93 protein-coding genes, 2 pseudogenes and 1 riboswitch (1 of these 96 running past the window's edge) are annotated in these 115,343 nt (G+C 72.9%); of the genes and pseudogenes, 60 read left to right on the forward strand and 35 right to left on the reverse strand.

Annotation, left to right across the window (positions count from 1 at the left end):
* Window positions 1-94 precede the first annotated feature (94 nt).
* Complete coding sequence (locus IG64_RS18415) at window positions 95-2,959, reverse strand: helix-turn-helix transcriptional regulator (RefSeq protein ID WP_078884076.1); 2,865 nt, start codon at window positions 2,957-2,959, stop codon at window positions 95-97.
* A 196-nt stretch (window positions 2,960-3,155) separates the two neighbouring features.
* Between IG64_RS18415 and IG64_RS18420 the strand changes: the two genes are divergently transcribed.
* Together IG64_RS18420 and IG64_RS18425 are read left to right on the forward strand one after the other, a co-directional pair.
* Window positions 3,156-4,070: an MBL fold metallo-hydrolase gene (locus tag IG64_RS18420; RefSeq protein ID WP_107474297.1), complete on the forward strand. Its 915-nt coding sequence runs from the start codon at window positions 3,156-3,158 to the stop codon at window positions 4,068-4,070.
* A 21-nt stretch (window positions 4,071-4,091) separates the two neighbouring features.
* Window positions 4,092-5,588, forward strand: coding sequence for a carboxylesterase/lipase family protein (locus tag IG64_RS18425; RefSeq protein WP_037857537.1), 1,497 nt, complete (start codon window positions 4,092-4,094; stop codon window positions 5,586-5,588).
* Between the two features lie 138 nt (window positions 5,589-5,726).
* On the opposite strand, the gene IG64_RS18430 is transcribed toward IG64_RS18425, so the two are convergent.
* Together IG64_RS18430 and IG64_RS18435 are read right to left on the reverse strand one after the other, a co-directional pair.
* On the reverse strand, window positions 5,727-5,948 hold the full coding sequence (locus tag IG64_RS18430; protein ID WP_037857540.1) for a hypothetical protein: 222 nt from the start codon (window positions 5,946-5,948) through the stop codon (window positions 5,727-5,729).
* 396 nt (window positions 5,949-6,344) lie between these two features.
* Window positions 6,345-7,298 carry an alpha/beta hydrolase family protein gene (locus IG64_RS18435; RefSeq protein ID WP_037857542.1) on the reverse strand — a complete coding sequence of 318 codons (954 nt, stop codon included), beginning with the start codon at window positions 7,296-7,298 and terminating at the stop codon, window positions 6,345-6,347.
* 511 nt (window positions 7,299-7,809) lie between these two features.
* Here IG64_RS18435 and IG64_RS41195 point away from each other — a divergent pair.
* From IG64_RS41195 to IG64_RS18480, 10 genes are all read left to right on the forward strand, one after another.
* Window positions 7,810-7,977 carry a hypothetical protein gene (locus IG64_RS41195; protein WP_158771598.1) on the forward strand — a complete coding sequence of 56 codons (168 nt, stop codon included), beginning with the start codon at window positions 7,810-7,812 and terminating at the stop codon, window positions 7,975-7,977.
* Window positions 7,978-8,221: 244 nt separating this feature from the next.
* Window positions 8,222-9,808, forward strand: coding sequence for a radical SAM/SPASM domain-containing protein (locus IG64_RS18440; protein ID WP_037857543.1), 1,587 nt, complete (start codon window positions 8,222-8,224; stop codon window positions 9,806-9,808).
* 94 nt (window positions 9,809-9,902) lie between these two features.
* Window positions 9,903-11,789 (forward strand): carbamoyltransferase C-terminal domain-containing protein, encoded by a 1,887-nt coding sequence (locus IG64_RS18445; protein WP_234438548.1) that lies wholly within the window; start codon window positions 9,903-9,905, stop codon window positions 11,787-11,789.
* 115 nt (window positions 11,790-11,904) lie between these two features.
* Window positions 11,905-12,807: a phytanoyl-CoA dioxygenase family protein gene (locus IG64_RS18450; protein ID WP_037857547.1), complete on the forward strand. Its 903-nt coding sequence runs from the start codon at window positions 11,905-11,907 to the stop codon at window positions 12,805-12,807.
* A complete protein-coding gene (locus tag IG64_RS38935; protein WP_037857548.1) occupies window positions 12,800-14,338 on the forward strand; it encodes an MFS transporter in 1,539 nt (512 codons plus the stop codon). Before IG64_RS18450 ends, IG64_RS38935 begins: the two co-directional genes overlap by 8 nt.
* Window positions 14,339-14,341: 3 nt before the next feature.
* Window positions 14,342-15,277: an NAD(P)/FAD-dependent oxidoreductase gene (locus IG64_RS18460; RefSeq protein ID WP_037857549.1), complete on the forward strand. Its 936-nt coding sequence runs from the start codon at window positions 14,342-14,344 to the stop codon at window positions 15,275-15,277.
* A gap of 54 nt (window positions 15,278-15,331) precedes the next feature.
* Window positions 15,332-16,249 (forward strand): Inducer of phenazine A, encoded by a 918-nt coding sequence (locus IG64_RS18465; RefSeq protein WP_037857550.1) that lies wholly within the window; start codon window positions 15,332-15,334, stop codon window positions 16,247-16,249.
* The gene (locus tag IG64_RS18470; protein WP_051813040.1) at window positions 16,246-16,509 is read left to right on the forward strand and encodes a hypothetical protein; all 264 of its coding nucleotides are present in this window, start codon (window positions 16,246-16,248) and stop codon (window positions 16,507-16,509) included. Before IG64_RS18465 ends, IG64_RS18470 begins: the two co-directional genes overlap by 4 nt.
* 1 nt (window position 16,510) lies before the next feature.
* Window positions 16,511-18,502, forward strand: coding sequence for a carbamoyltransferase (locus tag IG64_RS18475; RefSeq protein ID WP_078884077.1), 1,992 nt, complete (start codon window positions 16,511-16,513; stop codon window positions 18,500-18,502).
* On the forward strand, window positions 18,480-18,719 hold the full coding sequence (locus IG64_RS18480) for a hypothetical protein (protein ID WP_037857551.1): 240 nt from the start codon (window positions 18,480-18,482) through the stop codon (window positions 18,717-18,719). The genes IG64_RS18475 and IG64_RS18480 overlap by 23 nt, the downstream gene beginning before the upstream one ends.
* On the opposite strand, the gene IG64_RS18485 is transcribed toward IG64_RS18480, so the two are convergent.
* Window positions 18,700-19,329, reverse strand: a complete 630-nt coding sequence (locus tag IG64_RS18485) for a class I SAM-dependent methyltransferase (protein ID WP_037857552.1) — start codon at window positions 19,327-19,329, stop codon at window positions 18,700-18,702. The two genes, IG64_RS18480 and IG64_RS18485, sit on opposite strands and share 20 nt — an antisense overlap.
* Before the next feature lie 993 nt (window positions 19,330-20,322).
* Here IG64_RS18485 and IG64_RS18490 point away from each other — a divergent pair.
* Window positions 20,323-22,752 (forward strand): SdrD B-like domain-containing protein, encoded by a 2,430-nt coding sequence (locus IG64_RS18490; RefSeq protein ID WP_037857554.1) that lies wholly within the window; start codon window positions 20,323-20,325, stop codon window positions 22,750-22,752.
* 494 nt (window positions 22,753-23,246) lie between these two features.
* On the forward strand, window positions 23,247-23,936 hold the full coding sequence (locus IG64_RS18495) for a hypothetical protein (protein WP_420709940.1): 690 nt from the start codon (window positions 23,247-23,249) through the stop codon (window positions 23,934-23,936).
* A gap of 7 nt (window positions 23,937-23,943) precedes the next feature.
* Here IG64_RS18495 and IG64_RS18500 read toward each other — a convergent pair whose 3' ends face one another.
* On the reverse strand, window positions 23,944-25,284 hold the full coding sequence (locus tag IG64_RS18500; protein ID WP_420709941.1) for a right-handed parallel beta-helix repeat-containing protein: 1,341 nt from the start codon (window positions 25,282-25,284) through the stop codon (window positions 23,944-23,946).
* Between the two features lie 87 nt (window positions 25,285-25,371).
* Between IG64_RS18500 and IG64_RS18505 the strand changes: the two genes are divergently transcribed.
* Window positions 25,372-26,529: a Dyp-type peroxidase gene (locus IG64_RS18505; protein ID WP_037857555.1), complete on the forward strand. Its 1,158-nt coding sequence runs from the start codon at window positions 25,372-25,374 to the stop codon at window positions 26,527-26,529.
* Between the two features lie 79 nt (window positions 26,530-26,608).
* Here the strand turns inward: IG64_RS18505 and IG64_RS41615 are convergent, their stop codons facing one another.
* Window positions 26,609-27,124 carry a hypothetical protein gene (locus IG64_RS41615; protein WP_063758812.1) on the reverse strand — a complete coding sequence of 172 codons (516 nt, stop codon included), beginning with the start codon at window positions 27,122-27,124 and terminating at the stop codon, window positions 26,609-26,611.
* Between the two features lie 15 nt (window positions 27,125-27,139).
* Window positions 27,140-28,540, reverse strand: a complete 1,401-nt coding sequence (locus IG64_RS42250; RefSeq protein ID WP_051813042.1) for a hypothetical protein — start codon at window positions 28,538-28,540, stop codon at window positions 27,140-27,142.
* A gap of 262 nt (window positions 28,541-28,802) precedes the next feature.
* Here IG64_RS42250 and IG64_RS18520 point away from each other — a divergent pair, with 262 nt between their 5' ends.
* The 8 genes from IG64_RS18520 (at window position 28,803) to IG64_RS18555 (ending at window position 42,089) form a co-directional block, all read left to right on the forward strand.
* Window positions 28,803-29,843: a LacI family DNA-binding transcriptional regulator gene (locus IG64_RS18520; protein ID WP_037857558.1), complete on the forward strand. Its 1,041-nt coding sequence runs from the start codon at window positions 28,803-28,805 to the stop codon at window positions 29,841-29,843.
* 163 nt (window positions 29,844-30,006) lie between these two features.
* A complete protein-coding gene (locus tag IG64_RS37640; RefSeq protein WP_051813043.1) occupies window positions 30,007-32,748 on the forward strand; it encodes a protein kinase domain-containing protein in 2,742 nt (913 codons plus the stop codon).
* Window positions 32,749-33,176: 428 nt separating this feature from the next.
* Entirely contained in the window at window positions 33,177-33,893 is a 717-nt protein-coding gene (locus IG64_RS18530; RefSeq protein ID WP_037857559.1) for an SDR family oxidoreductase, read from the forward strand.
* 183 nt (window positions 33,894-34,076) lie between these two features.
* Complete coding sequence (locus IG64_RS18535) at window positions 34,077-34,475, forward strand: hypothetical protein (RefSeq protein WP_037857563.1); 399 nt, start codon at window positions 34,077-34,079, stop codon at window positions 34,473-34,475.
* 156 nt (window positions 34,476-34,631) lie between these two features.
* The gene (locus tag IG64_RS37645; protein ID WP_051813045.1) at window positions 34,632-36,740 is read left to right on the forward strand and encodes a hypothetical protein; all 2,109 of its coding nucleotides are present in this window, start codon (window positions 34,632-34,634) and stop codon (window positions 36,738-36,740) included.
* A gap of 158 nt (window positions 36,741-36,898) precedes the next feature.
* Window positions 36,899-37,639, forward strand: coding sequence for a DUF4232 domain-containing protein (locus IG64_RS18545; RefSeq protein ID WP_037857565.1), 741 nt, complete (start codon window positions 36,899-36,901; stop codon window positions 37,637-37,639).
* A gap of 673 nt (window positions 37,640-38,312) precedes the next feature.
* The gene (rph, locus tag IG64_RS18550) at window positions 38,313-40,910 is read left to right on the forward strand and encodes a rifamycin-inactivating phosphotransferase (RefSeq protein WP_037857694.1); all 2,598 of its coding nucleotides are present in this window, start codon (window positions 38,313-38,315) and stop codon (window positions 40,908-40,910) included.
* A gap of 501 nt (window positions 40,911-41,411) precedes the next feature.
* On the forward strand, window positions 41,412-42,089 hold the full coding sequence (locus IG64_RS18555) for a hypothetical protein (protein ID WP_051813047.1): 678 nt from the start codon (window positions 41,412-41,414) through the stop codon (window positions 42,087-42,089).
* A 174-nt stretch (window positions 42,090-42,263) separates the two neighbouring features.
* Here the strand turns inward: IG64_RS18555 and IG64_RS18560 are convergent, their stop codons facing one another.
* Both IG64_RS18560 and IG64_RS18565 read right to left on the reverse strand, forming a co-directional pair.
* Window positions 42,264-43,100: an MBL fold metallo-hydrolase gene (locus IG64_RS18560; protein WP_037857566.1), complete on the reverse strand. Its 837-nt coding sequence runs from the start codon at window positions 43,098-43,100 to the stop codon at window positions 42,264-42,266.
* Window positions 43,101-43,324: 224 nt separating this feature from the next.
* Window positions 43,325-44,347 carry an Lrp/AsnC family transcriptional regulator gene (locus IG64_RS18565; RefSeq protein WP_037857567.1) on the reverse strand — a complete coding sequence of 341 codons (1,023 nt, stop codon included), beginning with the start codon at window positions 44,345-44,347 and terminating at the stop codon, window positions 43,325-43,327.
* A 107-nt stretch (window positions 44,348-44,454) separates the two neighbouring features.
* Here IG64_RS18565 and IG64_RS18570 point away from each other — a divergent pair, with 107 nt between their 5' ends.
* Together IG64_RS18570 and IG64_RS18575 are read left to right on the forward strand one after the other, a co-directional pair.
* Complete coding sequence (locus IG64_RS18570; protein WP_037857569.1) at window positions 44,455-45,870, forward strand: MFS transporter; 1,416 nt, start codon at window positions 44,455-44,457, stop codon at window positions 45,868-45,870.
* A complete protein-coding gene (locus IG64_RS18575; protein ID WP_051813050.1) occupies window positions 45,867-47,123 on the forward strand; it encodes an amidohydrolase in 1,257 nt (418 codons plus the stop codon). Before IG64_RS18570 ends, IG64_RS18575 begins: the two co-directional genes overlap by 4 nt.
* A gap of 158 nt (window positions 47,124-47,281) precedes the next feature.
* On the opposite strand, the gene IG64_RS18580 is transcribed toward IG64_RS18575, so the two are convergent.
* Both IG64_RS18580 and IG64_RS18585 read right to left on the reverse strand, forming a co-directional pair.
* Window positions 47,282-48,091 (reverse strand): SDR family NAD(P)-dependent oxidoreductase, encoded by an 810-nt coding sequence (locus IG64_RS18580; protein ID WP_078884078.1) that lies wholly within the window; start codon window positions 48,089-48,091, stop codon window positions 47,282-47,284.
* Window positions 48,088-48,987, reverse strand: a complete 900-nt coding sequence (locus tag IG64_RS18585; RefSeq protein ID WP_078884079.1) for an oxidoreductase — start codon at window positions 48,985-48,987, stop codon at window positions 48,088-48,090. The genes IG64_RS18580 and IG64_RS18585 overlap by 4 nt, the downstream gene beginning before the upstream one ends.
* Window positions 48,988-49,132: 145 nt before the next feature.
* Between IG64_RS18585 and IG64_RS18590 the strand changes: the two genes are divergently transcribed.
* Window positions 49,133-49,975 (forward strand): helix-turn-helix domain-containing protein, encoded by an 843-nt coding sequence (locus IG64_RS18590; RefSeq protein ID WP_037857570.1) that lies wholly within the window; start codon window positions 49,133-49,135, stop codon window positions 49,973-49,975.
* Window positions 49,976-50,599: 624 nt separating this feature from the next.
* Here the strand turns inward: IG64_RS18590 and IG64_RS18595 are convergent.
* A complete protein-coding gene (locus IG64_RS18595; RefSeq protein WP_234438549.1) occupies window positions 50,600-51,085 on the reverse strand; it encodes a MarR family winged helix-turn-helix transcriptional regulator in 486 nt (161 codons plus the stop codon).
* 159 nt (window positions 51,086-51,244) lie between these two features.
* Here IG64_RS18595 and IG64_RS18600 point away from each other — a divergent pair, with 159 nt between their 5' ends.
* The 6 genes from IG64_RS18600 to IG64_RS18625 all read left to right on the forward strand — a co-directional run bounded on the left by IG64_RS18600 (window position 51,245) and on the right by IG64_RS18625 (window position 57,188).
* Window positions 51,245-52,405 carry a PP2C family protein-serine/threonine phosphatase gene (locus tag IG64_RS18600; protein ID WP_037857704.1) on the forward strand — a complete coding sequence of 387 codons (1,161 nt, stop codon included), beginning with the start codon at window positions 51,245-51,247 and terminating at the stop codon, window positions 52,403-52,405.
* 152 nt (window positions 52,406-52,557) lie between these two features.
* On the forward strand, window positions 52,558-53,436 hold the full coding sequence (locus IG64_RS18605) for an STAS domain-containing protein (protein ID WP_037857574.1): 879 nt from the start codon (window positions 52,558-52,560) through the stop codon (window positions 53,434-53,436).
* Complete coding sequence (locus IG64_RS18610) at window positions 53,433-53,858, forward strand: STAS domain-containing protein (RefSeq protein ID WP_037857577.1); 426 nt, start codon at window positions 53,433-53,435, stop codon at window positions 53,856-53,858. The genes IG64_RS18605 and IG64_RS18610 overlap by 4 nt, the downstream gene beginning before the upstream one ends.
* A complete protein-coding gene (locus IG64_RS18615; RefSeq protein WP_037857579.1) occupies window positions 53,858-54,304 on the forward strand; it encodes an ATP-binding protein in 447 nt (148 codons plus the stop codon). Before IG64_RS18610 ends, IG64_RS18615 begins: the two co-directional genes overlap by 1 nt.
* A complete protein-coding gene (locus IG64_RS18620) occupies window positions 54,301-55,350 on the forward strand; it encodes a SpoIIE family protein phosphatase (protein ID WP_037857581.1) in 1,050 nt (349 codons plus the stop codon). The genes IG64_RS18615 and IG64_RS18620 overlap by 4 nt, the downstream gene beginning before the upstream one ends.
* A complete protein-coding gene (locus IG64_RS18625; RefSeq protein ID WP_063758813.1) occupies window positions 55,347-57,188 on the forward strand; it encodes a PP2C family protein-serine/threonine phosphatase in 1,842 nt (613 codons plus the stop codon). Before IG64_RS18620 ends, IG64_RS18625 begins: the two co-directional genes overlap by 4 nt.
* 135 nt (window positions 57,189-57,323) lie before the next feature.
* Here IG64_RS18625 and IG64_RS18630 read toward each other — a convergent pair whose 3' ends face one another.
* Together IG64_RS18630 and IG64_RS18635 are read right to left on the reverse strand one after the other, a co-directional pair.
* Window positions 57,324-57,836 (reverse strand): MarR family winged helix-turn-helix transcriptional regulator, encoded by a 513-nt coding sequence (locus IG64_RS18630; RefSeq protein ID WP_037857708.1) that lies wholly within the window; start codon window positions 57,834-57,836, stop codon window positions 57,324-57,326.
* Between the two features lie 360 nt (window positions 57,837-58,196).
* The gene (locus tag IG64_RS18635) at window positions 58,197-58,874 is read right to left on the reverse strand and encodes a GntR family transcriptional regulator (protein WP_037857583.1); all 678 of its coding nucleotides are present in this window, start codon (window positions 58,872-58,874) and stop codon (window positions 58,197-58,199) included.
* A 174-nt stretch (window positions 58,875-59,048) separates the two neighbouring features.
* Here IG64_RS18635 and IG64_RS18640 point away from each other — a divergent pair, with 174 nt between their 5' ends.
* Both IG64_RS18640 and IG64_RS18645 read left to right on the forward strand, forming a co-directional pair.
* Entirely contained in the window at window positions 59,049-60,443 is a 1,395-nt protein-coding gene (locus tag IG64_RS18640; protein ID WP_051813052.1) for a malonyl-CoA decarboxylase domain-containing protein, read from the forward strand.
* Between the two features lie 16 nt (window positions 60,444-60,459).
* Window positions 60,460-61,986: an AMP-binding protein gene (locus IG64_RS18645; RefSeq protein WP_037857586.1), complete on the forward strand. Its 1,527-nt coding sequence runs from the start codon at window positions 60,460-60,462 to the stop codon at window positions 61,984-61,986.
* Window positions 61,987-62,287: 301 nt separating this feature from the next.
* Here the strand turns inward: IG64_RS18645 and IG64_RS18650 are convergent, their stop codons facing one another.
* From IG64_RS18650 to IG64_RS18670, 5 genes are all read right to left on the reverse strand, one after another.
* The gene (locus IG64_RS18650; RefSeq protein WP_199811619.1) at window positions 62,288-63,715 is read right to left on the reverse strand and encodes a sodium:solute symporter family protein; all 1,428 of its coding nucleotides are present in this window, start codon (window positions 63,713-63,715) and stop codon (window positions 62,288-62,290) included.
* Window positions 63,712-63,957 carry a hypothetical protein gene (locus tag IG64_RS18655; protein ID WP_037857589.1) on the reverse strand — a complete coding sequence of 82 codons (246 nt, stop codon included), beginning with the start codon at window positions 63,955-63,957 and terminating at the stop codon, window positions 63,712-63,714. Before IG64_RS18655 ends, IG64_RS18650 begins: the two co-directional genes overlap by 4 nt.
* Before the next feature lie 15 nt (window positions 63,958-63,972).
* Entirely contained in the window at window positions 63,973-65,454 is a 1,482-nt protein-coding gene (locus IG64_RS18660) for an amidase (RefSeq protein WP_078884081.1), read from the reverse strand.
* Between the two features lie 177 nt (window positions 65,455-65,631).
* Window positions 65,632-66,711, reverse strand: coding sequence for an Lrp/AsnC family transcriptional regulator (locus IG64_RS18665; protein WP_078884082.1), 1,080 nt, complete (start codon window positions 66,709-66,711; stop codon window positions 65,632-65,634).
* A gap of 289 nt (window positions 66,712-67,000) precedes the next feature.
* Window positions 67,001-68,392, reverse strand: coding sequence for a DHA2 family efflux MFS transporter permease subunit (locus IG64_RS18670; RefSeq protein WP_234438551.1), 1,392 nt, complete (start codon window positions 68,390-68,392; stop codon window positions 67,001-67,003).
* A 199-nt stretch (window positions 68,393-68,591) separates the two neighbouring features.
* On the opposite strand from IG64_RS18670, the gene IG64_RS18675 reads away from it, so the two are divergent.
* Together IG64_RS18675 and IG64_RS18680 are read left to right on the forward strand one after the other, a co-directional pair.
* On the forward strand, window positions 68,592-69,023 hold the full coding sequence (locus IG64_RS18675) for a MarR family winged helix-turn-helix transcriptional regulator (RefSeq protein ID WP_037857592.1): 432 nt from the start codon (window positions 68,592-68,594) through the stop codon (window positions 69,021-69,023).
* 653 nt (window positions 69,024-69,676) lie between these two features.
* Complete coding sequence (locus IG64_RS18680) at window positions 69,677-70,156, forward strand: ATP-binding protein (RefSeq protein ID WP_037857594.1); 480 nt, start codon at window positions 69,677-69,679, stop codon at window positions 70,154-70,156.
* Window positions 70,157-70,357: 201 nt separating this feature from the next.
* Here the strand turns inward: IG64_RS18680 and IG64_RS18685 are convergent, their stop codons facing one another.
* Window positions 70,358-72,802, reverse strand: coding sequence for a SpoIIE family protein phosphatase (locus IG64_RS18685; protein ID WP_107474294.1), 2,445 nt, complete (start codon window positions 72,800-72,802; stop codon window positions 70,358-70,360).
* Window positions 72,803-72,839: 37 nt separating this feature from the next.
* Window positions 72,840-77,114, reverse strand: a complete 4,275-nt coding sequence (locus IG64_RS18690) for a HAMP domain-containing protein (RefSeq protein WP_037857597.1) — start codon at window positions 77,112-77,114, stop codon at window positions 72,840-72,842.
* A gap of 610 nt (window positions 77,115-77,724) precedes the next feature.
* On the opposite strand from IG64_RS18690, the gene IG64_RS18695 reads away from it, so the two are divergent.
* Entirely contained in the window at window positions 77,725-78,822 is a 1,098-nt protein-coding gene (locus IG64_RS18695; RefSeq protein WP_037857600.1) for a hypothetical protein, read from the forward strand.
* 359 nt (window positions 78,823-79,181) lie between these two features.
* On the opposite strand, the gene IG64_RS18700 is transcribed toward IG64_RS18695, so the two are convergent.
* Window positions 79,182-79,811 (reverse strand): hypothetical protein, encoded by a 630-nt coding sequence (locus tag IG64_RS18700; RefSeq protein ID WP_037857604.1) that lies wholly within the window; start codon window positions 79,809-79,811, stop codon window positions 79,182-79,184.
* Window positions 79,798-80,076, reverse strand: a pseudogene (locus tag IG64_RS18705) (bi-functional transferase/deacetylase); the annotation flags it as partial. The gene IG64_RS18700 and the pseudogene IG64_RS18705, both read right to left, overlap by 14 nt.
* A 29-nt stretch (window positions 80,077-80,105) precedes the next feature.
* Between IG64_RS18705 and IG64_RS18710 the strand changes: the two are divergent.
* From IG64_RS18710 to IG64_RS18740, 7 genes and pseudogenes are all read left to right on the forward strand, one after another.
* Window positions 80,106-80,845, forward strand: a pseudogene (locus IG64_RS18710) (acyltransferase family protein); the annotation flags it as partial.
* A gap of 188 nt (window positions 80,846-81,033) precedes the next feature.
* Window positions 81,034-82,662, forward strand: a complete 1,629-nt coding sequence (locus IG64_RS18715) for an Hsp70 family protein (RefSeq protein ID WP_037857610.1) — start codon at window positions 81,034-81,036, stop codon at window positions 82,660-82,662.
* A 102-nt stretch (window positions 82,663-82,764) separates the two neighbouring features.
* Window positions 82,765-83,901 carry a tetratricopeptide repeat protein gene (locus IG64_RS18720; protein ID WP_037857612.1) on the forward strand — a complete coding sequence of 379 codons (1,137 nt, stop codon included), beginning with the start codon at window positions 82,765-82,767 and terminating at the stop codon, window positions 83,899-83,901.
* A 113-nt stretch (window positions 83,902-84,014) separates the two neighbouring features.
* On the forward strand, window positions 84,015-84,461 hold the full coding sequence (gene grpE / locus IG64_RS18725) for a nucleotide exchange factor GrpE (protein WP_037857613.1): 447 nt from the start codon (window positions 84,015-84,017) through the stop codon (window positions 84,459-84,461).
* Window positions 84,462-85,190: 729 nt separating this feature from the next.
* Window positions 85,191-85,394 carry a hypothetical protein gene (locus tag IG64_RS18730; protein ID WP_037857614.1) on the forward strand — a complete coding sequence of 68 codons (204 nt, stop codon included), beginning with the start codon at window positions 85,191-85,193 and terminating at the stop codon, window positions 85,392-85,394.
* 2 nt (window positions 85,395-85,396) lie between these two features.
* Window positions 85,397-86,287 (forward strand): helix-turn-helix domain-containing protein, encoded by an 891-nt coding sequence (locus tag IG64_RS18735; RefSeq protein ID WP_037857728.1) that lies wholly within the window; start codon window positions 85,397-85,399, stop codon window positions 86,285-86,287.
* Between the two features lie 9 nt (window positions 86,288-86,296).
* On the forward strand, window positions 86,297-87,319 hold the full coding sequence (locus IG64_RS18740) for a hypothetical protein (protein WP_037857616.1): 1,023 nt from the start codon (window positions 86,297-86,299) through the stop codon (window positions 87,317-87,319).
* A 345-nt stretch (window positions 87,320-87,664) separates the two neighbouring features.
* Here IG64_RS18740 and IG64_RS40490 read toward each other — a convergent pair whose 3' ends face one another.
* Window positions 87,665-88,651 (reverse strand): hypothetical protein, encoded by a 987-nt coding sequence (locus IG64_RS40490; RefSeq protein WP_051813055.1) that lies wholly within the window; start codon window positions 88,649-88,651, stop codon window positions 87,665-87,667.
* 77 nt (window positions 88,652-88,728) lie between these two features.
* Window positions 88,729-89,211: a peptidase inhibitor family I36 protein gene (locus tag IG64_RS18750; protein ID WP_037857618.1), complete on the reverse strand. Its 483-nt coding sequence runs from the start codon at window positions 89,209-89,211 to the stop codon at window positions 88,729-88,731.
* Window positions 89,212-89,590: 379 nt separating this feature from the next.
* Here IG64_RS18750 and IG64_RS18755 point away from each other — a divergent pair, with 379 nt between their 5' ends.
* The 9 genes from IG64_RS18755 to IG64_RS18795 all read left to right on the forward strand — a co-directional run bounded on the left by IG64_RS18755 (window position 89,591) and on the right by IG64_RS18795 (window position 100,127).
* Window positions 89,591-90,634 (forward strand): ArsR/SmtB family transcription factor, encoded by a 1,044-nt coding sequence (locus tag IG64_RS18755; protein WP_063758814.1) that lies wholly within the window; start codon window positions 89,591-89,593, stop codon window positions 90,632-90,634.
* Window positions 90,635-90,859: 225 nt separating this feature from the next.
* A riboswitch (SAM riboswitch) is annotated at window positions 90,860-90,968 on the forward strand.
* Window positions 90,969-91,355: 387 nt separating this feature from the next.
* Complete coding sequence (locus IG64_RS18760) at window positions 91,356-92,336, forward strand: amino acid ABC transporter permease (protein ID WP_037857619.1); 981 nt, start codon at window positions 91,356-91,358, stop codon at window positions 92,334-92,336.
* A complete protein-coding gene (locus IG64_RS18765; RefSeq protein ID WP_037857620.1) occupies window positions 92,333-93,130 on the forward strand; it encodes an amino acid ABC transporter ATP-binding protein in 798 nt (265 codons plus the stop codon). Before IG64_RS18760 ends, IG64_RS18765 begins: the two co-directional genes overlap by 4 nt.
* Before the next feature lie 61 nt (window positions 93,131-93,191).
* Complete coding sequence (locus tag IG64_RS18770) at window positions 93,192-94,214, forward strand: transporter substrate-binding domain-containing protein (RefSeq protein ID WP_037857621.1); 1,023 nt, start codon at window positions 93,192-93,194, stop codon at window positions 94,212-94,214.
* An 87-nt stretch (window positions 94,215-94,301) separates the two neighbouring features.
* Window positions 94,302-95,027: a GNAT family N-acetyltransferase gene (locus tag IG64_RS18775; protein WP_037857622.1), complete on the forward strand. Its 726-nt coding sequence runs from the start codon at window positions 94,302-94,304 to the stop codon at window positions 95,025-95,027.
* Between the two features lie 270 nt (window positions 95,028-95,297).
* On the forward strand, window positions 95,298-96,500 hold the full coding sequence (locus IG64_RS18780; protein ID WP_037857625.1) for an LLM class flavin-dependent oxidoreductase: 1,203 nt from the start codon (window positions 95,298-95,300) through the stop codon (window positions 96,498-96,500).
* A gap of 21 nt (window positions 96,501-96,521) precedes the next feature.
* Complete coding sequence (locus IG64_RS18785) at window positions 96,522-97,898, forward strand: NtaA/DmoA family FMN-dependent monooxygenase (RefSeq protein ID WP_037857627.1); 1,377 nt, start codon at window positions 96,522-96,524, stop codon at window positions 97,896-97,898.
* A complete protein-coding gene (locus IG64_RS18790; protein WP_037857629.1) occupies window positions 97,895-98,986 on the forward strand; it encodes an LLM class flavin-dependent oxidoreductase in 1,092 nt (363 codons plus the stop codon). Before IG64_RS18785 ends, IG64_RS18790 begins: the two co-directional genes overlap by 4 nt.
* Window positions 98,979-100,127, forward strand: a complete 1,149-nt coding sequence (locus IG64_RS18795) for an LLM class flavin-dependent oxidoreductase (protein WP_037857630.1) — start codon at window positions 98,979-98,981, stop codon at window positions 100,125-100,127. The genes IG64_RS18790 and IG64_RS18795 overlap by 8 nt, the downstream gene beginning before the upstream one ends.
* A gap of 241 nt (window positions 100,128-100,368) precedes the next feature.
* Here the strand turns inward: IG64_RS18795 and IG64_RS18800 are convergent, their stop codons facing one another.
* Window positions 100,369-101,475: a serine hydrolase domain-containing protein gene (locus IG64_RS18800; RefSeq protein ID WP_037857736.1), complete on the reverse strand. Its 1,107-nt coding sequence runs from the start codon at window positions 101,473-101,475 to the stop codon at window positions 100,369-100,371.
* Between the two features lie 333 nt (window positions 101,476-101,808).
* On the opposite strand from IG64_RS18800, the gene IG64_RS18805 reads away from it, so the two are divergent.
* Entirely contained in the window at window positions 101,809-102,693 is an 885-nt protein-coding gene (locus tag IG64_RS18805; protein ID WP_234438550.1) for a fructosamine kinase family protein, read from the forward strand.
* Window positions 102,694-102,735: 42 nt separating this feature from the next.
* On the opposite strand, the gene IG64_RS18810 is transcribed toward IG64_RS18805, so the two are convergent.
* Together IG64_RS18810 and IG64_RS18815 are read right to left on the reverse strand one after the other, a co-directional pair.
* A complete protein-coding gene (locus IG64_RS18810) occupies window positions 102,736-103,155 on the reverse strand; it encodes a VOC family protein (RefSeq protein WP_037857633.1) in 420 nt (139 codons plus the stop codon).
* 117 nt (window positions 103,156-103,272) lie between these two features.
* Window positions 103,273-104,121, reverse strand: coding sequence for a helix-turn-helix transcriptional regulator (locus IG64_RS18815; RefSeq protein WP_037857635.1), 849 nt, complete (start codon window positions 104,119-104,121; stop codon window positions 103,273-103,275).
* A gap of 138 nt (window positions 104,122-104,259) precedes the next feature.
* Between IG64_RS18815 and IG64_RS18820 the strand changes: the two genes are divergently transcribed.
* Entirely contained in the window at window positions 104,260-105,039 is a 780-nt protein-coding gene (locus tag IG64_RS18820; protein WP_037857638.1) for an NAD(P)H-dependent oxidoreductase, read from the forward strand.
* Window positions 105,040-105,411: 372 nt separating this feature from the next.
* Here the strand turns inward: IG64_RS18820 and IG64_RS18825 are convergent, their stop codons facing one another.
* Together IG64_RS18825 and IG64_RS18830 are read right to left on the reverse strand one after the other, a co-directional pair.
* Window positions 105,412-106,017: a hypothetical protein gene (locus tag IG64_RS18825; RefSeq protein WP_037857641.1), complete on the reverse strand. Its 606-nt coding sequence runs from the start codon at window positions 106,015-106,017 to the stop codon at window positions 105,412-105,414.
* Window positions 106,018-106,239: 222 nt separating this feature from the next.
* Complete coding sequence (locus tag IG64_RS18830; protein WP_037857643.1) at window positions 106,240-107,112, reverse strand: aldo/keto reductase family oxidoreductase; 873 nt, start codon at window positions 107,110-107,112, stop codon at window positions 106,240-106,242.
* 130 nt (window positions 107,113-107,242) lie between these two features.
* Here IG64_RS18830 and IG64_RS18835 point away from each other — a divergent pair, with 130 nt between their 5' ends.
* Window positions 107,243-107,677, forward strand: coding sequence for a winged helix-turn-helix transcriptional regulator (locus IG64_RS18835; protein ID WP_037857646.1), 435 nt, complete (start codon window positions 107,243-107,245; stop codon window positions 107,675-107,677).
* 205 nt (window positions 107,678-107,882) lie between these two features.
* On the opposite strand, the gene IG64_RS18840 is transcribed toward IG64_RS18835, so the two are convergent.
* Together IG64_RS18840 and IG64_RS18845 are read right to left on the reverse strand one after the other, a co-directional pair.
* Window positions 107,883-109,124 (reverse strand): amidohydrolase family protein, encoded by a 1,242-nt coding sequence (locus IG64_RS18840; RefSeq protein WP_199811620.1) that lies wholly within the window; start codon window positions 109,122-109,124, stop codon window positions 107,883-107,885.
* A gap of 190 nt (window positions 109,125-109,314) precedes the next feature.
* Complete coding sequence (locus IG64_RS18845) at window positions 109,315-109,758, reverse strand: Rrf2 family transcriptional regulator (protein WP_037857648.1); 444 nt, start codon at window positions 109,756-109,758, stop codon at window positions 109,315-109,317.
* A gap of 374 nt (window positions 109,759-110,132) precedes the next feature.
* On the opposite strand from IG64_RS18845, the gene IG64_RS18850 reads away from it, so the two are divergent.
* Window positions 110,133-111,077, forward strand: coding sequence for a ketopantoate reductase family protein (locus IG64_RS18850; protein WP_037857650.1), 945 nt, complete (start codon window positions 110,133-110,135; stop codon window positions 111,075-111,077).
* Window positions 111,078-111,217: 140 nt separating this feature from the next.
* Window positions 111,218-111,454 (forward strand): hypothetical protein, encoded by a 237-nt coding sequence (locus IG64_RS18855; protein WP_037857651.1) that lies wholly within the window; start codon window positions 111,218-111,220, stop codon window positions 111,452-111,454.
* Between the two features lie 391 nt (window positions 111,455-111,845).
* On the opposite strand, the gene IG64_RS18860 is transcribed toward IG64_RS18855, so the two are convergent.
* Together IG64_RS18860 and IG64_RS18865 are read right to left on the reverse strand one after the other, a co-directional pair.
* Window positions 111,846-112,517, reverse strand: coding sequence for a YczE/YyaS/YitT family protein (locus IG64_RS18860; RefSeq protein WP_063758815.1), 672 nt, complete (start codon window positions 112,515-112,517; stop codon window positions 111,846-111,848).
* Window positions 112,514-113,086 (reverse strand): TetR/AcrR family transcriptional regulator, encoded by a 573-nt coding sequence (locus tag IG64_RS18865; protein ID WP_037857654.1) that lies wholly within the window; start codon window positions 113,084-113,086, stop codon window positions 112,514-112,516. Before IG64_RS18865 ends, IG64_RS18860 begins: the two co-directional genes overlap by 4 nt.
* 201 nt (window positions 113,087-113,287) lie before the next feature.
* On the opposite strand from IG64_RS18865, the gene IG64_RS18870 reads away from it, so the two are divergent.
* Both IG64_RS18870 and IG64_RS18875 read left to right on the forward strand, forming a co-directional pair.
* On the forward strand, window positions 113,288-114,226 hold the full coding sequence (locus IG64_RS18870) for an NADP-dependent oxidoreductase (RefSeq protein WP_037857657.1): 939 nt from the start codon (window positions 113,288-113,290) through the stop codon (window positions 114,224-114,226).
* A 13-nt stretch (window positions 114,227-114,239) separates the two neighbouring features.
* Window positions 114,240-114,719, forward strand: a complete 480-nt coding sequence (locus IG64_RS18875; protein ID WP_037857659.1) for a MarR family winged helix-turn-helix transcriptional regulator — start codon at window positions 114,240-114,242, stop codon at window positions 114,717-114,719.
* A gap of 606 nt (window positions 114,720-115,325) precedes the next feature.
* Here the strand turns inward: IG64_RS18875 and IG64_RS18880 are convergent.
* Window positions 115,326-115,343, reverse strand: partial view of a nitroreductase gene (locus tag IG64_RS18880; protein WP_037857660.1) — the 3' portion only. The gene runs 672 nt beyond the window's last position; 18 of the gene's 690 nt are visible here — the last part of the coding sequence; its start codon lies beyond the right edge, outside the window; its stop codon occupies window positions 115,326-115,328.

A 115,343-nucleotide genomic window follows, 5' to 3' on the forward strand; every position in this document is an offset into this window, starting at 1 on the left:
CTCGCCGCATGCATCTGGCACAACTGGACCACCGGCACCGCAGTCAAACGATCACTGATCGCCTACGACCACTGAAGACATCGGACTCATTCATCTAGGGACGCTCGTCCGGATCCGGCCGGACCCCGCGAGCCGGGCCTGATCCGGACGAAAGACCCTGGTCCTGCTGAGCGGCGGCCGTCAGGGTGCCCTCGATGAGGTCGCGCAGCTGGGAGCGGGCGGTGATGCCGAGCTTGGGGAAGCTGCGGTAGAGGTGGGAGCCGACCGTGCGCGGGGAGAGGAAGAGCTTCTCGCCGATCTCGCGGTTGGTCAGCCCGCGGGCGGCGAGCCTGACGATCTGCTGCTGTTGCGGCGAGAGCTGGGCGAGCGCGTCGGGAGCCGTGTCCGCGACGTCCAGGCCGGCGGCGCGTGACTCGGCCCGCGCGCGCTCGATCCACGGCCGGGCGCCCAGACGCCGGAAGGTCTCCAGGGCTTCGGTGAGCGGCGCCCGCGCCTGCGCGACGCGCCGTCGGCGGCGCAGCCACTCAGCGAGGTCGAGCAGGGTCTGGGCACGTTCGAAGGGCCAGTGTCCGAGCACCGGGTCGGCCAGGGCCGTGCGGAAGTGCGGCTCGGCGTCCCCGGGGCCGGCCAGCAGGCCGCGGGCCCGGCTGATCAACGCACGCAGCCGCGGCGAGGCGTCCTCCCCGAGCGATCGGGCGCACCGCTCGACGATCGCCGCGGCTTCCCCCCGGCGTCCGCAGCGCACGGCCGCCGCGGCCAGATCCGCGACGGCAGGGTAGGAGGCGTGGTAGTGCGCGGGCGCTCCGTCCGCCGTGAAGACCGTACGGAGCTGCTCGTAGGCGGTCTCGTACGCGCCTTCCGCGGCGGCCGCGGCACCGAGCGCGCGACGGGCGTAGACGAAGACCGAGCGGCTTTCCAGCGGATCGACGAGGGCCAGCGCCTCCTCGGCCCGGGCGCGGGCCGCCGCCACGTCACCCTGGCAGGCCAGCACGGTGGCCTCCACGGTGGCCGCGCAGGCCACGGCGTGATCGAGGCCGGCCGCTCGGCCGACCGCGGTGGTGCGGGCGCAGACCTCACGGGCCTGGTCCCACCGTCCTCGTTCCACATAGGCCCAGGCGGCCGCGCCGCCGAGCCCGTCCGGCAGCACTCCCTGTTCCTGCCAGCGGTCGAAGGCCTCGTCGAAGGCGCGGACGGCCCGGGGCGTCTCGTCCAGCAGCCACGCCATGATGCCGACGGTGGTGAGCCGCTCCGGGCGGGTCTCCGCCTCGGCGGCCAACCGGGGGAGCAGGGAGAGGAGCCCGGCCCGGTCGGTGAAGGGGTCCGTCACGGCCCGCGCCCAGATGCGTGCCCCTGCGGGTGCGGCGTCCTCGGGGATACGCCCGAGGACGTCCAGGACGCGGTGGCGCTGGGTGTCCTCCCCGGAGTAGAAGCGGACCACGGCGGCGCCGGCCAGGAGGTCGAGCGCGGCGGCTGGCTGGTGCGCCGCCAACTGCTCGGCGGTGTCGGCCAGTCGGGAGAAGACCGTGCTGTGGCGGACGGTCAGGACCGCCAGCCGTCCGGTCTGCACGGCGGCGGACGCCAGCAGCGAGGGGTCGTCGGTGCGCTCGCGTGCCGCGGCGGCCAGCTCCTCCACCCAGGCGAGGTCTCCTGTGAACACGGCCGCTGCCGCGGCTTCGACCAGCAGCCGGGCGCTCTCGGCCCGCCGGGGCGCGAGGTCGGCCGCGCGCTGCAGTGCCTCGGCCGCCGCCGCGTGGCCGCCGCGGCGACGAGCCCGGCCGGCGGTCCGCTCCAGCTCCGCCGAGACGGCCGCGTCCGGGCCCGGGCATGCGGCGGCCAGATGCCAGGCACGCCGGTCCGGCTCGTACCGCAGCAGCTCGGCGAGCGCGCGGTGGGCCTCGCGGCGGGCGTCCAGGGTCGCGGCGTGGTAGACGGCGGACCGCACCAGCGGGTGGCGGAAGCGGACGTCCTGGCCGGTCCGCCGGACCAGCCCGGCCCGGGAGGCGGGCAGCCAGACCTCGTCCGCGGCGTGCGGCAGCCCGGCCGAGACGGCGACCGCGGAGTCGGCGCTGTCCGTCGCGGCCAGGAGCAGCAGGGCGTGTGCCGTGGCGGCGGGGAGGCCGTGCAGACGGGCGGCGAAGATCCGCTCGAGACGCTCAGTGACCGGGAGCGGCCCCGCGGGCGGCGCGACCGCCGCCGTGCCCGGGGCGGTGGCGGCCCTCGTCAGTTCCACCAGGGCCAGCGGGTTGCCGCCCGCCTGGTCGAGGATCCGCGCCCTGATGCGGCCGGTGGGGCTCGCCGGCTGCAGGTCCAGCAGCCGGCCGGCCGCGGCGCCGTCGAGCGGCCCCAGGGTGAGCGTCGGCACGTGGCCACCGAACCCGGGCAGGAGTTCGCCGCGGCGGGCCGCGACCAGCATCGTGACCGGTTCGCCGTCCAGTCTTCTGGCGGCGAAGGCCAGCGCGTCCAGGGAAGCACGGTCGAACCACTGCGCGTCGTCGAGGACCACGAGCAGGGGCTGCCGGCCGCCCAGGGCCGACAACAGGCTCAGCACGCCGACCCCGATCAGCATGAGATCGGGTGCGGCCGACGGGCGCAGTACGTCCGGTCCCGTGCCGAAGGCGTGCTGTATCGCCGCGCGCTGCCGCTGCGGCAGCCGGTCCACCTCGGCCGGCACCGGCCGCAGCAACTGGTGCAGGGCGGAGAAGGCGAGGCCCGACTCCGACTCGCTGCCCGCGGCGCGCAGCACGCGCGCGCCGGCGGCTTCGGCCCGGCGCGCCGCACGCTCCAGCAGCACGCTCTTGCCCGCGCCCATGCCACCGGCCAGCATCAGCACCGGGCCGGCCGACGCCGAGTCCACCGTACGAAAGAGGCGTCCCAGCTCCGCCTCCCGGCCGACGAGCGGTTCCCCCGGATCCGGTTCCGGCCTCGTGACCGCACCGAGGCCGCCTGTGTGCTCGTCCACGGGGTCCGTCTCCAGGGATCGTGGCTCTTCGGACGGGAGCCGCCTTGCCGTGCCCACCCAGGCTACAAGCGGCCGTGTCCCCTGCCGCTCCCGGCCCGTGCGGGCGGTGCAGTCACGTGACGGATACCCCGCCGGCCGGGCCCGCTCGTACGGTTCAGGAAATCCTCCGAATTCCCCAGGACACCCCATGCACCCCCTGCACCACATCACACTCGGTAATATCGGCATCACCCGGGTATGGGAATACTTCGGCTCTGTCGAGATGACGCCCGACACCTTTTTCCCGGAAAGCCCGAAGGAGGTGTGGGACGACGGAGCCTCCTGGCTGGCCCCGCATTTCCTGGATCCCGGCACCAACATCGTGAATTCCGCGATCCAGACCTGGGTGCTGCGCAGCGAGGGCACGACCATCCTCGTCGACACCGGCGTGGGCAACCACAAGGAGCGTCCCTACGCGCCGGTCTGGAGCCACCTCGAGACGGATTTCCTGGGAAATCTGGCCCGGGCCGGAGTGGCGCCCGAGGACGTGGACATCGTCATCAACACACATCTCCACGTCGATCACGTCGGCTGGAACACGTATCTGGACGGCCGGCGATGGGTGCCCACATTCCCCAACGCCACCTATCTGATGCCGAAGGACGACTTCGACTTCTGGAACCCGGAGAACGGCCACGAGCCGCTGCTCGGCCGGGGCAACCAGAACGTGTTCGAGGACAGTGTCGCCCCGGTGCACCGGGCCGGGCAGACGCTGCTGTGGGAGAACAGTCACCAGATCGACGCCGGGCTGCGCCTGGACGCGGCGCCGGGACACACCCCCGGCTCCTCGGTCCTCACCCTCACCTCGGGGACGGACCGCGCGGTGTTCGTCGGTGACCTGCTGCACAACCCGGTGCAGATCCTCGAACCGGACGCCAACAGCTGCTTCTGCGAGGATCCCGCGGGCGCCCGCGCCACCCGCCGCAAGGTGCTCGGCTGGGCGGCCGACAACAACGCGCTCGTGATCCCCGCCCACCTGGGCGGCCACGGCGCCGCCGAAGTGGCGCGCGACGGCGGCAAGTTCGCCGTCAAGGGCTGGGCGCCCTTCACCCCGTACACCGAGCAGGCCTGAGACCCCACGGAAGGCACCACCGTGCACCACCACCCCGACCCCATCGTGACCACGGCGCAGGGAGCGGTCCGCGGCCTGCGCCGGGGCGGTACCACCGCCTTTCTCGGCATTCCCTACGCCGCCCCGCCCCGCGGCGCCGCCCGGTTCGCGCGGCCGCAGCCGCACGAGCCGTGGGCCGGCGTGCGGGACGCCACCGTGCCGGGGCCCAACGCGCCGCAGGCCGAGCGCAGGCTCGGCAGCGTCGACATGTCCCCCTACTTCGGGCCGGGCTGGAGCCGGGGCGAGGACTACCTCACCGTCAACGTCTTCGCCCCCGGCGCCGCGGGCGCGGACCTGCCGGTCATGGTGTTCGTCCACGGCGGCGGATTCGTCGCGGGATCGACGCGGTCCGCGCTGTACGACGGCTCCTCCTTCGCCCGCGACGGCGTCGTCCTCGTCACCCTCAACTACCGGCTCGGCATCGCCGGCTTCCTCGACCTGCCCGGCGCGCCCGCCAACCGCGGCTTGCTCGACGTCGTCGCCGCGCTGCGCTGGGTGCGGGAGAACATCGCCGCCTTCGGCGGTGACCCGCACCACGTCACCCTCTTCGGCCAGTCCGCCGGAGCGACCGTCGTCGGCGGCGTCCTCGCCGACCCCGAGGCCGCGGGCCTCTTCCACCGGGCGATCGTCCAGAGCGGCAGCGGCCTGGGGGCGTTCAGCACCGAGCAGGCCGCCCGCGTCACCCGGGCGGCGGCCGAGACCCTGGGCGTCGCCCCGCACGCCGACGCCTTCGCCCAGGTCTGCGACGAGCGCCTGGTCGAGGCCGCCTCCCGGCTCGCCGGCCTCGACCTGCGGACCGGGACCCGGCGTGACCCGCTGATCGGGCTGAGCCCCTTCAGTCTCGTCCTCGACACGCAGCCCGCCGAATCGGTCGCCGCCGGCCTCGGCTCCGACGTCGACCTGCTCATCGGGACCAACACCGAGGAGGGCAACCTCTACCTGGTCCCGGTGGACAAGTACGCCGCCTCGACCGCCGCCGATGCCGAGGACGCGGCGGCCCGTTCCCACGCCGACCCCGCACGACTCCTCGACACCTACCGCAGGACACGCCCCGGGGCGTCCTCCGGCGAGCTGCGCTCCGCCGTCATGGGCGACGCGCTGTTCGGCGCGGGAAGCTGGGCACTGGCCGGCGCGCATGCCGCCCACCCCCGGTCCGGCACCTACGCCTACGAGTTCGCCTGGCGTTCCCAGGCCCTGGACGGGCAGCTCGGCGCCACCCACGCGGTCGAGCTGCCCTTCGTCTTCGACCTCGCCCACCTGCCCCTGCTGCACGGCCCCGCCGCGCTGCTCGGCCCCGGCGAGCCCCCCGCCGATCTCGCCGCCCGCATGCACGCGGCCTGGATCCGGTTCGCCAGGACTGGCGACCCGGGCTGGGACCCCTACGACACCCGGCGCAGGGCCACGATGCGCATCGGCGCCGAGTGGACCCAGGTCGACGACCCCCGCGGCCAGGAACGCCGGGCCTGGCTGCTCCCGTAGGCGAGCGGCCGGAGTCCTCCCGGTGATTCCGGCCAGTTCACCGGGCTTCTGGAGGGCCGCACCCCAGCTCCGCGCCGTTGTTTCCGACAAGCGGTGTCAGGCCCCCGGATCAGCCGGGCTGATCCAGAAGCCGTTCGCTCAGTTCCCACAGGCGCTCGGCGGAACGCGGGTCGAGGGCGTGCGAGGCGGCGTCCGAGGGTAGCCGCGGCTGTCGGCCTCCCGCTCGGCGGGCGCCGGTACGCCCGCGCAGTTGACCAGGACGTGCAGGGGGCGGCCCGTGGCGTTCCAGCGCTCGGTGAACGCGTCGACCGAGGCCGGGTCGGCCCGGTCCAGCCGGCTGGGCCCGGACGCCGTCGGCACCCGCCACCGCCGCCAGGTCCAGCCGGCTGGCCCGGACGCCGTCGGCACCCGCCACCGCCGCCCGGGCCCGGTCAGGGGTGCGGGCGCCGACGGTGGCGGGGGCGCCCCGTGCGGCCAGAGCGAGGGTGGCTTCGCGTCCGATACCGGCATGGCCGCCGGTGACGATGACGTTCCTGCCGGTCAGATCGATGCCGTCGAGGGCCTCTTCAGCGGTGGTGGCCGGGTGAACCCCGAGCCGAGGGGGGCTGCCGAGTCGTGCGACCGGCCTTTCGTGTGTGAGTGGTGTCAGCGTGAGACGGTGAAGGCGAACCGTCCGGTCCGCGTGACGTGTGCGGTGGGGGGCGGGCGGGAGCACCGTGCGGGACGTTCCCGCTCCGGGGCACCCGCGGCGGGGGCCTACTTCGACTCGACGCGGCCCACCGGGTCAGAACCGGCCAGCAGGTCTTGGCAGGCCCGCTGCCAGGCGTGGTCGTCGAGCCGGAAGTGGGTGGAGAGGTAGGCGGCGCTGAGGCGCCCGAGGCAGGAGACGCGTTCGGGGTTCTCGTCGGTGGTCTCGGCCGCGTCGTATCCCGCGATGCCGCCCAGCCCGTGCTCCGCGCCGAAGAGGGTGAGCAGGGTCTTGGGAGCGGGCGCGAGGGCGTAGGGGTCGGTGTGCCAGCCGGGGCCGGCGTCCGTGAAGTGCCGGGAGTCGTCCTTGTCCCCGGCGACGATCAGCGCGGGGGCGGCCATGGTGGAGAAGTCGATGGACTTGAAGACGGGTATCCGTTCGGCCATGGCCGGGTGGACGACGTCACCGCGGCCCGGTGCGGCGAGCACCACGCCCGCCGTGATCCGGGGCTCCAGGACGCTCACCCGCTCTCCGGTTCCGGGGTCGGTCACCTGGGCGCCCAGCAGGAGGTTGGCGGTGAAGCCGCCGAGCGAGTGCCCGGCGACGGCGACCTTGCCGTGGTCGATGCGCCCGGCGAGGTGGGGCACGGTCTCCTCGATGACGTCGAGCCGGTCGAGGACGTGTGTCATGTCCTCGGCGCGCGAGCGCCAGAACCAGGGCGCGCCGGGGGCGCCGGCGAGGCGGTGTGCCAGGGTCCTGGAGGAGAGGTGGGTGGGCTGGACGACGACGAACCCGGCCTGCGCCCACAACTGCGCGATCGGCGCGTAGCCGTTGAGCGAGGAGAGGTTGTTCGAGCCGCCGTGGCCGTGGGAGAGCAGGATCAGGGGCAGGCCCGTCCCGGTGGCGGGCGCGGTGACACGGACGGGGAGGTCCACGGGTCGCCCGGCCACGGGAAGCACGAGGGGGCTGTAGGACAGTACCGGGGTGGGCGGCTCACCGGCGGCTGAGGCGAGTTCGTTCATGGGAGGAAGGTCCTTTCCAGGAAGTCCGGAAAGCTCCGCCGTCCGGAGCCGGACAGGACGGACGAGCGCGGCCGTGAGCGCCGGACTGAAACGGAACACGGCTCCGATTAGTATGTGGAGCGTGGTTCCGCTTTGTCAACGGCGCACGGCGCCGGCAGGCCCGCCCCGCCGGGAGGGCACTCCCGGCGCCCTGCGGCCCGGCTCCCGGCGGGATCGTCCGGGCGCGCCGGCCGCCCCCGCTCCCCCTTCTGGCCGGAATTCGTCTCGGCGGAGATCCGTCCGGGAGTCGCCCGGAGGCCGGCCGGCCGGCTCGCCGGAAATGCGATCAAGAATAGAGACCGGGAAAAACGCCAGACCGCTCGGGCCGCCTGCGGCAGACACAAGATCGATTCGGTGCCGTAATCCCTGCGGTTGCCCGTGGATTCGAGTGTGTCTGGATGAAGTCTTATCGCCCCTGTTCTCCTCTGCTTCAGTGGAACGCGTTGTGTCCCGCACCTATCGAGGAGGCCACATGGCCGAAGTCAGGAAGGTCGCCCGACCTGCGGTCACCGCGTCGTCGCGGCCCTGCGCGTTCGTCTCGCCGGACAAGGGCAACGCGCCGACCATCACGCCCGTCCGCAAGCAGGTGGAGGCCGACACCGCCCCCGCCGAGCAGCGGAAAGAGTCCGCCTCCGCCTGAGCGCCGAGGCTGACCGGGGTTCCGTCCGGCAGGCCGGACCCCAGGGCCGTAGCGCGGACCGAACCCCTGTGCGGGGTCGGTCCGCGTTCCAGGGGCCGCGTGTCCGCAGAGCCCTTCCGCCGACGCCCTACCGCGCGCCCGCCGCCCCCGCGCCCGCCCCGCGAAATCGTGCGGCCGGGCCGTGGAAGAGGGCCGCGCCCCGCACCGTGCCGAAAGCCGTGAGACGCAGGGAGAAGTCTTCAGCATGCAGAATTCGGTGTACCAGTCCTCGCGTTATGTCCGCACCCTGCGTGCCGCGGGTGACCAGGATTTCACGTCTTTCGGGGGACGCCTCAATTCCTTTGAGGGCGACGAGCGGACGATGGCCTTTCATTCGCTGTACGGGAATGCGCGGCTCGTCGACAAGGACGTCGTCGACCTCCTGAAGGACGCCTCCCAGGGCCTCAGCGTGGAGCGGCTGAGGGAGCGGCTCGACGACGACTCGCTGCGCGACCTCGTGGAGGCGCGCTTCCTGGTCGAGGCCGGCCACGACGAGGCCCGGGAGATCGACCGCCTGCTCGAGAGCCGTCAGGAGGCGCTGGGCACCGGGGTCTTCCACTCCTCCATCCAGCTCGTGCTCACCAACGCCTGCAACTTCTCCTGTCAGGGCTGCTTCGCGTACAACTTCGACGGCGGTGTGCAGGAGCGCAACACCTCCGGCGAGTCGGTGAAGCCCGGCCCCGTCCTCGTGGAGCTGCGCCGTTCCCGCGAGGACGGGACCGGCCCGGTCCGCCAGGACTCCGGGCCCACCCTGGCGAGCGGCGACTGGAACCACGGCTCGGACAGCGCCCGCAACCCCTCGATGCACATGTCCCGCGAGGTGGCCGAGAAGACGATCAAGGAAGCCATCGCCCTGCGCAAGGCCAACGGCGGCGGCCACCTCACCGTCTCCTTCTTCGGCGGCGAGCCCACCCTGGCCCGGGGGACGATCCTGCACGTGCTGCGCACCTTCGGCGACAGCCACGACGGGGTCACCCTCTCCTACGACCTGACGAGCAACGGCTCCCGCATCGACGACGAACTGCTGGCGGCCCTGGCCGAGCACCGGGTCGACACCACGGTCTCCATCGACTACCTGGTGCCGGAGACCGGCGAGTTCCGCGGCGGGCAGCAGCAGCGCACCCCGTGGCCGGTGGTCCGCAAGGCGATCCTCGACATGAAGGCCGCGGGCGTCCCGGTCAGCATCACCACGGTCCTGTCCCAGTACACCTGGGACAAGTGGGGCACCCCGCTGATCGACTTCGTCGCCGAGGCGGGCCTGGACACCCTGGACGTCATCGTCTCCTTCCAGGCCAAGGAATTCTTCCAGCAGCACAGCCCGCACGACGTGGCGCAGCGGCTGCTGGCCGCCGTCGACTACGGGCGCGAGCGCGGCGTCCAGCTCAGCGGCTACTGGTACCAGACCTTCCAGATGATCATCGACGAGGCCAAATGGGCCGAGCAGGCCGACTACAAGACGTGTCCGGCGGTCGGCCGGCAGCTCTCCATCGAACCCAACGGCAGCGTCTTCGCCTGCAAGGCCACCGCCCGGGTGCTGGGCACCATCGACGACTGGCGGGGCATCTTCGCCTCCCCGGCCTACCAGGACTACGGGATGCGCGCCTACACCAACGGGCCGGGCTGCCAGGGCTGCGAGCTGCAGGGCACCTGCTCGGGCGGTTCGGCGGGCGCGCTGGAGGAGGAGAACGGCTCGATCCAGGTGATGTCGCCCGGCTACTGCGCCTACATGCGCGAGGTGGTGCAGGGCCTCCTGGAGCGGCACCACGCGCAGAGCCTCGCCGCGCTGTCGTGAGCGCGCCCCCGCGCACGTCCCCGGCGTCCCGCGCACCGCGGGCCGCCGCTCCACGGGTGAGCCCGCGGCCGGCAGAGGAAGGGTGACTGGTTCCATGGCAACGATCGGGATGCACTTCGGCCACGACGCGGGCGCCGCCCTGACCGACGCGGACGGCTACCGGATCATCGAGGCGGAGCGCCGCCTGCGGCTGCGCCACGTGTGCGGCGGCAACGACGGATTCCGGCAGGCGGCGGCCGGCTGGCTGGCGGAACTGCGCGAGCGGGCGGCGAGCCCGGTGACCCGGGTCGCGGTGGCCGACTGGTACACCCCCGTGTGCCGGGTCCTGCCCCCGGCGCTGGTCGAGCTGGTCAACGAGGACGCACGCTGGACGGCCACGGGCGGCACCGGGCTCGCCGACGCGGTGACCCGCGTGCTCAAACCCGTCGACTGGCCGCTCGCCGAAGGGCTGGGCGACATCACGCTCGTCGCCGTCCGCCACCACTACGCGCACGCCGCCCTCGCCTACTACACCTCCGGTGCCCGCAAGGCCCTCGTACTGGCACTCGACGGGACCGGCAACTACGCCGAGTGCGGCATGGTCTGCCTCGGCGACGGCGACCAGCTCACCCCCGTCATGTCGTTCACCAACCGCGGCGGCCCGCGCTTCGGCCTGGTCTACGAGGCGCTGGCCCGGCGGGTGCACGGCAGCCAGTTCGACACCGGCAAACTGCTCGGCCTGGCGGCCACCGGCGACAGCGACCCCTCCCTGCTGCCGGTGCTGCGCGCCATGCTGGTCCCGCAGTCCACCCGGCGCGCCTCACCCGACCTGTACGAACAACTGGACGAGGACCGCCTGACCGGCTCGGCGCTGCGCTACGCCGACACCTGGTGGGAGTACGACCCGGTCAGCGGCGGCTACCTGGACGTGGGCCTGGCCGACTCCTCGGACGACGACGTGGTGCACTCCTTCGGGTCCGTGTTCCCCGACGAGATCCGCACCCCGGACGGCCGGACGACCCCGGTGGGGACCTCACCCGACGAGCGGGTCTGCCGGGATCTCGCCGCCACCCTGCAGTCCGCCGTGGAGCGGGACCTCACCCGGCTGGCGACCGGAATCAGCCGCCGCTTCCCCAGCTACTCCACGCTCTGCTACGCGGGCGGCTGCGCGCTCAACATCACCGCGAACAGCTGCCTCGCCGAGTCCGGCCAGTTCACCCGCGTGTCCGTCCCGACCTGCTGCGACGACTCGGGCATCGCGCTCGGCGCGGCCCTGGCCGCCGCGGAACCCTCCGACCGTCCGGCTCTGGCCGGCCGCTCCGGATGGGCGCGACTGGCCTACGCAGGACCGCAGTTGGAGGGAGTCGACGATCCGCCGCAGGGGGAAGCGGACCGGCCGGGCGGCGGGCTCGCCACGCGGCTGAGCGCTCTCGGCCGGACCGCGCGCGAAGCCGCCGACGACGACGAACTGGTGCGGACGGTCGCGGACCTGCTGGCGGGGCGGCGCTGCGTGGCCTGGCTGGACGGCGGCATGGAGACGGGGCCCAGGGCGCTCGGGCACCGCTCGCTGCTGGTGTCGGCGCACTGGAACGGCGCCCGACGGCACGTGTCCCAGACCATCAAGGGACGCGAATGGTTCCGGCCGGTCGCCCCGATCTGCCCGCAGGAGGTCGCGGACCGCTACTTCACCGGCCCCCTGGACCACACCGAGAGCATGCTGTTCGCGGTGAGGGTACGGCCGCAGGAGGCCCACCGGCTCGCCGAGGCACGGCACATCGACGGCACGGCCCGCCTGCAGACCGTACGGCGCGACACGCACCCCCTGCTGCACCGGCTGTGCCACGCGGTCGGCGACCTGACCGGGCTGCCCGTCCTCATCAACACCAGCGCCAACGCGGGCGGCAGGCCCATCCTCAACCACCTCGACCAGGCCCTGGAACTGCTCGCGGAGACGGAGCTGGACGCCGTGGTGCTGCCCGGGCGCCGGCTGATCGTCGAGTGATCCCCGGCCCCGCCGCCCGCCCCCGCCGGCGGGCGGCGATCGGCCGAAAACGGCGGTGTCCGTTCCGGCCCGCCCACCCGATCCTGTACAGGCGTCCTTCCCCTGGAGAGTGCACGTGCCCGCCACCCAACTGCGCGACATCCGCAAGACACAGCCGCTGCGTGTCCTGTCCCCCGCCGACTGGGCCCAGTGGACCGAACAAGGCTATGTGATCGTCCGTCAGGCGGTGGCGCCCGAGACGGTCGCCGCGCTCACCGACGGGCTGCGCTCCTTCCTCGACATGAGCCCGGACGACCCCTCGACCTGGACCTCCCCGCACACCGGCAACGACCGGCTGCCCGGCCACAGCGGACTGGTCGAGATGTACAACCACCAGGCCCAGTGGGACGCGCGCCAGACACCGCGGGTGTACGAGGCGTTCACCGACATCTGGGACCAGGACGAGCTGTGGGTGACCATCGACTTCGCCAACGTCAACCCGCCCAACCGGGGTGAGCGGGCCTTCGGCGGCTTCGTCCACTGGGACGTGGACACCTCCGCCGACCCGCTGCCGGTGAGCTGCCAGGCGGTCCTCTCCCTCACGGCGGGCGACGAGGAGATCGGCGGCTTCCAGTGCGTGCCGGAGATCTTCGCCGAGTGGGAGAAGTGGGTGAGCCGGCAGCCCGCCGACCGGGACCCGTTCACCCCGGACATCACCGGCTACTCGATCACCACGCCCGAGGTCGCGCCCGGCGACCTGATCATCTTCAACAGCCTGCTCCCGCACGGCGTGCACCCGAACGTCTCCGAGCGGCGGGTGCGCATGGCGCAGTACCTGACCATGGCGCCCGCCTGGGAGGAGAACGCCGAGCTGTGCGAGGCCCGGGTGCGGTTCTGGCGCGACCGCGTCCCGCCGCACCCCCCGGAGGGCGGCGTGCGCAAGGAGGAGGCGGAGCTGTACGGCCCGGCGCGGCTGACGGAGCTGGGGGAGCGGCTGCTCGGGCTGCGCGCGTGGCACGGAGGGAGCGTAGTTGGCTAGCACCACGTCGCCGGGGACCCGCACGGCGGGACGGACGGACCTGGGCCGTCCGTTCCGCTGGCTGTGGGCCTCGGCAGCGGCCTCCAACGCGGGCGACGGCATCACCCGGACGCTGCTGCCCCTGCTGGTGGTCGCGCACCACCCCGACCCGGCGGCGGTCGCCGGCCTGACCGCCGTGAACATGCTTCCCTGGCTGCTCTTCGCGCTGCCGGCGGGCGTCCTGGTGGACCGGACGGACCGGCGGCGCATCGTGCTCGCCAGCAACGTGGTCCGGGCGGCGGCGCTCGCCGCGGCGGCCCTGCTGCTCGCACGGGACCGGCCGCTGGGCCTGCTGTACGCGCTGGCGTTCGTCCTCGGCATCGCCGAGACGCTGGCGGACACCGCCGCCCCCGCGATGCTGCCGCGCCTGGTCGAGGAACGGCACCTGGAACGGGCCAACGGGCGGCTGTCGGCGGCCCAGATCGTGCTCAACGAGACGGCCGGACCGCCCGTGGCGGGTCTCCTCGCCGGACTGACGGCCGCGGCGGCACTGGCCGCCGGGGGAGCGCTGTACGCGCTCGCCGCGCTGCTCCTGCTGGGCCTCGCCCCGCTCGCCCGGCCGGGCCGCGGGCCGGCGCCGGAGCGGACGAGCGGGCCGGCGACGCCCTCCGCCGGGCCGCCCTCGGCGCAGCCGCCTTCCACGGGACCGGCACCTGAAGGGCGGGCCGCGGCAGGACCGGCCGCAGAGGGGCGGCCCCTCCACGGGCCGGCCGGCGAGGGGCGGCCCGCCGAGAGGCCGGCCGGCGAGGGACCGGTCACCGAACGGCCGGCCGGCGCGGGGCCGGCCACCGAGGGTCCGGCCGCCCGCGCGGCGGACCCCGGCGCGCGCCGCGGTGTGCTCGCGGACATCCGCGAGGGCGTCGCCTTCGTGCTGCGCCACCGCACCCTGCGGCTCACGCTGGCCGCGAGCGCCCTGTACGGCCTGGTCTTCTCCGCCACCTTCTCGATGCTCGTCCTGCTCAGCGACCGCACCCTGGGGCTGAGCGGCACCGGGTACGGGCTGCTGCTGACCGCCGGGTCGCTGGGCGCCGTCGGGGGCAGCTGGCTGGCGCCCCGGGCCGCCGACCGGCTGCCCACCGTCCGGCTCGCCCGCTGGTCCCTGGTGGCCTCCGGAGCCGCGTACGCCCTGCTGGGAGCGGCGCCGAACCCCGCGCTCGCCGCCGTGGCGCTGGCCGCGAACGGCGTCTTCATGATGGGCTGGAACATCCCCGTGATGTCCCTGCGCCAGCGGCTGACCCCGGAGCACCTCCAGGGCCGCGTGATGAGCGTGTCGCGGCTGTGCGCCTGGGGGACGATGCCCGTCGGCGCCCTCCTCGGCGGGCTGCTCGCCGAGATCCTGTCCGTGCCGGCGGTGTTCGTCGTCTGCGGCGCGGTCCTGGCCGCGGGCGCCCTGCTGCTGCTCGCCCCGCTGCGCGAGACCCCGGCCGGCCCCGGGAACGCGCCCCCGCGTCCACCTTCCGAACCGCACACCGATCTTCCCGACAAGGGGTGACCATTGGACACACAGCTCTACGACACGGTGATCGTCGGAGGCGGCCCGGCCGGCCTGAACGGAGCCCTGTACCTGGGCCGTTCACGCCGCCGCGTGCTGCTGATCGACTCCGGCGACGCGCGCAACATGGCGGCGGGCGTCATGCACAACGTGCTGACCAACGACGGCGCGAGCATCGCCGACTTCCGTGCCCGCTCCCGCGCGCAGCTCACCGGGTACGACGTGTCGTTCCGTGACGACGAGGTGGTGTCCGCGTCCGGTGAGGGCGACCACGTGGTGGTCACCACGAAGGAGTCCGGCACCTTCCGCGCCCGCACCCTGCTGTACGCGGCGGGCGTGCGCTCCCTCCTGCCCCCCGTCCCGGGCATCGCGGAACTGTGGGGCACGTCCGTGTTCGAGTGCCCGTACTGCCACGCGTGGGAGGTCCGCGACCGCACCCTCGCCGTGTACGGCGGCAAAGTGCCCAGCGAGTGCCTGGCCTCGACCCTCACGGTGTGGTCCGACGACATCACCTACCTCTCCGACCGGCGCGAACTGCCCGAGGACGAACGGGACCGGCTCACCGCCGCCGGGGTGCCGGTCCGCACGGAGAAGGTGGCGGGACTCGAACCGCACCCCGAGGGCGTACGCGTCCTGTTCGAGGACGGCGCCGGCGCGAGCTACGGCGCCCTCTTCCTCCACCTCGACATCGAGCCCCGGGTGGAGCCCCTGCGCCCCTGGATCGACGCCCCGGACCTGGAGTCGCTGCAGACCGACGACCGGGGCCGCACCAGCGTCCCGCGCCTGTACGTGGCGGGCGACCTGGGACGCACCATGCACCAGGCGGCGATGGCCGCGGCCAGTGGCGGGCTGGCGGGCATGGCCGTCAACGCCGACCTGATCCGCGAGGACCGGCCCGGCTCCCTGCCCGCGCCGCCGCCCCCCGCCCCGGCGCCCTGAACGGTTGCCCGCAGTCCGTCCTCCACCGCGCCCACCGACGGGAGCACCGCAGCGATGACGTCACCCCGCGCCCAGTACACCCCGCACATGGAGCACTACACCTTCGTCCTGGAGGACCAGCCCTATCTGGGGTACTTCCAGTACGGCGGCGAGAAGACCCCCGTCTACACCACCGACCGGCACGGCTTCCGGGTCACGCCCGGCCCCGGCGGGCAGCGGGCCACGGTCGGCGACGACCGGCCCGAGGGCCCCGTGCGGGTGCTGGCGGGCAGTTCCGCCGTGTTCGGCGTGGGCGCCACCGGGGACGCCGCCACCGTCTCAGCGCGCCTGTGGAACGCGTACGCGCCCCGCCTGCCGTGGCTCAACTTCGCCGGCCAGAGCCACAACTCGGTCCAGGAGCTGCTGCTGTTCACCCTGTTCCAGCACGAACTGCCGCCCGTCGCGGACATCGTGCTGCTGTCCGGGGTGAACAACCTGGTGCTCAGCAGGCTCCCCGAGGAGAAACAGGGCCGCCACGGCGCCTTCTTCGACTGCGGTCCCGCCCCGGAGGTCGTACCCCCGCCGGACCGGCGCGTCGCGCACGCCACAGAGCTGACGCTACGTCACCTCAGTGCCTGGAAACTGCTCGCCGACGGGCTCGGGGCACGGCTGACGTTCGCCCTTCAGCCGCTCGCGCCCTGGGTGCGCGAGGAACCGCTGCCGCGCGAGAGACTCCTCTTCGAGGAACTGGACGAGGTGTCCAACTTCCGCCGGTTCCACAACGACATCTCCACCATGGCGGTCGGCCGTTCCTACGCGGACCGGCTCGCCGCCGGCTGCGCCGCCCTGGACGTGCCGTTCCTGGACATGAACGTGGCGCTGGGCGAGGCCGCCGCTGCGGAGGACTGGCTGTTCATCGACCGGGTGCACTGCACGGACCTGGGCTACGACCTGGTGGCCCGGCAGCTGGCCGACCGCCTGGACCTCGCATGAGGAGCCCCCGGCCCGGCGACGGAGAGGAGCACGGGGCGGCCCCGGCCCCGGCGGCCCGCCGCCTCGCAACCTGGCTGCGCGCCCGCGGCCGTGCCGAGCGGCCCGCCGACGCCCCGGACACCGGCGGCCCGGCGGCCCCCGAAGAGCCCCCGGCCGCCCCCGCGGCGGACCCCGCGGCCGGGCCGCCCCCGCCCCCGCCGCCGCGGTCCCGGCTGCGCCCGCAGCCCGAAGACGACGCGTCCGTCTACCCGCTGTTCTGACATGCGGACGCGGACCGGCACAGGGCAGGCGGACGGCGGACGGCCCGGAGGCGGCGGCCGGACCGGAGGCCGGCGGCCCGGCGGTGGGTGGATCGGCGGCGGGCGAGCCGGAGACGGACGCACCGGAGGCGGGCGGCCCGGCGGCCCCGGCCGGGACGGGCCCGTCCTCGGCATCTCCGCCTACTACCACGACAGCGCCGCCGCCCTCGTGCAGGACGGCGTTCCGGTCGCCGCCGCCCAGCAGGAGCGGTTCAGCAGGCGCCGCCACGACCCGGGCTTCCCGGCCGATGCCGTCGCCTACTGCCTGCGCGAGGCGGGGCTGCGCCTGGACGAGCTGGCGGCCGTGGCGTTCTACGAGGACCCGGCACTGAAGTTCCGCCGGGTGATGGCCACCTGGCTGGCGACGGCACCGCACGGCTTCCCGGTCTTCCGCCGGGCCTTCCCGCAGTGGGCGGGCTGGAAGCGGCACGCCCTGGACGACGTGCGCGCGCGGCTGCGTCCGCTGTCCGGCGGACGGCCGCTGCCGCCGGTGGTGGCCCACCTGCACCACGCCTCGCACGCCGCCTCCGCGTTCCTGCCCAGCCCGTACCCGTCGGCGGCGGTGCTGTGCGTCGACGGCGTCGGCGAGTGGGCGACGACGACGCTGTGGCACGGCCGGGGCACCGAACTGGTCCCGCTCGCCGAGCTGCGCTTCCCGCACTCCCTGGGCATGCTCTACTCCGCGTTCACCCACTTCTGCGGCTTCAAGGTCGACTCGGGCGAGTACAAGCTGATGGGCCTCGCCCCCTACGGCACGCCGCGCTGGGCGCCCCTCATCCGTCAGCGGCTGATCGACGTCAAGCCGGACGGCTCCTTCCGCCTGGACCTGCGCCACTTCACCTTCCAGTACGGCAGGACCATGACCGGCCGCGCCTTCGAGGAACTGTTCGGCGGCCCCCGGCGCATCCCCGAAGGACCGCTCACCGAGCGCGAGTTCGACCTCGCCGCCTCGGTCCAGGCGGTGACCGAGGAGGTGGTGCTGCGGCTGGCCCGCACGGCGCTGGAACGCACGGGGGAGCGGCGGCTGTGCCTGGCCGGCGGGGTCGCGCTGAACTGCGTGGCCAACGGACGGCTCCTGGACGAGGGCGTCTGCGACGAACTGTGGGTGCAGCCGGCCGCCGGGGACGCCGGCGGCGCGCTGGGCGCGGCGCTGGCCGAGTCGCACCACCGGGGCGCGCCCCGCGCCCATGTGCGCGCCGGCACCGACGCGATGGCGGGCGCCCTGCTCGGGCCCGGGTACGACGCCGCGGAGATCGCACGCTTCCTGGACCGGGAGCACCGTCCCGCCGTACGCCTGCCGGAGGGGGAACTGGTCGAGCGGGTGGCCGCCGAACTCGCGGCGGGCAAGGTGGTCGGCTGGTTCCAGGGCCGCATGGAGTTCGGCCCGCGAGCCCTGGGCAACCGCTCGATCCTGGCCGATCCGCGCGACCCCCGTACGCAGTCCACGCTCAACCTCAAGACCAAGTTCCGTGAGTCCTTCCGGCCGTTCGCTCCCGCGGTGCTCGCCGAGGACGCCAAGGACTGGTTCGACCTCACCGGCGAGAGCCCGTACATGCTGCTGACCGCGCGGGTCGCGGCGGCCCGGCTCCGGGAGCGCGACCCGCGGCAGGAGCGACTGACCGGCCTGGACCTGCTGCGGGTGCCCCGCTCGACGATTCCGGCCGTGACACACGTGGACGGCTCGGCCCGGGTGCAGACCGTCACCGCCGACCGCAACCCCCGTTTCCACGCGCTGCTGACCGCCTTCCGCGACCGCACGGGCTGCCCGGTGCTGGTGAACACCTCCTTCAACGTGCGCGGCGAACCGATCGTCCGCGACCCCGCCGAGGCGTACGCCTGCTTCATGCGCACCCGGATCGACCTGCTGGTGCTGGGCGACTTCCTGCTGGACAAGCGGGACCAGCCGCCCTGGCGGGAGGAGGGGGACTGGCGTGCCGCGATCCCGATGGACTGAGCGCCTGGGCCGACTGGGCCTGGCCGCGCTGTACTTCGGTGTGCTGACCCCGATCGGCCGGTGCGTCCGAGCGGTGCGCGACCCGCTGCGCCGGTCCTGGGACGCGGACCGGGCCGGCTACCTGGAGCCGCCGGCCGCAGCCGGGCAGCGCCGCGGGGCGGGCCCCGGCGACCCGCGTCCGGGACGGGCCCGCGGGCTCAGCGGCCGCCGGGCGTGACGGCCGAGACGACCACCACCCGGCGGTCGCCGAGGACGTGGACGCGTGCGACGGCGTCGGTGAAACCGCTCGCCGCGGCCCACGCACAGGCTTCCCCGGCGCCACCGGGCAGCGGGACGTCCGCCGCCAGCAGCGCGCGGAAGCGTTCGGACGGCCGGAAGTGCGTGGCCAGCGGCAGCGTGAACCCCACCCGGCCGCCCGGCCGCAGCGCGCGCCGCCAGTCGGCCACCGCACGCCCGCCCAGGAAGTGCAGTGAGGAGGCGCACAGCACGGCGTCGAGACAGCCGTCGGCGACCGGCAGCGGCACGGCGTCCGCCAGACGCCAGTCCACCGCCGTGGCGGGCAGCCCCTCCGCGGCGGCACGCGCCCGCCCGGCCTCGATCATGCGCGGCGACACGTCCACGGCGAGGACGGGCGGCGCCGCGGCGGAGCGGCCGCGGGCGAGTTGCAGGGCCACGGCGCCCGCGCCGCAGGCCACGTCGGCGACGGCGTCCACCGGTTGGGGGGCGGCCAGGGCCAGCAGGGCCCGCGCCACCTCCTCGTGGTGCTCGTGGTCGTAACGGGGGGCGAGATCGTCGAAGACCCCGGCCAGGGTCGCGCTCTGCGTCACCCGGCGATCCTACGCACCCGCGCCCGCTCGCCACGAGTTCCGGTCCGAGTGCCGCCGTGCCCGCGGCCGTGACGGCAGGCGAACGCGACCCCGCCGACCCGGCACGCGCCCTGCGCGGTGCCTCACCCCTGACGGGCCGGCACACCTGACGGCCCCTCGGCGCGGCACCGTCCGTTCACCGGGACCCCGGCCCTGACGGCCCCGCCGCGCGGCCAGGCCCGGGGGACCCGGTCAGGGGGCGCGTCACCGGGAGCGCGCGCCGCGGAACGGAGGCGCGCTCCCCCTGCCACCGCACGGCACCGACCCGCCATGACCGGCCATCCGGCCCGCAGGGGACGCCCGCGGCACAGGGCCGTCTCCGGCGACCGGATCCGCCCTCCGGGCAACGCCCCTGCGTGACGGGTATTTCGGCGGCAGGTCATCCGGGCGGGGAACAATCGACGGGATCGAATCCGGCCATCCTGTCGCTGTCGCACATTCTTCCGGGTGCCATTCCCGGCGCTCAGGAACTCCCGCGGTTCCCCAGGGATTCCAGGGATTCCGCTGGTGGTGGCGAGACCGCGGTGCATAGAATATCGCGCGCCGCTCGCGGAGGTGGCCGGCAAGGCGGGTGGGGGGTGAGGGCGTCGTGACTGAGCTGCGGAGAATGCCGAATCAAGGCGGTCCTGACCGAGGTTCAGAACGTGCGTTCGCTTTTCCCTGCCCGTGCCTCTTACGACGTGCCCGCAATATTCCGAACGATCACCACAAAGCGGTCCACTCCACAGAAGTGGGCCCTTTTTCTTTTCCCCGGTGTTCCCCGGTCCGGCGTCCGGACCCCGGGCCGGGTGCCCGGCGGGCGGCGAGAAGCGGATGCTTCGTTCTCAGGACAACAGAAGTGTGGAGTGTGATGCCATGAAACGAGTCGGCAGAGACTCGCGACGGCCGGCCTGGAGACTTGTGGATCCGCTGGCGCGAACGGGCTTGTCCGTTCTCTTATTGGCAGGCGGCGCAGTGGGGGCGACGGCCGGACCGGCCGCGGCTTCGGCCGCCGACGGCACGCTGACGGTCGAGGTGCTGCGCGACTTCTTCGGCACCGGCGTGCTCAACGCGACGATGGACGTGCCCCAGCGGGGCATGAAGGTGCAGATCTCCGACCCCTCCGGGCACGAGGTCACCGGCGTCACGGATGCCACCGGAAAGGTCGTGGTGGCGGCCTCGGCCGTGCTGAGCGGCGGACGGTACCGCGTCGACGTCAGCGTCCCGGCACCGTACAGCGGCCATCTGCGGGCGGCGCCCGCGTCGACGGCGGAGAACCACTTCGACAGCTTCACCTCGTTCGTGGACGTGTCGGACGGGAAGAACGCCTCGGTGGTGACGGGCGTGTGGGACCCGGCCGACTACGCGCTGCCGGACTCGCGGTACTTCGTCCCCGTCCAGAACGGCGCCAACGGCACCGACGACCGGGCGTTGGTGGCGTTCGGCGCGAAGGTCCGGGGCACCTGTCCCACCGACGTGGCCTGCCCGGCCACGCTGGCCACGCAGGCGCAGGTGGGCACGACGTTCGCCTTGGCGTACGACCAGTACCGGACCCGGCTGTTCCAGGGCGCGTTCGCCCGCCGCTACGCCCCGTACGGGCCGCAGGGCGGTGGCGCGATCTACACGGTGCCGGTCGACGGCTCGGGTACGCCGAAGCCGTTCGCGCGGGTACCCGACGCCGCGGTGACGGAGCACGACACCGCGAACATGATCAAGGATCCCGGATTCACCGACGCACCGGGCAAGGAGAGCATCGGCGGCCTGGCCCTGTCCGAGGACGGCTCCACGCTGTACGCGGTGAACCTGCGGACCCGCAGCCTGGTGAGCTTCGACGCGACCGGGGACACCGCCGGGGCGCCCGAGGCGACGGTCCCGATCCCGGACCCGGGGTGCGCGAGCCCCGAGGACTGGCGGCCGTTCGGTCTCCAGGTCCACGACAACACGCTGTACGTCGGCGGCGTGTGCAGCGCGGAGAGCACACAGCAGCGCTCGGACCTGAAGGCCTTCGTCTCCACCTACGACGGCAAGCGGTTCACCACGGTGCTGAGCCACCCGCTCACGGAAGAGCGCGGCACCGTCTTCGGCTCCGGCGACAAGGCCACCCACTGGAACCCGTGGAACACGGGCCTGGACACGTGGGACGACCGGAAGTCGGGCAACGTCTTCATCGATCCGCAGCCGGAGCTGGCCTCCCTCGCCTTCACCCGCGACGGCTCGATGGTCCTCGGCTTCCGCGACCGGTTCATGGACGTGCTCAGCTGGGGAGGGCTGGACCCCCGCCCGGGGAACGACACGGTGGAGAACGGCATGTCCGGTGGTGACATCACCATGGTCTGTGCCACTCCCACCGGTGAATACCAGTGGGAAGGCACCGGGAGCTGTCCCAACCACGCCACTCCCGCCAACAGCGGCGGCCAGGCCGCCGGTGTCGTCGAGTACTTCCCGGGCGACTTCTTCGCCGGCGCCCACCAGGAGACCGCGCTGGGGTCGGTGGCCTATGTCCCGCAGCAGCAGTGGGTCGTCAGCACGGAGTTCGACCCGGTCGTCCACGTCGCCACGTCAGGGACCGGATACCACGACGTCACGACCGGTCAGGGTCCCGGCAACGACCCGGCCGCCAACGGGTTCCAGTTCGTCAGCCAGGAGCAGGGGGGCGCGTTCGGCAAGGCCGGCGGGCTCGGTGACATCGCGTACGCGGCGGCGAACGCGCCGATCCAGATCGGCAACGTCGTGTGGTTCGACGGCGACCACAACGGGATCCAGGACCCGGGGCACGTCCTGCTGCCGGGGGCCACGATCAACCTGCTGGACGCGGACGGCAAGCAGGTCGCCACGACGAAGACCGATGCCGCCGGCGAGTACTACTTCGGTGGCGTCGGCGCCGAGTACCAGCTCACACCGGGAGCGAAGTACACGGTCCAGTTCGACGTGTGCACCGCGGACACCGGCAAGGTGCCCGGCCGGCCCCCGGCGTCCGCACTGCGGTTCACGCTCCCGCGAGCCGGTGCCGACCGTGCGCACGACTCCAATGTGACTCCGCCGTCCACCGGGCCGTTGTGCAGTGGGCAGGCGCCTGTCACGGCACCGCGCAAGCCGGGCGGCGTCGATCACACGATCGACGCCGGGGTGTACATCCCGAAGGCGACTCCGAGCCCGTCCCCGACGCCGACTCCGACGCCGACCCCCACCCCGTCGCCCGGTCCGGCCTCGCCGTCGGCCTCGGTGCCGCCGGCGCCCGCGCCGCCCGTCAACCCGGCCCCGCCGGGCGGGGGTTCGGGTTCGATGGCGCACACCGGCATGTCCGCGCTGCCGCAGATGCTCGCCGCCGCCGGGCTGCTGGCGGGAGCGGGCCTGGCCATCGCGTTCATGAGCCGGCGCCGCCTCCGGAGGAACCGGGCGAGCTGAACACCAGTGAGCTGGGCAACGGCCTGCTGTAAGAGGCGAGTTGAGCAACGGCTCGCTGATGACAACGGGTTGGGCAACAGCTCGCTCGGAAAGGTGATTTGAGCAACGGCTCGCTGGAACAGTGCGTCGAAGAGAGCGAGTCGGAACAGTGGGCTGCCCGCCCGCGGCCCGGAGGGTGCGGGCGGGCAGCCCGCGTTCCGGCCGGTCCACGCGGACCGGCCGGAACCTGACCTGTCACCGGGGACCGACCGGGAACCCGGTGCCGTGACCAGCCCACCCGGTGACATGACCTGCCACCGGAGCGCCGAGTGACGCCGCCGGCGCGCGGCGGCGAAGCCAGGGTGGCGACCGAGAGGATGAGGCGAAGAGTGTCAGCGTCGAGCCGCACGCGGAGCGTGAGAAGCCGGCAAGCCCCACCGGAGCGTGCGGCCGCCCGGCGCCGGTGGCCGCGGTCACGCCGGGCGGCAGCCGTCCTCGTCCTGGCGGTCGCGGCGGTGGCCGCGGTGGCCGGCTTCCTGGTCCTGAACGACGGCTCCGGCACCGGCGGGCCGCGCGCACTGACGTCCGACGAGGCGAACCGGCTGGCGATCACGCGGTTCCGCAACTACGAGGCGCACGGCCGCGCGGTGACGATCACCGTGCCGGGCACCGCAGGCGGCCTGACCGTCACGGGGTCCGTCGACTACCGGGGCAAGCTCGGTTACGGCGTGGTGCGCGGCACCGGGCGCGACACCTCCAGCGACGGGCTGATCGAGTGGACGGCCACCTCGGTGTCGGTCCACCCGATGGCGAACGCACCGGCGTACGCACCCGCGGCGCCGCCCCGCTCGGGCTGGTACGGCCGTCCGCTGCTGTCGTCCGGCAGCGCGCTGGACAGTTCGCTGGCCATCGCGCTCGGCCTCGGCAGCGACCGGCCGGACAACGCCGAACTGCTGCCGCAGAACGGCGCCGCCTGGCGGGGCAGGGACCAGGTGGCCGGGCACCGGGTGGACGTCATGACCGGGCCGTCCGCCCGCGACCGCTCCGGCACGGCGGGCAACGTACGCTACTGGGTCGGCTCGGACGGCACCATGTACCGGGTCCGGGTCAGCGTGGGTTCCCAGCCGCAGCCGGTGGTCATCGATTTCGACACCCACCGGTACGTCCCGGTCAAGCCGGTCCCCGCGGCCACGCCGAACCGGTAGCCGTCGCTCAGGACGTCCGCACGCGCGCGTTCGCGGCGAGCAGGGAAGCCGGCGGCAGCTGGATGGCCGCCGTCCTCGGCAGGGCCGGAACGGCCGGGACGGCGGTGGCGCCCGCGGTTTCGGCGTGCGGGAACTGCGGCTGCGGACCGGGCGCCGCGACCTCGGTGAACGGGATGCCACCGGGTGCCGCCGGCCTCGTCCACCTGCCGGCGGGAGAGAGCGACCCGGCGGGAACCGGGCAGGACGCGGTGGCCGCGAGCCGGGCGGGCACGGTGCTCCGCAGGTCGTTGCCCCGCAGGCAGTTGCCCCGTCCCCGCGCGGCGGTGGGGAACGTCCAGCCGACGTCGACACCGTTTCCGGTGAACGTGTTGTCCACGATCCGGTTGCCGGCCGGAGGCAGGTCGGCGGTCGCCGTGATCACCAGCCCGGCCTGGCGGTTGCCGGTGATGCGGTTGCGGAGGAACTGGTTGTCGTTGCCGCCGTCGATGCCGACGCCGATGCCCCACCCGCCGTCGGCCTGCTGCGGCGTGGCCCTCTGCTGATTGGCCGCGATCAGATTGCCCGCGATGACGGCGCCCTGCTGCGGGAGCAGTTTCTCCTGGTGGTCCGAATCGGTGGTGAGACCGACCCGGTTGCCGACCAGGCGGTTGCCGACCACGTACATGTCCCCGCCGGCGTTGGTGCCTTCGTAACCGACCGCGTTGAGTTCGGCGACGTTGTCCCGCACCACGATGCGACAGGGTTTGCACTGCCCGACGTAGATCCCCGAGTCGGCCCCGCCCGACGCGTACGAGTGCTCGATGACGCCGTTCTGCGCGGAGAACGCGTAGATGCCGTACAGGCCGTTGCGGGTCGCGGTCACGTACGAGACCAGGAACGACTTCAGGAAGGTGACGGGCTCCTCGCCCGTGTCGTAACCACCGCTTCGTCCCGGCAGTCCGGCGGCCGCCTTCGCCGAACCGGTGACCAGGACCCCGTTCTGCGTGTTGTTCTCCACGGTCAGGTTCTCCACGGCCACCCCGGGCGCGGCGACCACGACACCGTTCGGCTGCCGCAACCGGCCGTCGATGACCACCTTGTCCCGGGACACCCCGCGAAGAGTGACGCGCGCCGTGTCGATCCGCACCGATTCGTGGTACACCCCCGCGGAGACCAGCACGAGGTCACCGGGCCGGGCCAGGGACACCGCGGCCGAGATCGTCGGGGCGTCGGAGGGCACCCGGATCGTCACCCGCGCACCGTCCGGCCGCCGGCCCTTGTCCGGACCGTCACCACCACCGCCGCAGGCGGCCACCAGGGTCAGCGTGCCCACCACCGCAGCCAGCACGCGAAGAGCTAATCGAGGCATGATCCCAGTCTGGCACGGGGCCCAATCGCCCGCCGGGAAATGGAAGTTGTCCGGCATCCCCGACGCGGGTGTGGCACTCTGCACACCATGCACCGAGCCGACCCCCACCCGTCGCGCCGCAGGTTCCTCGATGTCACCGGTGCCATGGTGGCCGCCGGGCTGACCGCCGGGTGCACACCGGACGCCGCCCCGCCGGGACGGCACGCTCCTTCCGCGCCGGCCGCGCCCGCGACGGTCCCGGCGACGGGCCGGCACCAGGCGGGCGTCACGCTTCCGCAGCCGGCCCAGCGCAACCTGCTGGCCGTGGTGGCCGACCTCGGTGCCGCCGCGGCTCCCGGTCCGCTGCTGGCCGAACTCGGCCGGACCATCCGCACCCTCGTCGCGGGCACCGACCGGCGGCTGCTGGGCCTGCCACCGGGCGACCTCACCGTGACCGTCGGCGTGGGCCCCCGGCTGGTACGCGCGGCCGGTGCCTCCCTGCCCGGAGCGGCCGACCTCCCGGAATTCTCCCGCGAACGGATCCACCCGAAAGCCCGCGGCGGCGACCTGCTGATGCAGATCTGCGCCGACGACGCGCTGCTCCTCCCGGTCGCCGCCGCCGCGCTCCTGGAGCAGGCCGGGGACCGCCTGCGCGAACGCTGGCGGCAGTCCGCACGCCGCGGCGCGACCGTGCCGCTGGGCAACGGCCTCACCGCACCCCGCAACCCCCTCGGCTTCATCGACGGCATCGTGGGCCCGCACACGGCCGCCGAACAACGACGCGACCTGTGGCTGGCCGGACCGCCCGCGGTCGCCGGCGGCACCCTTGCCGTACTGCGGCGCATGGAACTCGATCTGCCGCGGTTCGCCGCGCTGTCCGTGGCCGAGCAGGAGGCGGTCCTCGGGCGGCACCGGGCCGACGGCGCCCCGCTCTCCGGCGGCACCGTCGCCTCCGTCCCGGAACTCGGCGCCAAGACGGCGGACGGACGCTATCTCGTCCCCGCCGACGCCCACGTGCGCAGGGCGAACCCCGCCGTGGTCGGCACCGGCCTCATGCTCCGCCGCTCCTACAGCACCGACGAGCCCGCCCCCGGCCTGCTCTTCATCAGCTTCCAGAACGACCTGCGGACCTTCACCGCCACCCTCACCCACATGGACACCTCCGACGCACTGCTGCGGTTCACCACCACGACCGCCAGTGCGACGTTCCTCATCCTCCCCGGCTTCGACCGGCAACACCCGCTCGGTTCCTCCCTGTTCGGCTGAGTACGCGGCGCCTGCCGCCGCTGCCGCGCCGGACCGAACGGACGGCGGCCGGCAGGACCGCGGGGCCGGCCGCGCCCGGTCAGAGGTGATCGGGACGCGCCGAACCCGGACGCGCATGCGTACGGCCCTCGCCGTCACGGCCGTCCGGGCGGGCGTGTGCGCGATCCCCGTCCCGGCCGCCCGTACGCGTGTCCGTGCGCTCCTCGCTCCGGCCGCCCGTACTCGTGTCCGCGAGATTCTTGTCCCGGCTGCCTGTACGCGTGTCCGAGCGACCCCCGCCCCGGCCGCTCGTGCGCGTGTCCGTGTTCTCCTCGGCATCCCGGTGCTCCTCCGGCCGTCCGGTGAGCCGGGTCGCGAGGCGGTAGGTGACCGAGGCGTCGCGGTACTCCTCGCCGGCGACGACCTCGTCGGGCAGGTTCGTACGCTCGCACCAGGACAGCGACGCCCGGGGCCCGATGCCGGGGAAGCGGACGGCGGTCAGCGGAGCCTCCTCGAAGCGGAGACGGCCGGAACGGACCGTGGCCCGGAAGGCGATGTCCGGCGGCGGCCCGGAGTCCGGGTCCGGATCCGACGCCTGCCCCGGGGCGTCCGGCACCGACCCGCGGGCCGTTCAGGGCGGCTCGTCCGCCTCCCCGGCCGCGCGGCGGCGCCGGGAGCCGGGCGGCAGCTTCCCGTCCTCGCCGCGCACTCGACGGCCGCGGGTGCCGCCGCGGCCCGGGACGGCCGGGTCCGCGTCCTCCTCGCCGGACCCCCGCACACCGCTCCGCCGGGGCCGCGCGCCCCGGCGCACGGCACGGCCCACCCGGTCCGGAACCTCCGCGGCACCCGCGGCACCCGCGGCATCCTCGGCGCCTGCCGCATCCGCGACATCCGCGACATCCGTGTCGTGCGGCACGTCCGCGACCTCCGGTACGTCCTCGACGACTCCCGCGCCCCGGCCCGCCGTACGCTTCACGACGCGCTCGCCGGCCCGTGCCGCCCGCCCGGTCGTGTCCGCGGTGACATCACCGGCCGCCTCACCGGCACCGGCCACGACCCCGCTCACCCCGCCCGCGGTGTCCTCCACGGTGCGTCCCGCGCCCCGGCCCACCTCACCGACGGCTCTCCCGGTGCCCCGCCCGACATCGCCCACCGCCGCGCCCGCACCGCGGCCCACCCCTTCGAGCCCGCGCCCGGCTCCGCGTCCCACGTCCGCCACCCCGGCGCCCGCACCGCGTCCCAGGTCCGCCACCCCGGCGCCCGCTCCGCGTCCGACGTCCCGCACGGCCGAGCCCGCTCCCTGTCCGATGTCGCCGACCGCTCTCCCCGTGCCCGCGCCCAGCTCACCGAGGGCCTGCCGCGCTCCGCCCCCGATGTCCTGCACCGCCGAGCCGACACCCCGGGTCAGCTCCTCCAGGATCTGCGGATTGCGGTCCAGGGTGGTGAGCACCCGGTTGATGATCATCGCCACGTTGTCGAGACGCACCTTGAGCTGGGCCTGGGCCTCCACGCCCGAGATGCCCAGGTGCACCCGGCCCAGCGCGACGTCGGCGCCGACGTTCAGCTTCAGCAGGTCCAGCACCTCCGCCTGGAGCGAGACGTGCGCCCGCAGGTTCTCGACGTCGAGGTCGATCTCGTCGACCTTGAGCAACGGGACGTCGAGGTACACGTCGGGCTCGGCGTCGGCCGCCCTCCCTCTGACCACGCTCCCGTCCTCCAAGAGGGTGGCGTCCTCGTCGCCGTAGGCGCCGGCGGCGCGGCCCTCGGGGGAGAGCGCGGGCCGTTGGGGGCCGCCGGCCGGCCGTACCTCGTCGTGTTCCGGCTCCTCGTCACCCTCGTAGTACGCCGGCTCCTCGTCGTCGTAGTGCTCCGGTTCCTCGTCGTCGTACGCCCCGGACCCGTCGTACTCCTCGGATCCGCCGTCCGTTCCGGACCCGGCGTGCTCGCCGGTGCCCTCGGTGTCGCCGGGTGCGCCGTCGGGCACGGCGTGCTCCTCGAGGGCCCCCTGCTCGTCCTCGGCGCTGTCGCGCATCACCGGGCCTCCGCTGGTTCGCCGGACATTTCGTCCATTCTGGGGCTGTCCACGCATCGGTGCACGGGCGGCGCGTCCGCACCCCGTACCCCGTCCCCCCCGGCCCCCGGCCCCGGGCCCCGCCCGCGCCGGCGGCTGATCCGGCCGGCCTCGGCGCCTGCGCTGCTCCGCGCATCCGCGGCTCCGCGCGCTCGGCTCGACGGGAACGGCATTGGGCACAATGGTCGGCGGCGGTTCGCGGACGGTGGGGCGGGAGACAGGTATGGCGGGCGACGGCGGTCCGGTGACATTGCGCGGGATCGCGGAGCATCTGGGGCTGCACGTGTCGACGGTCTCCCGGGTCCTCAACGGACCGTCCGGGGAACGGGGCCGCGCCGCATCGGGCGAGACGGCACGACGGATCCGGGAACTGGCCGAGGAGCTGGGCTATCGGCCCAACCCGCACGCCACGAGCCTGCGGACACGGCGCAGCAATCTGATCGGGGTGCTCTTCCCCCGCCTGTCGGAGATCGTGGTGGCCACCATCTACGAGGGCGTCGAGGAGGAGGCGACCAGGCGGGGCCTGTCCACCTTCGTCACCAACACGCACGACGACCCCGCCACCCAGCGCGGGCGCATCGGGATGGTGCTGGGGCGCCGGGTGGACGGCCTCATCATCGGCGACGCGCACCTGGACGGGGCCGCGCTGACCGGGCCCGCCCTGGAGGGCACGCCCTTCGTGCTCGTCAACCGCCGCACCGACGCCGGCCACCCGGCGGTCACCTGCGACGACCGGCTGGGCGGGCGGCTCGTGGCCGAGCACTTCCTGTCCCTGGGCCATCGCCAGGTGGCCGTCGTCGCCGGTGAACCCTTCGCCAGCACGGGCACCGACCGCACCGCCGGTTTCACCGACCGCTACCGCGAAGCCGGGCTGCCCCTGCCCGTCCACCGGGTGCGGCACTGCCGCTTCGACACCTCCGGCGGCCACGAGGCCGCCGCCGAGCTGCTGAGCGGGCCCGACCGGCCGACCGCGGTCTTCGCCGTCAACGACCTCGCGGCGATCGGCACCATGGGTGCGGCGCGCGACCTGGGCCTGCGGCTGGGCGAAGACCTCGCGCTGGCCGGCTTCAACGACACCCCCCTCGCCGCCGAACTCCCCGTCCCCCTCACCAGTGTCCGTTCCCCCATGGCCGAGCAGGGCAGACGGGCGGTGGAACTGCTGCTCCGCGGTATCGCGGGCGAGCCCGTCGTCTCGCAGACGCTCACCCCCCGTCTCATGGTGAGAGCCTCCTCGGGCACGCCGGTGGGTGCGCGTCTGCGGTGACCGGTGACCGGTGACCGGTGCGCGTGAGGCGCGGAACCGCTGGGCTCAGCGGCCCCGGCCGATTCCGGTCGGCGTTGTTGCCCAAACGATTGGCGCAAACGATTGGGTAGAGCATACTGACCGCCCGGCACACGTCCGGTCAGGGCAAAAAAAGGGGGGCTCTGTGAGGTGGTGGGGGCGGCCGCGCGAGACGGCCTCGGATTCCGGCGCGTCGGACCGGGAGGCGTTCGTCGCGGCGTTACGGCAGGGCAGCCGGGAGGCCGAGACGACCGGCCGTCTGGGGGGCGCCGCCGCGGCGGCCGACCGCTACGAGACGCTGGTCGCGCAGGCGGAACGGGTCCTGGGCGACCGGGACACCGACACACTGGCGCTGCGGCACCAACTGGCCCACTGGACAGGCGAGTCGGGCCGGCCGGAAGCCGCCGTGCGGCTGTTCGCCCGGCTTTCGGCCGACCGGGAGCGGGTGCAGGGACCGCGCCATCGCGACACCGAACTGGCCAGGCACCAACTGGCCCACTGGCACGGCCGTGCGGGCCGGCCCGAGGAGGCCGTTCGCCGCTACGAGAGCATGCGGCGCTCGGCCGAGCGGGAGAACCGCACCGAGACCGCGCTCACCCTGCTCTGCGAGGTGGGGTACTGGCACCAGAAGAGCGGGGACAACGCGGCCGCGCTGCGCGCGTTCTCCCAGATGCTGCGGACGGCGCAGCAGGAACTCGGGCCCCGCCACCAGCTCGTCGGCATCGCCCGTCAGCGCTACGCCGAGGTGGCCGGTGAACTGCCGTTCGGCAACGAGGGCGGCCACGAGGGGCTGCGCGACCTGCTCGCGACCGCTGCCGCGGTCGAAGCCGCGGGAGACCTCGCGCGCGCGGGCCGGATGTACGGCGAGACAGCCGCGCGGTACGAGCGGCTCGACGGACCGGACAGCCCCCACACCCTTTCCGCCCGCGTCGCGCAGGCGAAGGCGATGGTGGGTGCCGGGGACTACGAGGCGGCCGTCCACTGCTTCGGCAAGGTGCTCGCCTGCATGGAGCTTCGGGGCCAGGGCCCGGGGACCCCGGAGTACGACGTCCTGAGCGGACAGCGCGAGGAACTCGCCCGGATGGCCCGGCGCACGGTGCTCCGCATCGCGCGAGGGACCGCGTCGCTGCTGGGCGAGGCGGTGCGGGCCGGGACCGGAGCGGCATGCGTGGTGCTGGCACGCCGGTCCGGGTCGTCCCACGCGACCCGTCTGGTGGCCGTGGACGACGACGCCGGTGACCCGGCCCGGCACGCGTGGCCCGCGGAGCGGTGGGCGGCCGTGCTGCAGGACCTGACGCGGCAGGGGTACGACGCGACGGCCCTGTGCTTCCCCCGCGGTGACGCGCGGCCGGGGCCTGACCGGAGCGCCCTGTGCGAGCGGCTGGGGCTGCCGGGCGTCTTCGTCTCCTCCCGCGGCGACGGGACCGTGCAGGCCGAGGCGTACGTCTTCCACGCGGGCGAACCGGTGGCGGCGCACGTCGTCGTGGTGGAGGACGAGCAGCCGGCTGCCGGGGTGGAGGACGAGCAGCCGACTGCCGAGGTGAAGGACGAACGGCCGCCGGAACGGGACACGCGCACGCGGACGGCCACGGGCCCCGCGGACGACCGGGTCGCGGTGCACCCGGGAGCCGTGGCCCTCGGAGGCTGGCGGAAGACGGAACGGGCACGGCCCGCCGCAGGCGCGGACCGTCCGCCGGCGTTCGGTGTCTACGAGGTGCTGGAAGCCGTCGGCGAGGGCGGATTCGGGCGTGTCTACCTGTGCCAGGATCCCGACGGGCTGATGGTCGCGGTCAAGACTCTGCACGCGCACCTGGCGGCGGCTCCCCCGATCAGACGGGGATTCGCCCGCGAGGTGCAGGCCGCCCGGCGGGTCGACGGGCGGTTCACCGTGCCGGTGATCGCTGCGGACACCGACGGTCCGACCCCGTGGATGGCCGTGCCGTACGTGGCGGCCCCCTCGTTGCAGACACTCGCCGAGCACTGCGGGCCGCTGGAGACCGAGCTGGTGCGCACGCTGGGGGCGGGCATCGCCGTCGCCCTGAGCGCCATCCATGCCGAGGGCATCGTGCACCTCGACCTCAAACCGGCCAACGTGCTGCTCACCGAGGACGGCCCGCGCGTCATCGACTTCGGCATCGCCCAGATCGAGCGACTCACCGAACCGCGAAGGGGCTTCACCGGCACCTACGCGTACGCCTCCCCCGAGCAGCTGCGCGGGGAACCCGCCTTCACACCCGCCAGCGACGTGTTCTCCCTGGGCACCGTTCTGGCCCGGCTGGTCCTGGGACGCAGCCCCTGGGGCCAGGACACGCCGTCCGTGGTCGCCGGCATCCGCGCCGGCCTGCCCGATCTCACCGCTCTGCCCGCGGACTTCGCGGCGGTCGTCCGGTCCTGTCTTCGTCCCGACCCCCGTCAGCGGCCGACGGCCGCAGACGTGGCCGAGGCGCTGGTTCCGGGCGCCGGTGCGGGCGCCATCGGCCGGCCGCCCCTGACGGAGCGGGCGCGCTCGCTCGTCGCGGAACACACCACCCTGCCGGCGACGCGCCACTTCCGGACGCTCGCCTGCACCCGGACCCCTGGACCCGGAGAAACCGCACGGGCGACGGCCCGGCCGCACCGCCCGGCCGAGGCCACCGCCACGACGGACGAGGTCGCGGCCACGACGGCTGAGACCACGACGGCCGCCACCACGGCTGCCACGGCGGCTGAGGCCACGACGGCTGCCATCACGGCTGAGGTTACGGCGGCCGCCACAACGGCTGTGACCGCAACGGCTGAGTCGGCGACGGCTGTGACCACGACGGCCGCGGCCATCCCGGCCTCGGACACACCGGACGCCGGCAGGGACGCCGCCCCGCACAAAGACACCCGGCGCGGCGGACCATGACGGCCGGGCGGACGCGGGCGCGGACGACCAGGAATCCGTCCGCGGCGGCGGCCGGCCCGGTCCGCCCCTCGGCCGCCACCGGCCGGTGCCTGACCGGCCACTGCCTGACCCGACCGGCCCGGCAGGTGCCCGACCGGCGGTGCCTCACCAGCCGACCGCCCGTCAGTCGCCGCACCTGCGGACTCGCGACCGCTCCGCCGGGCCCGCGACCGCCCCGTCAGTCGCCCCTCCGACGCACCCGCGACCGCCCCGCCGGCCGGAGGGGCACCCCCCTCACGGCCGGATCCCGGCCCAGGAAACCCAACACCTCGGACGCCTGCCACATGCCACCCCCTCGCGGCCGGATCCCGGCCGGGCCTACGGGCGGGCCGGGGCGCGAGTGGCATGATCGGGTGGGCGGGAGGACCGAACGGAAGGATCGCGAGCCCATGCCCGGGAGGACCGTACTGATCACCGGAGCGTCGCGCGGCATCGGGTGGGCCACCAGCCGTCGTCTCGCCGGACAGGGACACACGGTGGCCGGCATCGCCCGTACCGACCCGGAGGAGGGCTTCCCCGGCCGGCTGTACCGCTGCGACCTCGCGGACACCGAGGCGACCGGGCGGGTGCTGGAGACCATCGCCCGCGAGCACCGGGTGGACGTGGTCGTCAACAACGTCGGTGTGGCCGTGCCCGAGCCGCTGGGCGAGGTGGCGCTCAGCAGTCTGCAGACCGTCCTCGACCTCAACGTCCGTACCGCCGTGCAGGTCACCCAGGCCTTCGTCCAGGGCATGCGGGAACGCGGCTGGGGCAGGATCGTCAACGTCACCAGCCGCTCGGTGTTCGGGGCGCGGCGGCGCAGCAGCTACGCGGCGGCCAAGAGCGCCCTGGCGGGCCTGACACGGACCTGGGCACTGGAACTGGCCATGGACGGGATCACGGTGAACGCCGTCGCGCCGGGCCCGGTCGAGACGGACCTGTTCCGCGCCTCGCACCCGGCCGGCGGCGAGGCGGAGGCGCGGGTGCTGCGGTCCCTGCCGATGGGGCGGATCGGCCGGCCGGACGAGGTCGCCGCCACCATCGCCTTCCTGATCGGCGAGGACGCCGGGTTCATCACCGGCCAGATGCTGTGCGTGGACGGCGGAGGCAGCATCCCGGGGCGGTGACCCGGCCGCGCGCCCCGGCGCACACCGCGCCGGACGCGGTGAGGTCCCCGGCGGCCGCTCGTGCCCTTCGAGGAGACGAACGGCCGCGGACCGGGCACGGAGGAGCCCCGGAACGCCGGGAGGATCGCGCCAGTGGTGGCTTTCGGCCATCGAGAGGGGCACGGCGCACCGCAGACTGGGGACATGAGCAGATTCGCAGAGGTCATCGTGGTGGCGCGGGACGCCGAGGAGGTCATGGAGCCGTTGACCCGCCCGGACGCCGACCGGGAGTGGCATCAGTGCTTCACCCGGGTGGACGACTCCGTCTTCGCCGGCACCGGTACGGGATCGGCCGAGTGCTACCTGTGGGTCATCCAGTTCACCCGGCACAACTGGCGGGGCCTGCTGGCCCATCTGGAGGCGCTGCCCTGGCCCGATCCCCGTTCCGTGCAGGTCCTGGTCCACGACGAGGAGGACGACTGCTTCGGGCTGTGGATGATCTACGACGGCCGGCTCACCGAGGTGCCCCTCCCGCACACCGTCCGCCGTCTGCACCCCGATGTCAGCGTCACCGGCACGCTCAGCCGGACCGACCGGGGCTGACGGGTACCGGGCGCGCGCGTCCGGTGGCTGTCGCGCGCCTGTACCGGCGGCGGCCGCGGGACTACCGTCGAGCGGGACGACGTAGGCGGAACGGGGGTGCGTTCGCCCATGCGGAGAGACGACGCAGGCCTGCACGGCACGCGGTTACGGTTTCGGATGCGCCGGCTGGCGGCGCTGATCACGGTTCTGGTCGCCCTGGCCGGGGCGCCCTGCGCCGCAGCGGCCGGCCCCGCCCCGGCGGGCCCGGTGGCCCCGGCGGCCGTCGCCGCCGGACCCGGCAGCCCGAGCACGCCCCCGTACACCAAGTGGGGGCCGCCGCTGACGGTGCGCACCATCAACGGCCGCAGGACGTACATCGACGCCAACGGCGTTCCCCACGTCGTCGGTTCGAGCGGTGACACGCCGGACGCGGACGCGGCCCTGGCCTTCATGAACCGCCGGCTCGCCGAGCAGGGACTGGCCTACGACGCCAGGACGAAGACCGGCTCCGAGTACCTCTTCCAGGACGAGACGAACCGTCTGGAGGAGAAGGGGAGCGTCGGCAAGGGCGTCACCGGGACCACCTCCGACATGATCAAGGTCACCTGGAGCGAAGGGCGGCTCGTCAGCGTCGACTCGGTCGACGCGACCACCACCACCCGCACCGGCACCACCACCGAGGACCTCTCCTCGATCGGCACGACCATCACCGGCAAACTGCCGGGCGGACGCAAGAGCCAGACCGGCAACGTGGTGTTCACGGCGGCCACCGACGAACAGGCCAGGGCGGTGGCGGAGCGCTTCAAGGACAATCCGAACGTCCGCGTGATCCGGCCCGGTTCGGGTTTCGACAGCGGGGAGCTGAACACGGGCGCCGAGGGGCTGGAGGCGGCCGCCGGTTCCGTCTTCACCGCACCGGGCGACTGCCCCGGGGGCGGCACGCAGAGCGGTTTCGCACCCGCGGGCACCCGGCCGCAGGCCCGGTACGCCGCTTTCGCGCGCGCCCGTGCCGCCGACTGCGGCGGCACCTCCGGGGTGCCGCGCGCGGGCGGTCTGGCGAAGGGGCTGTCCGCGCCGCGGCGGACGCCGGGCGGAATCGACTTCTCGCGGCTGGAGTTGCGGTACCTCGCGGATCCCGGGCCCGGCGCCGGCGGTCTGCGGTACGCCTTCCGGGCGCCGGCGGCCACCTCGCGCGGCGGCTCCGCGCTGACCGGTCTCGGACACGCCACGCAGGCGTCCGACTCCTTCTTCACCTGGCTGGAGCTGGATCCCTCGACGTTCTGGGTCAACCTGAACCCGAACGAGCCCGACCGCATCGTCGACGCCCGGCTCGGCCGGACCGACGCGGGACGGGTGCTGCTCCAGGCGGATCTGACGCTGAAGAAGACGACGGGCAGGCTGATCCATCCGGACACGCCTCTCGGGACGGAGTTCTGGCGGTCGCTGTCCGGGGACTGCATGTCGTTCCGCACCTGGATCGTGCCGGCCCCGGCGACCGTGTACACCAAGGGGGAGGAGCTGTACATCCTCAAGTCGCCCCTGAACGTGCAGATGGAGACGCAGTACCTCAAGCAGCACGGCGGCTCGGACGCGGTCTCGTGCCCGCGGCAGTCCCGGACCGTGCAGGACCACAACGAGGCCCTGTTCCGGCGGCTGATCCTGCCCAGGGTGGTGGAGGCGGTGAACACCGCTCCCGAGTACGCCGATCTGCGGCGCGTGTACCTCAGCCGGGTGGCCGCCGAGTGGTACCGAGGTCTCAGCCTGCGCACCCGTACCACGTACTCCGACCTGATCGGCAAGGGTGACGTCGACGCGTACGCGACCCACCAGGACTGGAAGCCGGTCGACACCTTCAACGCCTACGTCCGCTCGTACACCGACGGCGAGTTCAAGGTGACGCACCGCACCCGCGAGGGCGACACCCTCTACACGAGGACGTACGTCTACGGCGGCGTCGACTTCTCCCGTGTGCCCGTCACCTCCGTGTCCGACGCCCAGCTGGAGGCGTCGTCGCCCTCCCTGACACGGGATGTGAGCCGGTCGATGGAGGCGCCGGTCACGGACACCGGGGAGGGCCAGGTCTGGCTCGGTGGCGGTGTGCGGACGGCGCGCCCCGGCCGGGCCCCGGGCGCTCAGGGGGCCCAGGGCGCCCCGGGCAGTGTCGCGACGTCCGCCCCGGGCTCCGGGACGGGCGTCACGCCATGGCTCGTGGCGGCGGCAGGCGCACTCGCCGCCCTGGTGGTGCTGCGCTCGGCGCTGCGACTGCGACGGGCGCGGCGGCGATAGGAGTCCCGGCCTCGCTCGGCCGGCCGTGGCCGGGCAGGCGAACCGCAGGGTCCGTACGCCTGTGACAGAACGAAGACGTCGCGGAGGACCGCCCGTGACTCGGTGCGAGATACAAATATTCCCGACCGCACGCACCGCGCCCATCCTGGGGGAACCCCGTGAAGTACACCCGCATCACCGCTCTCGCCGCCATCGGTGTCGCCGCCACCCTCTCGCTCACCGCCTGCGGCAGCGACGGCTCCGGGACGGACTCGGCCTCCAAGAACTCCTCGTCCTCCTCGTCCTCTTCGTCCTCGGACGGCGCCTCGAACCCGGAGGCTGCCTCGAACCCGCAGGGCGGTTCCGGCTCCGGCCCGGCGCAGGCGGACAACGCCAAGGCGCAGGGCGGTTCGGGCACCGGCGGCGCGGGCGCCGGCAGCGCGAGGACCGGCTCGGGCAAGGGTGCCCAGGGCGGCGGCGACTCGGCGAACGGAGCGGCGGGGACCGGCGGCAAGGTGACGTTCTGCAAGACGGCGAACCTGGCCATCCACGCCGTCGACGCCGCACCGGACGCGCGTTCCGGCAGGATCGACATCACCATGACCAACAGGGGTTCGACCACCTGCTCGGCGACGGGCTTCGCGGGCGTCGACATCAAGGACGCCGACCACACCTCGAGCCCCATCGAGCGCGGCCACGCCCAGCCGCGCATCACCATCCTCAAGCCCGGCGACGCCGCCGTCTTCGACCTCGCCTACGACATCGACAGCAGCGGCCACAGCCTCGCGTCCCCGACCAGCATCCTCGTGACGCCCCCGAACGAGACGCACACCGTGACCCTGAAGTGGCCCGCCGGCGCGGGGGCCATCAAGGGCGCCTACACCGACGTCCAGGTCTACCCCACCCACACGACCGAGTAAGAGCTGCGAACAAAAGGGGCGCCCGACATGGTCCCCGCCGCGTTGCCGGAAGGTCCTGGCAGCTCCGCCACCAGGACCTCCCGGCGCTCTGCGATCGCACGCACCGGACACCGGCCGCTGATCGGAACCCACTTCTGTTCGCCGCTCTGAAGGGTCCGCCGCGGGCCCGGGGGAGGGGGGGGCTCCAGCCGTCGCACCCCGGAGGGCCGGATCCTGGACGCGGAAGCCGGTCGCGCCACCGCTTCGCGGAAGGTCCGTCTCGGTTCCCTCGGCCGCCAAAAAGCGAAGGCAAGGAGAACGCCCTCTCCTTGCCACTCTCAACATATAGCGCACCAGGGGGCTTGCCGCAAGGCCCGGGTCACAGCGCACAATCGTCGGCCGTGGCCACAAGCAGAGGCCGCGGCCTGCGCGTTCCGGTGCCGGCCGGCGTACGGCGGACGCCGTCACCCCGGACCAGGTGCGGGACGGGCAGGGCGGGTGCGGGTGTCGCGCGTGCTCGGCGCGGAGGCGACGGCGCGCCGCCCGACCGGGCGGAGCAGCGAACCGTCTGCGCAGAGGGAAGGCGACCAGGGATGACGATGGGCTCGACAAGAGGTGCGACGGAGTGGGAGACACCGGTGACGCGATCGGCCACCGCGGTGCGACACAGCACGGCCGCCCCGGAGGTGTCGCGATGAGCGGGCCGTACGTGCTGGATCTCCAGGAGGTCGACGAGACGCAGGTCGCGGTCGTCGGCGGCAAGGGCGCGCACCTGGGCGGACTGTCGCGGATCGAGGGCGTCCGCGTACCGGACGGCTTCTGCGTGACCACGGACGCCTTCCGGCGGATCATGGCGCAGGAGCCGTCACTCGACGACCGGCTCGATGAGCTGGCGCGCGTGGACCCGGACGACCAGGAGGCGATCCGCACGCTCAGCGCGCACATCCGCCGGACCGTCGAGGACATCGCCGTCCCGGCCGGCCTCGCGGCGGCGGTCACCCGCGCGCTCGCCCGGCTCGGCGAGCGCACCGCCTGCGCCGTCCGGTCCAGCGCGACGGCGGAGGACCTGCCGACGGCCTCCTTCGCCGGCCAGCAGGACACCTACCTCAACGTCGTCGGGCCGACGGCGGTCCTGCAGCACATCAGCCGGTGCTGGGCATCGCTGTTCACCGAGCGGGCGGTGACCTACCGCCGACGCCACGGCATCGACCACCGTACGGTCCACATGGCCGTGGTCGTGCAGCGGATGGTCTTCCCGCACGCCGCCGGCATCCTCTTCACCGCCGACCCCGTCACCGGTGACCGGAAGACCGCCACCGTGGACGCCGGCTTCGGCCTCGGGGAGGCCCTGGTCTCCGGCCTGGTGAACCCGGACGTCTTCAAGGTGCGACACGGTGAAGTCGTCGCCAGGACGATCGCCGCCAAACAGCGTGCCGTGCACGCCCTGCCCGCAGGCGGTACGCACGAAGTGGCGATCGACCCGCGGCACCGGGAGCGGCCCGCCCTGACGGACGCTCAGGCTGTGCGGCTCGTGCGGCTCGGGCGCCGGATCGAAGCGCACTTCGGCCGCCCGCAGGACATCGAATGGTGCCTGGCCGACGACGGCTTCCAGATCGTCCAGAGCCGGCCGATCACGACGCTGTTCCCCGTCCCCGACACCGGCGACCAGGAGAACCACGTCTACGTCTCCGTCGGTCACGGGCAGATGATGACGGACCCCATGAAGCCCCTGGGGCTCTCCATGTGGCAGCTGACGGCCATGGTGCCGATGCACGAGGCGGCCGGCAGGCTGTTCGTCGACGTCACCCCGCGCCTGGCCGCGCCCGCGAGCCGCGCCGGCCTCCTGGACGTCATGGGGAGGGGGGATCCGCTGATGAGGGACGCCCTGGAGACCGTCCTCGACCGTGACGATTTCGTCCTGCCGCTCGCGGACCCGGCCCCCGTACGGCCGCCGGCCGGTGGGCGGCCCGCTCCGGTCGAGACCGATCCGGCCGTCGTCACCGAGCTGGTCGAGCGCAGCCAGGCGTCCATCGCCGCCCTGGAGCACGACATCCGGACGAAGAGCGGACCGGCCCTGTTCGACTTCCTGTACGAAGCCTTCAAGGAGCACAAGCGGGTCCTCAGCGATCCGCTGAGCCTTCAGCTGATCACGGCGGGGACGGAGGCCACCTGGTGGCTCAACGACAAGCTGTACGAGTGGCTGGGCGAGAAGAACGCGGCTGACACGCTCACGCTGTCCGCCCCCGGCAACGTCACGTCGGAGATGGGACTCGCGCTCCTCGACGTCGCGGACGTGATCCGCCCGCACCCCGAGGTGGTGGCGTTCCTCCAGGGCGTCGAGGACGAGGGCTTCCTGGACGAGCTGGCGAAGCTCCCGGGCGGGACCGAAGCGCGCGACGCGCTGGAGGCCTACCTCGACCGGTACGGCATGCGCTGCGTCGGCGAGATCGACATCACGAGGCCACGCTGGCGCGAGCGCCCCACCACGCTCGTACCCGTGATCCTCGACAACGTCAGGAACTTCGAGGCGGGCGCCGCCGAACGGCGCTTCGAGCAAGGGCGGCACAAGGCGCGGGAGAAGGAACAGGACGTGCTGTCCCGCTTGCGGGCCCTGCCGGACGGGGACCGGAAAGCCGACGAGACCAAACGGATGATCGACCGGGTCAGAACCTTCATCGGGTACCGGGAGTACCCCAAGTACGACATCATCAGCCGCTACTTCGTCTACAAGCAGGCCCTGCTGCGGGAGGCCGAGCGCCTGGTGCGGGCCCGCGTGCTCGGGGACAGGGAGGACATCTTCTACCTCACGTTCCAGGAACTCCACGACGTGGTGCGTTCGCACCAGGTGGACGACCGCCTCGTCCGGCAGCGCAAGGAGGCGTTCCGGTCGTACCACGCGCTGACACCGCCCCGCGTGCTCACATCCGACGGTGAGGCCGTCACCGGCGCGTACCGGCGTGACGACGTACCGGCCGGCGCCCTGACCGGCCTGCCGGTCTCGGCCGGGACCGTCGAGGGACGGGCCCGCGTCGTCCTCGACATGGCGGAGGCCGATCTCCAGGCGGGCGACATCCTGGTCACGACCTTCACGGACCCGAGCTGGTCCCCGCTGTTCGTCGGGATCGCCGGACTGGTCACGGAGGTGGGCGGCCTGATGACCCACGGCGCGGTGATCGCCCGGGAGTACGGCTTGCCGGCCGTCGTCGGCGTGGACCGGGCGACCCGGCTGATCCGGGACGGACAGCGGATCCGCGTCCACGGAACCGACGGGTACGTCGAGATCCTCTCCTGACCGCCCGCACGTCCTCCGTCCCGCGGGCGGTGGGGCCGCTCTTCTCGCCCGCCGGTGCCCTCGCCGGCGGGCCGTCGTGGCGGTGGGGGCCCGGAGGGGGGCTCGTTCGGGTCGCCGGCGGGCGGTGGCGGCGCGGATCACTCGCCGGTCCGGGGGAGGCGACGTAGGACGCCGTCGTGCGAACGAAGCCCCCCGACCGCGTGCCGCCGCCCGTGTTTGTACGGCCGTGCGCGGGGGGACCCGCCGACCGTGGTGGCCCGGACCCGGCCGAGCGGCCGGCGGAACGGGAGATGCGGACCGCCGGCACTCCCGGGGGCCTGGACGGGACGCTGACCGCAGCTGCCGGGCGCCGGCCCCTGCCGGCGAGCCTGTGGGGCACTTCCCGCAAGGAGTCAAGGAGTCAGGCATGTGCGCTTCGCGGCATCACGGCCCTGTGCGCCGACAGCTGCTCCTTCCTCGCGCAGGCCCGTGGCGCGGGACCGCTCCGGACGGTAGGCGCCGGTGAGCCGGTGCCAGGGGCGGGCTCCGCGTCGCCCCGCGCCGCTGCGGTTCGAGGGATGGATCGCGGGCCTGGGCACCCGCTCCGGGACGCGCATCGTGCTCGGGCACTGGCAGCGCTCGCCGTTCGGCCCGTTCAGCGACGTGATGCTGGAAAGGGCCGACGGGGAGCGGCTGCTGCTGGCCCCCACGCGGCAGACCGCGGACTTCATCGGCGGGACCTACGTCTTCGACACCGTGCGTGTCGTCCCGGTGCGGGTCCGGATCGCCGACGGCACCTGGACGGTCACCGCAGGCCCCTTGCGGCTGTGCTTCGCCGCAGGCAGGCGAGGGCCGCTGGGCCTCCTCCTGCGGGCCCTGCCCGGCGCTCTCGTCCGCCGGCCGGCGTGGAGCACGCTCACGGACCGGCCGGCCCGCCTGCTCCTGCCCGGCGTGCGGACCCGGGGCAGTGCCGGCTCGGGCCGCCGCGAATGGTACGGCGCACGGGACCTGCGGCCGGTCCGCCTCGTCTCGGCGTTCTTCGAAGACGCCGACCTCGGCGCCGCGGCACCCGTGGAACCGCCCGTCCGCTTCGGTTTCGGATCAGCACCGAGGAAACCCTCGCTCACCCGGGTCACGACGACGGTGGCCCTCGGACCCGGAGAACCGGAGCCGGTCACGGCCGCTGCCCGGCCCGCCTGAGCTTCGGCGCCCGACCGCACCGCAACCGTGTCCGACGCCCCGAGGACGCTTCCGGGCCGGTACGCCGCCGGGCCTGTTCGGTACACGGCCGGCCTGTGCGCTCCACGGCCGGCCTGTGCGCTCCACGGCGGACGCCGACCGCGGCCCTCGTACGTCCTCGCGTGCCCGCGGGGCCTATGCGGTGGGCGGCCGGCCGGGCATCACGCGGGCGTGCTGTCCGCGCGCGCAGTGGACCAGGCGGTCGTGCAACCCGATGCGGTCCACCGCCGCGAGGAAGTCCTCGAGCGGGGAGCGGAAGACGGAGTAGTCGTCGTAATGGACGGGGAGGACGGCCGGCGCGCCGAGACGGCGGGCGAGTTCGGCTCCCTGGGCGCCGTCCATCGTCACGACGAAACCGCCGGGCAGCCGTGTGCCGCCCAGGTGGAGAACGGCCAGATCAGCGGTGGGGAAGCGGCGGCCGACCTCGTCGAGCCCGTCGTACACGAGCGTGTCGCCGGAAACGTACAGCCGCAGCCGGACCGGCCCGCCGTGAGGGCCGAACTCCATCATGCTGCCCATCACGGGCGGCAGCAGCCGGCGCAGCACGGGGTGCAGGGAGTGCCGGCCGGGCAGCGCGGTCACCCGGACCTGTGCGCCGCCGCGCCGGAAAGTGGCGCTCTCCCAGGTCCGCAGGCCGCCGGCCCGGTCGAATCCCTGCCAGGTGCGCAGCCGGCGGGCGGCGTGGGGGGTGGTGGCGATGGGCACCGAACGGGCCAGACGGCGCCTGGCCCGGCGGTCCCAGTGATCCCCGTGCAGGTGGGAGAGGACGACGGCGTCCAGCGGCGGCAGGCCGGTCACCTCCAGGGCGGGTTCGGTCAGACGCTCGCTCGTCAGCCCGTACCCCAGATGGGCGCGTTCGCCGCGGTGCAGGAAGTTCGGGTCGGTGAGGAGTGTCAGACCGCCGTACCGCAACAGGACCGTCGCGGTACCGATGAAATGCAGATCGAGGTGGTCGTCGTCGAACACGGACATGAGGATCCTTGCCGGACGGAGACGGAGACGGAGACGGAGACGGTCCGTCGACCGGGGGAAGGGCGGCTTTGCGCCGGCCCCGGAAAGGGCGGCTGCCCGCCGAGTACCCCACGCCGCCGCGAACCCTCCGCCCGCGGGACACCGGCCGATGCCCCGCCCGCTCCCGTGAGCGCCGGTCCCCCGCCCGCCCCCGTGATCATGGCTGCGGGGCGCTCACCGGGCGTCTACCAGCACCGGATCGGCAAGGTGGCGGTGCGCCGGCCGTCGGCGTCCAGCAGGTGACCCATGCGCTTGACGGTGCGGACCCCGACGAGGCGATCGGTGACGGTCAGGGACGGCAGACGGGCCGACATGGCCGTCTCGTGGTGCTGGACGCCTCCGATGCCGGGCAGCCAGTAGGTGGCGAGGACGTTGGCGCTGCCCGTGACGGCGGCGACCAGCCGGCAGCCGGGGAGGGTGGCCAGGGTGCGGTGCAGGCCGTTGACCTCCCGGACCGGCGCCCGGCCGCGGAAGGTCACGCTCACCGGCAGCCCCGTGACAGACCGGGCCGTGTCGCAGCGGAACGCGACCGTCCCCGAGCGCGTGAGCCTGCCGAGACGGCGCCGGACGGTGGCGGCGCTGGTGCCCAGCCGCTCGGCCAGCGCGGCCAGACCGAGCCGCCCGTCGCGGGCCAGGGCGTCCAGAAGCGCGCGGTCGACCTCACCGAGCGCGGCCGTGGACGGCTCCCCGTCCGAGTCCGTCCGGTCCGCCCGGCCCAGGGCGGAGAGCTGGGCGGAGTCCAGGGAACCGAGCCGCCACCGGCTGCCCTCCGTGTACAACGAGGTGGCGAACAGGCACTCCACCCCCGTCACGCCGGGCAGCCGGGCCAGACGCTCCTGCACGAACCGGTGCACCCCGGCCACATCGGGCGCCGGCACATCCAGCAGCAGGTCGGCACCGCCCGGCGCGGTCAGTTCGACGGTCGCCGCCTCGTCCAGTCCGGCGATCCGCGCCGCCAGGCGCTCACGTGCCGCGGGCCGGCATCCGACGAGGACGAACGCGGTGCACCGGGTCCGGGAGAACGCCGGGCCGGGGACGGCGGACAGCCACGCCAGCCCCTCCTCGGTCAGCCGCTCCCAACGCCGGGCCAGCGTCACCGCCGTCACGCCCAGCGAAGGCGCGAGATCGCTCCACGCGGCACGCGGCCGGATCTGCAGCGCGTGCACCAGGGCGAGATCGAGTTCCGAGACGCTGCCCGATTCCTTCATCCCCCTCGCCCTTCTCGCACGATTCTTGCGAAGTCGGCGCTCGGTTCCAGCGGCGCTCGCACTGTAGTCACCACTTCGCGCTCCAGCCAAGGGAAGAGGGTGAGACGGTGACGAGTGCCATCGACCGTGGTCGCGGCCTGCTCGCGACCATGACGGCGATCGTGATCTGCAGCGGAGTCGTCCAGGGGTATCTGACACCGCTGCTGCCGGCGGTGGGCGACCACGTCGGCATCGGAGGGGTCGGACAGAACAACCTGTACCTGCTGTCGCAGCTCGCGTTCGCGGTCCTGACCCCGCTGCTGTCCCGCTGGGGCGACCTCTGGGGCCACCGCCTGCTGCTGCGCATCGCGGTCGCCCTGGTGGCGGCCGGTTCACTGCTCATCGCCGTGCGGCCCACCACGGCCACGCTCGCCCTGGGCATGGTGCTCCAGGGCGCTGTCGTGGGCTTCTTCCCGCTGCTCGCCGGAATCCTGCGTTCCCGCGCCCCGGAACACGGCCGGACAGGCATGTCCGTGCTCGTCGGCGCGCTGCTGCTGTCCATCGGCACCGGCGGACTCGTCGCCGGCTCGCTGAGTGAGGAGCACGCCCTGGCCGGCCTGTGGACCGCGGTCCCCTTCGGGGCCCTGGCCCTCGTGGCGGCGTTCGCGCTGCCCGCCGGCTCCGCACCCCGCGCGGGCCGCTTCAACGCCCCGGCCGCACTCCTGCTGACCCTCGGTCTCGGCGCGCTGACCCTGCTGCTCACCGAGGGCGGCTCCTGGGGGTGGGCCTCGGCGTCGTCCCTGCTCACCGCCGTGGTCGCGGTGGCTCTCCTGGCCCTGTGGGTGAGGGTGGAACACCGGTCGGACCATCCGCTGGTGGACCTCGCCCTGCTGCGTGACCCGCGGCTCACGATCGTCAGCGCGCACACCTTCTGCGCCGCGTTCGGCACCATCGGCTTCCTCGGCGCCAACGCCGTCTTCCTCGGCGCGGAACCGGACGGCGACGGCTACGGGATGGGCCTGGGATCCCGGGCCATCTCGCTGGTGTCCCTGGCCATGGTCGTCGCCGGCTTCTGCGGTTCCACGGCATCACCCCGGCTGGCCCGGCACGTCGGCGACCGGGCCACCATGGTCCTCACCGGGGGTCTCGCGGCCCTGGGCTTCCTGTCGCTGACGCTGTTCCACCAGTCACTTCCGCAGTACCTCCCGGGAGCGCTCCTGGTGGGCGTGGCGACGGGCATGTTCGAAGCGGTCACACGGACGCTGTCGGCGGAAGTCGTCGAGGAGACCGAGACCGCCCTGTCCGTGGGCATCAACGAACTGGCACTCTCCCTGGGGGCCGCGATCGGCGCGGCCGTGATCAGCGCACTGTTCGCCGCTCATCCCGGGCACGACGGAGGTGTCTCCGGGGCGGGTTACCAGTGGTCGTGGGCGGCGTGCGCAGCGGTGGCGCTGGGCGGGGCACTGCTCGGCCTGCTGCTCGGCGGCGGGCCGGACCCGGCCGTGCGGACCGCCGGCCCCGCTCCCAGCAAGGAGGCGGCATGACGCACGAACGTTTCGACGAGGCGCGGGAAGAAGCCCGGGCGGCCGTAGCGGCGGCCGTCCGTCGTGCGCGGGAGGCACTGATCGGCCTGAGCCACAGCCTGCACGCGGAACCGGAGACCGCGCTCCAGGAACACCGGTCCGCGGCGAAGATCGCCTCCCTGCTCCAGGACGCGGACTTCCAGGTGACGCGCGGCGCGGCAGGACTGCCGACCGCCCTCGTCGCCACCTACGGCACGGGCGGTCTGGTGATCGCCGTCTGCGCCGAGTACGACGCGCTGCCGGACATCGGGCACGCCTGCGGGCACAACGTCAACGGCGCCGCTGCCGTGGGCGCGGCGCTCGGCCTCGCGGCGGTCGCGGACGCCGTCGGCATCACCGTGAAACTCGTGGGCACCCCCGCCGAGGAGGACATCGGAGGCAAGGTCGTGCTTCTCGAGGCGGGCGTGTTCGACGACGCCGCCGCCGCGCTGATGGTGCACGCGGCGCCGGAGGACTCCGTCGGGGCCTCGTCGCTCGCCGTCGGCGCCTGGGACGTCACCTACCGCGGCACCCCGGCCCACGCCGCGCTCGCCCCCTGGGAAGGCGTCAACGCGCTCGACGCCGTCGTCCTGGCACACACGGCCGTCGGCATGCTGCGCCAGCAGCTGCCTCCGGGGACCCTGGTCCACGACGTGGTCCACGAGGCGGGCCACGCGGTCAACGTCATCCCGGAACGCGCGAGGGCACGCTACGAGGTGCGCGCCCGCACCATGGACGACCTCCTCGCCGCCCGCCGGCGTGTCCGGGCCTGCCTGGAGGCGGGCGCCCTGGCCACCGGAGCGGAACTGGAACTCACCCCGCACGGCCACGACTTCGCCGAGCTGCGCCAGGATCCGTTCCTGACCTCCGCCTACCTGCGGGCCGCGCGTGCCCTCGGCCGCGAACCGGTGTCCCGGCACGGCGAGCTGACGGCCTCCACGGACATGGGCAACGTCTCCCACGCCGTACCGTCGCTCCACCCGTGCATCGGTTACGACACCGGCGGCGCACTCCAGCACACCGAGGGCTTCACCCGGTACGGGACCGGTCCGGGCGCCGACCGTGCCGTCCTGGACGGTGCGAGAGCGCTGGCCCATGCCGCGGTGGAGCTGGCCACCGACCCGGTGCGACGGCAGGACTTCCTCCAACGGGTGTCCCGGCGCCGCCGCACCCTCGCGGCCGGACCGCAGCCGCCCGCCTGCACGGTCCGGCCCTCACGGCAGGTGTCCCCCTGACGGCCGGCGCCGGGTGACCTCGCGCAGCGGGCACCGGGAGCCGGGGCGTCCGGCCAGGACAGGGCCCCGCGAGGCCCTGTCGTCAGATTCCCGTCCGCCCTGCGGGCGGACGCCGGGAACGTGACGACAGGGCCCGGGACGCAGCGGCGCGCTCCCGGTCAGCGCAGTACGACGAGGGGCTGGTCGCGGTGCGTGTGCAGCCGCCACAACTCGTCGGCCACCGCGTCGGGTTCGTGGTGCGCGCCGGGGCCGATGGGTCCGACGACGGTGAGCTGCGCGGCCTGCACGCCGTCGTCGGCGAGGGCCTCGTGGAGCAGGCGGACGTAGGCGGACTCGGCGGCGTAGGCGATGGCGGACACGGCGCGGTCGCGGTGGGGCTGGACGGCGGCGCCGCCGGTGGTGAACAACAGCGTGCCGCGGCCCCGGCGGCGCATGTCCGGCGCGACCTCGCCCACCGCCGCCGTGGCGGCGACGACGCTGAGGGCCAGCGCGTCGGCGACGTCCGACGGCGTGGTGTCCAGCACCGGTTTGATCCAGTCCAGACTCGGCCGTGGGCTGAACAGCACCACCTCGATGGGTCCGAGACGCCCGCGCAACGCGGCGAGCGCGGCGGCGAGTTCCTTCGCGTCGGTGACGTCGGCGGCCGCCGTGGGCACGAGCGGGAACACGGCGGGCGGACGGCCGGCCGGCGCAGGGCCCCCGGCCGTGGGGCGGGCGGCGGTGAGACCGGCGGCGATCCGCTCCAGGCGCGGGGCGTCGCGTGCGATCAGCCCCACGGGGTGCCCTTCGCGGCCGAAGCGGCGTGCTGCGGCGGCTCCGAGTCCCGGCCCGGCGCCGATCACCACGAACGCCCCCCGGGAACCGGACGTGCCCCGGCTTGTGCGCGTGTTCGCGTCGTCCCCGTTGCCGTCCCTGTCGTCGTTCCCGTTCCGGTTCGCGCCGGTGTCCTCGTTCCCGTCCGGGCTCATGAGGTCTGCTCCGAATCGATGCTCCTGGTCAGTGATTCATTGGCGTCGATCTCGTTCCGCGTCCGCTCCTGGCGGGCGCGGGCGCCGGCCAGGGCGTCCGAGCCGAGGAGGAGCCGAAGGGGCGGTTCGGGGGCGTCCACGACGGCGGCGATCGCGGCGGCGGCACGCGCCGGGTCACCGGGCTGGCGGCCGGAGACCGCCAGGGTGGAGGCCCGGCGCTTGCCCGCGGTCCCTTCGTAGTCCTCGAGGCGGACGGGGGACTGCTGCATCGAGGTTCCGGCCCACTGGGTGCGCAGGCCGCCGGGCTCGACGATGGTGACCGTGATGCCGAGCGGGGCGACCTCCGCGGCCAGCGATTCGGAGAGTCCTTCGAGGGCGAACTTGGTGGCGTGGTAATAGCCGGTCGCGGCGAAGGCGGCGAGACCGCCGAAGGAGGAGACGTTCACGATCCGCCCCGCACGGCGGGCGCGCATGCCGGGCAGCACTGCCTTCAGCACCGTGACCACGCCGTGCACATTGGTGTCGTACAAGGCGCGCACCGCCGTGTCCTCGCCTTCCTCGATCGCGGCGAGATAGCCGTACCCGGCGTTGTTGACCAGGACGTCGATGCGTCCGAACTCCTTCTCGCACGCCTCGACGGCGGCGGTCACCGACTCCGGGTCGGTGACGTCCAGCCGCAGGGCGAGGGCGCGACGGCCGTGGGCGGCGGCGAGGCCGGCGACGGCGGCCGTGTCCCGGGCGGTGACGGCGACCCGGTCACCGCGCCGGAGAGCGTGCTCGGCCAGGGCGCGCCCCAGGCCGCTGGAACTTCCTGTGATCAGCCACACCAGCGGCCCCCCGGGCGCTTCGGCGGTGGCGGCGGACTCTTCGTGCGGTGCGGTGGCTTGCTGTGTCATGGCTCCAGTGCAACAACACTCCGGTTCCGGTGCCACACCCCTTCGAGGGTGGCCCCGGGAGGGTCAGCTTCGCCGCCGTCGGACATCCACGGCACGGGACGTCCTCGGCGCCGGACGGTCTCCCGCCGGAGGTAAAGTCGGCTGGATGGCTCGTGACGACTATCAGGACGACAACCCGATCGGCGCCTTCCTGCGCAGCCGGCGGGAGCGGATCGACGCCGCCTCCGCCGGTGTCATCGACAACACGCGCCGGCGGGTCAAGGGTCTGCGCCGGGAGGAGCTGGCACTGCTCGCCGGGGTCAGCCCTTCCTACTACACCCGTATCGAGCAGGGGCGCGACCGGCATCCCTCCCGCGAGATCATCGAGGCCCTGGCCCGCGTGCTGCGCCTGGACCACGCGGAGCGGGCGTACCTGTGGTCCCTGGTCGCACCGTCCCTCACCCCCGCCGACGGGGGTGCCGCCGCCGCGGCAGGACCCGTCCGGCCGGGGGTGACGGTGCTGCTGGAGCGCTGGGCCGACCTGCCCGCCTTCGTCGTGGGGCCGCGCCGTGACGTGCTGGCCGCCACCGCTCTCGCGGGGCGCGTCAATCCGGCGTGGAGCCCGGGACACAACCTGATCGAGTTCACCTTCCTCGATCCGCGGGCCCGGCAGGTGTACCCGGACTGGGAGGAGATCGGCCTTCAGGCCGTCGCGGGGCTGCGTATCACCGCGGCAGCCCGGCCGGCCCAGCTCGATGCCTTCGTGGCGGGCCTGCGCGAGCGCAGCGGAACGTTCCGCGCCTTGTGGGACTCGCACGACGTCTACGACCGTGTGACGGGGGAGAAGCGCCTCGCCGTCGACGGTGCCGGGGTCCTCTCCCTCAGCTTCGAGACGTTCGCCCTCGCCGGCCCGGAAGGGCACGTTCTGTACGTGTACTTCCCCCGCCCGGGCAGCAGGGACGACGCGGTCCTGCGGGCCCTCGCGCAGCAGGAACCCGCGAGGGCGTAGGGCCTGCACCGCTCGCGGGCCTCAACGTCGCCCCCGGCCTCTTCAGCACACTGCTCGACCGGCCGGGTTCCCACGCCGTCACGGTCACCGGCGGCCCTGGCCTGCGGGAGACGAACGGCGGCGTGGAACACAGCGTGTGCGTCGTGGCTACGGTCTTCTGATCCGCTGCCCGGTCGCAGGGTGAAGCAGACGCAGGAGCCGCGGTACGCCGGCACTCCCACCCGCCGAGCCAGAACTCCCTCCCGTGGGCGACCGGATGCCCGGGCCTGCCGGTCGCGGCCGGACGTCACCGGCGGCGCGTCACCGCGTCGCCTCGTAGTCAGGACGTGGCCGTACCGGACGGTGAACGCCCCTGCGCCTGCACGCGGTACGGCCAGGGACGTTCAGCCTGTTCCATCCGAGACGCTGAACACAGGCGACTTGAGGCGATCTCGGGGTATCCGGAGCCCGGTAAGGGTCCTGCGGGCGTCTGTTGCCATTTGACAACAATGGTCGCAGGACAAGAGAGTGACCGTGTCGCGCTGCATGGGGAGGATGGGGAATGTTCCGGTGGACGGAGGCCGCTCCGTGCGCTGGCCACCGACGCTCCGCGGCGTCAGGGAGCCCGGTGGGGCTGCCTGGTGTTCAGGCGGTCCGGTCGTCCGGCTGCTGGGCGTTGTCGTGTATCTGCAGCGCCGCCGCGCGGCAGAACGCCTCCAGCCCCTGCAGCAGCGCGGCCCGCTCGCCCGCGGGCATGAGCGCCAGGACCGCCTGCAACTGGTGCTCCCTGCGCGCACGCAGGTCGTCAAGGAAGGCGCGGCCCCGGCTGCTGAGGTGCAGGCGCACTTCACGCCGGTTGGCCGCACTGGCCACACGCTCCACGAAGCCGGCGGCGACCAGGCGGTCGCACAGCCGGCTGGTCGACGGAGGCGTGGAGGAGAGGGCGTCGCACAGCGTGCGCAGGTTGATACCGTCCTGGTGCTCCAGGGTGAGCAGCACCCGCATCTGCGAGGCGGACGCCGGAGCGGTGGACGCCCGGCCCCACAGCACTTCCAGCAGCTCTCCGGCCGTCGCGGTCACACGGGCGACCTCGACGGGCTCCGGGTGGGGGCGGAAAGCAGTCACTGTCACACTCTCGCAGGCGCTGGGACGGTCGCCAGCCTACTAGGCGCGCCCAGCGGCCAGAGAGGGTTCGCGCGGCCCGGGCGGCCTGGCGCGGCCGAATCGCAGCACCCCGTCGCCGCTACGGGGCCGGTAAGTGTCCGCCGAAAGATTGGTGTATTGACCATCGTGAAGAGATTTGTGACCGCCGAGCGCGCCCTGCGCACGGCGGCGCCCCACGAGTTGCTCGACGCCGTCCGCCGCGTGCTGGCGGAACAGTACGCCGCGCAGAAGGTGGAGCTGTACATGGCGGACTACGGCCTGACCGTGCTCCAGCCGGTGTCGGTGCTGCCCCACACCACGGAGCCGGTCTCCGTGCACGACAACGCCGCGGGCCGGGCGTTCGGCGCCCAGGAACCGGTCGTCGAGCCCGGCTCGGACCGTGACGTGCGGGTGCATCTGCCGGTCAGCGTGCGCGGGGACCGGCTGGGCGTCCTGTCCGTGACGCTGCCGGACGACGGCCAGGTCGGCGGCCTGCTGGGCGAACTCGCCGACATCGCCCAGGTGCTCGGCCACGAGGTGATCGTGGCCGAGCGGGACACCGACATCTATCTGCAGGCACGGCGCAAGGACAGGCTGACCCTCGCCGCCGAGATGCAGTGGCATCTCCTGCCTTCCCGCTCCTGCGCCCGCCCCGAGTACGAGCTGGGCGCGCAGTTGGAGCCGGCGTACGCGATCTTCGGCGACAACTTCGACTGGTCGGCCACCGCGGACCGGCTGATGCTGTACGTCACCAACGGCATGGGGGAGGGCATCGAGGCCACCCTGCTGACGAACCTGGCCATCAACGCCCTGCGCAACGCCAGACGTGCCGGGATCGCCATCGACGACCAGGCGGCCCTGGCCGACCAGGCCGTCTACGCCCACTACCGGGGCCACTGCTACCTGTCGGCGCTGATGTTCGACTTCGACCTCGCGACGGGACGCGCCAAGGTCGTCGACGCCGGTTCCCCGCGGCTGCTGCGGCTGCGCGACGGCGCGGTCGAACCGGTCGCCTTCGACGCCCAGCTCCCGCTGGGGATGTTCGAGGAGACCGACTACGTGGCCCAGGAGTTCCAGGCCGAGCCCGGGGACCGGCTCGTCTTCGTCAGCGACGGCGTGTACGCGGTCGCCGACCCCGAGGGCCGGGCGTACGGCGACGCCGCGCTGGCCCGGGCGATCCAGTCCACCCGGCTGCTCCCCGCCGCCGAGGTGCCGCGCGCCGTCCTGCGGGAGCTGACCGGGCACCGCGGCCGGTCAGCCCCCGACGACGACGCCCTCGTGGTCTGCCTCGACTGGCACGGGCGCTGACCGCACCGGGGGCGTGCCGCCTCTTGCCGGAGATGTGTCGATCGCGTGTCGGTTGCGCCGCTCCCTCCGCATTACGTTTGCCATGAAGCAATAATTGCCTCATGGGTGGGACCGGTTGGTGACCACTGCGGCTGTACGAAGGAGACGATCAGGTGTCGGAGCAAGAGGCGGTCGCACCCACGGCGCACCGGCTGGGAGCGTTCCTGGAGCGCCGCCGGGAGCAGATCGCCCAGCGCTGGGCCGATGCCCCGCTCTTCCGTACGGTCTTCACGGTCTCGCGCGACGAGACCGTGGAGGCGTGCAGGGCCGTCGTGGACGCCCTGTCCGACGTCGCGTCCGCCGGACGGCTGGAGGACGTCGAGGCACCAGGCTTCGGGGCCGTGCGGGAGCAGCTCGGCCGCATGTCCGGGTCGCGGGCGCGCACCGGCCTGAGCCCCGCCCGGATCGCTGACGAGGTCGCCGCGCTGCGGGCGCCGGCCACCGACCTGCTGCGCGCCGAGTTCTCCGACCCCTCCGCCCCGCGGGCGGTGGAGGACCTCCTGGCACTGACCGTCCTGATGGGCACCTTGCGCCTGGTCGTGATGCGGACGGCGCTCAGCGCGAGTGAGGAGCTGATCGCGCGGCAGCGGCAGCAGTTGCTCGAAGTGGCCACGCCGGTGATCAGCCTGTGGGAGGGCGTGGTCGCCGTGCCGCTGATCGGCACCCTGGACAGCGCCCGCAGCCAGGTGGTCATGGAGGCCCTGCTGGAGGCCATCGTGAGCCGGCGGGCCCGCCACGCCATCCTGGACATCACCGCAGTCCCCACGGTCGACTCGCTCGTGGCCCAGCACCTGATGAAGACGGTCGCCGCCGCTCGCCTGATGGGAGCGGAGTGCATCGTCTCCGGCATCCGCCCGGCCATCGCGCAGACCATCGTCCAGCTCGGCATCGATCTGGGTTCCGTCCTCACCCGCGCGTCCCTCTCCGACGCCCTGGCACACGCCCTCGCCCAGCAGGGCGTCGAAGTGTCGCCCGGGCCGAGTCTCCCGTGAGCGGCCGCGTCCCGGACCGCGCGGGCGCGGTGCCTGTCCTCGCGCTGGGGGACGTCCTGCTGGTCTCCCTCCAGGGAGAACCGCTCGACAGTCTGGCCGGGCAACTCCAGCACGACATCACCCACCGCATCGCCCGCAGCCGGGCGGCAGGGGTGGTCATCGACATCTCCGGGGTGGAGATCGTCGACTCCTTCCTCGGGCGCGTGCTCGCCGAGATCGCCGCCAGTGCCGGTCTGCTGGCGGCCCGCACCGTCCTGGCCGGCATGCGGCCGGCCGTGGCGATCACCCTGGTCGAGCTGGGACTCACCCTGCCCGGCCTGGACACCGCCCTCGATGTCGAACGTGCGCTGGAACTGCTGGCGCGGACACCCTCGTCGCCCTCCTCGCCGAGCGCTTCGGACGGACGCGAGAGGGGGACGTGATGCCCGCCTGCGAACCCGCCGCGGGGACAGTCCTGCAGATCGGCTCGGACGCGGACCTCGCATGGGTCCGCCAGCAGGTGCGCCAGTGCGCCGCCGAACTCGGCTTCGGCCTCGTCCAGCAGACGAAACTGGTCACCGCCGCCAGCGAACTGGCCCGCAACACCCTGGTCCACGGCGGGGGCGGCCACGCGGAGATCAGCCCGCTGGTCCACGGCGCGATCCGCGGCCTGCGCCTCTCCTTCGTCGACACCGGCCCCGGAATCCGCGACGTCCCGCTCGCCCTGACCGACGGGTACACCACCGGAGGCGGCCTCGGCCTCGGCCTCAGCGGTGCCAGACGCCTCGTGGACGAGTTCGGCATCGTCTCCGAACCCGGCCGGGGCACCACCGTCACGGTCAGTGCCTGGGCCGCGGGCGTACCCGCGGCCCGCCCGGGGGGACGATGACGCGCGTCTGGGACATTCCCGTGGACGACTCCACCCGCGTACGGGACGTCCGCGTGGCGGCCGAGACGGCCGGCCACCTCGCCGGCCTCGACCCGCACCGCATCGCGGTCGCCGCCCTGGTCGCCACCGAACTGGCGACCAACCTGCTCAGACATGCCGGCGGCGGCCGCATGGTGATCAACCTCGTCGACCGAGCGCGCCCGCACGAGCGCACCCCGGCGGTCCAGCTCACAGCCCTCGACCACGGCCCCGGCATCGGGGACGTCGGCGCGGCGACGCGCGACGGGTACACCACCAGCGATGCCTCGCTCGGCGCGGGCCTGGGCACCTGCCTGCGCATATCGAACGCGTTCGACCTCCACAGCACCCCCCGGGGCACCGTCGCGGTGGCCCGTGTCGACCGCGCCCCCGGCCGGGAGGCGATCGGGCCCAGCTGCCGGGCAGGGGGTATCAACGTCCCGCTCGCCCAGGCCGGACACTCCGGAGACGCCTGGACCTGGACCCGCTCAGGTGCCCGCCTGACCCTGATGCTCGCCGACGGCCTCGGCCACGGAGCCGAGGCAGGGCACGCCTCCGGGGCCGCGGTGGACGCACTGCACCGCGCCGCCCACCTGCCGCCCGAGGAGATCCTGCGCCAGATGCACCCCGTCCTGCGCCCGACCCGCGGGGCGGCCGTCGCCGTGGCCCAGCTGGACACGGACCGCGCGCAACTCGCCTTCGCCGGCGTCGGGAACATCGGCGCCCGGCTGTACACCGCACGCTCCTGGGAACACCTCGTCTCCCACCCGGGCATCGTCGGAGCCCGGTTCCCCGCGCGGGTCCCCGTGCGGCACCGGCCCTGGAGAGCGGGCAGCCTGCTCGTCCTGCACAGCGACGGACTGCCCAGCAGGTGGGTGCCTCCCGACGATCGCGTCCTTCTCTCCCACGACCCCGCAGTGGTCGCCGCGACCGTCCTGCGGGACGCCAGCAGCCCCGCCAGCCCCGTACGCGACGACACCAGCGTGGCCGTCCTGGCCGCCCCCGACCTCGCGGACCCGCGCCTATGATCACCTCTGACGTCCGGAAGATCACCTCCGCTCCCGAAGCCGTCCGCGCCCGGGCCCTCGCGGGGCGCCTGACAGCGGCCCTCGGCGCACCCGGTGCCGAGCGGGCCCGCTTCCTCACCGCGCTCACGGCACGCCTGCGCCAGTGTCTCGGCCAGGGCGGCGGGGAGCTCACCCTCACCGTCCGGCAGGCCGGTCCCGGCGCCGCGGCACACGTACGGGCCGTCGTACGGCCCACCCCGCCGGCACCGCCATGGCGGCTCACCCTGGCCTGTTCGGATCCCCCGGTCCGCAAGCCGCCCGGCCTCGAAGACCTCGACGACACCGACCCCGGCCAGGCCGTCCTCGCGGCCGACGAGGAGACCGCGGCGCTTCTGGACCAACTGGAGGAGGCGGAAAGGCAGTTGCGTCTCCACCGCGAGGAACTGCACCAGACGAACCAGGGCGTCCTCGCCCTGCACGCCGAACTGGAAGCCGCCGCGCTCACCCAGCGCAGGCTCCTCGACGCCGAACGAGCGGCACGTGGCGAGGCGGAGAGGGCACGGCGCCTGCTGACCTTCCTCGCCGACGCCAGCGCGGCCGTGACCGTCTCCCTCGACCACGAGGACATCCTGCGCCGCCTGCCCGAACTGCTCGTCCCCGAGCACGCGAGCCACGTCGACGTCTGGCTCTACGACGACCAGGAACAGGCAGCCCGCAACGGCCCCCGCTCAGCCGCCGCGGTCGCCGCGGCCCGTACCGACCGGCCCCAGCACGCCGGCACGGACGGTGGCGGAGCGGCCTGGACCGAGGACCTCTCGCCCGGCGGGACGGAACCCACCGGGCCGGTGCTGAGCATCCCGCTGACCGTACGCCGGACCCTGGGCGTGCTGACCCTCACCGCACCGGGGGACCACTTCGACGCCGACACCACCGTCATGCTGCTCGAACTGGCCCGCCGCACCGCCATCGCCCTGGACCACGCGCTGCGCTACGAGCAGCACCGGGACACCGCCGAAGCACTCCAGCGCGCCCAGCTCACCGACCTGCCCGCCACCGAAGGCCTGCGCCTGGCAGCCCGCTACCTGCCCGCCACCCGCGGGCTCAACATCGGCGGCGACTGGTACGACGCCTTCCCGCAGCCCGACGGCAGCCTGCTGGCGGTCATAGGAGACGTCACCGGGCACGGCCTGCACGCCGCGGTCATCATGGGCCAACTGCGCACCGCGCTGCGCGCCTACGCCGTCGAGAACGACAGCCCCGCCCAGATCCTCACCCGCCTGCACCGCATGCTGCGCCACCAGCAGCCGAACCTGTACGCGACCGCCATGATCGCCCGCTTCCGGCCCGGGGACCCCCACGTCGTGTGGGCCGCCGCCGGACATCCGCCCGCCGTGGTCCGCGAGCCCGACGGCAGCGTCCGGGTCCTGGACAGCAGACCAGGCCTCATGCTGGGTGTTCCCCTGCCCTTCGAGTACGAGGACCACGAGGCCGAACTGCCGCCCGGCTCCACGCTCGTCCTGTACACCGACGGTCTGGTGGAGCGGCGTGCCCACGGGATCGACCCGGGGATCGAGTTGCTGGGCAAGACCCTGGCCGGCCTGGACGGGTCCGATCTGGACGACCTCGAAACGTGCGCCGAGGCGCTGCTCAAGCCGCTGGTGCACGATCCCGAACGTGACGACGACGTCTGCCTCCTGCTGTGCCGCACCGCCCCGCCGGTGACGCGAGAGGCGGCCGATGCCCCGTCCTGCCGGCAGCCGGCCCAGGTCCGGCCCGAGCGCTCCGCGACCGGCCGTCACCGCGACGGCGGGCAGGCCGCGGGGCAAGAGGGTGGGAGCCGGCGCCCCGGACGCCTCTGAGCCCCTGCCGGGAGGAGAGCCCGCGGCCGGCGCACCGCAGGCGGTCGGCGTCGGCGTCCGCAGCTCTCAGGGGAACGCGCCCGGCGCCGGACCCCGAGCGCGGCACGTCGGAGCCGGCCGCACGAGACGGCGCGGTCACCGCGCGTCCGCCGGTGGCTCTCCCGGACGGACCGGTGTTCCGCTTCGAGCGGCGAGAAGGGCCCTCATACCGCGGCTGAGCGCCGAACGCTCCTCCGGCCCCAGGGCCGACAAGGCGACCGCGAGAGCGTGGACCCGCCGTGCCGCCACCTCATCCAGCGCACGGCGTCCCCGCGCGGTGAGACTCAGCCGGACCTCGCGGCGGCGGTGCGGATGCAGCGTGCGCTCCAGCATCCCGGCCGCCTCCAGCCGGTCACACAGACGGCTGGCCGTGGGAGTCCCGACGACCAGTCCGCCGGCCAGCGCCGTGAGATTCAGCCCCGGCGTCCGCCGCAGAGCGCGCAGGGCGCGCAGTTGGTGCGAGGACAGGCGCAGGCCGGCCTCCTGGGCGGCACCCGTCCACAGGTCCGTGAGACTCTCCACGGCATCGGCGATCTCGCGCGCGACGGCATCCGGACCATCGCGGGCTCCCTCGTCGCAGTCACCGTCGAAGCCGTCGGGACGGGTCACGGACACATCGCTTTCAGTGGGTTGCGCACGCTGCCGAGGCGATCCTCGTCCCCACGCAGTACCCGAAGCCAGGGGGCGCAACCGGTTGATCGAGGCGACGGAACACCATCCGGGCGGCACCGGCCGTCCGAGCCCGGGACCGGTCCCGGTACCCGGTAGGAGCCGGCATCCGGGGACACCTCGGGAGAACGCCGGGCAGCGCCGCGCGGCAAGCGGTCCTCGACACCTGGTCCGGGCCGGTTCCCCAGGGCCGAGGTCTCGCGCTCCCCGCCCGCCCCGGCCCCGGTCTCGTCCGCACCGGCCGTGCCGACAGCGCCGGCAGCCGGGGGCGCGGTGCCGCGGCCGCGGGCGGCGGTGCGCTCATCCGGCGTCGCGCGGGGACTGAGTCCACTGCCGCCACGTCCGCACCAGTTGGCTGAACTCCTTGACCTGGACGAGCACGTGGTCGCGGGCGGCGTTCTCCGCCCTCTCGGCGTCGCCCCGGGCGATGGCGTCGGCGATCTCGCGGTGCTCGGCCAGGGAGCGGCGGATGCGGTCCGGGACGCGCAGCTGCAGTCGCCGGTACGGCTGCAGGACTCGCTTGAGCGCGTGGGCCTGCCGGCGCAGGTACTCGTTGCCGCAGGAGTCGTAGACGATGCCGTGGAACCGGGCGTTGGCGTAGTAGTAGCGGTCGGCGTCGCCGGCCGCCGCGTGGATCTCGCACTCCCGCAGGGCGCCTTCGAGGCCGTCCAGCGCCTCCCGTTCGATCCGGCGGGCGGAGAGCCGCGCCGCCATCCCCTCCAGCTCGGCCATGACCTCGAAGCGCTCGGCCAGCTCGGAGACGCTCAGCTCGGTGACGTACGTGCCCTGCTTGGGGCGGATCTGTACGAGCCCGGAGCGCTCCAGGGCCTGGAGGGCTTCCCGGACCGGCGTACGGGAGCAGCCGAACTCACGTTCGAGTTGAGCGGGATCCAGGCGCTCGCCGGGACGGTAGTGACCGTCGACCACGGCGTTCTCGAGCGCGTCGCGAACACGCTGCGCTTCCGGGACCCGGGCCATGCGCACCTCCGAGCGGTCAGGTTGTCCGGGCGCGCAAGGGGGTGGTGCGCGAGCCTGGATACGTCCTACGGTGAGACTGTTATATATATCGTGCCCGCTCATGAATTTTTCAACCGGGGAAGGGCATGGTCGAGCGGGGCCAGTGCTACGGCTACGGCTACGGAAGGTGCGGACATGGAACGTCACGACGGCCGGCCGCCGGCCGGCCGGTCCCGGGCCCTCGGGCAGCGGGGCGGTGCGGGTCCGGCGGCCGGAGAGCCGCCGGACTCCCCGCTGGACCAGCTCCTCGCCGCCTGCGAAGTCCTGATGAGCGGCGTGGGCGAGGCCTCCGTGCGCGCGGTCGCGGCCGGCGCTCTCGCCGCCTACGACGCGCTCGACGACGACGGCAGGCGGTTCTTCTTCACCCACATCACCCAGGCCTACGACGCCGACCCCGATCAGGTCCGTGCCGCCTACCGCCGCTGGGAGGACGCCCGCAGCGCCGGGTCGGGGGGTGAGGAGGAGCTGGTCCGGCTCTTCGACGTGGTGGAGCCGGCCCGCCAGCAGCTGCTCCGCCGGATGAACCACGCGCCGAACGCCACGCTCGCCCTGGTCGGGATGCGCGCGGACCTGCGCAGGCTGATGCGCGATCACCCCGAGCTGGGGCCCCTCGACCACGACTTCCACCACCTGCTCACCTCGTGGTTCAACCGAGGGTTTCTCCGCATGGCGGAGGTCACCGGGGACGCGCCGGAGGAGCTGCGCCGGCACCTGGTGCGGGGCGAGAAGATCCACCCGATGCGGAACACGGCCGAGCTGCGCCGTCGCCTGGAGCCGGACGACCGTGCCGTCTACGCGTTCTTCCATCCGGCCACCGGGGAAGTACCGCTGATCTTCGTGGAGATCGCGCTGGTGCGCGGTGTGCCGGACCGCATCGCTCCGCTGCTGGAGCCCGGGCCGCCGCTCAGCCCCGCGGAGGCGGACACGGCGGCCCTCTACTCGATCAACAACGCCTTGGACGGTCTGGCCGGGGTCTCCTTCGGCAGCTTCCTCATCAAGCAGGTCATCGAGCAGGTGGGCGAACGGCTGCCCCGTCTGAGGCAGTTCGTCACGCTCTCGCCGCTGCCCGGATTCCGGCGCTGGCTGGGTGAACAGGCCGGGCAGGACGCCGAGCTGGGACTGCTCGTCCGTGAGCTGGACGCCTTGGCGGGTCCGGCGGAACTCGGCGCGGCGGACGCCGGACGGATCCGCGCCCGCCTCCTTCCCGCCCTGGCCCGCTACGTCACGGTCGAGCGGCGCGAGGACGGGCGCCCCCTCGACCCGGTCGCCCGCTTCCACCTGCGTAACGGGGCCGCCGCCTGGCAGTTGAACTGGCCGGCGAACGACTCGGCCGAGGCCTGGCGGCAGTCGTACGGCGCGATGATCAACTACCGCTACGAACCGGGGGAGCTGGAGCGCCGGCACGAGGAATTCGTGCGCCACGGCACCGTAGCCCTCGGCGGACCGCTGCGCGACGCCTTCCCCGGGGCCGGGGCAGCGCCCCGCCCCGGAAACGCTCCGCCCGCCCCCACCCCCTCGAACGATCGATGAGAGAGGAACACCCCTGATGGCACCACCCCTGCCCACCATCTACCGGTCCTTCGCCGAGCAGGTGCGGCGGCAGCCGGACCGAGCGGCCTTCGAGCTGCCCGGCGGCCGGCGGATCACCTACCGCGAGACGGCGCGGACCGTGGAACGGATCGCCGCCCGGCTCGTCGCCGACGGCGTCACCCCCGGTGACCGGGTCGCCATGCAGGTGGACAAATCCCCGGAGGCCATCGCGCTGTATCTGGCGACGCTGCGGATCGGTGGCGTCTTCCTGCCGCTCAACACCGCGTACACCGACGCGGAGACGGATTACTTCCTCGGCGACGCCCGGCCGCGTGTGCTGGTCTGCTCCCCGCAGCGGCGGGCCGGCCACGCGCACCGAGAAGGGGACGGCCTCGTCGTCGAGACCCTCGGAGCCCAGGGCGACAGCACCCTGATGGAGGGCGACGGACACCACGACGAGGTCTTCGACGCGTCGGCCGACGACCCGGCGGCGATCCTCTACACCTCCGGCACCACCGGACGCTCCAAGGGCGCGGTGCTGACCCACGGCAACCTCGCCTCCAACTGCCGGGCACTGCTGGAAGCATGGCGGTTCACCGACCAGGACCGGCTGATCCACGCCCTGCCGATCTTCCACGTCCACGGGCTCTTCGTCGCCGCGAACATGGCCCTGGCGGCCGGTGCCTGCATGTACTACCTGCCGAAGTTCGACGTGGACACGGTGGTGGACCTGCTGCCCCGGGCCACGGTGCTCATGGGCGTGCCCACCTTCTACACCCGGTTGCTGAAGAGCGACCGGCTCACCCCGGAGGCCTGCGCGTCGATGCGGCTGTTCGTCTCCGGCTCGGCCCCCCTGCTCGCGAGCGACCACCAGGCCTTCGAGGCCCGCACGGGCCACGCCATCCTGGAGCGTTACGGGATGACCGAGACCGGTATGAACACCACCAACCCGTACGAGGGCGGCCCGCGCAAACCCGGCACCGTCGGCAAGCCGCTGCCCGGCACGGAGATCAGGGTGGTGGACGGCGAGACCGGGCGGACGCTGCCCGACGGTGAGGTCGGCAGTGTCGAGGTGCGCGGCCCCAACGTCTTCAGCGGGTACTGGCAGATGCCCGAGAAGACGGCGGCCGAGTTCCGCGCGGACGGCTTCTTCATCACCGGTGACCTGGGCCGCATCGACGAGGACGGCTATCTGTGCATCGTCGGCCGGGGCAAGGACCTGGTGATCTCGGGCGGCTACAACATCTACCCGAAGGAGATCGAGGAACTGCTCGACGCCCACCCGGCGGTCCTGGAGTCCGCCGTGATCGGTGTACCGCACCCGGACTTCGGGGAGACGGTCGTGGCCGTCGTCGTCCCGGCGCCGGGCCAGGAACCCCGGGAGAGCGAACTGCTGGAGTTCATCGCCGGCGACCTCGCCCGGTTCAAGCACCCGCGCGCCGTACGCGTCGAGGAGGCGCTGCCGCGCAACGTGATGGGGAAGGTGCAGAAGGCCGAGCTGCGCAAGCGCTACCGGGACCTGTTCGCGGGCTCGGACGCCTGATCCGTGGCGGGTCCGGCAGGAGCGGGCACGAAGTGAAGGGCCGTCGAGGAGGCGGCCCTTCACCTCGTGTCCGTGGCCCGCCGGGAACGGAGCCGAGCCTCACCCGTGACGTGATCCGGGAGCGGGGGAGCGGGGGAGCGCGGGGAACGCGTGGGGCCGACGGGCGGCGCGCGGCCCACGCCGCGCGCCGCCCGGCCGCCGGTCCGTCGGCCTCGGCGGACCCGTCGTCCCCGGTCCCGCCGGCCTCGGCAGCCCCGTCACCGGCAGTCTCGTCACCGGCAGTCCCGTCGGCCCCGGCCGGTCAGTTGGCCTCGGCCGGGGCCGGGGTGAGCGTGCGGGACCGCACGACGAGCTGGGCGACGGCCGTCACCACCAGGTTCGGGACGAGGGCGATGAGCCCGGTGTCGACCGTGCCGACGTCCACGCCCGCGAAGGTGAGCCAGACCAGGACGCCGACTCCGGTCAGGATGCCGAGCAGCGCGGGCACCGCGTCCAGACGGACCTTCTTCGCCAGGCCCATGACGATCGCCGGGGCGAGCTGGGTGAGGCCTCCGTAGGTGAGCAGCAGCAGGTCGGACAGGAGCCCGGGCCTGGTCAGGCCGAGGAGCAGGGCGAGGCCGGCGGCCGCGACGACGCACAGGTGGTTGGTGCGCAACTGCGCACGTTCGTTGCGGACGCTGAGCAGGTTGCGCGACAGCAGGCTGGAGATCCCGACGACGATGGCCGCGGACGGCACCATCGCCGCCGAGGCCGCGGCGACGGCGACGATGCCGACGAGCCAGCCGGGCAGCGTCTGGCCCGCCAGGGTCAGGGCGACGGCGTTCGAGGGCGAGCCCGGCTTCACGAGCAGGATCCCGGCGAACCCGACGATCACGGGGATGCCGAGCGCGATCTGGTAGAGGGGCAGCCAGACCGCGTTCTTGCGCAGTGCGCGCCCGCTGCCGGCGGCGAGGACCGGCGGCCACAGGTGGGCCATGGTGCCGAGCCCGCCACCGATGCCGGAGACGACGACGGCGGTGACGAAGAACGTGGCGTCGTAGCCCTCCTGATGGAACGTCAGGAGGTCCGGACGGCTGTCCCGTACGGTCTCGAACAGGCCGCCGATGCCGCCGTGCACGGACAGTGCCACGCCGGCGATCAGGACCACCAGCCCGACGATCATCAGAGCGTCCTTGAGGTAGGCGACGCGTGCGATGCCGCGGATGCCGGACCACAGGACGAAGGCGACGGTGAGGACGGTGGCGAGCACCATGCTCAGGTTCCCGCCCGTACGGCTGCCGGTGGCGAGCTGCACGATCAGCCCGAGCCCGGTGATCTGGAGCTGGAGGTAGGGCAGCAGGAAGACGGCACCGACGACGGCGACGACCTTGCCGAGCAGGGGACTGCGGAAGCGGTCGGCGAAGAAGTCGGCCTGCGTCAAGTAGCCTCCCGCACTGCCCAGTTCACGCATGCGGGGCGCGGTGAAGTACTGCAGGACGAAGTTGATCGCGAGATAGCACAGCGCGAAGGAGGCGGCGACGCCGCCGCCGAAGGCGATGCCGGCGAGACCGAGGAAGCTGAAGGTCGTGAAGGACTCGCCCGCCTGCAGGAACCAGGTGGTGAAGGCGGAGAACCTGCGCTTGCCCACGGTCCATTCGCCGAACTCCCCGCGGCCCGGGCGGCGCCCGCTCATGCCGACGACGGCGATGGTCACGATGCCGGCCAGGGTGATGGCCATGGTGGTGTTCACGCGGCGGCCTCCTCGTACGCGTCGCGCGTCACGTCGTCGCCCTCGCCGTCCTCGCCGGCGGGGTGGGCGAAGTGCTCGACGAGCGCGAGCGAAGCCGTCGTGCCCGCCGTCCACAGCAGGCACCAGGCGAGGACGGAGGGGAGGCCGAACCAGAGGTGCGGGCCGTTGACGAAGGGCAGGAAGGGGGTGCTGAGGAAAGCCACTACGGGCACGACGGCCCACAGGACGTGCGGTTTTCTCATCGGGGCTCCATACGGCTACGGGAGGCGGGGGCGACGGCGTCCGTGCCCGGTGGCGGCCTCGTAGGCGGCACCGGTCTCGAGCACGGTCCTCTCGGCGCGGGGCGGGCCCACGATCTGGAGGCCGACGGGAAGCCCGGCCGGAGTGAAGCCGGCGGGGACGGAGAGGGCGGGTGAGCCCAGAACGCTGACGAAGTAGGCGGAGCGCATCCAGTCGAGGTAGGTGCGCTGCGGCTCCCCGTCGATCTCGGTGGGGTACTCCGACTCGACGGGGAACGGGGTGACCTGGCTGACCGGGGTGATCAGCACGTCGTACCGTTCGAAGAAGGCGGTGGCGGCGAGGTGGATGCGGGCGTGCCCGGTGGTGGCACGGACGAGGTCGGCGCCGGTCAGGCGCCGCCCCTCCTCGATGTTCCAGACCAGGCTGGGCTTCAGGGAGGCGCGGTCGCTGTCGAGCAGCGCGCCGAGACCGAGGTGGAACTCGTGGGCGCGCAGCGTGCGGAACACGTCCTCGGCGCCGTCCAGGTCGGGGCAGTCCTCGGCGACGACGCAGCCGAGGCCCTCGAAGACCTCGGCCTGGCGTGCGAAGACGTCGCGCACGTCGCGGTCGACGGTGACCCGGCCGCCGAGGTCGGGGGTGAACGCGACGCGCAGCCCGGCGGTGTTCCGCCCGAGCGGCGCGCGGAAGCCGGCGCCCGGCTCGCCGAGGGAGATCGGCACGCGCGGGTCGGGCCCGGCCATGACGGACAGCAGCAGCGCGGTGTCGGCGACGGTGCGGCCCATGGGCCCGGCGACGCCCAGGGTGTCCCAGAGGTTGCCGGCGGGGTGCGAGGGGACGCGGCCGGGGGTGGGGCGCAGCCCGACGACGTTGCAGAAGGACGCCGGGTTGCGCAGCGAACCGCCCATGTCGCTGCCGTCGGCGAGCGGCTGGAACCCCGCGGCGAGCGCGGCCGCGGCCCCGCCGCTGCTGCCGCCCGCGGAGCGCGTCAGGTCGTACGGGTTCCGGGTCGCGCCGAAGACGGGGTTGAAGGTGTGCGAGCCGGCCGCGAACTCGGGGACGTTGGTCTTGCCGATGCGGATGGCGCCGGCGTCCTGGACGCGCCGGACGAGGAGTTCGTCCTCGTCCGGTACGTGCTCGGCGAAGAGCGGGGAACCGTGGGTGGTGCGCATGCCGCGGGTGAGGTGGGTGTCCTTGAAGGCGATGGGCAGGCCGTGCAGCGGGCCGAGTTCCTCGCCGCGCGCCTGCCGCTCGTCGGCGGCGGCAGCGGCGGCCAGCGCGCCCTCCGGGTCGAGGGTGACGATCGCGTTGACGGCGGGGTTGTGGCGTTCGATGCGCTCGAGGTGGGCCTGGACGACCTCGCGGGCCGAGAGTTCCCCGCGGCGGACGCGCGCCGCGAGGTCGACGGCGTCCAGCAGGCAGATCTCGTCCCGGCCGGGGGCGGCGGGGCCGGGCGCGGTGGATTCCGCGGGGGAGGGGACGGGACCAGGAGCGACGGGCATGGCAGTCCTAGGGCAGCGGGCACGGTGGGACGGCGTCGCGGTGATGCTGGTCCGGCGGGGGCCGAGGCGCGACGCGTGTGAGGCACCACACTGGCGTTGCTGACCTTTTCAGTCAATGACTTCGCCTGTATGAAGTTTTGAGACGCGGAATCGGCGATAGTGAGGATTCCAGACGTGCTACGAAGGTTCGCGGCCGCTGCTCGGGAACTCGACGCCGCTGCGCTTGAAGGACTCGACGACCAGGTGGGACTGCACGGCCTCCACGTGCCGCACCCACGGCGAAGCCGTGAGGAACGCGTGCAACGCGGCCTTCGACGGCTGCGTGACGTCGACCAGGAGCTGATGTTCGCCCATCACGACGGCCGCGTACCGCACGAGCGGCGACTCGACGAGCAGCCGGCCCACCTTCTCGACCTCGTCGGGCCTGACCTTGATCCACAGCAGCGCCTCGACCGGCAGGCCGAGCAGCGCGGGCTCGACGACGGCGCGGATGCTCACGAGGCCTTCCCGCGTCAGCGTCTCCACGCGGCGCCGCGCGGTCGCCACGGACACCCCGGCGACGGCCGCCAGGTCCTCGTGCGTGCGCCGCCCGTCCTCGGCGAGCGCCCCCAGGATCGCCAGTTCCTCCGGCCCGACCTCGATGTCGGGGACAGTGAGGTCGTCGGCGATGGCGGACCGTCCGCCGAGCGCTTCGATCTCCCCGGCGTCCAGGATCCCGGGCGACCATTCGTGCACCGTGCGGAAGTACCGCAGGACCGGTGACACGCTCTGCGAGACCAGCCCCGGCAGCGCGGGCACCTCGTCGAGCATCAGCGGCGCCAACCGGCCCGGCGGGCACTGCAGTTCGGCCACGCAGTCCACCGGCCCGGCGAGCGCGTACGAGAAGATGCAGTCCGCGCGCCGGGCCGCCGCCACGGCCGCGTCCCGCACGGCGCCCGGCCGGCAGGTCATCCGCAGGATCACGGTCTCGCCCCGCACGACGAGTCCGCGCACGGCGACGTCCCCGCTCTCCAGCAACCGCAGCCCGCGCCGCGCCACCTTCCGCTCGGGCTCCCCGAGGGCCCCCGCGATCCGCCGCCAGGAGGCCCGCCCGTCGATCTGCAGAGCGGCGACGATGCGCCGGTCGAGCCCGTCGAGAGGCGCACCGGGCGGGCCGGCGTGCGGGCCCGCGGACGCGCCCCGGTGCGTGGCCGGACGGGCGGGCGGCGCTGCGGGGACGGTCGGCTCGGCCGGCGTGGCCGGTGGTGGGTAGGTCACGGGAACGACCCTAACGACCGGAGCACCCCCGCACCCAGGGGCGTCGGGCCCGGCAGCCGTCAGGCCGTGATCCCCCGACGAGCGTCGACGGCGGACCGCCTGACCCTCGTCGTCCGCCCCTTCCGGGCGAGGACACCCAGGACGTCCTGGTCGGCGCTCACCTCGACCGCTCTCCGGAGGTCCACGGAGCACCCCGAGTGGGGGCCGTGGCGGTGGCCGGTCGTCGGCGCGGCGGCGGTTGCTGTCGGCGCAGTCCTCCGGCCCCCGCACAGCGGTGACTTCCGCTGCTTCACGTCTTCGGCTCCAGGGCGCGCGGGGCGGTGGAGGCCGTCGTCGCGGTGGTGCCGCGGGCGGCGGCGCGGGCGAGGCCGTCGGGGAGGGTGAAGGCGAAGACCGCCGTCGCCGCCGCGACGGCCGCCAGAGCGAGGTAGGCGTGCTGGTAGGCGGGCAGCGGCGGTACGGCGGAGGCGCCCGGCGGTGTGCCGAGCACGAGGGCCGTGGTCACCGCTGCCGGGGCGAGCGCGCCGCCGGTCTGGCGCACGACGGTGTTCAGCATCGTGGCCTGGGCCAGGTCCGCCCGCTCGACGGTGGCCAGCGAGGCGATCGTGGTGGGTATGAAGAAGCACCCGATCGCGGCACCGAACAGGAACATCAGACCGCGGAAGGTCCACAGACCGGTGTCCGTTCCACAGGCGGCGAAGAGCAGCAGCACTGCGGTGAGACCGGTCAGGCCGCAGCCGACGATCACACGCGGACCGACCCTTGCGTACAGGACACCGGCGAGCTGGACGGTCAGCAGCACTCCGAACGCCTCGGGGAAGGTGGTCAGGCCCGACTCCAGCGCCGTACGGCCCTGGGCCTGCTGGAGGAAGAGCGGACCCAGGTACAGCGCGCCCATGACGGGGATCAGGCCGGCCAGGTTGATCAGGTTGGTGTCCCGGAACAGCCGGTCGGTGAACAGGCGCAGCCGCAACAGGGGCCGGGCCGTGCGCAGTTCCACGGCGACGGCGGCCGCCAGCAGGGCCGCGCCGCAGGCGAGGGAGGTGAGGACGGCGGGGGAGGCCCAGCCGCGGTCGGGTCCTTCGCACACACCGAACATCACGGCCCCCAGACCGCCTGCGCTCAGCAGCAGCCCGGGCAGGTCGAAGCGGCCCGGCCGGCCGCCGCGGCCGCCGGCCAGGAACAGTGCGCCGAACAGCAGGGCGGGCAGACCCACCGGCAGGTTGACGTAGAAGACCCACCGCCAGGACAGGTGGTCCACGAGCAGCCCGCCCAGCACCGGGGCGGCGGCGGGGGCGATCTGCTGGGGGACGATCATGTAACGGGAGACGCGTATCTGTTCGGCCGAGGTGAAGGTGCGGAACAGCAGCGCGGTGGAGGCGGGGAAGAGGACACCGGCCGAGAGTCCCTGCACCGCTCGGTAAGTGACGAGCTGACCGATCCCGAGCGCCGCCCCGCACAGCAGCGACGAGCCCAGGAAACCGGCCAGGGCGGCGAGCAGGACGCGCTTGCCGCCGAACCGCTCGACCAGCCACGCCGAGGCCGGAATGGCCATGGCCAGGCAGACGGGGTAGACCACCACCACGCCGTCCAGGGCGGCGGTGGTCAGCCGGAACTGACCGGCGATCGAGGGCAGGGCCACGGTGGTGATCGCTCCGTCGACGATCGCGACGAACGTCACGCTGACGCACACGATGGGGACGACCAGCCGCTGGCTGAGCCGGAACGGCCGAGCGGGGCAGGGCGGGGGGAGACGTCGTGGCATATGCTGAGCATACTCACTATGTGCTTGCTCAGGACACGGCTTTTCTCCACGGTGCGGCAGCGGCCCCGCCCAGGGCACGTGCGAGGGCGGCGCGGGACACGGGAGACTGGGCGGCATGGCAGTGCAAGGCAGCAGCGACGTCCTGGTCGACGAGCTGTACGAGACGACGTACCGGCTACGGCAGTTCGTGGAAGCCCGGCTGCGGGAGAAGGGCGCCTCGGTGGCCCGGTTGCGCGCCCTGCGCATGCTGGCCCGGGCCCGGCAGCCGCTGCGCATGGGGGAACTGGGCGAGATGGCGGGCATCGCGGCCCGCACCGCCACCACGATCGTGGACAGCCTCGAACGCGACGGCCTGGTGCAGCGCATCCCCCACCCGCAGGACCGGCGGGCGCTGCTGGTCCGGCTCACCGATGAAGGACTGCGCTGCCATCGGGAGGCGGAGGAGATCGACCGCCTCGCCCTCGCCGAGGTGACCGCGACCCTGGACGAGGACGACCGCGAGCACCTGCGGACCCTGCTCGCCCGGATCCGCGCCCAGACCTCCTAGGCCCTGTCGTCGCATTCCGGTCGTCCGCCCGCGGGGCGGACGGGCATGTGACGGCCCTGCTGCTGTGACCGGGAAGGCCTGCCGGGAAGCCCGCGGCGTCCGGTGCGGTGGGCCGCGGGGCGGAGCCCGCCCCGCGTACTGGAGGCACCCGGGTGATGCGGCAACGCGGCGAGGTGCCGTGCCGGACGCCGCGAGCCCGTGAACCCTCCCGGCCGCAGTACCAGCAGCCGGCCGCTCGGCGACACGGACCGGGGCGGGGACGCGACTTCCCGGCGGCGCCGGGCCCGCGGGAGAGGCCCCGGGCGCCGCGCCGTGTGGTGGCCAAGTGGCCGACGGGGGAGGGCCGATCGACCTCCCCAGGCGGCGGCCCTCCCCCGTCCGGCTTCGCGCGTGTACCCGCCGGCGTTGTTCCCATGCCTGTCCGGCGGCAGGATTTCGACGACGGCGCGGGCGTGTGCGGCACCCGTCACTTCCTCCTCGGCCCCGCGGGAGGCGCTGGCACAGTGGCCCTTCGGCCCGGGATACTGCTCCCCGCGGCACTCCGTGGTGCTCGTGTGCACAGAAGGCCGCGGAGGGACGGCGGAGCAGCGGGTGTCAACCTGATCGGCGTGGGTATGCGCGCGAGGGTGAACGTGGCAATGAAGGCGACGGCGATGGATGCAGGGCCGATGGGCGAGGACGGCACCATGCCGGACGACTATGTGATACAGACCACTGTGGCTCTGGAGGGTGACGGCACCGACATCGCGCAGGCCCGCCACCTGGCCGCCGGTTTCCTCGGCCGGGTGCAGGCCGAGCACGGACTGCCTGTCTCCCAGCGTGCCATGGACCTCACGCAGCTGGTGGTCAGCGAGCTGGTCACCAACGCCCGCAAGTACGCGCCCGGCCCGGCCCTGCTGGACCTGCGGATCACCGGGGGCACGGTCGAGATCTCGGTGTGGGACTCCGACCCGGTGCTGCCGGTCGCCCGGGCCGCGGACGCCGGCCGGGTGGGACAGCACGGCCTGGAGATCGTCATGGCCGTTGCCCAGGGCTTCGCGGCACAGCGCGAACCGGTCGGCAAGCGCATCACCGCCCGCCTCGCCCTGGCCGACGACCCCGACGGCGCCATCACCGGCCGGCCGCCCCTGTAGGCCGGGCGCGGCCGGGGATCCGTCCGGTCACACGGAGGACCGGAGTGCGCCGGCGAGGAACCGCTGACGGGCAGGAGCCCCCACCGCGCCTGCGGGAGGCAGCACTGACTGCCCGTCACCCGGTGAGGGCTGCGACCGGGCGGATCACGACCTGTTCCGCACGCTGGGCAGGGACCTCGCAGGGACCTCGCAGGGACCCCCCTACATCACCCGGGTGCCGACGACGCAGGTGTCGTCGTCCGTGTCCGACTTGCTGTAGGTCAGCAGGCGGTCCAGCTGCTGGTCCAGCGTCTTGGGCGCCGTACGGGCGGTGGCCAGCAGATGGGCCAGGGATTCCTCCACGGTCCGGTCCCGGCGTTCGATCAGTCCGTCGGTGTACATCAGCACGGTGTCCCCCGGCGCCAACTGCAGCTCCGCCTCCTCGTACACGGCCTCGGGTACCGCACCCAGCAGCAGGCCCTTGATGAGGGGCAGCGGCGCGGCCTCCGCCCCGCGGACCAGGACGGGCGGGAGGTGGCCCGCCCGCGCCCACCGCAGGGTGCGGCGGTCCCGGTCGTACAGCGCGCAGACCGCGGTGGCGGTGACCGCGCCGGTGAGGTGGTGCGCCACGATGTTCAGCCACGACAGCAGCTGGCCCGGTCCCGCCCCGGTCACGGCGAGCCCGCGCAGGGCGTTGCGCAGCACCACCATGCTGGTGGCTGCCTCGATGCCGTGCCCGGCGACGTCGCCCACACAGAGCAGCACCAGTCCGGACGGCAGCACCACGGTGTCGTACCAGTCGCCGCCCACCAGGTTCTCGGTCTCCGCCGGCCGGTAGCGCACCGCGATCTCCAGACCGGACACCCGCAGCGGTGCCTGCGTCGGCGGCATGATGGCGTGCTGCAGTTGCAGGGTCAGCCGGTTGCGCTCCGTCGCCTGCTGCTCGGTGTGGGCGAGTTGGTCACGGGTGGCGGCGAGTGCCACCTCCGTCCAGTGCTGGGCGGAGATGTCCTGGTAGGCGCCCCGGACCGCGAACAGCCGGCCGTCGGTGTCCAGCACCGGTTCGGCGACCACCCGGATGTGCCGGGTCACGCCGTCGGGCCGCTGCAGACGGAACGCCGCGGAGGCCGGCCTGCGCTGGTGCAGCACCGTGCGCAGGAAACGGCCGAGGGGCACCGCGTCGTCGAAGTGCGCGTGCTCGGGAAGTTCCTCCAGGGGAACCGGCGTGCTGGAAGGCGGCCGCCCGTACAGCTGGAACAGCTGGTCGTTCCAGGTGATCTCACCGGTGAGCAGGTTCTCCTCGAAGCCGCCGATGCGACCCAGGCGCTGGGCGTGCTGGAGGAGGCTCGCCAGCCGAGCCGTCTCGTCCTCGATGCGCCAGAGCAGCAGCACGCTGCTGCCGTGCCGGCTGATGCTGATGTCCGCGACCGTCGACAGCGGCACCTGGTCGACGAGCGAGGTCAGCTGCATGCGGCGTGCCCGGAACGGCTCGCCCGTGGCCCACACCCGCTCCACCCGCTGGAACAGCTCGCTCCTGCCCGCGGCCATCGGGTACGCCTCCAGCAGCAGCGCACCGTTGACCACCGCGCGGGGGCGGCCGGCCGGGTCCAGGAAGCGGCTGTTGACGTGCTGGATGCGGAAGTCGACCAGCTGCCCGGAGCCGTCGATGTGCGGGACCAGGACCAGGGCGGGGTCGTGCAGCCCGTCCGCCAGGTCCATCAGCTCGGCGGTGGGCGGCAGGATCCCCGGCTCGTGCCCCGCGTCCCGGCGCAGCGTGTACGTCTCCAGGGTGTGCGCGCACAGCTCGGCCAGGGCGTCCACCTGCCGGACGATCTGCGGCGGCTGGGGCGGGAGCGGTTCCGGCCAGGCGATCTCCAGCACGCCGTGGACGCGGCCGCCGGTGCCCGCGGGGACCGCGACCCGGCCGCCGTCCGGGTGCGCGTGCCGGCCGATGGTCGGCAGTCCGGTCGCGGAGAGCGAGGACAGCCACTGCCCGTCGCGCTCGGTCAGACCGCGGCGTGCCACCGTCGCCACCTCCGGCGGGACGTACCGCCACCGGGTGGCCTCCGCCGGGGAGAACCCGGCGCTGCCGACAAGGGTCAGCGAGCCGTCGGCCCCCGCGGCCCACACGGCCACGGCCACCGCGCCCAGCGGACGCAGCGCGTGCTCCAGCAGGGAGTCGGCGACGGCCTGGGTGTCGTCGGCCGCAAGTGCCCCGCTCTCGGCCGCCCTGAGCCGTACGGCGGCGGTGTCGCGCTCGACCGCGCCGCCGGCGGCGGCCAGGAAGGCGTCCGTGACCTCCGCCACGCGGTCGCGGGCGGCCTGGTTGATGACCTCGACCGCGAACTCCAGCGTCGTCATCTTGGCCTGTTCGGTCAGCTCGGCGAGTTGCCGGGCCGCCTGTGCCGGACCGCACCCCAGCCGCTCGACCAGGATGCCCTTGGCCATCTCGACCAGCGCCCGGCCCTCCGCCTCCGCCTGCGCGCTGAGCACTTCGCGGCGCAGCCGCTCCACCGTGGCGGCCAGCCTGCCGACGGGTGAGGCGGGGGAGGCGCCGGCCAGGTCCGGCGGGACCGCGGCGCCGCGGGCTGCCGGCACGGCGGGCGCGGCCGGCTCCGGGCGGGGCCCGGCGGCGCCCGGCCCGTGCGGCTTGTCGGTGGTGCTCACGATGCGGATGCTCCTCGGCCGAAGGGTGCTCGCTCGCTCACGCGGACAGCCAGCGTCGGACGCAGGCGATCAGGTCGTGGGCGTCCACGGGCTTGGTGACGTAGTCGCTCGCACCCGACGCCAGGGACTTCTCCCGGTCACCCGGCATCGCCTTCGCGGTGACGGCGATGATCGGCAGATCGGCGTACTGGGGCAGCTTGCGGATCTCCGCGGTGGCCGTGTAGCCGTCCATCTCCGGCATCATCACGTCCATCAGGACCAGCGCGATGCCGGGGTTGGCGAGCAGCGTGTCGATGCCCTTGCGTCCGTTCTCCGCGTGCATCACCCGGAAGCCGTACATCTCCAGGATCCCGCTGAGCGCGAACAGGTTGCGCGCGTCGTCGTCGACGACGAGGACGGTACGGCCCCGGAAGCGGTCGTCGACGGGCGGCGCGAGGTCCTGCGGCTCCTCGGAGCGCACCAGGGACAGCACGTCCCCGGGCTCCTCGGCCGACAGGTGCAGGGCGATGCGTTCGCGCAGCTCGTCCAGGCCGGAGAGGAACTCCACGGATCCGTCGTCCCGGTGCCGGCGCAGCACCTCGCCCGAGCCCGCGTCAGGATGGTGACCACCGTGGACGAGCACCGGCACACCCGTCAGCCCCGAGTCGCTGTGCAGCGCCATGAGGAACCGGTCCGCCTCGCCCTCGGGCATGTCGAGGTCCAGGACGACGCAGTGGCAGGGCCTGGCCGCCAGCGCGCCCGCCGCCTCCTGCGCCCCCACCGCGGTGATGACCTCCACCGCGGACAGCGCGGTGCCGTCGTCCGGGCTGTGCCGGGACAGGTCCGCGACCACGCTCTCGGCGACCAGGGTCAGCAGGCCACGGGAGCGCTCCTCGACGACGAGCAGCCGGCGCGGATGCGGCCGGGCCGGGCCCGCCGGCTGCCCGGCCGCGGCCACCGGACCGGTGAGAGCGGCCGGCTCGTCCGGCGCCTGTTCGGCCGGGCGGCCGCTGCCGAGCAGCCGCTCGAAGTCGGGCCGGGCCACCGGCAGGAAGAGCGTGAAGGTGCTGCCCCGGCCCGGGACGCTGTCCACCACGACGGCGCCGCCCAGCAGATGGGCGATCTCGCGCGTGATGGACAGGCCCAGACCGGTGCCGCCGTACTTGCGGCTCGTGGTGCCGTCCGCCTGCTGGAAGGCACCGAAGATCGACTCCAGGTGCTGCTCCGGAATGCCGATGCCGGTGTCCTTGACCCGGAAGGCGACGACGGCGCCGCCCCGCACGACCCCCGTGGGCACCTCGTCGTCCGCCGCGGACTCGATGGACAGCTCCACGCCACCCTGCTCGGTGAACTTCACCGCGTTGGACAGCAGGTTGCGCAGGATCTGCCGCAGGCGGGAATCGTCGGTGAGCAGATCGGCGGGCGCGCCGGCCGCTGTGCTGACGTCGAACTCCAGGCCCTTCTGGGTGGTCATCGGCCGGAAGGTGGCCTCCACGTACTCGATGAGCCGGTCCAGCGGCACCCGTTCCGGAGTGACGTCCATCTTGCCGGCCTCGACCTTCGACAGGTCGAGGATGTCGTTGATCAGCTGGAGCAGGTCGCTGCCGGCCGAGTGGATGATTCCCGCGTACTCGACCTGTTTCGGCGTGAGGTTGCGCGAGGGGTTCTGCGCCAGCAACTGGGCGAGGATGAGCAGACTGTTGAGCGGGGTGCGCAGCTCGTGGCTCATGTTCGCCAGGAACTCCGACTTGTACTTCGAGGCCAGCGACAACTGCTGGGCGCGGGCCTCCAGTTCCCGTCGCGCCTGCTCGATCTGCAGGTTCTTCGCCTCGATGTCACGGTTCTGGTCCGCGAGCAGCGACGCCTTGTCCTCCAGCTCGGCGTTGGAGCGCTGCAACTCGTCCTGCTGGGCCTGCAACTCGGCCGAGCGGGCCTGCAGTTCGGCGGTGAGCCGCTGGGACTCCTCCAGCAGCTCGTCGGTGCGGGCGTTCGCCACGATCGTGTTGACGTTCACGCCGAGCGCCTCGCGCAGCTGTTCCAGGAAGTCCCGGTGGGTCGGCGTGAACGCGGTGACCGACGCCAGCTCGATGACGCCGAGGACCTGGTCCTCGAAGAGGATCGGCAGCAGGACCAGCGCCCGGGGGACGGCCTGGCCCAGCCCGGAGGAGATGGTGACGTACCCGGGGGGCAGGTCCTCGACCGCGATCGTACGGCGACTGTGGGCGGCCTGGCCGACCAGCGAGCGGCCGAAGGAGAAGCGGGTGGGCCGGAAGTCGTCCTCGGCCCTGCCGTAGGAGCCGACGAGCCGCAGCTCCGGACCGCGCTCCCCGTCCTCGGCGAGGTAGAAGGCACCGTACTGGGCCGACACCAGCGGTGTCAGCTCCTCCATGATCAGCTCGGCCACCACCGGCAGGTCCCGGTGGCCCTGGAGCAGTGAGGAGATCCGCGCCACGTTGGTCTTCAGCCAGTCCTGCTCCTCGTTGGCCCGGGTGGTCTCGCGCAACGACTCCACCATGGAGTTGATGTTGTCCTTGAGTTCGGCGACCTCGCCGGACGCCTCCACCGTGATCGACCGGGTCAGGTCGCCCTCGGCGACGGCGCTGGCCACCGCGCCGATCGCCCGCACCTGGCGGGTCAGGTTGCCGGCCAGCTCGTTGACGTTCTCCGTCAGCCGCTTCCACGTGCCGGAGACGCCTTCCACCTCGGCCTGGCCGCCGAGGCGGCCCTCGGTGCCGACCTCGCGGGCGACGCGGGTGACCTCGTCGGCGAACGCGGACAGCTGGTCGACCATCGTGTTGATGGTCGTCTTCAGCTCCAGGATCTCGCCGCGCGCGTCGACGTCGATCTTCTTCGACAGGTCGCCCCGCGCCACCGCGGTCGTCACCAGCGCGATGTTGCGCACCTGACCGGTGAGGTTGTCGGCCATGGAGTTGACGTTGTCGGTGAGGTCCTTCCACGTGCCCGCCACGTTCGGCACCTGGGCCTGGCCGCCGAGGCGGCCCTCGGTGCCGACCTCGCGGGCGACACGGGTGACCTGTTCGGCGAACGCGGAGAGCGTGTCGACCATGGTGTTGATCACGTCGGCCAGGGCCGCGATCTCGCCCTCGGCCTCCACCGTGATCTTGCGGGACAGGTCGCCGCGGGCCACGGCGGTGGCGACCTGCGCGATGGAGCGGACCTGGCCGGTCAGGTTCGACGCCATCACGTTGACGTTGTCGGTGAGGTCCTTCCACGTGCCGGAGACGCCCTTGACGTCGGCCTGGCCGCCGAGGCGGCCCTCGGTGCCGACCTCGCGGGCGACACGGGTGACCTCGTCGGCGAACGCGGACAACTGGTCGACCATCGTGTTCATCGTGGTCTTCAGCTCCAGGATCTCGCCCCGGGCATCGACCGTGATCTTCTGCGAGAGGTCGCCCTTGGCGACGGCGGTCGCCACATGGGCGACGTTGCGGACCTGGTTGGTGAGGTTGCCCGCCATCGAGTTCACCGAGTCGGTCAGGTCCCGCCAGGTGCCCTTGACGCCCTTGACGTCGGCCTGGCCGCCGAGGCGGCCCTCGGTGCCGACCTCGCGGGCGACGCGGGTGACCTCGTCGGCGAACGCGGACAACTGGTCGACCATCGTGTTGATGGTGCTCTTCAGTTCGAGGATCTCGCCGCGGGCGTCCACGGTGATCTTCTGCGAGAGGTCGCCCTTGGCCACCGCCGTGGTCACCTGGGCGACGTTGCGGACCTGACTGGTCAGGTTGCCCGCCATGAAGTTCACGGAGTCGGTCAGGTCCCGCCACACGCCCGCGACACCGGGCACCTTGGCCTGGCCGCCGAGGCGGCCCTCGGTGCCGACCTCACGGGCGACGCGGGTGACCTCGTCGGCGAACGCGGACAACTGGTCGACCATCGTGTTGACGGTGTTCTTCAGCTGGAGGATCTCGCCACGCGCCGGAACGTCGATCTTCTGCGACAGGTCGCCCTTGGCGACCGCCGTCGCCACCTGGGCGATGTCACGGACCTGCGTGGTCAGGTTGCCCGCCATGGCATTGACGGAATCCGTGAGCACGGCCCAGGTCCCGGACACCCCGGGCACCTCCGCCTGGCCGCCCAGCGTGCCCTCGGTACCCACCTCCCGGGCCACCCGGGTGACCTCGGAGGTGAACACGGACAGCTGGTCGACCATGCCGTTGAACACGGTCGCGATGTCACCCATGAGACCGGCGGCGTCCTCGGGCAGCCGCGTGCCGAAGTCACCGTCCCGTACGGCCGTCAGACCGGCCAGCAGCTGCCGCAGCTCCCGTGCGTCCGGCACGGCCTCGACGGCCCTGGTCCCCTCGCTGGTCATGCGTAACCTCGTCCCGCTCGTCCCTGCCCGAACTCCCCCTGACCACGCATGCAGGAACCATCCACGTGAAGCCCCTGGAGGGGCGTGCAGCCACGCGATGCCCGTTCAGCAGAAGGGCCGCCCCCCGAGTCGCGGACACTCCGCATGACGTGACGGCTCCACGGCCGGCACGAGGTGCCGCCGCGAAGCCCGGGCTCCCGCTGCCTGAAAGTCCCGGTGCTGCTCCGTGAGAGCAACGCGACTCCGTAGCTTAGTCCAGAGCCCGGGGCACTCGACCGGCCCAACGCCCCGCGTCACACTCCGGCCCCGGCCGCGGACCGGCGGGGAGGAGTGAGGGACGTGGCAGGCAGGCCGGCCCCTCCCGCCCGGAGCCGCTGGAGGACCAGGAGACGTCCGGGCCGCTCACATCGCCCTCTGCGGGGAGGAGTACGAGCCCCGCACCGCCGACGGCCCCGGGCCGTCGCCCGCGTCCCCTCCCGCACCACCGCGAGCGGGCAGCCGCCCGGCAGCCGGCCGACGAATGCGTAACATTCGCGCCTCTTGCGCCGCCGGAGCTGACCAGCAGCGCCGTTTCGCCCTCTTCACGGGTGACCGAACTACTGGAGGCACGATGAACTGGTCCAGGGCCCTGGCCGTCACGGCGGGGTGGCTCGTGCTGTGCGGGTGCGCCACCGCGGGGAGCGCGGCCGGAGCGGCGCACACCACGGCCGCCTCCGCGCCCGCCGTGCACAAGACCGCGTCCGCCACCCCCGGCGGTCCCGGGAGCACGAGCGGCGGTCCCAGCCTGATCCTCAACGGCCACACCGATGCCCGCCCCGGGCAACTGGTCCACATGATGCTCTACGGCGTCAGCCACGCCCAGGGCGGCGACGCGGTGACCGCCCGCTCGCCCGCGCTGGGCGGGACGGCACGGCTGGCATGGGAGGGCGACCACTACTGGGTCCTGGCGGCCCTGAAGATGACGGACGAGCCCGGCTGGTACCCGCTGACGGTCGCCGTCCACGGCCGTACCGTGGCCCACGACCGGATCCAGGTCGTACGCTCCCGGCGGCCCGCCTTCAGCCTGCCGGCGTCGCACCAGGTGACCCGCCCCGGGGAGACGGTGTGGGCGGGTTTCGACGACCTGTACCCCGGCGAGCGGGGCACCGGCTTCACCGTGCGGTCCGCGGCCCTGCCCGGGCCCGTGCGCCTCGTCCACGACGAGACCACGGACTTCTACAACCCGCGGGCCTTCTCCGCGCAGTTGCAGCTCGAGCCCGCCCTGGCGGACGGCACCTACACCTTCGGACTGTACGGCCCGCACGGCCGCCGCATCGCCGAGAAGCGCCTGAAGGTCCGCGCGTCCCGCCCCGGCGACCGCGACTACCTGGGCAAGGCGTACGGGCCCGAGTTCTACGACCCGGCCCGGGGCTACTCGGGCGGCACCCACCGGTTCCGGGTCCGCGCCGGGCATCAGGTCGCGGTCATGTGGCACGACGAGTACCCGGACCCGGGCGAGCAGACGCGGCTGACCGCCACCTCCCCGGCGTTCACCGGGGCGCTGCGCCTCCGCCACGACGACAGCAAGGCCGCCGACGGCGACGACCCGCGCTTCTTCGGCACGGCCACCATCCGCTCCGGCCTGAAGCCCGGCCGCTACCCCGTGACGGTCGTCGCCCATCACGGCCGGGTGAAGAAGACGCAGTACGTGACGGTGACGGCGCGGTAGGCCCGTCCGGACCGGGTGTCTCCGCTGCGAGCGGCGGCCGGGCGCCCGGGCCGGCTTCGGAAGGCGCCCGGACATCGGCCGCCCCCGCGGCGGCCGGGCCGGTGGCGCGGACCGGCCGTCAGATGGCCGTCGGCTCCCGGAGCCGGCGGCCGATCCGGTACGGCAGTCACCAGGCGAGCGGCCCGGTGTCCAGGACGAGCCGCTCACCGCGGAAGCCGTCGCGGACGCTGCGGCACCGGGCCGGCCGCGCCCCGTCCGCCAGCCGCTCGACGGTCTGCTCGTACTCCGGTCCGCCGGCGGGGAAGCGGAGCGGCGCGCCGTCTCGTGTGCCGGTGACCGTGACGTTCCCGTGCCCCGCTTCAGTGACGCGGTGCGAGCAGGCGGCGGTCCGTGCCTTCGGCCGCCGCGATGACGCGGTCGGTCAGGTCTTCCCAGGGGCGCGGAGCGACGACCGGCACGTGGGCGGCCCGCGCCCGCGCGGCGAGCCATCGGCCGTACAGCACGCTGACGCGCGCGCGATGGCGCTGCGGACCGGATTCCGGCTCCCGGCGAAGGTAGTTGGCCGCCACCTGCGCCTCGTCGTCCTCGTGGAGGAAGACGGCACGGACGGGACCGCCGGGGACGGCCGGTTCGGGCAGGACGTAGTCCCCTTCGAGGATCACCGGAGTGCCGGTGTCCACATGGTTGGCCACCACGGCCGCTACCGCCGGCGCCAGCGTCTCGGCGATCGCGATCTGCCGTTCGACCACCGATCCGGGTGCCTGGTGGGCGGCGTCCGGGTGAGTGCGCCAGAAGTGGACCTCCGGCAGCTGTTCCGGCAGTGTCACCGCGAGGAGCGCCTCCACGATGTCGTCGACCTCCACGAGGGGGATGCCGTACCGTCGCGCCAAGGCCCGGCCGACACCCGTCTTCCCCATCCCGGACGCGCCCCCGACGATGAGCACCCGCCACTCGGGAAGACCCCTCGCCCCCTCCTCAGTACCGTTCATGGGGGGCAGGGTAATCGCCGGCCGGCGGCCCGGTGACGCAGGAGTGGATGAGGACGAGGTACATCATCTGCCGGTACGCCAGTTGCTGGAGCGGCATCATCAGCAGGTACCGGTACTTCTCCCGGTCCAGCCGGAAGGCGTAGGCCGCACAGGTGAGCTGGACGCCCAGCACCGCCAGCCAGGCCAGCAGCGCGGCGCGGAAGTCGACGAAGACCATCGAGTAGGCCGTGAAGACGTCGATGAGCGGAGCGAGGACCGGGGTGACGGCACCGGACAGCGCTTCACCGCCGCGAGCCCTCTCCGGACCCCGCACCGTCGTCTTGGGGCCGGCAGGCCTGGGAGATCGTCTGGTACCTGCGCACCTACCTGTGGTTCGTCCTGCTCTCCCCGCCGCTGCTGCGCCTTCCGGCTCGCCCCCGTGCCCGTGCTGCTGCTGTCCCTCACGCCCGCCCTGGTGCTGAACTTCCTGTGGACGGCCCCGGACGGCCGCTTCGGCAGCGCGCTGTCGGACCCTGTCGACGTACCTCTTCTGCCGGCTGCTCGGCTTCGCGCACCGCGACGGTGTGCTGGAGCGGCTGAGACCGGCCGCGGTGATCACGCTGTCCCTGGCGGCGCTCGGCTACGGCGGCTGGTACGCGTTCGCTCACCAGGCCGACGCCGGGACGTACGACCTCGACGAGATCCCTCTCGCGCAGGCGTTCTGGTCGGCGGGCTCCGTCCTGCTGCTGATGTGGGCGAAGGCACGCTTCCGGATCTACTTCGCCGGGCTGAGACGGTTCCGGCGGCTGGACCGGATCGTCACCGTCTTCAACGCGCGCGCCGTGACGGTCTACCTCTAACACGAGATCGCGCTGGTCCTGGCGGTCCCGCTGATCGACCGGCTCTGGGACGTACCCGCCTTCGAGAGGTATCTGCCGCTGGACAGCCAGTGGTTCCTGTTCGGCGTCGGCTGGGTGCTGATCTGCGTGTTCGTCCTGTTGTGCGGATGGGTGGGGGACGTGGCGGCGCGGCGGAGGCCGAGAGCGCTGCCGTGACGCGGTTCGACGGCGGGCCGGGGACGCGGGCCGGGGAGGCTCCCGGAGCCGGCCGCCCGCCTCGCCCGGCTGCCTGACGGATGGGACCGGAACCCCGGAAGGCCCGGTCGCTGAAAGCATGTCAACTGCGCCTGGAATGGGCATGATTGCCGGTTTCGGCAGTTCCGCGTGCAGAGGGGGAATCAGCGGTGACACGTGTGGTGGGCATAGACCTCGGGACGACGTACTGCGCCGTGGCGGTCGCCGACCGGGCGGGAAGCCCGTCCATCGTCCGCAACCGGGAGGGCGAGAACATCACACCGTCCGTGGTGATGTTCCAGGGGGACACCGTGGTCGTCGGCTCGCAGGCGAAGCGGTCCGCGGCCACGGCCCCCGACCACGTGGTGCAGTTCGTCAAGCGCTACATGGGGGAGACCAACCCCGTCTACCACTCGGAGTCGGGCACGCCTTACCGCCCCGAGGAGATCTCCGCCCTGTTGCTCAAACGCCTCAAGGAAGACGCCGAGATCATGCTGGGCGAGCCCGTCGAGCGGGCGGTGATCACCGTGCCGGCGTACTTCGACGACGTCCGGCGCAAGGCGACACAGGACGCCGGACGGCTCGCCGGGCTGGAGGTGCTGCGTATCGTCAACGAGCCCACCGCCGCCGCGCTCGCCTACGGCCTCGGCCGGTCCCTCACCGAGGGTGAGGAGGACGGCGGGGACGGAGAAGGCGGCGCGGGCATCGGCACCGTACTCGTCTACGACCTGGGCGGCGGCACCTTCGACGTCACCGTCATGCGGGTCGAGGACGGCGACTACACGGTGATCGCCACCGACGGGGACCGCAACCTCGGCGGATTCGACTGGGACGGCGCGCTGATGAACCACCTCAACGGCGCGTTCATGGCCTCGGGCGGCCCCGACCTCACCGAGGACAGCGGTACGCAGGCCGAACTGCGGGACAAGGCGGAGATCGCCAAACGGACCCTGTCCAACGCCCCGCAGGCCGTCGTGATGCTCTCCGCCGGCGGCCGCCACGAGCAGATACGGGTGACCCGCGAGAAGTTCGAGGAGATCACCGCCGAACTCCTCGACCGTACCCGCATCATCACCGAGGGCGTACTGGCGGAGGCGGGGCTCGGCTGGGACGGCATCGACCGGCTCCTGCTGGTCGGCGGCTCCACCCGGATGCCCATGGTGCAGGAACTGATCCGGCATCTCTCCGGCAGGGAACCGGAGCGCGGCATCTCCCAGGACGAGGTGGTCGCGCTCGGCGCTGCTCTGGTCGGGCTGGATGCCGCGGTGCGCGCCGAGGAGGCCGCGGAGAAACGCAAGTACGTCGGCAGTGGGGCGAGCGTCGAGTCCTCCCCCGGTGACGGCCTGGCCCGCCTCACCAAAGGGAAAGTGAGGTCCATCAAAGACGTCACCTCGCAGTCCCTCGGCATGGTCGCGACCGACCTGGACAACCACGACCGCCAGTTCAACGCGGTGATCATCCCGCACAACACGTCGGTACCCGCGAAGAAGAGCGAGACCTTCTACACCCTCTTCGACCGGCAGCGGCGGCTGCGGGTGCAGGTGACGGAGGGGGACGACGAGGACCTGGCCTATGTGAAGAAGGTCGGGGAGGGCGACATCGAGATCCCGCGATACCCGAAGGGGGCGCCTTTCGAGGTGTTCTACTCCTATGACGTCGACGGCATCATCCACGTCGAGGTGAAGGACGGCACCACGGGCAGGTGGCTCGGCGAGTTCGAGCTCGAGCGCCCCGACAACCTGAGCCCGGAGGAACTGACCGAGCTGGGTGACCGCGTCGCCCGCGTCCCGACCCTCTAGGGTCTCTCGTCCGGACCAGGGCTGGTCAGCAGGACCGAGCCCGGCATGGTCCGAACGAGAGGCCCCAGGTCAGGTCCGCCCCTCCAGCCGGAGCCGACAGCGATGACGACAGACGACATACCCGACTACTACGCCGAGTTCGGCATCGATCCCTCCGCGACCGCCGATCAGGTCTCCGGACAGCTCGACCGGGCCTTCCGTACCTGGTCGAGCCGGGCCAGCCGGGCCCCCGACGCCAGGAAGCGGAGGGAGGCCGAGGACAAGGTCGAGCTGATCTCCGCGGCACGCAAGGAACTGCTCGACCGCGCCCGGCGCCAGGTGTACGACCGCCGGCTGCACCGGGCGCGGCAGCACCCCCGTTCGGCCGAGGCCGGACCCGGGCCGCAGCCCCGCCCCCAGCCGGGCCGGGCCGTTCGGGACTGGGTGGGCCACGCTCGCAGACTGATGAGCCAGGGCGACCACGAGGGCGCCCTGTACGAGCTGCGGCAGGCTGTGCACCATGACGAGGCCGACGGGGAAGCCTGGCGGCTGCTCGGCTCCCTCCACGCCGGCCAAGGACAGCTCACCGACGCGGTGCAGGAGTTCCGGCGGGCCCTCGCGCTGTCTCCCGGTGACGCGCTCATCCACGTCCTGATCGCACAGGTCTACGAGCGGATCGGTGACCCGGTGACCGCCGCCGACTGGTATCTGGCGGCGGTCCGGCTCGCGCCCGGCCAGATCGACTACCGGATCGCCGCCGCCCGGAACCTCCACGAGGCCGGACGTCACGACGAGGCCCTCAGCAACTACGAGCGGGTCCTTGTGGAGCAGCCCGGCAACGCCGTCGTCTGCAACCAGGTCGGCCGGATCTGGACGCTGCGCGCCGAGGAGTCGATGGGCTGGCACCCGGTCAGGCAGCGGTACGTCGTCGCCTCGGAGACCGGCGCCTCCATGGTCACGCACTGTGTGGAGCAGGCACTGGCCGTCGGTGTCTCGGACGATGAGCTGCGCGACCTCCTGAACTGCTACCGGGAGGACGCGAGCAGGGCACGCACCAGGACCTGGCGCTGGTACAGGAGCATGGCCTGGGTCATGGCTGCCTGCCTGGCGCTCACGTTCGTGCTGCCGGGGGTGTTCGGCCTGCTGGCCCTCGCCGGACTCCTCGGACTGCCGATCGCGATGGGCGTCAAACCGCGTTGGCGGCACAACTACAACGACCTGCCCCCCGACCAGAAGCCGCAGACCGGGAGAGCTTCATGACCACTCCGCCCCCTGTGCCGCGACCGGAAGAGCCACCGGGCCCCCGGCCCGCGGAACCGTCCTGGCCGCCGCAGAGCCCACCGCCCGCGCCGGCGGCGGACCCGTTCGCCGTAGTGGCCGATGCGGTCGACGGCATGCGCGAGGAACTCGCCGCACTCGGTGACCAGTTCCGCCGGCGGCTGCTCAACGACCGGGAGACCCGTCGCAGCATCGACGCTCTGCTCGCCGACCTCGACCACAACCGCAAGGCCGCCGAGGGACGCGTCCTGCAGCCGCTGCTCTACGACCTCGTACTCCTCCTCGACCGGGTCGAGCGGCAGGACGACGCCTTCGCCGGATCCGTCGCCGCCGAACTGCTGGCTGTCCTGGAGAAGTACGGCATGACCCGGATCCCCGTCACCCCGGGCCCGTTCGACCCGAACACACAGGAGGCCGTGGGAGTGATCGCCGCGCTCTCCCCGGAACAGAGCGGTGATGTCGCCGAAGTGGTGCGGCACGGCTACCGCTTGGAGGAGCGCGTCGTGCGCCCGCAGCAGGTGCGTGTCTACACCGACCGGTGAGGGGCAGCCGGATCCGGCAGGACGGTCCTGACGTCTGTTTTCCCCGGCTTTCCCCGGCTCGCCGGCCGGCGCCCGCCGGCCCCTCGTGGCCGCCGACGGGCAGGACCGGACGACACTCACCGCGCCGGTGGAGGCGGTGTCGGACACGCGGCCTCGTCGACCGGAAACCCCTGGCCTTCATCCGTCTTGACCTGCCGAACCGCGACGATCCGTGCCGGGCACCGATGAAAGCGCATATGGGGGAGCGTGTCCGACGGACCGACGCCACCGTACTTCGGCTGCACGCCGGGCGAGATCCATGCCGGTGCCGCTCGGGCGGGGGTCGGACCGCTTCCGCCCAGCGCGGGTGGCTGGACGGAAGCGGGGCGGTCCCCTTCGGGGTTCTTCAGCACAAGGGGCCGCGCGGCCTCCCAGACCGGAAGGTGCGACGCCGGGGCGTCACTCCCATAGTGCGCTCTCCGGCTCGTCCCGCACCGCGAAGGACGACTTCACCCCCGAAAGTGTTCATCCAGGAGTCATTCGGTGTCGGTGTGGTCCGGCATTGACGTGCTGCGGCACCTGCCGGCGCCGGGTCGGCGGCACGGGGCCATTGTTCCGCAACTTCATGATCACGTTGAGTGATGCGAGGGGGAGCACCATGCTGTGGTCCAGCTTCCCCGGCGGCGCTTCAGCACCGCCGCCAGGAGAGCACCCCCAGACCCCTCTTTCTGCCTGCGCACGGAAGGTGCCATGAACAGTAAGCAGGTGATGACCGTGGCCGTGATGGTGACGGTCCTCGCATGGAGCACGGTGATGACCGTGCTCGGCCATCTCGCGGCAGTGGCCGCGCTGCTGCCCTCCCTCGGACTCCTCGTCCGGCAGATCGCCGCCGCGTTCGACAGCGGCGGCACGCGGCGGGCTCCGGCGGCCGGGAGCGAGGAGCCGTCGCGGTGAACATGCCCCAGATATCCGACCAGTCCGACGGCGAGCCTCCCAGCCGCAGAGGACGCCCGCCCGGGCCCATCTGCGACAGCGTCGGCGTGACCCACCGAACCTGGCTGGAGCAGGTCCGCCGACGGCTCGCCGCCAGCGGGCTGACCCTCGACGATCTCGTCAGCCGCTCCGGCTACTCCAAGACCAGGCTGTCCGAACTGCTGCGGGGCAAGGGCTACTACCCGGGCTGGGCGATGACCTACAGCGTGGTCAAGGTCCTGGACATCCCTCCCTGGCCGTTACGGCGCCTGTGGACGGCAGCCGCCCGGGAAGCGGAGAAGAAGGACACCTGGATCAAAAACGGTATCCACGCCGTGCAGCCCCTGGGGCCGGAGGACCCGCCCATCCCCCACCTCGCCTTCAAGCAGGCCATGGACCGCCCCTACACCGCCTACGCCCAGGCGTTCCTGCAGACCGAAGCCCGTGCCCGCCGGGTCGTCGCGGAGACGTTCGACATCCTGTGGCTGAACTGGAAGGAGGCCACCAGCAGCAGCAACACCCCCCGTCACGCGTGGAATCTGCTGAGGGCCAAGGTCATGGCGCGGGCCGACACCCACGCCGGGCACCCCGACCTTCGCGCCGCGGCCCTGCGGACCGTCGCCGTGGCCGGGAGCAACGACCTCGACGACTGCCTGGCCCGGGCCGCCCGGATGGCGGCCTTCTTCGACGCCGTCGCCCGCCTCCCCGAGGACCAGATGGATGTCACCGTCCTGCGCTTCCTGTGCGGCGTCGACGAGGACGCCGTGCCCGGCGTCATCGGTCTGCCCCCGGCCATCACCCACAGCCTCGCACGCCACGCCAGGGGCGCCCTGCACGGCCTCCACCCCGGCACCCACCCCGACACCCTGGAGTGATCAGCCCCCATGAGCGTCATCGACGATCTCCTCGCCCAGTCCCGCTTGCTGGACGCCTCCGTGCCTGCCGACGTCGTGCCCCACGACGACTCGGCCTACTACGCCTTCGACGACTTCGGCCGGACCGCGGAGAACCCCAGTCCCGGCCCGGCCGACGAAGACGCTGCGGGAGAGCTCGCCGCCCTGTGCGAGACGGCCGTCGCCCACTGCAGTGCCGCACAGATCGTCGACTTCCTCACCGACCAGGTCCCCCAGCCGCGCGCCGCGTGGATCCTCGGCTGCGTGCTGCGCATCGCCGGCGACGACGACGGCGCCCGGTCCTGGTGGCAGTATGCCGCCGGCGCGGATGACGCGCCCGCCTCCTACTGTCTCTACCTGCACCACCTCGCCCGCGGCGACGCCCACGCCGCCGCTCTGTGGCAGACCCAGATCAGCGCCTACGCGGGAGAAGCAGACAGCGCCTCCTTCTACGACCGGGGCTCGCCCGCCTCCGACGTGGTCAACGCCGACACCAGTCTGCCCACCCTGCTGCGGATCCTCAGCCGCCTCACCCCGGCCGGCCCCCGCCGGCACACCCAGACGGCCACCGCGGTCATCCAGTTCGTCTCCCGCGCCGTCACCATCGGCTACGACCGCCACCCCGACCTCGAGATCCCCGCCCCCGGAACGAACTTCGCCGAACTCCTCCAGGTCATCCTTGCCGCAGTCCCCTCGGACCCAGCCGTCCCCGCGGCCCCGGTCCTAGGGTCCCGTGTCGCCGGGACGGGACGGTCCGAGGAACTGCCCAACAGGACGGCAGCGGAGGCCGTCGACGAACGGGTGCCCGGTGAACAGCACACCCCCGGCCCACGGCGCCTCCTGGTGGAAGTCACCGCTGACGACCACGAGTCCGCCCCCCAGTTCTTCAAGGAAGCGAGTGCCGTGTGCTGGAAAGAGGCCACCGACGCCCGGCCCTCCCGCCGCGGCAACACCCTCGCCTACTACTTGCACCGGTTCCTGGGCACGCGCGTACGCACCGCGCCGGCGCACTGAAGGCGAAAGGCCGCACCGCAGCCGCCACTCCGGGGGCGTGCCACGAGCGTGCGGCATGTCGCCGCGGCCCTCCTGCCCGCGCCGAACCCGGCGGGGCCGTCTCCGGCAGGCCGTCCCGCCGCGCGCAGGGCCGGGACGGCAGCGATCGACGGCCCGGCGCCGTCGGAGCCGCCGCGTCGGACGAAGGCCTCCGCCCGGTCCGCCGGTCCGGTGGGTCGTATCCCGCAGCGGCGCTGCGGGCGGGAGCGGCGTTCGGCGCCACGCTGATCGTGGTGGCGACGGTGACCGGGGCCCTGGCGGCGGTGGCCGCCCTGCTGCGGTGATCGCGCCGGCTGCTCCGGAGGCTCATCGCGAGACAGGGGCCTTGCCGGACAGGTACCGCTGCACCGCCGCGAGTTGGCGGTCACGGTCGCGTGCGACCCGGGTGAGATCGTCGCGTGCGCGGGTGATGGCCGCCTCCTGGTGAGCGGATTCCACCGCGAACCAGACCCCGACCAGATTCGTCTGCCTCTTGCAGGCGACGTCTGTCCGCGCCTGCGCGAGTTCCGCGTGATCGGGCTCGGGGAGGTCCAACGCCGACAACCGGGCCGAGGCGCTCAGCGGGTCGGCGGGCACGCGGTAACTGTTCCGCTCCATGCACCGCTGCCAGCGGCGGAAGACGTCCGTGACGCGCGGGTCCCGGAGCGAAGCGACGAAACTCTCGGCCTTGATGCGGGAGACGATGCCGCCCGCCCCGGTACCGGGCCCCTGGAGACCGTCCGACGCCGAGGACCGTACTCCCAGCGCGCGGTCGGGAGCGGCGTAGCACCCGTTCACCGGTATGCGCCGGCCGAGATACTCGGTGATCGGTTTGCCGGTGGTGACGTCGGCCCCGCTGAGGACGGTCCGTGCCTGGACGGACAGGGCCGGTGGCTTGACCTGTGCGCGACCGGCGGCGGCGGTGGACGGAGGTGTGTCGCGGGGCACGTGATAGCCCCAAGTCCGGGCCGTGACGGGATCGGTGACACCGTAGCGCCGGAACATGACCGAGTACTGGAGGACCTGCGCACCCGTGGCGGGGGCGTGACTGACGGGATAGGTGAGGCCGAACTCACGCATGCAGTCGCGCACCAGCGAGGCTGCCACCCAGTCGTACCGCGCGGTCTGCGCCGGAGTCAGCATGTACCGCTCGATGGGCAGGTGCAGGGACTGGACGTCCGTGCCGGCGGTGGCCGTAGCCGCGGGCGGGGCCTCTTGTCCGGGCTGGGCGCGGCCGAAGGTGCATGCCGTCGTGAGGGCCAGGAGGAGCGCGCACAGAGCGACAGGCCGGCGGGCGGAGCGGAAGAATCCCATGGTGTTGTCTCCTTGCCGGGCGGGGCCGCCGGTGATGCACGGCCCCGCACCAGATCACATCAGCCGAACGGACTGGGTCAGTGGCCCACGCCCGGGCAACGGGTGTGATCCGAAATGGCTATGGAGGCCTCGTTGTTGCGCAGGTACGAGGTGAGGTTGCCGCCCTTGCCGGGGCTGAGCCAGTTCGAGTTCCCCTGGTAGTCCGGCGAGTACCAGATACCGACGTTGCAGGCGGAGGAGGCGTTCTCCGCGGAGGCCGCGTTGTTGCGCACCGGCTGACCGGCGCCCGCCGAGCCGTACCCGTCGTCGTAGAACGTGGCGCCGCTGAGGTTGCGCACGGCGTTGGACCTGGACTTCCAGACCGCGCCCTCGGCCCCCGGTGAGTAGTAGAGGCAGAAGAAGTACGGGCTGGTCGTCCCGCACCGCACGGGCGCGCTGTTGGTGTTCCAGCCGTCGATCCTGTCGCTCGTGGCGCTGGACTGGCCGGCCAGGACACCGACCAGGGCGAGTGAGGCAGCGGCCGCTGTCCCGAGCCGTGCGACGATGCGCTGTGCATGCATGTGGGTTCCTCGTTTCTCCTCGCACCCTGCGAGGCGCGAGAGGGGTCAAAGACGGTCCTGAAAGGGGGCGGAGCGCTTCACGGCTGCCCGGGTGGCAGCCGTCGACGCCCGCACGGGCAGGCGATGCACCCCGCCGGCCGGTGCCGTTCCTCCAGCCGGAAGGGGGCCTTGCCGGGCCCGCTCCATCAGGATTCCTTCGATGCCCGTGGCCCATCGAGCAGATTCGGGCTGCGCCGAACAGCGGACAAACGGCATGCCCGGCCGGTTCGCCGGGGGCTGCCGGCGGCCCGGCGGTGTGCCGTCCTGATTCGGTCTGGACCGGCCCAGGAGATTCACGAAGGATCGCCCTCGGCTCTTTCGCACCGGGCAGGGGGAAAGCATGGTCTACCGCATTCACTTCACGGTCGAGGACCTGATGAGGACGCGGGTGGCACAGCCCTCGCCGCTGATGGAACTGGCCGCCGCGGTACGCACCCTGCAGAGCCGCAGCCACCCGGTACGTTTCGGAGCCTGGAGACACGCCGCCTTCGCCGGCTTGGAGCCCATGGCCCGGATGGTCCTCGACCTGATCCCGCCAGGGGGCTGGGCGCCCACGTTCCTGAGTTCTGCGGGAACGGGCGAGCCGCACGAGCTACTGGACCGGGCGCGCGCCACCCCCCGTTCCCGGATCCGCGAGGACCTGGCCCACATGGCGGAACAACAGCCGCTCCCGCCGTGGACCCGTCACCTGGCCGACGACCGAGACCTGCGGCGGCGGCTCTACGAGAGCCTGGATCACGTCTACGACGTGCTGCTGTCCCCCCACTGGGCCCACGTCGTCGGCGAAGCGACGGCCGACCGGGGGATACGGATGCGGCATCTGCTCACCGGCGGAGTGGAAGCCCTGTTCGCCTCGCTCGACCCACGGCGGATCCGCTGGACGGCCCCCGTCCTGGAGGTCGCCATGGTCTCCGGCTTCGACGGCGACCTCCACCTCGAAGGCCAAGGGCTGCTCCTGGTCCCTTCGGTCTTCGGAGCGGGCTCGCCCGCCATCGACATCGACGCCGAACCACAGCCCGTGGTGAGGTACCCCGTCGGCCCCGACTCGGCACGGCCCTTCAGGATGCCGGTCCGCCCGGCCCCGTCCGCGGCGCACACCTCACTGAGTTCACTGATGGGCAAGACCCGCGCCTTGGTGCTGTACACCATCGCCCAGCACCCCAGTTGCTCGACCAAGGAACTCGCCGCTCTCACGGGCATGACGTCACCCAGCGCCAGCGAACACGCGACCACCCTGCGCGCGGCCGGACTGATCGACACGGTCCGGCACCGCAACACGGCACTCCACAGCCCCACCCCCATGGGTATCGCTCTGCTCAACTCCCCGGCCCAGAGGGTGTCAAGTCCCGTTCCGGATGATCTGATGCCGCTCCGTCGTGGGTGACAGGACGGTTCCGCGCGTTCCATGTCCTGTGCAGGCGAGGTGGTGGGCAGGGGACGGATGCCGTACGCGACAGAGCGACGGCCCGCGGGGCGGGCGCGGGCGTGCCGGAGCATCGGCACGACTGCGAGGACCGGGGTGCCGGCGCTCCCGGCCCCCCGTTCGTTCCATCTGATGGACCGGCGTTGACATCCGTTCGGGTCATTGTCTTAACTACGTGCCCAGAACGGTCATGAGTGTCAGCGACAAGCCCTGGCCGGCTGACCGGCAACCCTCGCACCGCGGTGGGGTGCCCCAGGCGACGACCGGACCGATGGAACATCGGTAAGCGCGAGGCCCGCAGGGCCGGAACAGTGACGGTGACGCCATGTACGCAGCTCCCAGGACGGCGACACGCCGCCCGCAGGGCTGCGTGTCGCCGTACCCGGCCCCCCTCGTCGCCGATCGCGCCACCGATCTGCTGCGCGTGAACAGCGCACTGTGTACCGCACCGGGCAGCGCCCGCTGCCGGGGCTGACGCCTCCCCGCAGTCCCCGCTGCCGGGGCTGACAGCTCCCCGCGGCCCCGGCTGCCGGGGCTGACACCTCCCGCGGCCCCCGCCTCCACCGACCGACACCGCCCGCGCGGTGTGCCGTCGTCCTCCACGCCCCCGGTACCTCGCCGTCGTCCGCGTCTCCGCACGCCGCCGCGCTGCCGGGGCGTTCCCACCCAGCCGGAGCCCACCATGAGTGAACCCCCTGGCGCCACCGTCACCCTCGCCGAAGCGCCGACCACCGAAGGACGCCAGCAAGCCCTCACCGCCCAGCGAGTCCTGCCGCTACGGCGGCCGGGACGCTGGATCGCCACCGCCGCAGTCCTGGTCCTGGTCGCCCAGTTCGTCCACGGACTGGTCTCCAACCCCTTCTACCAGTGGGACCGCTTCGGCTACTGGTTCCTGCGGCCGAACATCCTCGACGGACTCCTCATCACCTGCGAAGTCACCGCCTATAGCGCGGTGCTGGGCCTCCTCGGCGGCATCCTGCTGGCCCTGGCCCGGCTGTCGAAGAGCCCGGTGCTGCGCGCGGTCAGCTGGACCTACGTCTGGGCTCTGCGCTCCGTCCCGCTCATCGTGGTGCTGATCTTCCTCTACAACTTCAGCGCCCTGTACAAGACGCTGAGTGTCGGTGTCCCCTTCGGCCCGGCCTTCTTCTCCTTCGACGAGTCCCGGCTCGCCACCGACATGGCCGTCGCCGTCGTCGGCCTCAGCCTCAACGAGGCCGCCTACGCCGCCGAGGTGGTACGCGGCGGCATCCTCTCCGTCGACCAGGGCCAGCACGAGGCGGCCGCCGCGCTCGGTCTGCCGAAGAGCTACCAGTTCCGGAGGATCGTCTTCCCGCAGGCACTGCGTTCGATCGTCCCGAACTACGTCAACCAGCTCATCGGCCTCGTCAAGGGCACCTCGCTGGTCTTCTACGTCTCCCTGCTGGACCTGTTCGGCACCGCCCAGTCCATGGGCTCCACCTACCCCGGCGACATCGTGCCGCTGCTGCTGGTCGTCACCGTCTGGTACCTGGTCCTGACCAGCGTCGTCTCCGTTCTCCAGTTCTACGTCGAGCGGTACTACGCCCGCGGTGCCACCCGCGGCCTGCCGCCGACGCCGCTGCAAAGACTCCGCACCGGTCTCAGCGACCTGCGGACCCGCATCCGCCGGGAGGCCGCCGTATGACCGCCGAGACGCCCGAAGCCCTGGCCGCCGTCGAGCCCGCCACCGTGGAAGTGCACGACGTGCACAAGTGGTACGGCCCCCACCGGGTGCTGAACGGCATCGACCTGACCGTCCGCCCCGGCGAGGTCACCGTCATCCTCGGTCCGTCCGGCTCCGGGAAGTCCACCCTGCTGCGGGTCATCAACCACCTGGAGCAGCCCGAGATCGGCTACGTCAGCGTCAACGGCGAGCCGATCGGCGTGAAGCGGCAGGGCGAGCGGCTGAGGGAGCTGAGCGAGAGGGCCATCCTCGCCCAGCGCGCCCGGATCGGCTTCGTCTTCCAGAACTTCCACCTCTTCCCGCACCTGACCGTCCTCGACAACGTGGCCGCCGCGCCGGTCGCCACCGGGAAGCTCGGCAAACCCGAGGCCCTGGAACTCGCGCGCGAACTCCTCGGCCGGGTCGGTCTCGCCGACAGGACCGGCGCCTATCCACGCCAGCTCTCCGGTGGCCAGCAGCAGCGTGTCGCCATCGCCCGCGCCCTCGCGTTGCGGCCCGGCGTCATTCTTTTCGACGAGCCGACCTCCGCCCTGGACCCCGAACTCGTCGGCGAGGTCCTCGCCGTCATCAGGGACCTGGCGACCAGCGGCACCACCCTCGTCATCGTCACCCACGAGATCGGCTTCGCCCGCGAGATCGCCGACCGGGTCGTCTTCATCGACGGCGGAAGGATCGTCGAACAGGGGCCGCCCACCGAGGTCCTCGGCAGACCCCGGCACGAGCGGACCCGCGACTTCCTCAGCAAGGTCCTCTGACGCGCCGCACCCCTCGACCACCCCACCCCGTCCTCATCACCTGAAGCGACAAGGAACAGCCATGTCTGCCCACTTCACCCGACGCGGCCTGACCCGCGGCATCACCGCGGCGACCGCCGTCGCCACCCTCGCCACCGGGCTCGCCGCCTGCGGCGGCGACAGCGAAGCCGCCACCGCCGTGAGCGACACCGCCGGCACGGTCACCGTCGGCCGGCTGTCCAACGGCGCCGCCAAGGAGACCACCCTGAAGGTCTCGGAGGTCAAGTCCATCAGCGCCGAGCTGCCCGACGCCGTCAGGAAGAGCGGCAAACTGGTGATCGGCTCCGGCACCCTGCCGTCAGGCTCCCCGCCGCTGGGCTTCGTGGGCAGCGACCAGAAGACCCTCACCGGTTCCGAGGCCGACCTGGGCAGACTGGTCGCCGCCGTCCTCGGTCTCGAACCCGAGGTCAAGCGGTTCACCTGGGAGAACCTCTTCGTCGGCATCGACAGCGGCAAGGTGAACGCCGGCTTCTCGAACATCACCGACACCGAGGAGCGCAAGCACAAGTACGAGTTCGCCTCCTACCGCAAGGACGACCTCGCCTTCGAGACGCTCAAGTCATCGAAGTGGGCCTTCGACGGCGACTACCGGGCCCTCGCGGGCAAGACCGTCTCGGTCGGCGCGGGCACCAACCAGGAGCGGATCCTGCTGGAGTGGCAGAAGAGGCTCCAGAGCGAGGGCAAGAAGCTCACCGTCAAGTACTTCCAGGACAACAACAGCCTCTACCTGGCCCTGAACAGCGGCAAGATCGACGCCTACCTGGGCCCCAGCCCCAACCTCTCCTACCACGTCACCCAGACCGCGAGCACCCCGGACGCGACCAGGATCGCCGGCCATTACTCCGGTGCCGGCGAGGCGCTCCAAGGGCTGATCGCGGCCACCGCGAAGAAGGGCAGCGGCCTGGCCGAGCCTCTCGCCGACGCGATCAACCACCTGATCGAGAACGGCCAGTACGCCAAGTGGCTCGCCGCCTGGCACCTCTCCGACGACGCCGTCACCAAGTCCGAGGTCGACCCGCCCGGACTGCCGCTCGACAACTCCTGACCACCGCGTGCCGCGGACTCCACCACCTCCCGCGGTGGAGCGCCCGCGCGCTGCGCACCCCGAGCCGCCCACGGAGAACGCCACGCCATGTCCGTCACCACCCTCGACGCCGGCCCCTCGCACATCCTGGACAACCCCGCCTGGGCCGCGCTCACCGGCCCCCACGCCCACCTCGCCCGACGCATCGGCCGTGCCGCCCGCTACCACGAGGAGGTGGCCCCCTTCCACGCCGTGTCCGACGAGGACGACCCGCGCGCCTGGGCCGACCTCGCCGCACTCGTCGGCCCCGGCGGCACCGCCTCGGTGCGGAGCGTCACGCAGACTCCGCAGGGCTGGGAGATCGTGCGCACCGGACACGGCGTCCAGCTCGTGGACACCGGCGTGCGCGCGGAGCCCGACCGCGAGGCCGTACGGCTCGGTCCCGGCGACGTGCCCGAGATCCTCGACCTGGTCGCCCGCACCCGGCCGGGGCCCTATCTGCCCCGCACCGTCGAAATGGGCACCTACCTCGGCATCCGCCACCACGGCCGGCTGATCGCCCTGGCCGGCGAGCGGCTGCACCCGCCCGGCTGGAGGGAGATCAGCGCCGTGTGCACCGACCCGGACCACCGCGGCCGGGGGCTGGCCACCCGCCTCGTCCGCGCGGTCGCCGCCGGCATCAAGGAGCGCGGTGAGCGCCCCTTCCTGCACGCCGTGGCCACCAACGCGAACGCGATCCGGCTGTACGAGTCGATCGGCTTCACCCTGCGCCGCCGTACGGTCTTCTCGCTGGTGCGGCACACCGGCGCCGCCGCTCGGGAAGAAACGGCATAGCCGTGCCGTCGTGCTCGTCGCGGTCGCCCTCTCCGCCGGTCCCGGCGGCGGGCACGGCTTGTGCCGCCGGCGGCCGCATGGACCGTCGGGACGAAGGTGCGGCCCGTGCCACGTGCCCGCCCCGCCGTCCGCCTCATTTCCCTGCCACACGCCGGCACACAGCGCGCGGCCGGCTTCCTCCGCAGCTCCTGACCCGATTTCCCCAGCGCCGCGCGCCCCGGTTCCCACGGGCCGGCGATCTCGTACGGACCTCCAGGAAGGCATCCACCCGTGTCCCCTTCTCCTTCACTGCACCTTGCCGTGGCCCTCGACGGCACCGGCTGGCACCCCGCCTCCTGGCGCGAGCAGGTCGCCCGACCCAGGGACCTGTTCACCGCCGGGTACTGGGCCGGCCTGGTCGCCGAGGCCGAGCGCGGCCTGCTCGACTTCGTCACCTTCGAGGACGGACTCGGCCTGCAGTCCTCGCACCACGGCGAACCGGACGGCCGCACCGACCAGGTCCGCGGCCGCCTGGACGCCGTACTGATCGCCTCCCGCATCGCACCCCTCACCCGGCACATCGGTCTGGTGCCGACCGTGATCGCCACCCACACGGAGCCGTTCCACATCTCCAAGGCGATCGCCACCCTCGACCACGTCAGCACCGGCCGGGCCGGCCTGCGGGTGCAGATCAGCGCCCGCCCGCACGAGGCCGGCCACTTCGGCCGCCGCACCTTCCCCCCGCTGAGCCTGGAGGAGTTGCGGACCCCGGCCGGACAGGAGCGGCTGACCGGCCTGTTCGACGAGGCCGCCGACCACGTCGAGGTCGTGCGCCGGCTCTGGGACAGCTGGGAGGACGACGCCGAGATCCGGGACGTGGCCACCGGCCGCTTCATCGACCGCGACAAACTGCACTACATCGACTTCGAGGGCAAGTACTTCAGCGTCAAGGGACCCTCCATCACCCCACGCCCGCCCCAGGGCCAGCCGCTGGTCACCGCCCTGGCCCACCAGACCGTCCCGTACCGGCTGGTGGCCCGCCAGGCGGATGTCGGCTACGTCACCCCGCACGACGCCGGGCAGGCCCGCGCGATCGTCGCCGAGATCCGCGCCGAGCAGGAGGCGGCCGGACGGGCCGGTGAACTCCTGCACGTCTTCGGTGACCTGGTGGTCTTCCTGGACGCCGAACAGGGTGCCGCGGAGGACCGGCGCGCACGCCTCGACGCCCTGGCGGGGGAGCCCTACACCAGCGACGCCCGCATCTTCGCCGGTACGCCCGCCCAGCTCGCCGATCTGCTCCAGGAACTCCACAGCGCCGGGCTGACCGGTTTCCGCCTGCGCCCCGCCGTCGCCGGACACGACCTGCCGGCCATCACCCGCGGACTGGTCCCCGAACTCCAGCGCCGCGACGCCTTCCGCACCGCCTACGAGGCCGGCACCATCCGCGGCCTGCTGGGCCTGCCCCGCCCCGCCAACCGCTACACCGCCGCCTGAACCGGAGGGACCGCACCCACCATGAGCAAGCCGCTGAAGCAGATCCACCTGGCCGCGCACTTCCCGGGCGTCAACAACACCACCGTATGGAGCGACCCGCGCGCCGGCAGCCACATCGAGTTCAGCTCCTTCGTCCACTTCGCGCAGACCGCCGAACGCGCCAAGTTCGACTTCCTCTTCCTCGCCGAGGGCCTGCGCCTGCGCGAACAGGGCGGTCAGATCTACGACCTGGACGTCGTCGGCCGCCCCGACACCTTCACCGTGCTGGCCGCGCTCGCCGCCGTCACCGACCGCCTCGGCCTGGCCGGCACCATCAACTCCACGTTCAACGAGCCCTACGAGGTGGCCCGCCAGTTCGCCAGCCTCGACCACCTCTCCGGGGGTCGCTCCGCGTGGAACGTGGTCACCTCCTGGGACGCGTTCACGGGCGAGAACTTCCGGCGCGGCGGCTTCCTGCCGCAGGAGGAGCGCTACTCCCGCGCCGAAGAGTTCCTGGCCACGGCGAACGAACTCTTCGACTCCTGGCACGGCGACGAGATCGTCGCCGACCAGGAGACCGGGATCTTCCTGCGCGACGCCGAGCCGGGCTCGTTCGCCCACACGGGCAAACACTTCGACATCCGGGGACAGTTCGACGTCCCGCGCTCCCCGCAGGGCCGCCCCGTGATCTTCCAGGCCGGCGACTCCGATGAGGGCCGTGAGTTCGCCGCGTCCAGCGCCGACGCCATCTTCAGCCGGTACGCCACCTTGAAGGAGGGCCAGGCGTTCTACACGGACGTCAAGAACCGCCTCGCCAAGTACGGCCGCCGCCCCGACCAGCTGCTCATCCTGCCCGCCGCGACCTTCGTGCTCGGCGACACCGACCAGGAGGCCGCCGAACTCGCCCGCGAGGTGCGCCGGCAGCAGGTCAGCGGCGCCACCGCCATCAAGCACCTGGAGTTCGTGTGGAACCGTGACCTGTCGGCGTACGACCCGGAGGGACCGCTGCCCGACGTCGACCCCGTGGTGAGCGAGGAGCACATAGCGCGGGGCCGCGCCCAGGTGCGGATGTACCGGGACCCGGTCGCCGTCGCCCGCCAGTGGCGGCAGCTCGCCGAGGCCAACAAGTGGTCCATCCGCGACCTGGTCGTCAACACCGGAAACCGGCAGACCTTCGTCGGCTCCCCGGCCACCGTCGCGCAGACCATCGACGACTTCGTGCAGGCCGACGTCTCCGACGGCTTCATCCTCGTCCCGCACCTCACCCCAGGAGGCCTCGACCCCTTCGCCGACCAGGTCGTCCCGCTCCTGCAGGAACGGGGCGTCTTCCGCACCGAATACGAGGGCACGACCCTGCGCCACCACCTCGGCCTCACCCCTGCGGACTCCCTGCGGGGCGAGCAGCGGGCGGCGTCGTGAGATTCCTGGCCATCACCCTCATCGCGCACCGCCCGGACCCCCGCACCGGGATACAGAAGCCGGCCCACGACCGCTTCCGGGAGGTCCTCGACAGCGCCCTGCTGGCCGAGGAGCTGGGCTTCGACGGCTTCGGCGTGGGGGAGCGGCACGAGCGGCCGTTCATCTCCTCGTCCCCGGCCGTCGTCCTCAGCCACGTGGCCGCCCTGACGAAGCGGATCCGCCTGTTCACGGCCGTCACGACGCTCAGCCTGCTGGACCCGGTCCGGGCGTACGAGGACTACGCCACGCTGGATCACCTGTCCGACGGGCGCCTCGACCTGATCATCGGCAAGGGCAACGGCACCGCCCAGCGCGACCTGTTCCACGTCACGCCCGAGGACCAGTGGAGCCGCAACGCCGAGAGCTACGAGGTCTTCCGCAAGCTGTGGCGTCAGGACAAGGTCACCGCCGCTACCCGCTTCCGTCCCCCGCTGACCGACGCCGAGGTGTGGCCGCGGCCGTACCAGCGGCCGATCCGGGTGTGGCACGGCAGCGCCACCAGCAAGGAGTCGGTCGACCTGGCCGCCCGCTACGGCGACCCGCTGTTCTCGGCGAACGTCACCCACCCCGTCGAGCCGTACGCCGAGCTGGTCCGCTACTACCGGCAGCGGTGGGACCACTACGGTCACGATGCGGCACGCATCGCCGTCGGCGCCGGCACCGCGGGCATCTGCGTCGCCCCCACCTCGCAGGAGGCGCTGGCCGCGTACCGGCCTGTCTTCGAGGCCAACCGGGCCCTTGCCGAGAAGACCGGCCTGCCCGTCGTCTTCGAGACCCTGGAGGACTTCGCCGAACGCAGCTCCGCTCTGATCGGCAGCCCGCAGCAGGTCGTCGACAAGGTGCACCGCTACCACGAACGGTTCGGGCACACCGTGCTGCACCTGCACGCCGACGCGGGCGGGCTGACGGAATCCCGGCACCGTGCCTCCCTGGAGCTGTTCCAGGCCGAGGCCGCGCCCGTACTGCGCCGCGAGATCCCGGACCCGCCGTTCGCATGGGGACCCGTGCTTCCCGCACCACCGCTCGCCCAGGAGTCCGCCCATGTCTGACATCCCCCTCGGCATCCTCGACCTGGTCCCGATCCCGTCGGGTTCGACGGCAGCCGACGCCCTGCGCAACTCGATCGACCTCGCACAGCGGGCCGAGCGCATCGGATACACCCGCTACTGGTTCGCCGAGCACCACCTCAACCCCGGCGTGGCCGGCACGTCACCCGCCGTCGTCCTGGCGCTGACCGCCTCCGCGACCTCCACCATCCGGCTCGGCTCCGGGGCCGTACAGCTCGGGCACCGCACCGCGCTGTCCACCGTGGAGGAGTTCGGACTGCTCGACGCACTGCACCCGGGCCGGTTCGATCTGGGACTGGGCCGCTCGGGCGGCCGTCCGCCGGGACAGCCGGCCGCACCGCTGCCGACTGCGACCCCGGTCGTCGACGGCCGCACCCCGAACGGCCTGTTGATCCCGCCTCGCTTCTCCTTCGAGCATCTGCTCGGGTCACCCCGCACAGCGCTGCAACGCAGGCTGCTCCTGCTGCCGGGCGCCGAGTCACAGGACTACGCCGAGCAGATCGACGACCTCCTCGCCCTGCTGGCCGGCACCTACCGCTCACCGGAGGGCGTCGAGGCGCACGTCGTACCGGGGGAGGGCGCCGACGTGGACGTGTGGATCCTCGGCAGCAGCGGTGGCCAGAGCGCCGAGACGGCGGGCGCCAGGGGGCTGCGGTTCGCGGCGAACTACCACGTCAGCCCGGCCACGGTGCTGGAGGCGGTGGAGGGCTACCGGTCCTGCTTCCAGCCCTCCGAGTTCCTCGACAAGCCGTACGTCAGCGTCTCGGCGGACGTCGTCGTCGCCGAGGACGACGCCGCCGCCCGCGAACTCGCCACGGGATACGGCCTGTGGGTGCGCAGCATCCGCACCGCCGAGGGCGCCATCGAGTTCCCGACGCCGCGCGAAGCGCGCGCCCGAACGTGGACCGACGAGGACCGGGCCCTCGTGCGGGACCGCCTCGACACCCAGTTCGTGGGGTCGCCGGCCAGGGTGGCCGACCAGCTCGAACGACTCCAGGAGGCGACGGGCGCGGACGAACTGCTCATCACGACGATCACCCACGACCACACGGACCGGGTCCGCTCGTACGAACTGCTCGCTGAGGAGTGGCGCCGCCGGGGCCACTCCTTCCGTGCGAGCTGATGCCCGCAGGCACTCCACCGGCCGGAAGCAGCGACCGTTTCGGCGCGGCCCGTCTCGTCGCCACGCCGAAGCCGTGGGCGGCGGCGTGGCGCCGCCGCGCCCCGGCCGGCGGCCGGTGCGGGCCGGCTCCCTGCGGGCCGGTCCCGTGCCGGTCCACGGCGGAGCGGAGCCGGTGCCTGCGGCGGGCCCTGCCCCGCCGTGCCGACGACGACATGGACCGGCCGCAGGGACGATCCGGCTGTCATGCGGTGAACGCGGCATCGATGAGGGCTCTGATGTACGGGAGGTCATCGCCGGCCCCCGTCGGGTTCAGGGAGTACACCAGGCGGTGCCGGAGGTCGCGGGTGGCGAAGAAGCCGTTGTCCCAGCCGGGACGGGAACCGGTCTTGCCCCACACCTCCTCGCCGTCCGGAAGCTGGTAGCGCATCAGCCCGCCGATGCTGTAACAGGCCGTCGGGCCTGAGCAGTTCTTGTTGTCTCGGCCGTTCGCCGCGACCGGCACTTCGAACACCAGTTTCTGCTCGGCGGGTGGGAGCAGGCGGCCCCGGAACAGCGCGGTCGTGAACCGGTCCAGGTCGGCCGCGGTGGAGATCATGCCCCCCTCGGCCCACGGGTACGGGCTCTGCTCGGTCACGTCCTGCCCCTCGACGTACACCTCCGCGTGGGGGGAGGGGATCGTGGAGTCGTCGGCGGCGGGCAGGCTGGTGTGGCGCAGGCGCAGCGGCCGGATGATCCTGCGCTCCAGCTCGGTGGTGAAGGAGTGACCGGTGACCTTCTCCACGATCAGACCGAGGACGAAGGAGTTGAGCCCGTTGTACTGCTGCTCGAAACCGGGTTCGGGCGGCGTGCCGGTGGCTGCGGCGAACGATGCGCGCAGGAGGCCTTCGGGCGTCACAGATCTCAACTGCCATCCGGGTCCGTCGGCCGGGCCGGGCGTCGGGGCGGGCTTGGGCAGGCCGCTGGTGTGGTCGAGGAGGTGGTGCACGGTGACGCCGTCGTACGCCTCGGGCAGCACCCGGGGGACGTACCGCCGCGCCGGTGCGTCCAGGTCGATCCGGTGCTCGGCGATGAGCTGGAGCACCACCGTGTTGGTGAAGGCCTTGGTGACGCTGCCGGCCCGGAGGTACGCGTCGGCGGTGACGGGGCCGGCGGCCGTGCCCACGCCGTCCTGTCTGATCAACGCGCCTGCGACGATGTCGTCGGGCAGGTGGCCGAGGATGTCGTGGACGGTGGGCTGCGCGGACGCCGGGGCACCGGAAGCGGCAGGTGCGGCGGCTGCGGGCAGAACCGCACCTGCGCTGAGAGCGGAGGTGAGGAGGAGAGTGGTGACGGCAAGGCGTAGGTGCATCGAGGTACCTCCGGCGGTGCTCACGTGACTAGGGTGACTACGTCAACTCTCCTGGTCGACGGCGATGTTGCCCATCAGTGATCACCCTGACGACAACCCTGAACTGCCCCTGACCCACCGGCTCCACCGCCGCGGCGGACTCCCCCCGAGCCAAGACCCCGGCCCAGCGGATGAGAAGTAGCGGGACGGCGGCACAGCCGGCTCGCCCACCGCGCCTGCTGCTCGTACCGCACGGCCCCCGCCGCCCGGGCCCGGACCCCCATCGTTGACTGCGACTGCGACTGCGACTGCGACTGCGACTGCGACTGCGACTACGACGACAGGAGCACACCCGTGACAGCCGCGATGCCCTTCCTGCTCGAACGCCTGCATGCGGCCGGCCTGACCGATGTCGTCGCGGCAGAGCCGGCCGCCGGCGGCCTCGCCGCGACCGCGGGGATCGCGCGTCGCGGTGACGGCACGCCGGTGTTCGTCAAGGCGTTCGAGGAACCGCCGTCGGACGATGCGTTCGCCGCGGAGGCCGAAGGGCTCACCGTGCTGCGCGAGTCGGGCGGCGTCGTCACGCCCGAGATCGTCCTCGCGGACCGCGACCTGCTCGTCCTGTCCGTGCTGGAGACCCGGCCGGGCACCGGGGCCTTCTGGGAGCAGTTCGCGCATGCGCTCGCCCGCCTGCACACCACCACGCGGCACCCCCGGTTCGGGTGGCACCGGGACAACTGGCTGGGCCGTCGTCGGCAGGTCAACACCTGGGACGACGACGGGTTCGCGTTCTTCGCCCAGCACCGCCTGCTGCGCTGGCTCGGCGAACACCGCGTCCGCGAGGCGCTCGACGCCGCGGACCGGGCAGCCCTGGAGCGGCTGTGCGACCGGCTGCCCGAGCTGCTGCCGGTCAGGCCCGCGTGCCTGACACACGGCGACCTGTGGGCGCAGAACGTCATGGCCGCCCCTGACGGACGGCCCGCGCTGATCGACCCGGCCGTGTCGTACATGTGGGCCGAGGTCGACCTGGCCCACCTGTGGACGACGGCGCCGCCGCCCGAGGCACACGCGTTCTTCAGGCTGTACGCCGAACTGACCGGGCTCGACCGCGACTGGCGCGAACGCATGCCGATCCTCCAGCTGCGCCAGCACCTGGCCGTCATCGCCCAGTTCGAGCCCGACTGGGGCGCCGCCGATCTGGTGCGCGCCACCCTCGCCCCGTTCCGGCGGCGCCCCTGAGCGGAGCCGGGCGGACGCCGGACACGGGAACCGGCACCGGAGTCAGCCCCCGAGGGGCTTTTGGAGCCGGTCATCAGGCGCCAGGGTGCGCACGACGTCGAACTCGTTGCCCTCGGGGTCGGCCATGACCACCCAGGTCCGGCCGGGGCCCTGGCCCACGTCCGTCGTGGTGGCGCCGAGAGCGAGCAGTCTGGTCACTTCGTCCTCTGTGCTGCCGTCGATCGGGCTGACGTCGAGATGGAGCCGGTTCTTGGCGGTCTTGCCCTCGGGCACACGGATGAACACCAGGGTGGGCGGCATCTGGCGGGCCCGCACCTCCTCGACGGTCGGCACCCAGGAGCCGATCTCGACCTTGTCCTCCGCCCGGTCGATCACCTTGAAGTCCAGCACCTCGCACCAGAAGGCCGCGAGCCTCTCGGGATCGCCGCAGTCAACGGTCAGTTCGGTGAACCTGCTTGTCATGCTTCTCCCAGGTAGTAGGAACGACGCTCAGGGCAGGTCGCCCGCCCGGCGGATCCGAGATCTTTTCGGCCGGGAACCGCCCTCAGCCCCTGGCCCGGCACCGGCGCCCGTGCCCGGTCAGCGTGCCCGCTGGGCGTTCACCGGGGGACGCGCGTCACCGCGGTCCGCGTCCAGGCCCGCGAGCAGGCGCAGCCCGTTCTCGTCGGGGCTGCCGGGGGCCGCGGACAGCACCAGCAGCTCCATGCCCGACTTGTCCGGTAGCGGAAAGTTCTCCTGGTGCAGCTCCAGGCGGCCTACCAACGGGTGCCGGTAGGCCTTGCGGCCGTGTGTGCGGGCACGCACGTCCGCGCGAGCCCAGAGGCGGCGGAAGCGCTCGCTGCCCATCGCCAGCTCTCCGATGAGCGAGGCCAGGCGGGGGTCCTCGGGGAACTTCCCGGCGGCCAGACGCAGGTGTCCGACCGCGTCGAGGGTGCAGTTCTCCCAGTCCGCGTAGAGGCCGTGCTCGGCCTCCTCCAGAAAGAGGTGACGGGCCGTGTTCAGGCCCGGAATCGGCCGGCCGTAGAGGAGCTGGGCGAGACGGTTTCCGGCGAGCACGTCCAGGCGGTGGTCCATGATCAGCGCGGGAGCGCCGGCGACCAGGTCGAGGAGGCGCAGCAGTTCCGGCCGGACCCGCCCGCTCGGCGCCTTCGCGCGGCGGCGGCGCTGCCGCGCGAGCCGGTAGAGGTGCTCGTGCTCGGTCTCGTCGAGGCGCAGGACGCGGGCTAGCGCGTCGAGGACCTGTTCGGATGGCTGGGTCGCACGGCCCTGCTCCAGGCGTACGTAGTAATCGACGCTGACTCCGGACAGATGCGCCACCTCTTCGCGGCGCAGCCCTTCGACCCGGCGGCGGCTGTCGGTGGGGATGCCGACGGCCGCCGGGGCGACCCGGGAGCGCCGGGTCCGCAAGAAGCCCGCGAGATCGTCCATGCCCCCAGTATGGCCTCGCCGGTGCCCGTGAAGGTGGCCCTGCCGTTACCAGGAAGTCCCGTCCGACGGAGAAGGAGCCCCTGAACGCCGGGCGCCGGGACGCCCAGGATCTGAGGCACCCGATCCGAAGGAGTCCCCATGAAGACGCTGATCGTCTACGCCCACCCCGAGCCCGAGTCGCTCAACGGCTCGCTCAAGGACCTCGCGGTGTCCACCCTTGAGGCCGCGGGGCACGAGGTACGGGTGAGCGATCTGTACGCGATGAACTGGAAGGCGGTCGTGGACGCCGCGGACTACGGCCCCCACGCCTCGAGTCCGCTGAAGGTCGTCCGGGACTCGGGCCGGGCCTTCGAGGCGGGGACGCTCACCCCGGACGTCCTCGCCGAGCAGGAGAAGCTGCTGTGGGCCGACACGATCGTCTTCCAGTTCCCGCTGTGGTGGTACACCATGCCCGCGATCCTCAAAGGCTGGGTGGACCGCGTGTTCACCTACCGCTTCGCGTACGGCGTCGGCGAGCACAGCGACACCAAGTACGGCGAGCGCTTCGGCGAAGGCACCCTCGCGGGCAGGAAGGCCCTGCTGTCGGTGACCGTCGGCGGCCCGGAGCCGCATTACGCCGCTCGCGGGATCAACGGCCCCATCGACGATCTGCTGTTCCCGATCCAGCACGGCATCCTCTACTACCCCGGCATCGAGGTACTGCCGCCTTTCGTGCTGTACGGGACCGATCGGATGACCGGCGAGGACTACCAGGACGCCGCCAAGGCCTGGGAGCAACGTCTGCTCACCCTGGAGTCGACCGAGCCGATCGCGTTCCGGCGGCAGAACTTCGGCGACTACGACATTCCCTCCCTGCACCTGAAGGAGGGACTGGAGCCGGCCGGCCGCACGGGTTTCGGGCTGCACGTCCGCAGCTGACCGCCCGCGGTGGACAGAGCGAGCGGGGCGCGAACACCCGGGCGGCAGAGCAAGGATGCGACACCGATCACGGTGCGGGACCGGCGGCCTGCCTCTTCCGCGTCCCTGGGCGCCGGGTGCCGACCGCGCGGGCGCCGCATCGACGCCATGGCCGGCGCCGGCCCCCAGCGCGGTACGGACTTCCGCGCCTGCCGTCCCGCCGCCTGCTGAACCGCCGCCCCAGGCCGACCGGTACCGGCTACGAGCCCCCCCCCGGCCGCCCGCGGCGACCCGCCCCCCGCCGGATGAGGCGGCGGGGGGCGGCCCGCGCAGGCCCGGTTCGTGTGGCGAGCCCGGCCCCCCGCGAGTCCGGCATGAGCCGAACGAGAGGCCCTAACCGCAGGGGATCACGTAGCGGACGGGGCTCCAGTCGCCGTGCGCGTCCGAGCTGTACGCGCGCGGCGTCTTGTAGATCATGGTGCCGTTGGGGTTGTACATCCGGGCCCGGCGGCTCTCCAGGTCGCGGGTCTGGTCGTTGACCCAGGAACCGCCCTTGCCCCAGGTGGACACGTAGTACTTCGTGTTGCACTGGCGCATCTTGATGATGCTCCCGCTGAAGTTGTCCCGCTGGTAGGCACAGAAGTTCCCGGACACCCCGGCGACGTCCAGACACGGGTCGGCGACGGCGCGCATCCCGTTGCCCGAGGCGAAGTCGCGCGGGTGGGCTTCGCCCGGCAGGGCCACGAGGATCTCGCCCTTGCCCTTGAGGTCGATCTTGTTGAGCGCGACCTGGGTCCCGCCCGTCCTCTTCAGGTAGCGGTCCACGTCCGCCTGCAGCGCCGTGGTCTGCGCACTGGTCAGGTGCGCGGACTCGGCCTGCTGGGCGAAGCGCGAGTCCGCCGACGCCCCCGGTCCTGCCTCGGCGGTGCCCACGCCCGCGACGAGCATGAGCAGCCCCCCTGCCGCCGCGACGGCCACACGGCCCTTCGTGACTGCCATGTGTTTCCCCCTGTCTCTTCGCGGTTCTCCGCTGAAGCCGCCGCCCTTCGCGGCGCCCTCAGAAGGTTCCCATCGACGGTAAGTCACCGCCTCCCTCCGGGAGTTGAGCCGTGGTAAACCTTCGCGGTAAGCGCCACGGATGACGGCGGTTTCGGCCAGAGCGCCGCAGAGGAGCTGGTGCGCGTCGGTGACGTGCTCGAACGGGAACGTCTCCGGTGTCGTTCAGCGGCCGATGCCGTCCAGTTCGGCGACATCCTCGTCGGAGAGTGAGAGACCGGCGCCTGCGATGTTCTCGCGCAGGTGAGCGGTGGACGAAGTACCGGGGATGAGCAGGATGTTCGGCGAGCGCCGCACCAGCCAGGCCAGCGCGATCGACATGGGCGTCGCCCCCAGTCGGTTCGCGACCTGTGAGAGGGCCTCGGACTGCAGCGGCGTGAAGCCTCCCAGGGGGAAGAACGGCACGTAGGCGATGCCGTCGGCGGCGAGCTGATCTATGAGGTCGTCGTCGTGGCGGTGGGCGAGGTTGTACATGTTCTGCACGCACACGATCGGGGCGATGCTGCGCGCCTCGGCGACCTGCTCCCCGGTGACGTTGCTGACGCCGAGGTGGCGGATCAGCCCCTCTTGCCGGAGGCCGACAAGCGTCTCGAATGCTTCGGCGATCGAGCCGGGCCGGGGGCCCTGTGCGTCGCCCATGCGCATGTTGACCAGGTCGAGGCTCTCGACCCCGAGGGATTCGAGGTTTTCATGGATCTGCCTGCGCAGGTCTTCGGGGCGCCGGGCCGTGGGCCAGCCGCCCTGCGCGTCGCGGGTCGCGCCCACCTTGGTGGCGATGAACAGCGGATCCGGGTAGGGGTGCAGCGCTTCACGGATCAGCTCATTCGTGATGCGCGGTCCGTAGGCGTCGCTCGTGTCGATGTGGGTGATCCCGAGGCCGACTGCCTCGCGCAGCACGGCCAGGGCGCCGTCGTGATCGGCGGGCGGCCCCATGACCCACGGGCCGGCGAGCTGCATCGCGCCGTAGCCGAACCGGGTGACGGACGAGTCACCCAGCGTCCAGGTTCCGCCGGGAAGAGGTGCGGAGGGCGTGTTCATCGTGGTGCCTTTCACTTCGTGCAAGGGGTGGTGTCTCCGACCCCCTTGCACCAGTGTTGGAGAGGAACTTCCTGCCGGGAAGTAGGCACTTTGAAGTGCGTAACACACCAGAAGGTGAGAGGCGAGATCAGTGGCGACGACGAAGGCCGACAAGAAGGCGCAGGCCAAGGCGGAGTACAACGCGTTCCTGGCGGTGTGCCCCAGCCGTCAGCTCCTCGACCGGATCTCGGACAAGTGGGTCGTCCTGATCCTGTGTGCGCTGGGCGGTGACACACCCGAACACTCCGGTGCATCGCACACCCCGAAGGCGATGCGCTACTCGGAGCTGGCCCGGCTGCTGGCCGGCGTCAGCCAGAAGATGCTGACCCAGACCCTACGGGCTCTCGAACGCGACGGCTTGCTCATCCGCACCGCGACACCCACGGTCCCTGTCACCGTCACCTACGAGCTGACCGACCTCGGCCTCTCCCTCCACCACCTGACACGCGGGCTCAGGCAGTGGGCCCAGACCCACATGGAACAAGTCCTGGCCCACCGCGAGGACCATGACGCACGGGCTTCCTAGGTGCTGTCGTCTCATTCCCGTCTGTCCCGCCCGCCCCGCGTAGCCGTCCGGACGCGGTCAGGGGTGCATCACGGTGGGGCGGGAGGGCCTTTCGCCGCTCGGTGGAGATGTCGCAGTCCACACCGGACCGAAAGGGCCCTCTTCTGTTGAGGGTCCCCCGGCCGAGACCAGGCTCACCCGTTCACGGCCTCCCCGGACAGCACAACTAGCCTTTGTCGACAGCGAGTTCACCGTTAAGGATCACCATGCGGAGGTCTCGTACGTTTCGGATGTCCGTGGTGGGATCGGCGTTCAGTACGAGCAGGTCGGCGCGCTTGCCGGGGGCCACCGTGCCGAGGTCGGGGCGTGCACACTGCCGTGAGGCACCACTGGTGCCTGCGGCCAGCACCTGGGTGGGTGTCATCCCGGCCGCCACCATGAGTTCGGCCTCTTCCAGAGTGTTGGCTCCGAACAGGCCCCGGCCGCTGAAGGTGTCGCTGCCCAGCGCGATGTGCACGCCGGCCTCGGCGACCTTCCGGAGATTGCCACGGGCGTCCGGGTGGGCGTCGTCGATCCAGAGCGTGGGTGTGTAGGTGATGCCGTGTTCGAGCATCAGGTCGATGAGTGAGCGGTCGGTGAGGGGTTCGACGGTGACCCCGTGCTCCAGGCCGTCCGCCCCGGCCTCGATCGCCTCGCGTGCCGCGGCTTGCTGGGTGGTGTGGACGGTGACCCGAAGACCTCGTTCGTGCCCGGCCTCGATACCCGCCCGAAGGAGGTCGAGGGGAAGCCGTTCCAAGGCGACACCATCCGGAAAGACAGGGTTGCGCCAGAGGTACGCCGGCCCGCCCGAGTGCGCGCACGCCCCCTCCGACAGGAGTTTGATCGCGTCCACCTTGCGGTCAGCCAGGTGGTGCACCAGGTCGCGGATCTCCTGCACACTGCCGACCTCTCCCGTGAAGCGCTCGCGCGCCCACGGGTTGTCGCTGAAGACCGTGGCGGCGGGGTGCCCGCCGCGTCCGGTGATGCCGCAACCGGTGGCCAGCAGTCGCGGACCCCGCAGCGCGCCCGCGGCGATTCCGGCCCGTGCGGCCAGGATTCCGTCCGTCGGATCGCCCACCGACTTGATCGTGGTGATCCCGTGGTCGAGGAACAGCCCGAGCCGTCCGGGAAGCTCGTTCTCCTCGAAGGCCCGCATCGAATCGGGACCGGAGACCGCGCGCACGTCGTAGAAGTGGATGTGCGTGTCGATCAGTCCCGGCATGACCCATCCTCCGGCCGCATCCACCTCCTGTCCGCCCCTGAGCGGCTCGGCCGACACGGAAGCGATCCGTGTGCCGTCGACGGCCACGTCATACAGGCCGGTGAGCGCCTGGCGGCCGTCGAAGACACGTGCGCGACTGATCACGAGGTCGTGGGTCGCAGGGCCGCGGGCCTCGGCGCTCGCCGTCGCTTCGTCTTTCTGGTTCATCGCTCTCATTCCTGGCACGTTCTGAGCAGGTGTTCGGGTTCGGGTGTGTGCGGATGGACGGTGCGGCCGCTGCCGCCGGGAGCCGGGAGCCGGGAGGTCCTGGAGTGCCGCGCTCCGGAACAAACTGCAACTGGTTGAGTTACAGTTTAGGTATGCGTAAGCGCGCAGGACGTGGGGGTGTCACCGCCGGTCAGCGGTCCTGCGCTTCGTTCTCGCAGGTCAGTATCTGCTGCAGCAGGGCGGCGATCGTCGTCCGGCCGAGCCGCTCCTCCAGAGCCCGTTCCGCGTTCTGGAACTCGGCGTCCAGCAGATCGCCGATGTTGCGGCCGACCACGCACGCCCCGCTGGGCGGATGGGGGTGCCTGGAGAAGATCTGCTCCCCCTCCACGGCGGCGTACGCGTCGTAGAGCGTGATGTCCCGCGGGGTGCGGGCCAGGGTCCAGCCGCCTCCCCGCCCCTCGGTGGACCGCACCAGGTGAGCGTCTCGCAGGCGGCCGAGGATGCGCCGCACGAGAACCGGATTGCTTTCGAGGCTGTCCGCGATCTCCGCGGAGGTCAACGAGCCTCCCCGCCGGTGCGCCAGCATCGCAAGCGCGTGAATCGCGACCGCGCTCCTGCTGCTGAGCCCCGCCATCTCCGACTCCTGTCACCGCCGAAAAACTGCCACCAATCTAGTTGCAGCTGATTCGATGGTCAACCGAGTCGTCCGGGGCCCTCGGATCCCGGCAGGCCGGATGCACCCTGGTCGGCTCATCGCCTTCGTAGGCCCGGCGCCGGAGGAGCAGGTCTCCGCCCCGGACCGCCTGACGCCTGCCGAGCGCGAATGCTCCCGGTGGTGCGGTGGTTCGTAGTGACGCTGCGTCAGTTCCCCGACGGCCCGGTGCCGTTCTTCCTCCGTGCACGCCCGAGAGACTCTGCATCCCGGCCCCCACTCGGACGACGACTCTGCGAAGATCTGCTTGAAGGCGGCCACCGATCACCGGGGCCGACCGACGAGAGGACATCCTCATGACGAGCAAGCCCACTGTGGCGGTCTTGGGCGCCGGCGGCATCGGCGGCCTGCTGGCCGCCCTGCTGTCCCGCTCCGGCCACCGTGTCATCTGCCTGGCCCGCGAAGCCACGGCGCACACCCTGCGCAGCAGCGGGATCGAGGTCCGCAGCCGCCAGTTCGGCGGCTTCACGGCCGCCGTGGAGGCGGCCACCGAACTGTGCGAGCCGGTTGACGCGTGCCTGATCACCGTCAAGCACACGTCGTTGGACGCCGCGCTCACCCGCGTCCCGCCCGAGGTCCTCGGCGACGCCCTCGTCGTCCCTCTCTTGAACGGCGTCGAACACCCCGCGATCCTGCGCGCTCGCTACCGGCCCGACCGCGTGGCCCCCGGAGTGATCCGTGTGGAGTCCACCTACCACCGGCCCGGCGGCACCGGGCCCGTCGTGATCGAGCACGGCAGCCCGTTCGTCGAGATCGACCTGACCGCCGAGGCTGTCCCCCGCCCCCGCGTCGAAGCCCTGGCCGCGAGCCTGTCCGACGCGGGGACGACGGCCCGCGCGGTGGAGGACGAGACCGGGGCCCTGTGGGCGAAAATGGCCTTCCTCGCACCCATGGCCCTGCTCACCACCCGGTACGGGCTCCCCCTCGGGGAGGCCCGTACCCGCCACCGCGATGAGCTGGAGAGCCTGGTCGCTGAGACCGCTGCGGTGAGCCGCGCCTGCGGTGCCCCCGCCGACATCACCCAGACCCTGGCGCGGTACGACGCCTTCCCGCCCGCCACGAAGTCCTCCATGCAGCGCGACGCGGAGGCGGGCCGGCCACTGGAACTCGACGCCATCGGCGGGGCGTTGCTGCGCGCCGCCGGCCGCCACGGCGTGCCGGTGCCGGTGACATCCCGCTTGGTACGGGAGGTAGGCGCCGCTGCCGGCGACCAGGCCGTGCCGGAGATCCCGCGCGCGTAGCCGCCGCCGGCCCGACGGTGCCTTTGGGAGATGTGGTGCCGGTGTCGTGAACCGAGGACTGTCCGGGGGTTCTTCGGGCAGCGGATGAGCTGACATGGAAGACCCGGCCCGGGTCCTGCCCCTCACGTGAGGAGAGATGTATGAAGTCGTGGCGCAAGCGAATGACCTTCGGACTTGCTGCCGTTGCCGCCGTGGTCGCGATCCCGCTGACGGCTGGTTCCGCCTCCGCCGCCAGCTGGCACGACATCGCCGGCGGACCTGAGATGTACCCCGACATGGCCGCGTGCCAGGCGGACATCCCCGAGGCGAAGAAGCACTACCAGGACGCCACCTGCGTCGACAACAACGGGCGTATCTCCCTCTGGGCGCTCTACTGATGCCGTAACCGCCCGCCCGCACCGGGCTGCCGCCTCCCGCAGGCACCGCGGGCTCATCGCGAGCCCGTGACCTCGGTCTTCAGGAGCTGCCGGCAGCGGGCGTGACACGGCGGCCTCCGCGCCTGGCGCGGAGGCCGCCGACAACTTCACCGAGCACCGGCCTGCCGCGCGGCGGACCCGGGGGCTCGCCGGTCACCGCCCCGGGCACCGTGAGCCTGGTGGGCCGTGTCCGTGTGCCGCAGGCCCGGGTGATGCCGCTGGGCCCGCCGCGGGGTGGAAACGCGGGGCGGCTGCGTCGGCAGCTCCGGGACGTGAGCCGAGTGCGCACAGGCTGCCGCCGACTCGCTGCTCATCGCCCGGCGGGGGAACCGTCCACCGGTCCGGCGCGGACTCAGGGTGCGGGCGAATCCACCGTGGCGTCCGGCCGGGACGCGGGAGTGCGCCCGTCACGCGGTGGCTTCCCCGGCTCGCCCGACCGCAGAGCCAGGCGCGGCAGGAAGTAGCCGACAAGTGGTCCGATGCCGACGGCGTACACCGCCGTGCCGATTCCGACGGTGCCACCGAGCAGCCACCCGCCCACCAGGACCGAGGCCTCCACGAGGGTACGGGCGACGCGGACGGAGAGACCCAGCCGCGCCAGCCCCGTCATCAGCCCGTCGCGGGGGCCCGGCCCCCAGCCGGCCCCGACGTACAGCCCGGTGGCCACCGCCGTGCCGACGAGACCGCCGGCGAGGAGGAGCAGCCGGTACGGCCAAGGCTGCGGCGCGGGCAGTACCCGCAGGGCCTGGTCGAGAACGGGGCCGACGAGGACCGCGTTCGCGAGCGTACCGATGCCGGGCCGCTGCCGCAGGGGGAGCCAGAGGAGGAACACGCCGGCCGACACCAGGACGACGACCGCCCCGAGGGTCAGCCCGGTGGTACGGGCGAGGCCCTGGGTGAGCACCGTCCACGGGTCCGTTCCCAGACCCGCCCGGACGAGCAGGGCCGTACTGAACCCGTAGAGAGCCAGTCCCCCCAGCAGCCGGGTGGCGCGCTGTGCGACCCGGTCCCCGGCCCACCTCACGAGGCACCGGCCAGCAGCACGGCGGCGGCGTCCGCGGCGTCGGCCACCGCCCGCGCGGCGGCCTGCGGCCCCTCGACGACCACGCGCCCGGCCACGCCGTCGATGAGCAACAGCAACTGGGAGGCTTGGAGTTCGGGCACTGCCGTCCCGGCCTGCGCGCACAGGGTGGTGAGCAGTTCCCGCAGCCACCGCTTCTCCTCCCGGACCGCCCGGCGTACGGGGTCCTCGGGATCGACCACCTCGGCCGCGGCGTTGAGGAAGGCGCAGCCCCGCCCGCCCTTCCTCTCGTACCGGTGAGCCAGCCACGCGAACACCGCCAGCGGCCGGTCACCGGGATCGCTCACGCCGGCCAGCCACTCGTCCAGTTCCGCGGCTGCCTCGCCGTGCCGGTGCCGCAGTGCCGTGGCGGCCAGTTCGCTCTTGCCGGAGAAGTGGGCGTACAGCGTCGGTTTCGACACACCTGCCTCTTGCGCGACGGCATCCACACCGGTGGCCCCGAAGCCCCGGTTGTAGAAGACGTCCTCCGCGCTCTCGATGAGCTGGTTCCTGGCACTCCTTCGAGGACTCATGAAACTTAACTTACCAGTAAGGCAAGTTTCAGTCGACGCCCCGGAGAGGGAGGGCGGAAGGACGAACGCCTTGAGGGCGGGCGGGTCGCTTCCGGGATCCCCGCGAAGCAATTACTTGGCTAGCCACATAATCGGTGCTACTTTCACGTGGCTGGCCACATGAATCGTCCGGTGCGGCATCCCACTTCGAGGAGAGCAGTCATGAAGGCCATCGTTTTCGACACGTTCGGCGGCACCGAGGTCCTGCACGAGACGGAGATCGACATCCCTCGGCCCGGGCCCGGCCAGGTCCGTGTGCGCGTCCGGGCTGTCGGCGTCAACCCGGTGGACGGCAAGATCCGCTCCGGCACCATGGAGGCCGTCTTCCCCACCACGCTGCCCGCCGTGCCGGGCGGGGAGATCGCCGGTGTGGTCGACGCCGTCGGCGAGGACGTCGACCACCTCAAGGTGGGGGACGAGGTCCTGGGGTGGTCCGACACCGGCTCCTACGCCCAGTACGCCCTGGCCTCCGCGGCCGTCCTGGCGCCCAAGCCGGCCGGCCTGGACTGGATACACGCAGCCGCCCTGCCCGTGGCGAGCGACGGCGCCGAACGCGTCCTGGACCTGCTCGGCGTCACCTCCGATGAGACGCTGCTGATCCACGGCGCCTCCGGCGCGCTGGGCACCATCGCCGTCCAACTGGCCGTCGCCCGCGGCGCTCGCGTCATCGGCACGGCCGGACCGGCCAACCAGGAGTACGTCACCTCCCTCGGCGCGACCGCACTGGTCTACGGCGACAACCTGGTCGAGCGGGTCCGCGCGCTCGCCCCCGAAGGGGTGGACGCCGTCTTCGACGCCGCGGGCAAGGGCGCACTGGAGGACTCCATCACTCTGCGCGGCGGCACGGACCGGATCGTCACCACCGCCGACTTCCGCGCCGCCGAACTCGGCGTCGTCTTCGCCGAGGGCCCCCAGCGCCGCTCCGCCGCCCGCCTCGCCGAGCTGGCCCGGCAGGCCGCCGACGGCACACTGGTCACCACGATCAGCGCCGTCTACCCGCTCGCCGAAGCGGCCAGAGCGCAGCAGGCCGGCGACGCCGGCCACAATCGCGGCAAGATCGTCCTCACCGTCGACCGGTCCAGCAGCCCACTCGCTGTGTGACGAGGGAGCAACCATGTCAGACCCCACCTCACCGGAGCTTCCGAACACGGCGGAAGCGGGGCCGTTGAGCTACGCCGTCTTCCAGCTCGCCCGCACCCACCGCGCCCGTGCCGCCGCCATGCTGCGCGCCATGAACCTGCACCCGGGGCAGGAACTGCTGCTCATGCAGCTCTTCGACCGCGACGGCCGGACCCAGGCGGAACTGCTGGAGCGAGCCGGTCTCGACCACTCCACCGTTTCCAAGTCCCTGCGCCGTATGCAGGAGGCCGGGCTGCTCACCCGGGAGCCGGCCGCCCACGACCGGCGGGTCATGGTGGTCCACCTCACCGACGCCGGGCGTGCTCTCCAGGAGCCCATCGCCGACATGTGGCGCACCCTGGAACAGGCTTCCGTGCGCGACCTGACCCCGGATCAGATCGAGGCATTCACCACCTGTGCGCGCATCATCGAGAAGTCGGTCAGGGACCACAGCCGACAGCCGCCTGGCGAGTGAGCGGGACGCGGAGCCCGCCGACGTGCCGGCACCGTCCGTGTCCGGTGTGGAGCGAGGGCCTGCCCGAGGGCGGCCCTCGCTCCACACCGGCCCAGGAGTCCATGCTTCAGCTCCGCCGTTGATCGGCGTATCAGCGCGGCGGGGGCGCACGGACACGCCCCTGCTCACCGCCACGCCAGGCGGCCGGCAGGACCCGGTCGCCGGTGTCCGCCGCGGCGTCGCCGGTCTCCGGCTCGTCGTCCCCGGCGAGTCTCCGGCGGGGAGAAGGAGGAACGTCGTTGCGGACGACAGGGTGGGCGCCGAGTCGTGGCGGCCACGGGCAACTGACGGTACGCCACGACCCGGTGTGCTGTGCGCGCTGATGGAAGGCGCCCCTCGCGTGCAGCGGAACGAGCCCGGCGCGGCGCCGGGGCGAGGACGGACAGCATGGTTGCTCGTGCGCCTCACGGTCGAAGGCCGGCGGCTGCCGCCGGCCGGTCCGCGCCGCATCGGGTCGGCCTGTCGGCCGGCCCGTACCGGATCACCGCGCGGACGCCGCGCTTGTGCGGATGATCGCCCCGGCCCGTCACCCGGAACGACCGTGCCCCCCCTGCCTGACGGCAGGGCCTAGTCGTGGAAGGCCGT

This window comes from Streptomyces sp. NRRL S-340, assembly GCF_000720185.1.
GTDB lineage: Bacteria > Actinomycetota > Actinomycetes > Streptomycetales > Streptomycetaceae > Streptomyces.

Bases quoted from the DNA above. Each gene is read 5' to 3' on its own strand.
- IG64_RS18855 (WP_037857651.1), top strand. From the start codon at position 111,218: ATGAAGTCGTGGCGCAAGCGAATGACCTTCGGACTTGCTGCCGTTGCC.
- IG64_RS18505 (WP_037857555.1), top strand. From the start codon at position 25,372: ATGCACCGAGCCGACCCCCACCCGTCGCGCCGCAGGTTCCTCGATGTC.
- IG64_RS18755 (WP_063758814.1), top strand. From the start codon at position 89,591: ATGGTCTACCGCATTCACTTCACGGTCGAGGACCTGATGAGGACGCGG.
- IG64_RS18530 (WP_037857559.1), top strand. From the start codon at position 33,177: ATGCCCGGGAGGACCGTACTGATCACCGGAGCGTCGCGCGGCATCGGG.
- IG64_RS18640 (WP_051813052.1), top strand. From the start codon at position 59,049: ATGGAACGTCACGACGGCCGGCCGCCGGCCGGCCGGTCCCGGGCCCTC.
- IG64_RS18565 (WP_037857567.1), bottom strand. From the start codon at position 44,347: ATGAAGGAATCGGGCAGCGTCTCGGAACTCGATCTCGCCCTGGTGCAC.
- IG64_RS18615 (WP_037857579.1), top strand. From the start codon at position 53,858: ATGCCCGCCTGCGAACCCGCCGCGGGGACAGTCCTGCAGATCGGCTCG.
- IG64_RS18875 (WP_037857659.1), top strand. From the start codon at position 114,240: ATGTCAGACCCCACCTCACCGGAGCTTCCGAACACGGCGGAAGCGGGG.
- IG64_RS18635 (WP_037857583.1), bottom strand. From the start codon at position 58,874: ATGGCCCGGGTCCCGGAAGCGCAGCGTGTTCGCGACGCGCTCGAGAAC.
- IG64_RS18815 (WP_037857635.1), bottom strand. From the start codon at position 104,121: ATGGACGATCTCGCGGGCTTCTTGCGGACCCGGCGCTCCCGGGTCGCC.
- IG64_RS18535 (WP_037857563.1), top strand. From the start codon at position 34,077: ATGAGCAGATTCGCAGAGGTCATCGTGGTGGCGCGGGACGCCGAGGAG.
- IG64_RS18475 (WP_078884077.1), top strand. From the start codon at position 16,511: ATGCGGACGCGGACCGGCACAGGGCAGGCGGACGGCGGACGGCCCGGA.
- IG64_RS18590 (WP_037857570.1), top strand. From the start codon at position 49,133: ATGGCTCGTGACGACTATCAGGACGACAACCCGATCGGCGCCTTCCTG.
- IG64_RS41195 (WP_158771598.1), top strand. From the start codon at position 7,810: ATGGCCGAAGTCAGGAAGGTCGCCCGACCTGCGGTCACCGCGTCGTCG.
- IG64_RS18500 (WP_420709941.1), bottom strand. From the start codon at position 25,284: ATGCCTCGATTAGCTCTTCGCGTGCTGGCTGCGGTGGTGGGCACGCTG.
- IG64_RS18655 (WP_037857589.1), bottom strand. From the start codon at position 63,957: ATGAGAAAACCGCACGTCCTGTGGGCCGTCGTGCCCGTAGTGGCTTTC.
- rph (WP_037857694.1), top strand. From the start codon at position 38,313: ATGAGCGGGCCGTACGTGCTGGATCTCCAGGAGGTCGACGAGACGCAG.
- IG64_RS18870 (WP_037857657.1), top strand. From the start codon at position 113,288: ATGAAGGCCATCGTTTTCGACACGTTCGGCGGCACCGAGGTCCTGCAC.
- IG64_RS18580 (WP_078884078.1), bottom strand. From the start codon at position 48,091: ATGAGCCCGGACGGGAACGAGGACACCGGCGCGAACCGGAACGGGAAC.
- IG64_RS18770 (WP_037857621.1), top strand. From the start codon at position 93,192: ATGTCTGCCCACTTCACCCGACGCGGCCTGACCCGCGGCATCACCGCG.
- IG64_RS18825 (WP_037857641.1), bottom strand. From the start codon at position 106,017: ATGGCAGTCACGAAGGGCCGTGTGGCCGTCGCGGCGGCAGGGGGGCTG.
- IG64_RS40490 (WP_051813055.1), bottom strand. From the start codon at position 88,651: ATGGGATTCTTCCGCTCCGCCCGCCGGCCTGTCGCTCTGTGCGCGCTC.
- IG64_RS42250 (WP_051813042.1), bottom strand. From the start codon at position 28,540: ATGCGCGACAGCGCCGAGGACGAGCAGGGGGCCCTCGAGGAGCACGCC.
- IG64_RS18690 (WP_037857597.1), bottom strand. From the start codon at position 77,114: ATGACCAGCGAGGGGACCAGGGCCGTCGAGGCCGTGCCGGACGCACGG.
- IG64_RS18585 (WP_078884079.1), bottom strand. From the start codon at position 48,987: ATGACACAGCAAGCCACCGCACCGCACGAAGAGTCCGCCGCCACCGCC.
- IG64_RS18645 (WP_037857586.1), top strand. From the start codon at position 60,460: ATGGCACCACCCCTGCCCACCATCTACCGGTCCTTCGCCGAGCAGGTG.
- IG64_RS18830 (WP_037857643.1), bottom strand. From the start codon at position 107,112: ATGAACACGCCCTCCGCACCTCTTCCCGGCGGAACCTGGACGCTGGGT.
- IG64_RS18435 (WP_037857542.1), bottom strand. From the start codon at position 7,298: ATGAACGAACTCGCCTCAGCCGCCGGTGAGCCGCCCACCCCGGTACTG.
- IG64_RS18720 (WP_037857612.1), top strand. From the start codon at position 82,765: ATGACGACAGACGACATACCCGACTACTACGCCGAGTTCGGCATCGAT.
- IG64_RS18800 (WP_037857736.1), bottom strand. From the start codon at position 101,475: ATGCACCTACGCCTTGCCGTCACCACTCTCCTCCTCACCTCCGCTCTC.
- IG64_RS18680 (WP_037857594.1), top strand. From the start codon at position 69,677: ATGGATGCAGGGCCGATGGGCGAGGACGGCACCATGCCGGACGACTAT.
- IG64_RS18575 (WP_051813050.1), top strand. From the start codon at position 45,867: ATGACGCACGAACGTTTCGACGAGGCGCGGGAAGAAGCCCGGGCGGCC.
- IG64_RS18840 (WP_199811620.1), bottom strand. From the start codon at position 109,124: ATGAACCAGAAAGACGAAGCGACGGCGAGCGCCGAGGCCCGCGGCCCT.
- IG64_RS37645 (WP_051813045.1), top strand. From the start codon at position 34,632: ATGCGCCGGCTGGCGGCGCTGATCACGGTTCTGGTCGCCCTGGCCGGG.
- IG64_RS18820 (WP_037857638.1), top strand. From the start codon at position 104,260: ATGAAGACGCTGATCGTCTACGCCCACCCCGAGCCCGAGTCGCTCAAC.
- IG64_RS18765 (WP_037857620.1), top strand. From the start codon at position 92,333: ATGACCGCCGAGACGCCCGAAGCCCTGGCCGCCGTCGAGCCCGCCACC.
- IG64_RS18520 (WP_037857558.1), top strand. From the start codon at position 28,803: ATGGCGGGCGACGGCGGTCCGGTGACATTGCGCGGGATCGCGGAGCAT.
- IG64_RS18625 (WP_063758813.1), top strand. From the start codon at position 55,347: ATGATCACCTCTGACGTCCGGAAGATCACCTCCGCTCCCGAAGCCGTC.
- IG64_RS18560 (WP_037857566.1), bottom strand. From the start codon at position 43,100: ATGTCCGTGTTCGACGACGACCACCTCGATCTGCATTTCATCGGTACC.
- IG64_RS18730 (WP_037857614.1), top strand. From the start codon at position 85,191: ATGAACAGTAAGCAGGTGATGACCGTGGCCGTGATGGTGACGGTCCTC.
- IG64_RS18795 (WP_037857630.1), top strand. From the start codon at position 98,979: ATGTCTGACATCCCCCTCGGCATCCTCGACCTGGTCCCGATCCCGTCG.
- IG64_RS18620 (WP_037857581.1), top strand. From the start codon at position 54,301: ATGACGCGCGTCTGGGACATTCCCGTGGACGACTCCACCCGCGTACGG.
- IG64_RS18845 (WP_037857648.1), bottom strand. From the start codon at position 109,758: ATGGCGGGGCTCAGCAGCAGGAGCGCGGTCGCGATTCACGCGCTTGCG.
- IG64_RS18660 (WP_078884081.1), bottom strand. From the start codon at position 65,454: ATGCCCGTCGCTCCTGGTCCCGTCCCCTCCCCCGCGGAATCCACCGCG.
- IG64_RS18695 (WP_037857600.1), top strand. From the start codon at position 77,725: ATGAACTGGTCCAGGGCCCTGGCCGTCACGGCGGGGTGGCTCGTGCTG.
- IG64_RS18740 (WP_037857616.1), top strand. From the start codon at position 86,297: ATGAGCGTCATCGACGATCTCCTCGCCCAGTCCCGCTTGCTGGACGCC.
- IG64_RS18465 (WP_037857550.1), top strand. From the start codon at position 15,332: ATGACGTCACCCCGCGCCCAGTACACCCCGCACATGGAGCACTACACC.
- IG64_RS18440 (WP_037857543.1), top strand. From the start codon at position 8,222: ATGCAGAATTCGGTGTACCAGTCCTCGCGTTATGTCCGCACCCTGCGT.
- IG64_RS18850 (WP_037857650.1), top strand. From the start codon at position 110,133: ATGACGAGCAAGCCCACTGTGGCGGTCTTGGGCGCCGGCGGCATCGGC.
- IG64_RS18735 (WP_037857728.1), top strand. From the start codon at position 85,397: ATGCCCCAGATATCCGACCAGTCCGACGGCGAGCCTCCCAGCCGCAGA.
- IG64_RS18810 (WP_037857633.1), bottom strand. From the start codon at position 103,155: ATGACAAGCAGGTTCACCGAACTGACCGTTGACTGCGGCGATCCCGAG.
- IG64_RS18470 (WP_051813040.1), top strand. From the start codon at position 16,246: ATGAGGAGCCCCCGGCCCGGCGACGGAGAGGAGCACGGGGCGGCCCCG.
- IG64_RS18760 (WP_037857619.1), top strand. From the start codon at position 91,356: ATGAGTGAACCCCCTGGCGCCACCGTCACCCTCGCCGAAGCGCCGACC.
- IG64_RS18445 (WP_234438548.1), top strand. From the start codon at position 9,903: ATGGCAACGATCGGGATGCACTTCGGCCACGACGCGGGCGCCGCCCTG.
- IG64_RS18865 (WP_037857654.1), bottom strand. From the start codon at position 113,086: ATGAGTCCTCGAAGGAGTGCCAGGAACCAGCTCATCGAGAGCGCGGAG.
- IG64_RS18675 (WP_037857592.1), top strand. From the start codon at position 68,592: ATGGCAGTGCAAGGCAGCAGCGACGTCCTGGTCGACGAGCTGTACGAG.
- IG64_RS18700 (WP_037857604.1), bottom strand. From the start codon at position 79,811: ATGAACGGTACTGAGGAGGGGGCGAGGGGTCTTCCCGAGTGGCGGGTG.
- IG64_RS18775 (WP_037857622.1), top strand. From the start codon at position 94,302: ATGTCCGTCACCACCCTCGACGCCGGCCCCTCGCACATCCTGGACAAC.
- IG64_RS18750 (WP_037857618.1), bottom strand. From the start codon at position 89,211: ATGCATGCACAGCGCATCGTCGCACGGCTCGGGACAGCGGCCGCTGCC.
- IG64_RS18785 (WP_037857627.1), top strand. From the start codon at position 96,522: ATGAGCAAGCCGCTGAAGCAGATCCACCTGGCCGCGCACTTCCCGGGC.